This window comes from Flavobacterium sp. 90 (genome assembly GCF_004339525.1).
GTDB lineage: Bacteria > Bacteroidota > Bacteroidia > Flavobacteriales > Flavobacteriaceae > Flavobacterium.
The window spans coordinates 5,305,388-5,420,730 of the sequence record NZ_SMGE01000001.1; the positions used below are offsets into that span (position 1 = coordinate 5,305,388).

The window sequence follows — 115,343 nt, forward strand, 5'->3', positions numbered from 1 at the left end:
TGAAGAACTAGTTGTGTTTTTAATTCGTCAAAAAAGGCTGCTTGAGAAACAGCCTTTTTTGTTTTTGTAATTATCAGCTCCACTAAGTAATCGAAAATCATTATCTAAACAAAACATTTTGAAAACACAGATAATTAAATCTAAGATAATCCTAAAGGCACCTTTAAAACTGGTATTTGAGACTTTTTTTAAGTTTGATTTTCTGCAGATTTTCAAAGGTATATGGTTTGTTCCGAATTTTGATTATTTAGTTCTCAGCGGACGAGACTGCAGGCCCGGTGACGAGCATAAAATTTACTTTGACAGTGGTGAAACGGCAATTTTAACGCTTAACACTTTTCTACCCCAATTGTCATTTTCAGCAGAAGTGGGGCATTTTAGTTTTCGCCGCTACAGCGGTCTGGACTCAATAGAATACTGTTTTTATTTCTCGGAGGATTCATCCGGGACTCTCTGTACAATAAATTGTGAGTACCATTTCAAATATAGAAAAAAGTTAGGGATACTCCTTTTTGAATTTTTTGCCAGAGAAATGATTCGTAGAAATCTTGATGAAGTCCTGACATTGGCCGGCAGGGAATTAAGTCCTGAGGGATTGAGTATTAAATTTAAAAAATGAATTTAAATGAGTAAAAGTATACATTCATTTGTCAGAGTTTCGGCTCCATGTGGGGAAGTTTTTCCTTATTTTTTTTCTCTGAATCTACTACAGGTTTTCAAAGGGTTTTGGTTTGTTCCCAATATTGAGTCGGCTTTTTTTAAAATCAAATCTGCAAAACCCGGAAGCGAGAGATTAATCTATTTTGAGGACTGCTCAACGGCAGTTTGTCAATTGTTTGATTTTACACCTCAAGTTTCTTTTTCGGTTCAAATAGATAATTTTACCTCAAGTTGTTTTATAGGGCTTGAGGCGATGCGTTGTCATTTTTCCTTTTCGGATTCAGGATCGGGGATGACTCAGGTAAACTCCCATTATCAATTTAAGATGCACTCACCATTTTGGAATTTATTATTTGAAGTTTTTTTTCGTCGGATTATGCAACAAAGACTTGATTCCGTTTTGATTCAGACTGCAAAAGAATTGAAATTTTTCATTGATTGGAAACTTACATTGGATTGACTCTGAATATATCCAATAATTGGAAATATATTAAGCACTGGTAACGTTAATAATAATTTTTTGTCCCACTAATCTTTAGTGTGACAATTACAGATTTAAACAGCTTTTGTCTGGCTATTAATCAAAATTCCGGAAAACCGGATATGTGGCGTTTTCAAAACGAACAATGGCGAATAGGGAAAACATCTTTTGAAGCTCCTTTAACCTATGAGGCTAATTTACCTGTAGCTCATGTCCAGAATATTAAAACACCGCTTTTGTTATGGAGTGGCAAACAAGACCAACATTGATCCACATCAGAGTATCGAATTCTATTTGGCACTTCGTTGATTGGGTAAAAAAAGATAACACTATTTTACCCCAATGAAGGGTATGTTCTGACTAATGCGACAAACCAAAAAGACCTTACGATTCGTATACAGGATTTGGATATTTCCTGAAAAATGAGCCGCCGACGCAGTGGATTAAAGAAGGATTGAAGTAATTATCGGATATTATTAAAAAGGAAGCCTAGCAGGACAATTTTCGAACCATTTTCTAAATGATTTGAAGAAATTGAATGTCTCGTTTTAATTGATTTTTCTCTAATCTCCCTGTAATTAACTTGATTTTTCTTTTATCCATTTAGTAACTTCATCTAAAACAAATGGTGAAAAGGTTTGCTCGATTTGCCCATATTCAATTGGCAAACCAGTATTACATTCTTGAAATAAATGATTGAGATTTGGAAACATAATTATTGTTGCTTTGTTCCCTCTTTTATTTAGTGCATTTTGAATCGCATTCAAATTCTCTTTTGGAGCAACTTGCAAATCCTTAGCACCATTTACAGCAAGAACATTACAATCTACCTTTTCTAAAACAAGTGAAGGATCAAATTTTAAAAAATATCTCATCCACTTACTTGTCAATTGATTAACCTGCTGAGATATAAAATCTTCATTATCCATTTTTTTAGATGTATCACTATCAGTCATTTTATTCAAATTAACTTTTAACAGCTTCTCGATATCCATCTTTAAAGTTTGATCATCTTTCGTATTCAAAACTAGTTTAAATAATTCTGAATTAATTTTTTTTGTTTTTTCAATTTCCTCTTTAGAAATTCCACTCGCACTTGAAATTAATTCCTGTTGTTGTAAAAGTACTTTATCACCAGACATCCCAGTACTTGCAAGTAAAACAATAAAATTTATGTCTTTTGTTTTGGAAGCAACTATTGAAGCCACAATTCCACCTTCGCTGTGACCAATCAGCCCCATTTTTTTTATGTCAATCTCTTTTCTGGTTTTTAAATAAATAATAGCATTTTCAACATCTTCAGCAAAATCGGCAGTTGTTGAAGGTCTAAAATCTCCTTCGGACTGACCAACACCACGTTCATCATATCTTAATACTGCAATTCCATTTCTTGTGAGATAATCTGCTATAACTAAAAATGGCTTATGCCCCATTAATTCTTCATCTCTATTTTGTGGACCACTTCCGGTTATTAATACTACTACGGGAAATTTACCGTCTTTTGCCGGTAAAGACAAGGTTCCTTTTAAAGAATTTTCAGAGTTATTTTTAAAACTAACTTCTTCAGTATAATACGGATAAGGTTTTTGAGGTTCCTGGGGTCTATTGAGTTTTTCTTTTTCAATTTTTCCTTTAGACAGATTCATAGAAAAGATTTGCCCGTTCTGTTTGAATGTTCCTATAATAGCATCATCTTTCAGTGTTCCTGTATATTCAATTTGAGCGTTAGGAATGGCTAATTTTAAAACCGAATTCTCCAAATTAGTATTGGTCACAGGGATATCTTTTACTCCTTGATCAGGACTATCCATGGTAGTAATAAAACCTTTTTCAGTTTTGGTTATATTAAAAACTAACCTTAATTGAGCCTCTTTCAGTATTCCGGTCCATTGCCCGGTAATATCCTGAGCACTACTAAAATTTATTGCAAAGAAAAATAATACTAATAAACTAATTTTTTTCATAAAATTATTTGTGTTTTTATTATAAATATTGTGAATTACTACAGTTACCAGAAGACTTGTTTAGGAGTTACTGTATTGTAAATTTCATATGTAAAAATTCTTTCTTGATATCCCTCCGATAGGTTTTTTAATAAAAGAACACTATTAGCAGGAACATTTTGAAAATTTATAAAGGAGTCCTTTGCTTTTTTAGCGCCTAAACTTTTCCAGCCAAAATCGAAATAGAAAAGTTCATAGGTGTTATTTTTTTCAATAAAGTTATAAGTATTTCTGGCAACTATTTTTATAGCTTTTATTTTCTTTATTTTACTTTGGCTACGATCAATTCCTATCCAATTTTCTTTGGATGAAGAAAAGTAATATGTTCTGCTATCATTATCGAAGAGATTACTAATATTTTTAAATTTTGGGTCAAACTGATAATACTTTGATTCATTAAGCTGATCCTTCTCATTGTCAAAAATAAACTGCAATTCGGCTAAATTTACCTGACCGGATTCATTGGGTAAATACCTGTAATAATTGAAATCGTATTGAGAATTTAATTTGACTTTATTATCGTTTTGAGGATAATCTTTAAAAGTAAAAATGTCTTTTTTATCTTTAAAATTTTTAAAATTTGATCCTTGAATTTTAGCACCGGCAACTTCCTTGTAAAAGTTTCCTTCTTCAAAACTTATAGGGAATTTTCTAAAAAGCCTTATAGTTTGTACAAAACTTTTTGAGGGAAACATATAACTTATTTCTCTTGTCCAGTTATGTATCTTAAATGGATTCTCAACTGGAATAATTTCAGCACCCTTATAATAACCAATGAACAAGATAGAATCATCAAAATAAGATATATCATTAAAAAATATTTTTTTGTGATGAATTTCAGCTTTTTGTAAACAAACAAATTCTTTACTCATACCAAATGTAAATAGATACAGGTCTTTAGAAACAGTGGTGTTTAGCTCCAATTTAAGATTACCAATCTTCCTTTCTTGATACTGTTTAGTCACGTCAATAACATTAGGGTTCTCCAATGGACTTTTATCAGAACCACGTAAATTGTTCGTATACACATGTCTAAAATACTTAACCCCTCTAAACAAACATGGTTCCCATTTCTCTCCAGCATTAAAAGAAAAGTTTTTCTTTTGAATTAATGTTACCCAATAGTGTGATCCTCCAAAATTACCAAACTGAGGAATAAAATCTAATGCAACTGGTAATCCAATACTTCTTGCCAGGGCTGTATACAATAAGTATCTTGGCATACACAATCCTATGGGGTTCTTATCTAAACTTATAAGATTAGGACAAGGTAATTCAAGTTTGCTGTAAAATTTAAATTGCTTAATCAAACTATCGTTTAAGATTCTACAGACTACTTCAGGATCCTCAATTTTATTTTTCAAAAGATACTTAACTAAACTTTTATTTTTATGAAAAAAAAACGCTCGCCAATTTGAAAAAGGTTCACCCAAAATCCTATGAGGAAGGATGTACTGGCAAAAATCATTAAAAGGAACTTTCTTTGCCCAGGGAAATTTATAAGCTTCAAATGCCAAATCGACATTTTCAATTAAATCTTTTGCCTTAATCAAATCTGAATCTGAAATTTCGGTAGTATTAAATACAGGAGGATACTGATATTTTTTACGAAAATCAAATGTATCTGACATACTTGAGATATACATTTTTTTATAAATCGAAACAATTTCATTATCAGCAATTTTAGTTAATCCTTTTTTGTTGTCCAGATTTGCAATCAAAAAGTGCATTGCTTTTCGTTTTAACGAATCTTTTGGATCCGAATAATGATTTAAAGCAGCTTTTAGCTCAGGATATTGATCAACTCTTTCTAATAATGTTTTGTTCTTTTCTAATTCATTCTTCAAATTAATTGTTACCGAGTTATGTTTCTTACAGCTAATAAGTAATGATACAGTGATGTATAAAAACAAATAAATAATATTTTTTTTCCCCTTAGACATAACTTTAATTATTTTTATTTAAATATGTTTTTAACTCTTCTTTCATCAGTATCACATCTGCATTAATTATTTTAGGTTTAATTTTTAAAATTTCTTTAGTTAAAGAATCTGCTTTACTTTTATTTCCCGAAGAATAGTAAAGTTTTGCAAGAGCGTATTTTGGATATATTTTGGAAGGTGAAATATTTATTAAATAATCCAAATCCTTTATGGCTTTTTTATATTCTTTTCTTTCGAAATGAATTCTATAGAGATAATGGTATAAAGCGGGGGAATTCAGCCATTTATTACTGTTTTCGGCTACAAATGCAGCTCGCTTGTAATCGTTTTTTTCAATTAAAAAGTCACAATATTTATAAATATACCTGTCCGAGTATTGCAATTCTGAAAATGCACTGCTTAAATTAAGAGCATAATTTGGTTTCTTATCATTTTGAATACTCCAATTGATTGCTATATAACCAGCCCGGTTATAGATAAATAATCCTGCTAAAATAACAGTGGAAAAAGAGATGAATTTAATCGGTAATTTATTTTTAAAATTCAAATTAAAAACGAATTCAGTCCTTATTTGCTTTGATAGTAATGCAAGCCCAACAAAAAAGAAACATCCAATGGGGAAATATCGCAATACAGACCACCCTAAAAATAGCGGTATAAAAGACCAAAATACCCCATTAAAAAATGGTTTTGTCAAGCTATTCTTGTCTTTAAAATAAAATAAACATATCATTAAAGCCAATAGAAAAGCTATGCCAAGTAAACCCATTTCTACACCAAGTTGAAAAAACTCATTAAAAGCAGATTCTGAATAATCTGCTAAAAAAGACTCTTTGGTCCGATCTGATAATTCTAAAAAATACAAGGATTGATATTTGTTATATTCAAATGCAAATCTTCCAAATCCAACCCCGAAAAATAAGTTTTCAGGAATAATAGCCAAACATTTTTTCCATATAAATATCCTGCCCAATGAAGAATCTGATTTTACAAACGTAATCAGGTAAACAAGTAATCCAATAAAAAAAGCTGAGATACCAAATTTTACTTTATTAGTAATTTTAATTTTTGTTAAAGCAACAATTACAGTTAGCGATAAAATTACAGATATCAATGCGGCTCTAGATTTTAAATTATAAATTAAAAACATAATTAAAATCAGAGGTATCAATATTTTTACACATATAATTCTAAAAGTATATTTTTTTAAAGGCTGAATTATATAGGGTGTCAAAATGGAAATACTGATGGCAGTAAAAGCAGGATGTCCGTAACTTCCTCCAATTGTATAATTAGAGTTTAAGTTGGGGATCATGTTATTGCTTTGTAAAAAACAATATATCGATTCAATAAAAAGAATTGATACTGCCGTAAACTGCAAATAAGAAAAAATCTCAGAGTAAGATATTTTTGATTGTCTAACGATAAAATAGACACAAAAAACAGCAGAAAACTCAAAGAAAGCTTCACTAAAGATATCGGTATTTGAAAAGAGGTTATTTACAAATATATACCCATAAAACAGCAATACAACCAAATCAAGTAAATGAAGTTTAACAGATTGTAATCTTGTTGTAATGACATAAGTATAAAGTTCTACTAAAAAAAGTACTATTACAAAACAGATACTAAAAAAGCTGGCATTAAGAAAATTAGGGATAAAATAAGAAATATTGATATGCATCAAAATAAAGCACAATAACAGCAATGGATAATTATATTCTTGCAATTTGTTGGTAAGAAGTGATGCCATAATCTATTTATAGCCATAAAAATGGCTATAATTGAATTTTAAATATTAATGTATTTGCGCTTACTATTTATGGGCAATTAATTAAAGTCTTAATAGAAAAAAAACAGGAATAAGTATTAGTATTAAAAATACAATAAACCAAATCACAGATTTGGAATTTGCAAAATTTATTGTAAAACCCAATTTTTCATTTCTTTTTGGAGGAAATAACCGTTTATCTTCTTTGTTGTAATAAAAAACACCCCATTTCCAATATTTAGGATCAGAACTCCAATTGTCGTTTTGTTTATTAGTTTCCATAATTATATTTTTAAGTGAAAATTATTGTTTTTTTCGGTATTTTACCACAATGTCAGGATTTATTGCTAAGAGACTATCTATAAAATCCTTCTTCTGTTTTGGAGAAACTAAAATTCTGCCGCTTTTACCGTGCAAAATTTCTAATCTGTCAATTGATGCGGCAGGAGAGCTTACTAAACTGCGGGTCTCTGAAATTTGTGTAATCGTTTTAATGTCAATATTATTATTAACAAGAAATCCAAAACGTATATTTAAGTTTTCTTTGGCAACAGTGTATATTGTATTGTAAAATAAATAAAAAATAAATATAACAGGCAGCGAAAGAAGGCTGGCTGTAATCCCATCTTTGCGGCTAAAACAATAATAGATTGGCCAAGCAGATGAAATTACAAATAAGAGGATTATTCCAAAATCAATTTTTGATTTATATGTTTTCATTTTTTTTTAATTTATATAGTCAATTAAAACGTTTTATCTTTTATTGCGAAAGGCAAAGTATTATGAATTAATACTATTTCTTGTTTAGCCTCTATTCTTAATTTACTTTTTGAAGTAGGGAAGACATTATTTTTGTAATGATATAATGCCGCACTTATACAACCCTCATTTTGGTCAAAATCATTGGCAACATCATCTTCTTTATAATAATTAGGTATAAAACCATTTTTTTCTAATGATTCGTCTTTTGCATTGTATGTTTTAAAAGAAACCGGTGCTAAAATATAATTATGAAAAGGTACAGTATACATCCCCACTAGTTTTCCTTGTGTTTCCTCACCAATCAAAATGGTATTTGTATAAGGCTTTATGGCATTGATCAGCATTTCGCTCGAAGAGGCCGTATTGTGGCTCACTATAAAATAAATTGTTTTTAAATCCAATCTTTGGTCTGATGCTGAAAAAAAAGTAGTGGAATCGAACATAGCATAATCAGTATTGTGTTTAGTTGTATACATTGTTTTCCCTACAGCCCCGGAAGGGATTAGCATATTGGCGAGATTTTCCATTACGCTGGTGAGACCACCTCCATTGTATCTCAAATCAATAATCAAGACTTCAACAGCATTCGCTTTAAAATCATCAAAAATTACAGGTAATTTGTTGTTCAACGAATTTATAAATGTGCTTATATTTAAATAACCTACTTTTTTATTATTTACGTCAAAATAATTATTTGCCATAACCGGCTCTAATACATAGGGTTCTTTTGAAATTATTAAGGTTTTATTAACTTGTGTTTCCTTGTCAAAATATACTATTGATAATTTAGTGTTAGTGTTAAACTCTTTGGATATCAAATCAATATTGGCTATTGTTGCCTTGATATCATTGATACTCAAAACCTGTAATCCTCTATATAATCCATTTTTATGTGCAAAAGAATTCTGTTGCACGGCAGAAATTCTTAAATCCTGGGAATCTTTAAATCTGAAACTGCATCCAAAATCATTTGAGCTTCCCTGTAATAAATTATTCCAGGTTTCTTTTTCGATTGCAAAACTCCAATTATCTATTGGAAGTCCCTGATCATTTTTAGGACTATATTTTCTGAACTCGATCAACAATTCAAGAGGTGTTTTGAAATGTGATGGATTAAAGTCTTTATTATCCTTGATTCCGGTATTCCATAAATACATTTCTTTGGAAATAATAAAACTACTATCTAAAAGCACAGTATGAGAATCTGCTGCGCTCTGAAAATTATCATCTTTGCTGCAGGAACAAAATAGTGATCCTAATATAAACAGCATTAAAAAATGTTTTGTCATAATTAATTTATTACATTTTACAATGCGCTATTTTTTTTAAAAATATATTGAGGAAGAGACAAAAAACCTTTAAAATCTATCGATTTGTCCAATGGCAGTAAATAAATAATCAAACCACCAACCATAGCTAAATAAAATGAACCTAAGCCATGAATAATCCATATCATAAAATGGAAGACCAAACCAAAATAGAAAAGAATTCTTTTATGTTTCTGCGAACAAAAAATAGCAGAAAATAAAAGGACTTCTAACAGCAGCACTCCCCATGTGATGAGAATATAACAAATTTTATAATTGATTAATGGGTTTAGTATAGTATGAAGGAAATCATTTGCACCAAATGGATGGTTGTTGTACCAATAATAAAAAGCAGAGCCATCTTTCCATTCTGCAACTTTAAATTTTTCTACAAACGAAAAAAAGTACAGTATACACATTTGCAGCTGAATGATAACCAAACAGGAATAACTGAATTCCGTAAAAAAATCAGGACGTTTATATTGGAAATAATCGTTGCTGAACCAGTGATTGATCCGTTTGTCAAATAATGTTACCGGTACTAACAAAATTAAAATAATTTGCGAAATTTGGTCACCACCTTCGATTAAAATTGAAAATGTACAAAAACTGAATACTAACCATGCATGCAATATGCCCGAAATTTGTGGTAAGTAACCAGAAATAACCCATAAAAGAATTATAATGCTGATAACTTGGGAATAAATAAGGCCATTTTCTCCAAAAATGTAAAAAAAATTAGGCAGCATTCCAAATGGCTTTGTCTGAAAAGCCTCTTTTTCGAAATATAGACTAAAGTTAGTTAACGAAAATGTGGCTAAATTACCAACTGCAATAATGGTTCTTGCCAAACCATAGGTATTAGTAAAGATATTTTTCATGAAATTTTAAAGCAGTTTTATCTATTTTTTTCAAAATATTTTTTAGGGTTATAGGATGCGGATGGTGAATATTCAAATTTTATTTTCGCTACTAAATAAGGTTTATATTGCTCTTGATTTTTATTAATCCATGAGAAGGGGACAATTTTATACTGAAATATAACATATTCTTTGTCAAGTGAATAAAATTTGGGGATAAACGGAATTTTTACAACAGTGGAAATACCGGGATAGGTTTTACCAACGAATCCAAGTTTGTTCACATAAGCTTTTTTAGGTATGTATTGTTCTAATTTACCCAATTCATAACCTATATATCTTGCTTCTCTTGATAATCCAAATAAATTTTGCGAAGAAAAATTGTTTATGGTTACTAATTTCATGTTTTTTTTCTCCATTTGATAAACATCAATGGTTACTTCTTTCGGATCTTTTGTAAAAAATCCCCATCCCTGGGGGAACAAATAGGAAAAAGCTTTTTTTGTATTATGACTTAAAATAGGATAACTTGGATTGTTAGAAAATAATATAAAAAAAACAAGCACAGCCCAAAAAGAAGTAATTATGGTTTTATTCATAATAAATTTAATAATTGAATTGCTAACTAAATCTTAAGTCTGTATAAGATTTAGTTAGCAATTTATAGTTACAATTCGTCTTTAATTCGATGAAGATCCTAATTTCAATGCTAATTCTTCAATCAAAACATTACCAATTGTACTTTCATTTGTACCACCTCCCCAAAATTCTACTTTAGCATAAACTACCGCACCTGCTACTACGTAATAAGCTGCTACTACGGTGTTCACTGCGCCGGCAACTAAATAAACAACACAAACAACCGCTCCGATTGAACAGGCAACTTTATAGTCGTCGTCATCTACATTTATATCATATTTATCTTTAATCAGTGATTTATATTTTGCTATTCCTTCAGGGGTGCTTATGTCAATATCTTGAAATTCTTTGGTAGAAAAATCTGCTTTTTTTGATTCCAATTTGTCTGTCAATTTAAAATATCCTGAATATTTAGAATTGTACCCTCCTGCTTTGATCATTTTGGTAGCATTTGCCATGGCTAGTTGAATGGCATAATAATTTTTGGACTCCATTTGTTTTTTAAACTGACTAAAAAAAGCAGGATCTAAAGCGTTTATAGATTTAATAATTTCTTTAGAAAAATCAAGTTGAAAATCTTTTAGATTTTTGTTTGTAGCGGTTAGATTTTCAGATTTTTCATGTTCTGCTTTAAGTGCCTCTATCTGATTGGGAAGTTCTCCCTGGGAAAAGAAAATTCCTTTAAAAATTTCTTCACCGGAATAATTTAAATGAGTTTGCTCTTGGTCAGTTTCGCTGTTTTGGCAGCCATAGCTAATAAAAAAAAATAATAAGGGTACTATCATAGAAACCTTTATAATTTTTCTGTACTTGTAAATAAAATTTTTCATTTTTGGTAGTTTTAAAATTAGATTTTTAATTGGTCATTAAATTCTCGTTAATAAAAAAATCGAAATTAAAATAAATTTCCTACATTGATCATTCATGTTTTAAATAAAATTTAGTATTATTGTAAATAATACACTTATTATATGACTACAATTGGTACGCGAATCAGAAAAATTCGAGAAAGTAAAAATATTTCACAAGAAAGTATGGCAATGGAGTTAATACTTACACAAAGCACTTATGGTCGTTTAGAAAAAAATGACAGCAGATTGACTGTACCTAAGCTAATAAAAATTTCTCAGGTACTAGAAGTAAGTATTCCTTATCTGTTTGGTGAAGAATTATCAAATAATAGCGAGAGGGTAAATGTACAAGAAAATGATTTTTCTTCTCAAGTTAACAGAGAATATATTAACACTTTGAAAGAAGAAATCGCTTTTTTAAGGAAATTAATTGAGTTACAGAATAAATGATATTTTGCAAATTACGGTGATATTAACCTTTTCCAATTTAAAATGTTTTCCACCTAATATAAGACAAATAATCTGATGTCAGGGTTTATTTAATTCCGTATAAATACGTGTTGTTTGTATTATGGAATTTATTATTTTATTATGTTTTCAGAAATAAAACAATGGTTTTTAATATAGGCTGCATTAAATTAGAAGCAATGGTTTTGGTAACAGATCCCAGAAAATTAAAACATGTATAAAATTCAAATGAATTTATACCTACTGAGGACTTAAATTTAGCGTTGGATTGAGATATTCTCCACATAAAATCTGAAGAGCATTTTTTTGAACTGTTATATTACCTTGGGCTAGAGGAGCCAATAATCCGGCTGTTTTTTTCTGAGCTTTCGTCTGGTCTAATGCTAGTGAACTTATAGATATCGAGTTGTACTGCAGTTTCATCATAAACAAAGTTTTGTCACTGAATTCAAACGTACCTGCTCCTTTTCGTGAGATTTCACGAAAAGGAGCAGGTACACCGATTAGAGCGCCCCGCAATTGCCGACCAAAGGAAGCCAATTGCGGGGCGGCGGGCATCAGCCCGCCTTTATAGGTTCTGACCTGAAAGTGGCAAGGTTCAAAAAGAACCCTCTTTGCTGTGTCATTCCTTCCCGAAAGAGTTTCCACAGCAGGGAAGCTCCCATAGAGGCGAGTGTGCTATTTATAAATAAATCTTGTTTTTCCAGAGCCTCGGCAAGGGAACAGCTCGGCTCGTTATTCTCGTTCTGTCCTTGCAACAGTTCTTGAAATTCCTCAGTTATCATCGGAAGATCTGAAACTGTATTATACAATTTGGAAGCGGGCTGTTTGATGTTACCTATGGTGGCAAGCAGAGCCTGTCCTGTATTTTGGCTGTTGCCAATGTCAAGCCAATAAAGGGGTTTACTGCGCTGATAACCATCAGTATTTTTAAAACCCTCAAGGATTTGTGCGATTTCAAAACGTGCCGATATGGTATCCACACAGCTGATGTAAATATTTGCCCTGCCATTATTTGGAAAGGTTTTAAGATTAGAGGTATTGAACTGCTCGGAAACTGCTTTCCAAGAAGTCCCAAAAAAGCGGTTGGTTCGGTTTATAAGCGCCACGGATTTATAAAGCCCCAATTCAGTATCTGCAAAGAGTTGTCTTCCCTGATTGGCAGGGGTTATACTATCATCGTCATAAAGACAGACCTGCAAACCAGTATGACCAAGTGCTATAAGGCTGTGGTTCATTCGGGCAAGTTCGGTCAGCATTCTGCTTCCCGTACCACCTGCGCCAATCAGGTTTACTGTTATGGGATTGGTCGGGTTTATCAGGTAATTATCTGTAAAGTGCATTGATTTGAGCGTGTTCATGATAAGAGTTTTTTGATGGTTAAACCATTTCTTAAAAGGGATTTTACAGGGAACTGTTTTTTACTGTTTATAAGTTTCTGCCACAGGGCAATAAGATTTCCCTTTACAGGACTTTTTTGCCCAATGAGGTGGCTGAAATAACTATTAAAGAAATACTTCTGCCAAATCCCTATAAAATACTGTAAATGAGCATCAGGTTCAATATTTATTTTTACTGTTCCCATGCAGACTTTTCCATCATTATAAAGATTGAAAAATGGGGCATGGCAAAGGAGAGTTTCTTCGGAGATATCCTTATCGGAATCCATTTTCATTGCATAAACCCAAAGGGCAGTTTTGGAGGCTTTCCAAAGCAGGGGCGGAATGGATGCCCTGCCGTTTGAAATACCCAATTGTTCGACAAAGAACAACTCAACCCTTTGGGCGGGAGTGTGCCAAATGGCAAAACCATTACTGCTTGAGTTTACATAAATTACATTTTTGGGAAGCAGACCTCGGGACTTTAAAAAATTACGTTTTGATTTCTGGGTTGTATCAAGGGCTTTGGAAAGGGCGGTGCTTTCCCTAAGGGACAACGGATGGGCATTTATGGCAGAGCCATTTTTGTCCATGTCGTAGCTTTCCACGTAGACGTTTTTATCGGTGTTTTCCTGATAGATTACAAAGGCTTTAACAGGATGGTATAATTTTCCAAAATTTTGGGTTATGTCTTTCATGGGATTTGGTTTAAAAGAGTACATAGGTCATTTATAAGCGGGAAAATTTTGTATTCAAAATCAAGTCCTTCTCGGTATTGATTATTTTCATTATCATAGACCTGAAAAAGGAAAGGCTGTTCCATTTCGGAGCATTCATTAAACTCATCATTTACAGCCCTTTCAATGTTGTCGTAAAGTATCCCTTCATTGTTTGCTATAAAGGAGATATACTGCTGTGCGGTTATGATGCCGTTATCCTCATCGAAATTTTCATTTGAGGTGTTTCTAAAAATGCTCTCATTTGGATACTGCTCAAAAATCGCAAATGCTTTTTTTGTGATTTTCAGACATTCCTGTCCGAAATCATCACTTAAAGTAAAGCTTTCGATTTTGTCCTTAAAGTGATTTAAATGATAGGGATTATATATTTTCTTAAACATTATATCTCCATAGTGCGAGGCTTTGTTTAATTCCTGTTGCATGGCTACGAGTTCATCTTTTTCATCGCCTTCCCACTCATCGAAAAACCAATCTTCAATACATTCATAATGATACCCCAATGCTGAATACTCCTCCCTGTAATAGGGAATGCCTGCTATGTGGTACAGGTAGGTAAAAACTGATAATAGTAATTCAGCACTTTTCTTCTGTCTTTTGTCCTGCAAGAGCCTGTACAAGGGTAAAACAGGGATATAATACAGGGTATTTCCTGTGTTGTATATAGTTTTTCCTGCGAGTTTAATTCCTGTATTATCATCCTGCACAATGGAGAGTTCAATGTCCTGCCCTGATTTACAGAGTTCTTTCTCAGCGAAATGATGCGCCAAAAGGATATTATAGGGGTAGGGCTTGTTTACTGCTTCGTAACTATTAAGAATGTGCAGTTCTGTTAAGACAGCAAAGGATTCGAAAAAAACTTTTTCTGTAGTTTTCTTATCAGGGAAATCTGTACCACCCTCAAAGAGGGGCAGGAACTTTTGTCTTAGAAAACCATTGGCAGAAGTTCCAAGGGAACCGACTTTGTTTTGTTTGTCTGCACTTCCTGCGCATCGGGTAACCTGTCCATTTCTTTTACGAATTTTCCTAACTGCTGATATAATTTCCATTGTCTTTTGTTTTTGGGCAGAATGATACTACCTGCTGTTACATTATTTGTTTTCATGGCTTTATCCTTTAGTTCCGATCTGCAGAACAAATTTATATTGCAGGGCATCATCTGCAATTACAGGACCTTCAATGGTAGCTGTAGTGAGGATTGGATAGGTTTGGGCATAAAAATTCAGTACCGCTTCGGGGCTGAATGTTTCTGAGGGGTCGGCAAGCTGTATGTCCTGCTGTTTGTCTTTAAAAGAGAAAACTCTTTTGAGCTGAGTTGTGATTAACATGATTCTTCTTTTTTAGGTTCATTGAAAAGGTCAGGGGCGAATTGCGCAGAGAGTTCCATCCTGCGGTCTTTAATTAGCTGTGCATATTCGGGGTAGATTTCCACCTGAGGCACTTTCATCCACGCCTCACGGTGTTTTCCTTCGGCTTCAAGTTCATCCACTTTTTTCATGGCATCCTGATAGTTTTTCTGCTTGTCGGAGATTTGTTTCTCTGCCTTGTCAGCGGTTTGTTTGTGCATCTGTGATGAAGCTTTTGCGACTTCTTTTTGTTTTAGAAACTGCTCCATATTGGTAAAAAGCTCTGCGGTTTCTTTTACGGGCTGTTCAATAGCCTTAAAAAAACCTAAATCGAGTTCCTCTGTGCTTCCCCGAAGCAGAATAGGAGGGACTTTTCTGCGGGCATCGTCCCCGATACGACTGTTGTGGAAGAGTACCGATACAATTAATGTATCGGCATTCTCCTTTGCTATGCTTATTGTCCAATCCCCTGCAACGGCAAGGGCTTCGATGGATTTAAAAAAATTGGTTTCCATAGTCTTAAATTTAGTTTATTGTATTTTCAAATCAATTATCAAACACACTACTGTAGATGTTATAACAGTATTCTTCAAAGCAGAGCCAGCACATGAAAGTATAATGTGGGCTGTCATAGCGGTTTGTAACAGGAGTTCCAAAGGAATCTTCCAACTCCTTTCTAATGTTTTCTAAATCGTCAAGATGTTTGATATAAAAAGCTTTACAGTCAGAATGGTAGATAAATTCTCCTATCATCCCGCTTACACAGCCTCCTTGTTGTAAATCCTCCAAAAAGGATTTTAACTGCTGTTTCTTTTTACCGTTATAGCTTTCTATATGGCTTATAATTATTTCGTTAAATGCTTGGCTTACCTCGTACTCACGATATATTGATTTTTCTAAGGCTTTCATACTGCTGATTTTTTGGCGTTTATATTTACAGATTGGTCTAGAGTATTAAAATGGCAGGTCATCGGGGTCTTGCGATGTATTTTGCTGTGCTTTGGGTGAGGCTGTATTTTGGGCAGTTTCTGCTTTTTTGGCAAAGACCAAAATTTTAAGATTGTTGATGTGAAAGGTCAGACTGCCCAAAGCCCTGCCATCAGAGGATGTGTAAACACTCAGCCCGATTCGTCCGAATAGCTGAACAAGCGCCCCTTTTTTTAACCACTCGGCTGTTTTTGCACTCATCCAATAGGAGCAGTCGATATAGGTTACAATCTCTTTATACTCACTACTGCCTTTTGGTTTGTAGCTGTCATTGATGGCAATAGAGAAATTAACGACTTGTTTGTCGTTTGATACTTTGTGCACTGTGGCATCTTTTGTAATACGTCCTGTGATTTCCATGATTTCAAAATTTTAATGATGAATATTTTTTAAAATTTCTTTTCCCATGCTCCGCATAATTGTTTTCAAAAGAAAAAACGGAAAAAAAGAAAGCAAGAATTCAGTGACCGGCTTGAGGATGTGGAGTGCTATAAGTCCCGAAGGGTGGGCAGGCGAAGCGGACCATTATGCGCACGGGCATACGGCGGGCACTATCTTGGCTGTCTTTTTATGCCGTTTCGATTGAAAATCGCTATCACTTTTAGTTCAGTTTCTTGTTTTTAAATATTTAACATAACTGTGTAAACAAAATTGTTTATTTTTGCAATATGAAAATGAAACTAGATCTAATAAAGGGAATCCATCCGGGCTTTGTACTGGAGCGTGAATTGGAAAAACGTCATTTGGCCAAGGGGCAGTTTGCCATTTCATTGGGAGAGTTTCCACAGACACTGACGGCTATAACCAAAGGCAAGCGCAGGATGAATACCTCTTTGGCGATGAAGATCGAGAAGACACTTGAGCTAGAGGAAGGTTATTTTATGATCCTGCAAGTTTATTATGATATTGAGCAGGAAAAGAAGAAAGAAGACCAGCAAAAAAACAAAAACAATCTAAGGCCTGACTTTACAAAGCTTAGAAAAATTCTCTTTTGGGATACGGACATTGATAAGATAGACTGGCAAAAACAAAAAATAGCTGTTATCAAAAGGATTTTTGAACGAGGCAATGAAGAGGAAAAAAAAGAGATTGAGCAATTTTATGGTTCAGATACCGTTAATGCCATTTTAAATAAATAAAGTTATGCCCTTATATTTCAATACTGTTACCCCGCTTTTGAAAACCATACTGGAAGATCTCATGCAGGCCGAAGAATTCAAAGTTTTTCGTCTGGTAGGAGGCACTGCGCTCAGTCTATATTACGGGCACCGAATGTCTGTGGATATTGACCTGTTCAGTGATGTGGATTACGGAAGCCTTGATTTTAAGGCAATGGATGATTATCTGAGAAAAAACTACTTTTATGTGGACAGTCTGGATATAGCGCCGATAGGGATGGGCAAATCGTATTACGTGGGCAGAAGTGCTGATGAGAGCGTGAAGCTTGACCTTTATTACACAGACCCTTTTATGGACGATGTGCAGTTGTTCAATGGAATCAGACTGGCGAGCAGGGCGGAAATTACAGCAATGAAACTCGATGTGGTGCAACGAGGCGGAAGAAAAAAAGACTTTTGGGACATCGACCAGCTAAGACAGGATTTTACGATCAAAGAAATGTTTGAACTCCACGAGAAAAGGTATCCCTATACCCACGACAGGAAGCTGTTAAAAAAGCAGTTTACGGATTTCAGCATTGCCGACGATGATTTTGAACCGCTGTGCCTCAGGGGAAGACACTGGGAGCTTATCAAGCTTGATATGATTGACTTTATTGAGACATTGGAGAGTTAGTCAATTAGTCCGATAAATTCCATTTTGATTTATCTTTTTCTCCTTGATAAATCTGTGGCGTAAATTCCTGCAGATGTATGGGTGTTACCGTGCGATTATATAGATATTCCTGAATTTGTGACCTTCTCTCTTCTGTAGGATAAAGAAAATAGTTCATGAACATTACTCTAAGTTCCATATTAGGATAGTCAATACTAGGATCATGAAGAATTTGATTTCCGCCTAAAAACCAGCTATCAGGAAGTCTATTTCCAAACATTTGAAATTGCAATCCGGGCAGTAATAACTGAAGGTCATTGGAAATGTCTGCAAAATTATTTTTTTGTTTTAATCCTTTTTTCAGCAAGTCTATTGCTAAAGAGTCAGCATCAAGTTCGATCTTTTTTAAAGTGGTAATAAATTCAGGTTGTGTTTTTTCAATCATATTGTTGTGGGGTACCGTAATCAACTTTTCATCAAAAGCCCCTTCTTTGCCTAAGATAAAATGACCAATTTCGTGTAGAATAATGAGCTCGACAACTGGTAATAAAGATTTTTCTCCTGATAAAGCATTCTTTGCTGCGAAATTTCTAATGGCCGATATGTTTAGCAGGATCAATTGATTCTTAATATCAGAAAAACCTTCCGAGTAATTGTTCTCTCTGGTTGATGAATATGGGATTACAAGAATTTCATTAGGTTCTTCAGCATTATAGTCCTCAGCCAGTTTTAATTTTTTATTAAATGTTTTAGAATCTAATAAATTTAGTTTTTCCAATATAATTCTCAGGTCCTGATTTATAGATTTGTCAATGTCTAATCCATTTTGAGCCAAAAATTGCTTTTCAATATCAAAACTATCGACTTCTTTCTGCTTCTTACATGAAACAAAAATAAAACCAGTAAAAATCAAACCAATAAGAATATTAATCGGCGCATATTTTTTGATCGTACTCATTTGTAACTTTATTTCGTTCTTCATCAGACTTTGCTGAATCATATTTCCTATAGAAATCATTAAGATCTTGTGTTGCAGCAATTACTGATTTACCTGCATTATTTTTTTTATCATTGTAGTGTGTGCTGACATAATTTGTCAAGGTTGATAAGAAAGTTAATATCGCAATTGTTATTGCAAATTTATTATAAGCACTTAAAACTGGTACTGCTTCATTTTTTTTTGAAGCCTGAATAGAAGAAACAAGAGTTGAGGATGCGGTAAGAAGGGTCACAGCGAAGTTTAACCAAAAATAGATCTGCTGATTTTTATCCTCTTCAATTTTATGATCTTTTATACAAGTGAGTAATTTTTTTTTGACCAGATCGTAATTACTATTGCTAACAGATGTGTCGAAACCTTTACCGCTAATTTCAAAATCATATCTTGAAATTGATGATGATATCACTAAATTATAAATGCTGCTTAGAAGCAGTACTAATGATAATGCTGCAAATAGATAAAATATTTTTCTCATGTCAAATGATGTATTAATTAAGGGGTATCAATATGCTACTTTTTTTATTAAGGCGCTGTAAATAAGGTTTTCAGTAATTCTACTGCTACACGTGTATCAATGGATACTCCAAAAAACGCCCCTACATTCCATTCTTTTTTAATATTCAGTGTTGACTCGGTAAATACATCCTCTCCGAAGTCGAAATTACTATGACCTGGAATTACATTACGTCTTCCAAAGTGTGCACCTAATATGACAGCTCCGCCACGGGCAAAATCAAAAGAAAAGCCACCGAGGAAGTTTTCGTCTGCATCTTTTCCAAACTGTGTTCCTACAACTACGCCAAATCGGCTAGGATCAAATATTTGTCCATGAGGAGGATAAAGAAATGATCTTCCTTGCGGATAAAATACAGCCATAACAGTAATAAGACCTCTGACACTGGGGTCATCAGCAATAAGAGTATTCTGAGTTGCATTTAAGGGAACTTGTTCAATGTTCTGCGGATTTCTAAGAGTGGTTGCAATCAGTCCTGTAGTTATGCTTACATGATATAATTTAGGGACAGTGACATCTGCCTTGACAATTTCCGTTAATTGGCTAGTATTGGCAATTGGTGCACGCTTGATACTAAAGTTGAATTTTTCGGTAAAGGGACCGATCCTGGCAAAATCAATTACCGTTATTTTCACAGGTCCCGCTGACTGGGCTGAGGCGTTTTTATCTATATTAAATGTAGGATTGTAATTTCCGGTGTAATCAAAAAAATATAAATTTTCTTTTGCCAGACAATCGGAGGTAATCAAATGCACTTGATATGTATATTTCTCAGTAGCAGTAGTAGGAGGTGCGTATCCGTAGTATTTGCCAAAATGATCAACAAAAATATGCACTGTATTATTTTTATCAATATACAGATTATTCTTATCTTTAAGTACTATCTCCACATCATCTTTATACCTTTTAAGTATTCTATTATCAAATTCAATCTGAGCATCCTGTTGAAAGCTGGCCTGTTCGCATTGGGAACGAGAACCTGTTTCATTATTTCCAACTTTAACATCAAAGGAATAAACAGTCTTATCATTCTTTTTAAGTTCAATTTTTGAACTGGCTGTAAATCCCCGAATTACAGCGCCAAAATTAACTTTGTATGTTTTCTTTTGAGTATCGTAGTCCTTGCTAAGTACCCGAACTTTATCCTTTTCAACTAAACCCGCATAAAACTTAAAAGGATCCATTTCAGTTTCTACATTTACACCTGTAATTTCTATAATTAAATCTTTTCCAGGTGTTCCTTTATAATCATTTTGGTCTGCAGGATCTCCCTGCTTCTCAGTAACTGCAGTGTTTATGTCACTAAAAGCAATTTTCCGGTTTTGTGCTTTGATGGCAATTGCCATAAAAAGCAGTATACTTAATAATGAGTTGGCTGTTTTCATAGATTTTGATTAAGTAAATTTATAATTGGTTAGGTTTTCAATTGTATAAGCCGCAATGATATAGGTAAAGTTGTTATCCGATGCCACTACATAGCCGATATAATTTCCGCTTAAATCGCATACTGCGGCACCGCTATCACCGTCGCTGGCACAGCGGTCTATCTGAATAAGGTTAATAAGGTGATGATTTTTTTTTCCTTCATAGTCAATATACTGATCAAAAGCAATATTTCTTAAAAAACCTTCACGAACAGTTTTGGAACCATTCCCGCGAAAACGTAAGATTATTTTGTTTTCCTGCTCCCTGGTCAGTGTACGATAGTAAATTGGCCCGGGAATGTCACTATAATTGGGTACTATATCGATTTGCGGTTTCATTATTGCCACATCGAGAGACTCTGTTAAAAAGCCCTCAATGATAGTACCAACTGGTGTAATTGGAGAGCCATTAAGGTCTGAAAAGCAAGGTGATATCAGAGTTGGATCATTAGGATTTTCAACAGATAATTTACCTGCGGCTAATTCTTTGTTACAATAAACGTGATAACAGCTCATGTAAAATAATTCGCTGCCTTTTCTGATCGGAATACCAAGAGTTCCATACATCAAATCATCTTTACGGCTCACACCAGAGGCAATATTAGTAAATTGAGCTTTAGCAATGCCGGCCTGTTGAACATCTGTGGGAATCCGAAACCCTTTGTATTGTATATATAAAGGAAATGGCTTCACATCCCCTTCTTTTTTAGCTACTTGGATAATAATAGCAACTGCTTTTAAGTTTTTACCCTTTATATTTTTTCTACCTGCTGCTATACCGGTTATCTCAGGATACTCAAGCTTAAGATTTTGTGATGATGAACGAATGTAATCCTGAGCAAGCTTAAACTGCAATGACATATCAAGCATATCAAAATATACTATTTTTTTTCTGGCTGGTTTATTGAAAAAAAATGTAATATAATAGCCTAAAATAATTCCAAGGATCAATATGGATATGACTTCGATATAGGTACTCAAAAGAGACCTACTTCCATAACTAAGAGCCACATCAATAAGATTTAAAATAATTAAAGTGATTAAAAAAATAATTAAAAGCCTATTTTGTGGTTGAGTATTTTTTGACATCACCATTATAAATTTTTTAAAGTGATTGGGTATACTTGGCTTAAGGCTTATAAAATTAAAATTATAACTAAGTTTTTTTAAGGTGTTGAATTTTAATATAATGAGTGCTAATTGTATGAAATCTTATTTTATCATAATAAATAAGAAATTTGCAAAAAAAAATCTTAAATTTAATTATTAAATGTACCTATTTCAAATTTTACAGCAATACGTATTTTTACCTGTTTTTTCAGAATAATTATTGTCAAGTTTAATGGATGTTGAATAGATGAGATTTGTTTTTTTTATTTCTTTAGTATTAAAAAAGAAAGTGAAGGATCAGTTAATAGACGTTCCATTTCAGAATGGACGATATCCTGAATATCCTGTTTAATCTGAAGGTAATTTCGTTGAATCATGGCATTATCCAGTTTACGTACAACAGGTATATCCTTATAATTTTCTTCCTCTTTTTTGATGGTATCATGATCGTTTATAATTTCTGAGTGAAATGTTTTGAGTTCAATTTTGCAGTCCGGATTGTCTGCTACCATACCCACAAATTCTCCGGAGCTCAAAGCCGAAATTTTTGAAGGCGGTATGGCAGATTCCAATTGTTTGGAACGGCTGATGGAAGTATCTCCGCTATTGATTGATATACTTTCACGGTCCTGCATTATTTTCCCAAAACGCTCGGATAATTGTTTAGAAGTATCTCCTGTAACCTGGCCACTAATGATATTTCCCGTTATGTTCATGATGACATCAGCCTGTTCACGTCCATAGTCTTTTCTGAGCTGGCTGAAGTCCTGTATACCCAGACAGGTTGCCACTTTATTGCTTCTTGCGGTGGCTATAAGACTGTCCATATTGTTGAGATAAATGGTAGGAAATTCATCAAAAATTAAACTGGATTTCATCTTCCCTTTTTTATTGACAAGTTTCACCAGCCTGTTGACATAAAGGGATAAAACGGCGCCGTAAATCTGGATTTTCTGAGGGTTGTTGCCCATACATACAATCTTGGGTTCATTTGGATTATTGATATCTAAAGTAAAGTCATTTCCGGATAATACATAATAGAGAGAAGGGGATGAGAGCCTTGCCATTGCAATTTTAGCAGTTGCAATTTGTCCCTCCAATTGATCCATAGCATCGTTTAGGTAAGCATTTATAAAAGGGTTTATCAGTACCTCAATTTCCTTTTCTGTCCTGAGCAGCGTAAACAGAAGGTCATACTCAAGTTGCATGAGTTCAATCACATGCGGCAGGGTGCAGAATTCTCCGTCTTTATAGCGTCTGAGATACCAGATTACAGCAGATAAAAAGTTAATGGGGGATTCTACAAAAAAGTCTCCCTGTCGTTTGATCCACTCTCTGTTGAGCCCCATTAAAATGGTACGGGCAGACTCGGAGGCATCTGTTATATCTTCCATGCTCTGGGGGTCAAGCGGATTACACCTGTGCATAATATTATCAAAATTTATAAAGTAACATTTTGGGGTTATTTTATAGACATGTTTATAGTTTTCAAAAGTATTATACACAATTTTAGAGAGATCATCATATTTAAAATCGTAAACAAACATGCTGAATCCCTTTTGAATATGCTGGGTAATTACATGACGTATTACAAAGTATGATTTTCCGGAACCAGGCGTACCTAAAACCATAAGCGCACGAAAAGGATTAATGATATTAATCCAGCTATTTCGGATTTTATCCTTCAGATAATACCGAGCCGGAAGATTAATGGAATATTCATTTTCCAGGAGTCTTTCTTCCTGAGGAAAGGTTTCATTTTCCTTATTAAAAATATCTTTGGAGCTGAGCCTGTTTTTTATAATGCGGGAAAGCAGAGTTCCTCCCGAGAGTATCAAAAGATAACCGGTTGATGTTATAAAAATATATACTATGGCTGCGGAAGTTCTTTCAGCGGAAAGATGCAGAGAAAGATAACTTATAAAGTACAGCAGAATTCCTGTGAGTATATAGACAAATGCATTTTTATAGTTCAGTTTTTCATCTTTTCTGCCTTTGGCACCCAGCAAGGAAATGATTAGAAATCCCAGGGCAAAGAATTTGCATTTATGAAAATTACCAAATAGTCCGGTATTATAAATATTGCCTAAAATAGTATCACTAAATTTACTTACCAGCTGCCAGTCTTTAAAAGCAATATAACATTCATAGTAAAAATGAATACTCAATAGTATGATACTAATGAGTCTGGTCATATCTAAAATTTTTCTCAAAGCCTGATCATTTTCTCCTGTCTGCATCCCCATGGCTGTATGTTTTATTGATTGTCAGATTGTCCTTTTCTCTTTCTTTTTTTTCTTCTGCCTTTTAATTGATTCGGCACATAATTTCCAACATATTCATATTGGAGTATGGAATCGATGAGTTCTTTCAATTCACTGTCAGATGATAAAATTTTGTCCTGATCCTGTAAAGTATCACAGGATGTGTTTTGAATAACTTCAGCTTTATTTTTGAATTTACCAACTTTTTGAAAAGCTGTTAAATCTTTATCAATGGATGTGTTCTCACAGCGGTACTGAATAGCTTTTGCAGCATACGACTTCCCTAAAACACTTCCGTTGCATACACATTTTGTTGTGTGATCTATGTATGTGATTCCAAATAAAAATCCCTGATCATTTCTTCTGCCGGCAATAGCAATACCTTTTTTCTGGAGTGTTGTTTCTAACTGCTCAAAAGTGGTTTTCCTGCTGTTTAAAAAGGCAAGATCAATTTCATTTTTAATCCTTTTCAGATCCGAAAGACGTGCTGTTTTATTTGAAGTAAATTTTTTCTCCAGATACTCAAGTGTCGGTTTAGTGTAAAGACTGCTGGCTTTAATTGGAACCCCGACAGCTTTCTTTTCATTGTCAATTATTCTGTACACAAGTCCTCTATATAGAAACATTTTGGAATCCTCTCTACCACGCTCAGCCGATACGTTATATAAATTCAATACTGCATTTAGCTCTCCAATGGTGGTGAATTTATAATGAGGAACAACAGCATTTAAAATGCCTGAAATGGCTTTTTTAGTTTCGGATCTGCCGTATTGGACTTTCTGGATATTAATTGCTTTCAGATCTGTCTGCTGTTTTTTATTTCGAGTGGATGCCTGTACGAGATTGAACTGCTTTTCAATTTCTTTTCGGGCTGTTTCAGATTGATTTTTCCCAATATTCTGCATGTCAATTCTCTTTCCATTGGACTGCACTTTTATTGATACAATGTGAATGTGAGGATGTCCTGCATCATGATGCTGATAGACAAGATAGGGCTGTAGACCAAAGCCAATTTTAGCCATATAAATAGAAGCAATTTCTATTAGTTTTTCTTTTGATAAACCGGTTTCTGAAGGATCAAAATTCAGTGAGATATGTACGCTGTTTCGAGTTACATTTTCATTTAATTCCAATTGTTTTAAAAGCAGTTTTAATTTGAAATCAAGGCTCATTTGATCCACATCCATGGGATAATTTCCCTCACCGATACACTGCGCAGCACCAATGGAAACTTTGTTTTCATTGTAATGAAAAATACTCCGAAGGGAATGCCCTGTATTTATGATTGCAACCATTTCTGGGATAGATTTTTAATGTGTTTTTTTATCTGTTCGATGGTATTAAAAAGCACTTTTTTCTCCAGTTCATAAGTCATTATCCAGTGTTTAAATTCTAGAATTTGATTTAACGTATGCAGCTTTTTAACGGTCTGGTTAAAGTTGTTTCCAATAGCATTTAACTCTGCTCTGAGCTGTATCAATTCACTGAGTAAGTCATCCAGAGATTCATTTCTGTATTTCATCACAACGGGTTTCTGCAGCAGATTTTTTCTTGCAAAATCACTTAGTTTTGGGCAGGTCGATCTGCTGAAACGTTTCTGTAGTGTTTCAAATTCATCTGGTTTGAGCCTGAGATGAAGCCACTTTGTTCTGTTTTTGTTTTGCTCTTTCATCATCTGTTATTTACATTTTTACGAACTATTTTTCTTAAAGTTTCACCGCCAACGAGTTCCGAGTAAAAGGGCGGCAAGATATCGGTTGTGATACAACCGGACATCTTGCAGATTGCAGGAACGTGGCAATCTTTGAACTTCTATATAAGAAATCATACTCTTTTTACATCCTTAAGTCATTTATCTCATAAGATTATCAGGGACAAGCACTAAGAATTACCGCTTGTTCTAAAGCCAAGCCAAAGTTAAATTGAGTACTAAATTAGAAAAGTGATAAGTGCTGAGCAATCCCCTCTATATTTTGAATGGGGTAAATTGGACTGAAGGTTTTATTTTTACATGGAAATATTATTAATTAAAACACGTGAATTATGATTACAAAAAATGAAGTTTCCAAGGTGTATGATACTGTTTTGAGTATCCCTGGAATGAGTGAACTGGTGAAGATTGATTTGAAAATTTCACGAAAAAATGTATTGCTGTTAAGTCATATTATTTCAAGTGGAGCAGTACATGAAAAGGATCAATCGAGTCTTCTGGCAAGTGTAGGAGAGGAGGAATTTTTGGAGATGAAAAACATCTCTGAAGAATGTCTGCAGAAAGCAGGACTCGTAGAACTCAATCAAAAACTGATTAGTCTTAACGAAGCCTGTAAGTCTTAAATAAAAAAAGAAAACACAAGAAGGTGCTTTATGAATACAATGTATTTATAAAGCACTTTTCATTTGTAAAAAGACATTTGTAAAAATGGCTTGTTTCTGACAAATTTTGGCTTGTTTTTGATATTAGTTTAAAAAGAGAAGGTAATTACATTTGACCTGAGTAATGCTACTAAAAGATTCTTAACCTTTAAAACTTAGATGATGAATTTGAAAAATAACATCAAGAGAAACATTATTGAAGTAGTTTGTCTTCTGTATGTATTATTATTTGTTTATGCTTCGGTCAGTAAATTATTGGATTTTGAGAATTTTCAAGTACAATTAGGACAATCTCCTTTACTTAGTGCTTTTGCTTCTTGGATGTCATGGCTGGTTCCAATAATTGAACTGGTAATATCAATTGTATTAATGATACCAAAATATAGGATTATTGGTCTTTTTGCTTCTTTGAACTTAATGATCATGTTTACTGCTTATATTTTTATTATACTCCATTACAGTTCTTTTGTTCCTTGTTCTTGTGGGGGTATACTTGAGAAAATGAGTTGGAATGTTCATTTGGTTTTTAATGTTGTATTTGTTTTATTGGCTATCATTGCTTTAGTGCTTAATGAAAAACTTAAAGTTACAAGTAATATTAGTTTACATCTATTAAAAAGTATTGCTGCTTCTATAATTTTTAGTACAGGTTTGATCGTTGTTTTGTTTTATTGTTCTGAGGAGATTATGCATTATAAGAATCCTTTTGTCAGACGCTATATTAGACAATCAGCAGAATTTGTGCAATCAAAAGATTTAAAATTTAATTCCTATTATTTTTCAGGATATAATAATGGCGAAGTTTTCTTGGGAAATTATACAACACCATTAAAAGTTCTTAGAATCGATTCTACTTTTAAAATTTTAAAAACTTCTAAAATTGATTATAAAAACCAGAATATCCCATTTCGTTTGGTTAAAGTTTTAGCTAGAGGGGAGTACTTTTATTTAATGGATGGTACTGTACCGTGCATTTATTTTGGTCATATATCCGATTGGAAAATAATGGGTAGTTTTAATGAAATTCCAAATTTTACGGCACTAGAGCCTATGGATAGTTCTACGTTTGTTTTTCGAAATAATACAGGGATGAATTCAGCAAATATTCTGGGTATTTATTCAGCAGGTACAGCTACAAAAATTCAATATCAGCCAAAACTTTTACAAAAGCAGATTGATGGAATTTTTGATACTGATGGCATGCTATTATTTAATGAAGGATTAAGGAAAATTGTATTTGTTTATTACTACCGAAATGAGTTTGTTATTGCTGATGAAAATGGAAAATTAATAAGAAGAGGACATACTATTGATACAATTTCTAAGGCAAAAATTAAGGTGGCTTATCTAAAAGGTGGTGTGCAGAGAAAAATGGCAGCTCCTCCGCTTACTGTTAATGCAGTGAGCGCTACCCACAATAATCTTCTGTTTATAGAGTCCAGGATTCAGGGAATGTATGAAAATGATCCTCTATGGAAACATGCAGCTATAATTGATGTTTACGACCTGAAAAAGAGAAGTTACGTTTTGAGTTTTCCAGTTTTTGGAACGGAGGAGTACAAGCTAAAATCACTACTTATTACTGATACCCATTTATATGGCATTATAGATACAAAACTTGTAGTGTATAGATTTAAAGGCATTTTAAAACAAGAGATAAAAAAGTAAATTATTATCATTTTAATAAATAAAAATATACTGGCCGGTATCAGGAAGAAAGATCGAAAACCTGTATAAAAAAGTAGATCAATTAATTTTAATACTTATAATCATGAAAACGAAATTTTTTAAAACCACAATGCCATTTGCTTTTGTAGCAATAATGGGAATTTCAGGAGCTTTTTTGACCACTTCTATGCAAAGTGCACCTAAGGCAGCTATACCAAAATTAGGATACATTAATGGGCAGACACCATGTAGTGTTCCAGTACAGTGTAATACCAATCCTGGTCCGGCTTGTCAGGCTAATGGTCAGCAGGCTTTTGGTAAGGATAATAATTGTACAGAAATTTTATCCCGTCAGCTTTAAATTACAGCTAAAAAGGATATAAAGAGGCAATGCAGTTCTTTTAGAACTGCATTGTTTTTTTGTGGTTTCAATACTATTTAATGTTATGTGTAATCCATGGAGCAGGAGTATTATTTTTAAGATAATAGTCGAACCATTCTACTATTTTGATGTTAAGGTCTTTTTGATTTTTTGGATTCATCAAAATATGTTTTTCTTTAGGATAAAGAAGCATTACACTTTCTTTTTTAAATCTTCTTAATGCCATATAAAGTTCTACGGTCTGGTGCCAATTAACATGCCAGTCTTCTTTTCCTGACCATAGAAGTAATGGTGTTTGAATATTGGAAGCATTTCTAATAGGAGAATTGTTATCATAAAGATTAGGATCTTCAAATAACGTTTTTCCCATTCTCCATTGTTCATTTTGGAATCGGAAAAAATTGGATGCTCCAGAGTTCCAGTTAACATCTAAATAAAAGCTGTCGAGATCGGTTATAGAAGCTCCTGAAATTGCGGCAGAGAAAAGATTAGTCTGGGTAATAATAAAATTGACCTCGTACCCTCCAAAAGAATGGGCCATGAGTCCAATTTTTTTTGGATCAACCAAATTTCGCTTAATAATTTCATTAGTAGCAGATACGGTACAGTCAACAGCATTTTTCCCCACTACACCTTGTTCATGCTCAATGTCGGGGCATAATACAAAGTAGCCTTTTGTGATTAAAACAGTTGGATTGAAACCGTCTGAGGCATATAGGTTTGGATTGATAAACAAATGGACATCCTGAGATTGTCTTTCGTAAATATGAACAATCATTGGGTATTTTTCTTGCGGGTTATGATTGGCAGGATAATATAAAATGCCTTTTAATTTTTTCCCTTCAGAATTAGTGTACCAAATTAGTTCAGATTTTCCCCATAGGTATTTTAAAAACTGGGGATTACTTTGGAAAAAGGATCTTGATGACAAATTATTTTTCTTAAACATTAGACGAGGCGGAAGATCAAATCGCTGTTCTTGATAAATATAAGCATCTAAATTTTCAGTAGAGTGCATCTTATCTAAATGACCGTCTGTATAAACAATCTTTTTTTCACCTAATTGAGTTGTCCATTTATAGTAGCCAGTCTTGCCATCATTTCCTTGAGCCCGCAGAATCAATTTTTTATTAAGATCAATAGTTTTACTTTTAAATCCACTAAAATTAAGTTGAAACATATCCAGATTGGAGAGTGTGTTGATTCGAAATTGAATTTGTTTTTCTCTTCCATGGGTAATTCTTTTGAAAGATGCCCCATCAGGTTTTATGGACCAAAGATCATACTGATCATAAAGAATAATCTCTTGATCCTTGCTGTTCCAAGCTACAGGACCATATGCTGAGTCTGCGCCCAAAATATTTACTTTGCCATAGAAGGGGATGTTAATTTCTTTAGTAATATTCACATGTTTTTTAAGTACAATATTGTAAATCCACCAATTATTATCCCTGTAATAAGAAATATATTTTCCAGATGGGGAAGGTAATAAATCAAGGTAAAAGGCACTTTGTTTTTCAAGCAATAGTTCTATGTGACCTGTACTTAAATCCATAATATAAAAATCTCTGGGGCCTTCTTCTTCAAATTGCGGTTCATAAGCTTTTGGGTTTGATAAAATGGCATACTGCTGATCACCAGTGAGTAATACTTTGGGTAATTCCACAGAGGAAATTGGTATTATATTACCCGATAGAGGATGCCAAACAGCTAAGAAAGATTCTTTTGTAAATCGCCCCAATTTTTGTTCCATCGGATAAATCCATTTATCACGAGTACTTAAAATTTCTACAGTATCATTGATTTTATTTTGACTTAATGTTTCTTCGATACACAGAGGGAAAAATAAACTTTGCAAATCTGATGATATGGTAAGTTGATAGAGCATTTGCTGATCTAATATATAGCCAGAGGGAAAATTCTTCTGCGTTTTAGAATTGAGTTCAAGTAAAATTTTATTTTTCAACTCGTAGAAATAAAGTCTTGAATCATCGGATACAGAATTTTGGAACAAAGAACCAAAGAAAGCTACAGCTTTCCCTTTTTCATGCCATGTAAAAGCTTTAAAGTTGTGGGAACTTTTTTCAATTATCCACTTTATTACTTTATTATTTTCTAAACCAAGCAGGCCAATGGAGTGTTTTTGATCTTCTATCTTAGAAATGAGGATTTCCTTTTGAGTGGGACTCATGCTAAAAGCAGCAACATCATTAAATGTTTGAATAGCATTATTTTTCAAACTGACAATTTTTAAGATATGCTCTTGGGAGAGTAATATAATTTGATCAGTAGAATCGGAGAATGCATATTGGATAATTTCAGTATATAAGTCTTGTTTTTTGGTGGCTAGATTCAGAATATGTAAATCGTTTTGAGTTTGGCAGATAAAATTATTATTTCCGGCAAATGTGGGGCTTTTGCCTGCCGGGAAATAATAGCTCTTTTGAGTTGTGGTGCTGCTGACGAATAAGGTGTCGATATCATTTTCATAATTCATGTTATAACATGCCCATTGTCCATTGGCTGATGTCTTTTCCAGAAGTAATTCACCAAAAAGATGATAATCAGATTGCGTTAATTGTTTTTTTTGCACCACCTGTCCCCATAAGGGACAGGCTACTAATGGCAAAATAAAAAATAAAAATAAAACTAGTTTCAGATCTGCAAGCAGTATCCAACCTATTCTAGCAAGGTTCAAGAAAGTATTTTGCGGTTTCATAATTTTAATAACCGCTGTTTTGCGGTCGTAGATTAGGATTTACACTTAATTCGTTTTCAGGTAAGGGAAATAATACATCTGTGGTATTCCAACCTGATTTAGAAGCAGATAAAACAGCATCAATTTTTCCTGATCGTTTTAAATCAAAGAATCGGTGTCCATATTCGGTAAAGAGTTCCCATCTTCTTTCCTCGAGTATGGCAGTCAAGATCTCTTCTTTTGTGAGAGCGGTAGTATTAGCAAGCCCAGCCCGGTTTCTTATTTTGTTTAGGTCTTCTTTCGCTCCTATAAAATCTCCCTGATAAATGCGGGCTTCAGCCCTGATGAGATATTGTTCAGCTAAACGAAATACTATGGAGTATTCCATGGACACTGCTGTATAGTCAAATTCCTTGTATTTATAGGGATGGCACCAAGTTGTAACGCCATCTGTAACTGAAGCTGTCCATTTGTCTTTTCTAAGGTCATCAGTGGTGAAAGATTTCATGAAGTTATCTGTCAGGGCTACAAGCGGCGGCGGTCCTGCAAAAAAGATAAACGAACCAGCTTCATCAGTGTTTTTTCCGGCTACAGAAGGCTGTAACTGCCAGATAGTTTCCTTAGAATCTTTTAAAAAGACCAAAGCAGGGTCGTTTTCCAAAGTATAGAAATTAGTGGCGTTTAGTACTGCTGAAGCAGCATTAGATGCCTCAGGATAAGAATTCATATAAAGATATACCCTTGAGAGCAATGCTTGAGCAGTAAACTTATTAGGACGAATCCTTTGAGGGTTTGTATAATTCTGATCCAAAAGGACAGCAGCCTCTTTTAAATCTGTTGTAATGAATTGGTAAATTTTTTCTTTTTCAATTTTCTTAACTGAATTATTGATTTTATAATCTGTTGTGGTTATATATGGAATTTCTCCATAGAGATTAGTTAGGTAAAAATGGACTAAAGCCCGTATGAAAAGGCTCTCCCCTTTTAGGTTCTGTTTTTCTTTATCATTTAGTTTGGTACTGTTGACACTTCCTTCAATAATTGCATTTGCAGCATAAATTTGATTATAACTGATATTCCAATAGTCTGTAATGGTTGTATTGGAAGCGAGAAGTGTATTGGTATAGAACAGCAAAGCCGGATCACCGGGACTTGAATAACAGGTTAGTTCATCGGCGTAATTTCCCAGCTGATTGGAAAGACCTGAAGGAGTCCCTGTCAAGAGTCCCTGATCTCTTAATTTTGAATAGATATCGGTAAGTGCAGCACTGGCTGTGGAATAGTTATCAAAAACGGATGCATTGGTCAATTGAGACTTAGGAAGGTCTACTTCTACAAAAGAATCACAGGAACTAGTGAGTAGGACTACTGCTATCACTTTAAAAAGATGAGAGCATCGAGAGAAAATTGGTTTTATAAGTATTGTTTTCATGATGTAGAATTAAAAAGTGAGTTGTATTCCAGCGGTAATGATCTTCAAAGGAGGCAGATATCCGGCATTTATGAATTCAGGATCTCCATCTTGGTATTTGGTGAAGGTGAGCAGGTTTTGACCCTGTAAAAGCAACTGACATTTGGTGGTTTTTAAATTCAGGGGAAGATCATAAGACAGAGCTATGTTTTTAAGCCTTATAAACGAAGCATCAGTTATAGACCCTGTACTTTGACTAAACAAGTAATCGGCAGTAAGAGCGGCACCATTGTAGCCCGTAGTATAGATTTGCCCCAGTGCATTATCACCCGGCTGTGTCCAGCTGCCAACTAATCTGGCAGGCTGATTTGCCATTTGACCGGCAAAGTCAGTATAATAAGTTCTGTTTTTTTGTTTTACAAACTGAAAAAGAAAATCTAATTTCCATCCCTTATAAGACAGTTGATTTTGAAGACCTCCAAAATATTGTGGATTCAGATCCATTATGGTTTGTTTATCCTCAGGAAATGAAATTGTTCCATCTTTATTTTTATCTGAAAAAAGATATATTCCAGTCTGCGGATCAATTCCCGTGTATTGATAGCCAAGTTCAATATTTAATGGTTCTCCAATACGATATTTTTGGTTATAAGAAGAAGCTTCAAGTCCCGGAAAACTCAGCAGCTTGTTTTTGGATAGAGTAAGATTCAGACTTGTTGTCCAATTAAATTTTAGAGTGTTGAAATTAATAGTGCGAAGAGTAAACTCCCAGCCCGTATTTTGAACTGTTGCATTTAGGTTAGCTTGTAGCGATTGAAAGCCTGTCGTACCTGCTAAGGGCACGCCTACAAGTTGATTAGATGAACGATTTTGATACCAGGCAGCAGTTAAGAATAGTTTATCCTTCAGGAATCCTATTTCCAGAGCTGCTTCGAGTTTTTTGTTAACCTCCCACCCAAAATCCGGGTTGTAGAGTCTTGAGGGCTGAAGTCCTACATTTGAATCGTATTGAAGTCCTGATGAGGTATAAGTGTTCAAAAATTGGTAATCTCCAATTTGATCATTTCCCGTTGTTCCATAACTCACACGTACTTTTCCAAAACTAAGCAGAGCGTTTTCTTTGATGAAATTTTCTTTTGAAAATATCCAAGCTGCACCAACTGCGCCATAATTAGCAAACTGATTTCCGGGACCAAATCGGCTTGATCCATCACGTCTTCCTGTTAAGTTTAATATGTAACGATCCTGCCAATTGTAATTTATCCTTCCAAAGAATGCCTGATATTTGTATTGGGTGTTATCACTGTAAAGAACTCTTGTTACAGCTGCTGAGGCGAGATTATAAATCAGATTATTTGAGGTGAAACCGGTACCAAATTGATATAGACGGTCAGTGGTCTGGTTTTGGAATGTCCCTCCGGCAAGCATTCCAATTTTACCTATGGATAATTCTTTCTCCCAATTGATTTGAGGTTCTATTATCCAAGACTGACGATCAGTATTATTAAAATAAACACTGGAATAAGCACTTGTAAGGTTATAGGCAGGATTATAGGTCGTTGAAGGAGATGTGCGTGTTTCTTTATGTCTTAAATCAGTGAAGCCAAAATTGCCTTTTAAAATCAAATTTGGAATGATCTCATAAGACAGCACAGCGTTGGAGACAAGATCATTGCTTTTTGATCCGGAATGTGCATAAAGAAGACGCAGCGGATTTTGCCATGTATTGTTTTCCCAATTGAGTTCTCCTTTTTCATTATAGACAGCGGGAGCATTAGGGGCAAGGTATCTGGAACTTGCCGTCAGATCAAAAGCGGGCTGATCATTATCCTGAATAGTATAGCCTGAAGAGAAAGTGAATTTAAATTTATTATCCTGTGAACGATGATTCAAATTGAACTGCAGGCCTCCTTTCTTGTATATAAAATCTCCAGGAAATACAGTTGATTCTGTATGATATGAACTGCTAAGCATAAACTGGGTTGTATCTGATCCTCCAGAGAGAACTGCTTGTATATTATTAATTTGAGCTGTTCCGCCAAGAAATTCATCCTGCCAGTCTGTATATCGGTTTTGATCCCAAGTTCCATTAATGTCATAGGCATAAGATGGGTATAAGCTTAGTCCATCATTTTTAAAAGCCTGACGGCGCATAGCAAGATATTCTTGGGTATTCATTAGTTTCATCAGCCTAGTAACAGTCCCAACACCTGTAGTACTTTTTACGGTTAAAGCTGTCTTTCCACCTTTCCCTTTTTTGGTGGTTATGAGTACTACACCGTTAGCACCTCTGGATCCATAAATAGCTGTTGCATCAGCATCTTTTAAGATTTCAATGCTTTCTACAGTATCAGGATTAATACTGTTCAGAGGACTGGTCACAGTAGGAAATGTTGTTGAAGTTTGATTGTATCCTATCGGATCTGAAGCATAAGGGACACCATCAATTATGTATAATGGAGCATTTGCGTCAGAGCGAAGACTGTTCTGCCCTCTAATTTTAATATCAAATCCTCCACCGGGGACTCCTGAATTCTGAATAATACTGACGCCGGCCATACGTCCCTGCATGGCGGCTAATACATTGGTTACAGGCTGAGTCTCTATATCCTTGGAAGTAATTCTGGCAATACTTCCCGTACGTTCACTTTCTTTGACGGAATAATATCCTGCATTTACCCGAACTTCCTGAAGTGTGGTAGTGTCAAATTCAAGAGATATATCAACTTTTGTACGTCCTTTTATAGGGACAAGTGCTGTTTTAAATCCGATAAAGGAAACTACTAAAGTATCATAAGGAGATGCAGAGAGGCTGTATTGACCATTATAGTCAGAAATTACAGTTGAATTTATTCTGCTTTTAATACTAATGGTAACACCAGGCAAAGGACTGCTGCCATCAGTAACAGTACCCTGAATTTGATGTTGTTGGAAAATAAGGGAGTCATTCGGAAGATAATATTTGGAATGAGCAGATGAAAAAGACAATAATATACCAGTAAAAAACAGGCAATAAAGAGCTTTCCCTCCTTTGTAGAATGAAAAAATATTCATAATATTGGATTGGTTAGTTTAACGATAGTTTGATTAACTATGGTCCTCTGCACTAGTTTGGTCGCTGCAGCAGAGGGCCATTTTTTATGCATTAAGTAAACGGCTTAATAATCATAAGAAGAGTTTTTTTACTACACAGGCAGAAACGGATTAAAGGTTTGATTGTTTGAAATACGAAACTTAAAAAAAGAAGCGGCACAGCTAAGAATGGTAAGAGAGTTTTTTAGTGTAAAAAAGGCATGGAACTCAGCTTACTGCACTAAGAGGTACTGGTATACCGTTGCAACAATAAGTGAGCCCACGCCTATATAAGACGTGAGCATCTTACTTATCATCTCGTTGCAAAAATTACCAGTTTTCTAGTGCGAGATTCTAAGCGAATACTTCAAATGTTTTAAGTGAAGAATCGCAATAATACTATTCAAAATTTGAATTTAAACAAATATACAAATTTTATTTAACACATACCTATAGGTATGTGTTAAATGTTTGATTAATCCTTTTCTTACGATATTAATTTAATAAAAATGATTATAGAAATTATAATATCGGAATTAGATTTTCATTTAATTGAGCGGGTTAGAGAATTACGCATAAAATCTAATTTATCACAAGTAGCATTAGCTCATAAAGTTGGAGTATCTGAAGGATATTTTGGAAAAGTAGAGAATTTAAAACAACCTGGGAAATACAACATTAGAATGTTATCTAGAATTGCAATTGCGTTAGAGTTAGATTCATATGTAGACCTATTTCCTCAGAAAATTTTTTCAAATGATTTAGTAAAGATAAAAATTGAGTTACTGACAAAAAAAGAAATTTATGATAATGGGAGTAAATCCGGTGAGATACAAAAAAGACTAAAAGTATTATCTACAACACCCTTATCAGAAAAAGAAGTATTGAAGTTTGATAAAAGAAGTTAAAAAAAAAGTAAAATGACATTTAACTTATAATGTAGCTTTCAAAAGAAAACTTTACAATAAATTTTCTTTTCTAAACATTATAAAAATAACTAAATAAATTGACTTTAACCACTAATGAACCGAAATTCCCATTCCTTGAAGGGCCTAGAAGTTATCAAATTGAAGCTTATGAAAATTGGTTAAAAAATGATTACAAGGGGGTTTTTGCAATGGCTACAGGTACAGGTAAAACTATAACTTCATTAAATTGTTTATTAAATCTTTATAAAGTTGATAAATCATATCAAGCAATTATTTTAGTTCCATCTCTAGCATTACTTAATCAATGGCAAAAGGAAGTTGAATCTTTTAATTTTAGAGAGGTTTTACAAGTAGGAGGTGGTAATGAATGGGAAAGAGATTTAGCAAGTTATGTAAGTAGTTTTAGCTGGGGAAATAAAAGAGATTTAATTATAATATGTACTTATGGAAGTTTTGTAACCAATAAGTTTCAGAAGTATTTCAAAAAGATTGGTAAGGATTTTCTTCTAATTGCAGATGAAGCTCATAATATTGCGGCAAATAATATTAGAAAAAAATTATGTGATATTAAATGTGAGAAAAAAATTGGATTATCAGCTACTCCAAAAAGAATATATGATATTGAAGGAACAGAAGCTTTAAATGACTTTTTTTTAGATGTCCCCCCTTATACGTTTTCATTTGATATAGAAAAAGCATTGAAAGAAGGGTATTTAACGGAATATAAATACTTTCCTGTTTTAGTAGAACTTAATCCTGATGAAATGGATGAATATGTTGAAATTTCAATAAAGTTATTAAGGTTCTTTGACTTTGAAAAAGGAGAATTTAAAAAAGATCCAATGGTCGAAATTTTATTGCTTAAAAGAAAAAATGTAATTCATAAAGCATCTAATAAAATTGCGTGTTTTAAAAAAATTTTGCTACAACTTAATAAAATTGATAAACTTAAATATGCATTTGCTTATGTACCTGAAGGATATTCAAGTCAGTATGATTTTACAGATCAAAGGTTAATTGATTTATTTATAAAAGCTGGTGCTGATACAATCCCTTCACTTAAAATGAATTCATATACTTCTGAAGATGATAAATTAGATCAAATACTAAGAGGTTTTTCTGAAGGAAAAATTGATGTTCTTTTTGCAATGAAAATGTTAGATGAAGGGGTTGATATTCCTAGAGCAGAAATAGGTATATTTTGTTCGAGCACTGGAAACCCAAGACAGTTTATCCAAAGGCGCGGTAGACTACTTAGAAAGCACAAAGACAAACCATTTGCTACAATTTACGATATGGTAGTTGTACCAAATATATCAAAAAGCACATCAGATTTTTTTAATATGGAGAAAAAAATGGTAAAAAATGAAATACAAAGAGTGGCACATTTTGCTAGTCTTTCAATGAACTTTTATGATTCAAAAAGAAACTTACAAGAAGTATTGACAAAATACGAGTTAAGTCTTGACCAAATAATAAGCGAATTATGAGCAAAAGAGATGAAATTTTGAAAGAAATATTATCAGATCCTGAGTTGATGGAAAAATATAACATTAATAAAACGGAGCTCGATAATCTACAACCCTTTCGACCGGAGGGAAAAAAAATAGTAGATATTTTGGCTACTATAATTAATGAAAATGATAATGATAGGACTGGTAGGCAAATATATATGACAATAAAAAACATCCATAAAATATAGATTATGGCATCAATAATTAACAGCATTGCTTTTAAAAACTTTTTTAATTACTATGGAGATTTTGAAGAAAATTACTATGAATTAAAAAATGGGGTAAATATCATAGTAGCAGATAATGGTGCAGGAAAATCAAAATTTTTTAATGCGTTCTTATGGCTGTTTGATGATGTGGTTTTAGATTCTGATGACAAGCGTCGTAAGAGTATTAAAGACATGTACGTGAAAATTATATCAGACAAAGCAAAAATTGAAACTGCAGTAAGACAAAAGATAGATTGTGCGATTCAAATTGAATATACATTTGGAGACAGAGTTAAGTATCAAATTATTAAATCATTTACATTAACTAAACTCAATGATAATATTTCTGATCCTCAAAGTTGGCAATTAGTAATAAATGATACTGAAGTAAACAAAACAGAATTGATCTTGACAAAATTCAAGCCTGTTTATGAGGAAGACGAGAAAAGGAAAATTATAGATCGTTTAATTATGCCAGCTTTTAGAAAATATTCTTTTTTTCAAGGTGAAGAGGTTGATGATATAATTGATTTCAGTGAAAAAGCAAGTATTGAGGATGCTGTTCAAAATTTAACTGACATAAGTAAATATAAAAAATTACTTGAATTGACAATTGAATTTAAATCAAAAGCGGAAAAAGATTTAAAGAGTCAAAACAATGTGAATGATGAACAATCTAGAAGATTTCAAGCCGCCATTGATGAAAAAGAAAAGATTCAATTACAATTAGATTTTGAGAATCAAAAATTGTTAGAATGGGAAACTAGTTATTCAGATGCTGAAAAAGAAAAAAATTATCTGGATAAGCACCATGCTAATGCAGAACGAAGAAAAGAGTTAGATGATAAAATTCGGCCTTTAAACAAAAAGTTGAGAGATAAAGTTGATGAATTTGAAGAGTTTCTTGATAGAATTAACAATCGTTTTTTTGATGGTAGCTTTTCATGGATTGCAATGGGTTTTGAAGAAGAAATTACAAAATTTAGAAGATTAAACGATGCTTTTATAAATGAGCATTTTGAAAAAAAATCACTACAAAACATAGAAGAGAATCCTAATAATTATTTTCATTTTTTACCAGTAAATTCTCCTGATGCGGTTTCAATTCAAAATATGATTGAAAATGAGTATTGTTACGTCTGTGACCGTCCAGTTAAAAAAGGAAAACCAGAGTATGATTATTTAGTAAAATTATTAAACAGACCAGGTGATACAAATAAAGAAAAACCATTTGTAGTAAATAATCTAAAAGACTTTTTTGGTAATCTTCAAATTAATGGGCAACCATTTTACAGTAGAATTAATGGAGTTCGAAAAAGTGTGAAAGCTACTCAGGAAAAAGAAGAAGAACTAAAAAAGCAAATTCAGAGAATTAAAGAACAATTAAAGTCATTGACAGACCAGAGAAAGGATATCTTAATTGGAGGCATTGATTCAGATGGCAATAAGCTTGATATTTTGTCAAGTTATCAAGGCTCAATAAGAAGAATGGAAAATGCAAGATCCAAAATTGATGATGTAATTAAACCAAAAATTGCCAAATTAAAAAATGAAATTGGTAATATTGAAATTGAAATTCAGAGTTTGAATAACCTTAAAGACATTCCACAAGGATTCAAAGATAATTATTCAATAGCAATTGATCTGGCAAATGCTACATATAATGCAAAAGAGAGAGTATATGATAATATGGTTAAACTTTTAGAAAAGCACTCAAATGATCATTTTCAAAATTTGATTAAAAATAACGACTTAGCAGGAGGTATTCTGAAATTTGAAAAAACACCATCAGGTTCAATCAATTTTAATTATCTAGATAGTAAAAATAATACAGTTTATGGAAGTTCTGAAGGATTTCAAAGAATGAAAAAATTCTCTGTTGTAATGGCAATCATATCTGCAAATAATACTGAATATAATTACCCTTTACTTGCCGATGCGCCTATTTCAGCTTTTGGCGAGGGTTTTACAGAAGGTTTTTTTGAAGCAACTGGAAAAGTATTTCCACAAAGTATAGTTCTAATAAAAGAAATATATAAGGCTAATGATGATATGAAGATCAATGATTTAGGAAAAAGATTGCTAAAAGATGAAAGTGTAACAACCATGTATGTGAATCACGTGCCTGTTGGTGCAGAGCAACTAGACCTTTTCACAACTAAAACAAGATTAAAATAATGAATTCAGAAACTTTCAAAAGTCAAATTTTAATTAAAAGACCAAGATACGCTAACAGTAGAATCCCTATCATCCAAGCTTTTGCGAATAAAGGTCAGTCTAAGTCTGATTATAGCCAATTTGGTCCAATATATGAATTATATATATATGCATTCATTTTAGGGCTAAAGCGAAATTTAAAATTGCCGTTACCTAATAGAAACTTAACTACGGAATTTATTGAAGTAGGAAAGTGGAAAAGGGACTCAACTCTTGTTGATTTCTTGTTAATGATAATATTTTCGCATTGCGAAGAAATCGGCTTTACTTGGAATGAGTTGGAAGATATGGAAGAAACACAACTCAATGTTGTCATAAATGATATTATAACATTTATTGAAAGCTATGCAAATGGCGGCTTGGAATATCTTCAAAAAGAATACGAACAAAATAATCTGCTGAATAGCCCATATATGTTTGTTGACCTGCTTGCCGAAAGTTGTGGAAAAATGTTAGAACACGAAATTTCTACAACATTAGAAGTTGAGGAAGTAGATGAAGATTTAGTTAGATCTACTGTCAAATTAATAGAACAGGGGGAAACTTCAAACACAGAATTCAAATCAACGCTGAGAGTAAATTTACATACAAATCAACCAGATGATAAAATGGAGTTATCTTGTATTAAAACTTTAGCGGGCTTTATGAATACAAAAAGTGGAACATTATTAATTGGAGTTTCAGATACAAAAGAAATGCTTGGATTAGATACAGATTTTAAATCATTTGGGAATAAACACGATTTATTAGACGAGTTTCAAAAACACTTAGATAACCTAATTGAAAAATATATGGGTAATTCCGCATTTGCTGCATTAACATTATATTTTCCAGAAATAGAAGGACAAATGATTTGCAGATTAGATGTAGATTTTAGAAAAAATGGGCCAATATTCGTTAAAAATAAGGGAGCAGAAGAATTCTATATAAGACGTTCTGCATCAACAAAAGCATTAAATCCAAGTGAGATGATGGCTTACATAGAAAATCATTGGGATTAATGATATTTTATAATCTTAAAATATTTAATTTTTTTGAAAGTTGTTTATTTATTGAATTATCTGTATATCAATAGTTAAAGATAGATTCATAAAAATGAAATCAAATATGACAATAAAAGAATCAATATTAAAGAGTTTAGAAGATATTAACAGTCTTGCAAATGCTTCAGAAATTTATAATCACATTGTAAATAAAGGTTATTATGAATTTGGGGCAAAAAAACCAGTTGCAATTGTCTCGGGGATGTTAGGGGAATTTATAAAAAATGGTGATTCAAGAATCAAAAGAAATAAAATTTCGGGTGAGACATACAAGTATTATCTAACAAAAATAGAGAAAACGGTTTTGCTAGACCAACTTGGGGCTGAAGTAGATCTACATAAAATAAGGCCTAAAAAAAATGAGTACCAAGAAAGAGATTTACACAGATTATTGAGTAGTTTTTTAAAAAATACAGATACCTATTCAAAGACAATTTTTCATGAACAATCATTAAACTCTAAAGATAATCATCAAAAATGGATACATCCTGATGTTGTTGCAATTCAGTTTTTGAATCTTCAGTCAAAAATCAATCAAACTTTTTTAAAGGCAATAAATAAATTAGACATTTTTAAAATCTCTTCTTTTGAAATTAAACGAGAAATTAATTCAGATTATGAATTAAAGAAAACATTTTTTCAAGCAGTTTCAAATTCAAGTTGGGCTAACTATGGATATCTTGTAGCTTTTGAAATTAGTGATAGTTTAAACGAAGAAATGGAAAGATTAAATCAATCATTCGGGATAGGGATTATTGAATTAAAAGCGAATCCTTATGAAAGTAAAATATTATTTCCTGCTAAATATAAAGATTTAGATTTCAAAACGATAGACAAATTATGTAAAATCAATAAAGATTTTGAAAAATTTATAGAACAAATTGAAAAACTTATGACGGCTAGTGATAAATATTATAAATCGACAGAAAAGGAACTTGAAGAATTCTGTGATGGCTATTTTTTAAATGACACCGAAATCGAAGATTATTGTAGGCAAAAATTCATACCAAATAACTAAGTTTTCTATTACTGTTATATGTTTTTGCAGAAAATGTGTATCCAGGAGTTTGTATCATAAGTAGTACGTTTTCCTTTCAATTCAATTTTAAGGATTTTGAAACCAATCTTTTTTAAGATGTTTTCTATTTCTTCAAGTTGATAATACACATAGTACTTATCTACACCGCCATATCTAATATCTGTAAATAACTCAGAACCGTTGCCTTGTTTTAAGGAAATATAAAGAATTCCATCTTTTATTAATATTTCTTTTAATTTTTGCAAAACTGGAGTGATTTTATTTTTAGGAATGTGTAGTAAGCTTGCTGAGGCCCATATCCCATCAAAACTAGCTTTCTGAAAATCTAAAGTTAAAATATCCATGATTTTAAAATTACTTTTAACCGATGCCTTTTTAGCTAATTCAATCATCTCAGAAGACAAGTCAATTCCTGTAACGCTAAAGTCATTATTTGAAAAAAAAAGGGCATGATGACCGGGACCACAACCTAAATCTAAAATTTCTCCTCCTTTATTAACTTTAAGAATAAATTCGTTTATTTCAGGTAATAATTCAAAACTTGATACAACTTTTTGATATTCAGAAGCTGTTTTGTTATAGCTCTTAATAGTTGTTTCTTTTAAATTATGCATTTTATTTATTTAATTTAAGAATTTCTAAATCGTATGAATTAATTTTCCTCTCTAATTCATTAATTTTTTCATTAACTCTAACATTTACTTCGTTTGGAAAAACGAAGCCTTCAAATTTATTTATTTGACCTGATAAATCTTCGTTGAAAGCCATTCTAATTGTTATTAGATGTGATATTAATAAACTTAGTAAAGTCATATCTCTTTCATATGTAATATGTGCGTATTCTGTCCTAGGAGTATAATTCTGAACAAATTCTATATCATCGCCAATTAGATAGCTTTTTTCATGTATTAAGTTTTCAATTTTTGTTCCTACTTTTATAATAGTTTTGATCAGAGACTTATCATTTTTATTTAACACCACCTGTACATTATTTGATCCATATATTTGATTTTTATCAAGAAGATATGTCAAAGTTCTAAAGTTCTGTGGTTTATCTTTAACGAAAATTTTGAACAATGTCTTGCTGTGTTCCAAATGATGTCTTAAAGGAATATAAAATTGATTTAATTTGTTTTCAATAACTTGTCTTTTCTCTATAATTGCTATTCTTTGAAGGTTTTTTTTATTGTCCTTGCCAGTTAACCAATTTTGATGGATTGAAATTATAGCAACTATAAAAGTGCCAATAAATGCGATCAATGCCGCATTTACTTCAGCACTAAGAGAAAGAGAAAGTAAAATACAATTCATATAAGTTAGCATTATTTTTTTAATTAGACAAATGAGAAGGTATAATATATTCCTCAAATTCATCGATAAGTAATTTACCATAGATTAGTCTTGAAAAAGCTTCAGCTTCGTATAATGCACCGTTAATACCTAAATGTGGCTTAGGCTCGGCTGGTAATCCAACATAGTTCATGATTTTATCACCGCCTAAACTTGAAAGCTCATTTTTAGTTGTTGGTTTTATCCCTTTTTTTAAATAATCGCAATAAATTAATGTATGTAGGTCAATTTTTCTCCAACCAAATATCCAATTAAGATTGTATCTTTTCAAACTTTCATTTAAGAATAAAATATCAAAATCTACATTCTGACCAGCTAATGTTTTGTCTTCAATAGGTTTTATCCATTTAATAAAATTTAAAAGTAAATCTTTCAATTCCTGCTTATTTATATCATGCATTTCAAAATCATTATATCCATTTATATTAAGAGCATTTTGATCAACTTTAGCACCTTCAAATATCCTGCATTTTCCATAAAATCGATAAGATGGATTTTTAAAGTCTACTGCTCCAATTTCTAATATAGAATGGTTGAAAGGATCTAAACCTGTTGTTTCAATATCAATAACAATCATAGTTGGTTTGTGCTAATCGTTGGAATTATGAAAAATTAGACAATATCTTCTTCAAAACTAAGGCAATAGTCAACTAGAGTTTTTGAATTATAAGTGCTAAAAAAATCTGTAGATATAATATAATTCATAATTCTTTTTCTTTCAAAGAGTAACCGATTATCAATTTCATCATTTTTGAAGAAGACATTTTTACTAAAACTTACCAAATTATAAGGAATGAATATTGTGTGGACGGGATTTAATCTGTGAAACTTAAAATAATTATTATATCTGCTGGTTTCTCCTAGTTTTTTATACCATTCTTTCCCACAAGCACATTGCGCCAACACAGATAGTACATTAGGGACATTATCATTGAAAGGAATCCATCCTACTAAATCTAATCCTTTTTCCTGTGTTCCTTTTGCAGATATTTCATCAAATGCATCGTTATCAATAGTAACTTTCATATCATTTGCCAAAGCTTTGATTTTCTCAACAGCGGTACCGCGATAAGAGGTATTCTTTCCAAAAGACTTTACTATAGCATGTTTTGGCAGAAAGTTAATTAAGACTTCTTTACATAGATTTTCAAACTCCGTAGTTAAATCAGACTGTAATTCAGAAAAAATATTTAATGAAGATGCAGTTAACAAATACAAATATATTTTGTTTCTATCGGAAATTACATCATTATTTTTTAATTTAATTTTATTGACTCCTTCAATTTCAAAGGGGTAATCATCTCCAAATAGTTGAGATCTTTCTAATATAAGCCGATATACATCATCAATAAAACTTTCATCTTCATCATTTGCTTCTGATTGATCAGCGTCTGATAATTTTTGTTTAATAATACCTTCATCTTTTAATCTATCCAATATATCTGTACTTGAAATATAATTCTGATTAGAAATTAAACTTACTAATTCAACGTAATCTGCATAAAGATAAGTAAGATTTCTTGTAGGAGGTGTTCCTAATTCCAAAGTGAATTTGGCAAAGAAACTGGTGATTTTAGTATCAAATGTCATCTTCGTCTTCCTCTTTTTCTTGTAATGAACGATTGATTTTTACTGCTAAAGACCTGATCTCTTTAAGTTGCTCTGAAACAATGGCATGTCGTACGTTTACTTTTACAACTAACCTGTCAGAATTTTGCAATTGACTTAAGGCAGAGTTTAAATAATTATAAAATTGAGAATCTGCTTCATCAGTTAGGTCTATAGCTAAATCTAAAGAGTAACCTTTTTCTATGAATGCAGCTCTAGCTTCATTGTGACTAAGGACTTTATTTAATGCATTTAAATGGAAACTATCACCTATTAATCTTGTTCTTCCTTCAGAGTTTTTTTCAAAAAGCCATCTTGTCCAGTTTTCTAGATGTTCATCGTTTATAGTTATTTCATCTATATCATCAATATTTTTAACATCTAAGCCTAGATAATTAGCTATATGGGGTTTGTTTAAGCTATCCGCAATATAATTGAAATAAAACGTTGTGTCATCAAGCCCTGGTATTCTGTAAAAAGCATCATCTTCTATTTTGTAAAAGATTTGATATCCAATAAGTATTCTTTTTACATAATCTTTTCTACTTCCTATGCTTTTTGCTAATTCTCTTGAAGCAGCATTTAGATCTAGACTGCTGTATTGATCTTTCCATAAACCGAATAAATATCTTGCTTTTTCTAATAATTTCCACTCTTTAATCCCAGTAATATGTCTATATCCTAGATAATTGTGGATGTTTTCTTCTGCATCAAAAATGAGACAAGGAATTTCTTTAGGGAAGTATTGAGCTTCTGTTGTAGCTTGTTGAATTTTGCTTTTTTGAACAGAAACTAAATCTGGATAATTCAATAATTTAACAGCTGAAAGACGTCTGTTTCCTTCTATTACTCTATATATGCCTTCTTTTTCTTGAATTACAAGAAGTTGTTCACCAGGAAAAAAATCATTTTTACCTATCGCTAACATTAATTCAATTAATGAAGCATCTAAAAGCATGTATTCTAGAATGTCTTTTTCTTTAGCTCCCTGAAGAGATTTTGGTAAGCGAGGATTTTGATCATCTAGAAATAATTTATCTAATGGAATAATCTCAAACTTTGGATTATTATGACTCATAGTTATTCTTTTGAGAGTAAATATAATTTGAATTTAAAGAAAATGAATGTTTTTTGAAATTTTTTCTGTCAAAAAATCGAAACCATCAATATTGGAACGATTATTAACTTCATCATTTAAAAGTTGCAATCCGTTATCTACATGCATTTTTATATATCGCCCAATATCTTTATCTGTTTTATATAAGCCATAATGCACGCAAAGTAGACCAAGATAAATATCATAATAATCCCCAAAAAGAACTGATTTAGAATATTCTTTCCCTCCAGCATCTTTGATGTCGTTTAAATTTAATTTTTTATCTTGAGACAAAGAATAAGTATAGGCAATTCTTGCAATTACATTTTCAGTTCCTAAACCTAGCTTACGAGTTAACAAGGCTACCACTTCTTTATTTTCTTTACTGGTTTTAATTTGCGTAAACATCTTGCTCTTGTTTTAAGTGTGTAAATAATTGGTCAACAGCATATGGCTTAAAGCTAGAACCATTGTTATGATTTTCGATAACAAAAACCTTATTCACGTTTGGTTTTAAATAATCATATTCCAATTCTGATAATTCTTTTTCTAATAATGGAAATAGTACTACTTGCTCTGAAATAGCCGGATAAAATTCTTTGATAATATTTTTAGAATGATATTTATCAAACTTCTGTAATGGACTATCAATAAATACTGGGAATTTGATTCCGGATTCATCCACCAAGGCTTTTAATAAAGCTGTAGCGTATAGTTGTTGTTCTCCTTTAGATAAAGAGTCTTTATCTATTATTTCATTGTTTTTGTCCAACAAATCAATATCCATAACATCATCAACTACATTTACCCGAACATTGTAAATAAAGTCATTTTTGTGCATAATTTTTTTAAGACCAAGCATAATAGATTTTTGCAATGAATACTTTTTGTCTTCTTTAATTTTCTGAATAATTGTATTAATTTTTGCAAGTAGTTTTTCTGTTACTTCAAATTTCTTTTGATCTGTTTCAATTAATTTAAAATTCTTTTCGTACTCTGATAATACTTTTCTTGTTGAAGTTAATCTAGTATTTAAACTGTCATATTCTTCAATCAATTTTCCTTTATTAAGAGTTAAAACATTGATCTTATCTTCTGATTCTTTTTTTTCTTCACGTAATTTTTTCGCTAGAGGATTGTCTTTTCGAGCTTCTGCCTGTTTAATTTGTTGATAAATTCTAGAAAGGTAAATTCTATTATTTTTCTCTTCCTGTACAACAGAACTAAATTGGCTTGAAAAAGCGCCTTTGATATTATTTAAAACGGCCTCAAAATTTCTAAATTGTTCCGTTGTATAATCTAATAGTATTTTACCTGTACTAGATTGTTTTATTATTTTTTTCTCTGAAATAGTCTGTTTAAGTGCTTCTTCAACTTTAGATTTAGCTTTACTATCCAAATTTAAAGCTTCTAATTTTTTTAATAAAACAGTTGAAAATGAATTTAATTCTTCAACTAAAGCTACTTTGTCTAGTGAATTATTGTTGGCATTTTGTTCAAAATCTAATTGCTCTTTAAGCTGTACTAATTTCTTACCTGCTATTACTAACGGAGCAATATCCATTAGTTTTTTCAGTTTGTTTTTAATCTCGATTGATTCTTGTTTTAAAATATCTCTTTCAGACTTCATTTTTTGAAGTTCTTCCAGGGTAATACCATTTCCTTCACGAATTAACTTTTCTTGTATATTATCGCTGTTTAATCTGTGATTTGCAATTTCACGGTCAATATTATTTCTCTTTTCTTGATTGAAATCAATTAATTCAGTTAGTTCAGCTTCTGTATCAGTCAGTTCAAATAGTTTAGTTTGTTCTACTTGTGACGCACCATTTCTGCGAAGTTTGGTTAGTAAAGTTTCCAGATTCTTCTTTAGATCTTCATATTTTTTAATTCCTAAAACTTCGGAATATGCTTTACTTAAATTCTTTAATTCGGCTTTTGATTTTGCTTCTGCTAATGATACTATTTTCTCAGCGTCAAAAAAGAAGAATTTAGCAATTTCGCGAGGTAATATAAAATCATTTATAAAGACTTCAAAACCAACCTCTTTTGTTAATTCATTCTCTAGGCCGTCAATCTTAATACTTAAATCTTCAATATCAGTTTTTAAATTATATGATCTTTTTATTACAACTGATTTACAAGGGATAGAAGGAATTAAAATGTCTTTCAATTCTATCTCAACAGAAAATACGGGATTAATTTTTCCGCTATTCTCATAATCTGTTTTAACTTCTCTATTTAAAAGTGATTTGATAAACTTTTCATAACCACCTGCATTTTTGATATCTTTCTTATATTTATCTTCAACCTCGCTCATCATTTTTCCGTAAAAAACCCAAATAAGAGAGGTCAAAAAAGTGGTCTTACCAAAGCCATTCTTACCAGCAATGATACTAATGTTTTTAGAAGCGTTTGGAGCAAAAAGTATTTCATTTTCTCCTTTATAAATTCTGAAGTTCTGGAATTTTATTTTATTTATTTTCATAGTCCATTCTCATTTACAAAACTTTCAATCCTTTTTTCAACATCATTGTGAAGACCATACTTACTAATCATTAATGTTTTGGTTTCTTGCAAGGCAATTAAGTTATCAATTAGATGATAATATCCAGGCTCTTCTTCGCATACTTCACGCAAGATTCTACGTTCAGTGTCATCAAGAGATTTAATATTGTTTGTGCTTATTTCTTTATTGTAAATTTCTTTATATAAATCACCGACGGTATGATCAAAATATCCATCTCTATTCCAAGTTACTTGTATTGCAATAAGCTCTTGGTTATTAATTAATGTTACATGTGGTCTCTCTACTTGAATTTCCTTTTGAACTAATAATAAGTCTTTTAAAATTCGGTATCTATATTCCCAAGTATATGTGCCATTATTTGTTCCATCTTCTCGAACAGCAGTTTGATTATTTCTTCTTACATCCATTCTGTTTTCAGAAATGTTTCTACCTTCGACTAATCTATTTCTAAAAGCGAGTAAAGGCTCCATCCAGTTTTGACCATTATCAACCAACGCAGTCATAGATTTGTCATTTTTAACAACTGTACATGTCCAGCATCCAAATCTGCTTTGACCGCATGAGCTGTGCTCTTTATTTACTACTACCGTTGGACATTCGTAATCATCAGCGCTAGCATCAGCATATATTTTAAATAAGATTGAATTATCAAATCCCCAAGGTGAAGGGACGGCATTAATTATATACCATACTTCTTCGAGCATTAAATCTCTGATAGGTGGGTAGACGTATGTGTTAGCAGTACTGTTATGCTTTGATAATCTATTACCTGTAACTTCATGTTTTTTCATTGAGCGCTCTCGGGCAGCACTTTCTTCATAGCGAGTCCCAAGTAAAACTATTGCTTCTCCTTTTTCATCTATTTGTTCCAAAAGAAAACTTGATGTAGGTCTTATTTTAAGTTTATCTGTGCACCATCTGAAGGCATTATTGGGAACAGGATATCCTTTGCCTATGACATTTATCCAGAAAGTTTCTTCTAATTTTGGTACTGTTTTCTTTACAAATATTGGTAAGTTTTGATTTCTAGCTTCTTCGCTGATTTTTGACAGAACATCATCAACATAATTAGAGATGATTGGATTTTCCACCATTGTATCGTTGCAAACAACATAAACTGGTCTTTTTAATTGAAATGGAAAAGGAAGATTTTCCCGGATTCTAAGTAAGGCAATCCAAACAAGCGTAAGTAAAACTGTTGAATCTTTTCCTCCACTAAAACCAATAATCCAAGGCCTATCTGATTGATCTGCATATGCATACTGATCAATTATTTCATCTATTACAGCCTCAATTCTTTTACTTTTTATAGGAGTCATCTTTATATTTTAGTTGTCTTTTAAAATTAAAAAATTTTAAAGTATGATTGTGTGCAAATTTAGGCTTAATATAAACAATTTTACCCTATTGCTTTGTTTTTATTTACATTCAAAAACCATTGTAATTTCTCACTTTTATTAACTTTCTAAATTTCTGAATGTTAAAAACTTATTGGTGTAAAATAGAAAAGAGTTGCTTTGAGTTGTCTTTCAAAATAGGTATCGTGTGAATTAGTGTTTTAGAAACTTATCTGTAAAACGGTTAAAAAACGGAAAAAACTTTTATTTAATCTATGTTAAATATTATAGTCTAAAAAAACTTATAATCACATCCACTATAATAGATATTTACAAATTGTCCATTCTCGATTATTTAACTTTAATTAATTTCAATAATTTTATTTAAGTTATCAATATTAGCATCTTTTTTGTTTTAATGAAACTAAAAACGGGTATTTATACTTGACTCAATTTTTTATTAAAGTTTTAATTTGCCTTTTAAAATCTACAATTATTACAAACCGTAAAATAGAATAAAATCTATTGTTTATGTTTGATTTTTAAATAATATAAAGCCATTTATGGCATTTATAAATAAATTAAAAAAATGAAGAATTTATTCGTGCATGTAGATGCTAAAGAAAAATTAAACGAAGACTTTTTACTTTTAGATGAGTTTAAAGGACTAAATCCTGCAAAGAAATTAATAGAGGAAATTGCAGCAGAATTTGAAGATAAAGATGGGAATTTTATTCAACAATTTCAAACGTCAGGTTTTGATGCTAGAATGTGGGAATTATTTTTATTTAAGTTTTTTAAAACTAATGATTTTAAAATATTAAATGATGTAGACCGTCCTGATTTTCATTTAGTAAAGGATGGGTTTGAATTTTTTGTTGAAGCAAGTATTTCAAATGAAAAAAAAGATGATGTTTACACTAAAGAATTTATAGAAGAGGCTTTGGATAAAAATGATATTCAAATTCAAAATGAATTGATAGACTATTATGTTATCAGAATGGGGAGCGTCCTTTTTTCAAAATTAAATAAAAAGTATTGGGAGCTACAATGGGTTAAGGGAAAATCTTTAGTTTTTGCGATTAGTCCATTCCACAACTATCTTGCTAAATTTCTGCCTCACTCAAAAATCATAGAATATTTATATGGGTTTAAGCATAATACTGAAATTACAGAAAAAGGGTTGGAGTTAAAAAATGTAGAAGCTGTAGAAGAACATAAACACGGTGTTAAAGAAATTCCATCCAACTTCTTTTCTCAAGAAAATGTTGAAAATATTAGTGCTGTCATTTTTACAAATAATAGCGATTTACACAAATTCAATAGAATTGGTCAGGAATTAGAATTATCTACGGAAAAAATTATAATGGTACGTTCAGGATTAGCATATAATCCAGATCCAAATTCAACTCATACAGAGTTTACGCATAATATTATTCCTGGGAAAGTTCAAGAAGATTGGAATGAAAGTGTAACAATGTTTCATAATCCAAATGCTATTAATCCGATCGATCCTAATATATTTCCTAACATTCATCATGTTTGGTTAAATTCAGAAGGCAAATTAGATGGGATTACACCTAATTTTTTTGTTTATAATTCAATTACAGGTACTATGCTAATGGAATAAAAAAGGTATGTAACCATTGACAATTTAGAAACTTACTGTTTTTATAGTATTTCATTAGGTTTAAAATAGTAGTCAAAATAATTTGCAGTCTGTTAGGTTAGTATCAGTGCATTAGGAATATAAAAGTATCAATAACTATATTAAAATAATGACAAAAACTATTTTAGCCGTTTGGCAATCAGAAGACAAGGGAAAATCAGAAACGTTGAGAGAATTTGCGACTTTATTATTAGCAACTTATCCTACGCATAGAATCATATTTCCAATTACAGGGATTATTCCCTCTGCAGGTGATTTTAGATTAGTAGTAGAAATAAATGGGCAAATTATAGCGGTTGAAACGCAGGGTGACCCAAAAACAGATTTAGAAAAAAGACTATTTGATTTAGCAGATAATTTCAATTGTGAATTGATACTTTGTGCTACAAGAACAAGAGGGGAAACGGTTTGGGCAGTAAATGAAGTAGTTAATAGAAGGGGATTTGAGCCTATTTGGACTTCAACGTATGAAATCAGAAATAATTCTAACTATACATTGGTAAACAGACTAAAAGCAAGTCATATTTTAGATTTGTTACAAACACTTAATATTATATAATAAATGTGTTAATACGTTTACCATTTCATTTGCAAATTCAGTAGATTTAAAGAGTATAAATCGTATGAAGTTGTTATTAAAATTGGAAAAATATCTTCTTTTAAAAGTTAATAAGATTGGATATAGAGTAGACAAAAAAAATAGAAAAAAGATAATCTTTTAATAAATAAAAAATGGCAGGAGAAAAGTTTGATTTAACAAACGACAGTAACATTTTAGGAATAAACTCTCCAAAAGCATCTGTTGGAGGTCCGTACAAAGTTGTGTATAAGAACATCGATGAAAGATGGGTAATTGTGGCTATGAACTGGAATAAGGAACCTTGCCTAGGAATAAGGTGGTTTTGGGGAGGAGGCGGAAATCCATTTTCGAGTGCCAACCCAATCTGGCTTGTTATACCGAACTCACTTTCTAATTCTATCTTAAATGGGTTACCTTTAGACTTTAAATTTTATTCCAAGATAGTAGATTTCTTAGCGGGGAAAATTTCAGGAAACAAAATATAAAAACGGTTAATAGAATACATTTCAGTCTACGAGGTTTTTAGTAGAAACATCTTTTTAATTACCATTTTCACTTAGTCACACATACTAGTTTCAAAATTTTATAGATTACTGAAACTTAAGCGATAATTTTAAATATAACCACGAATAATTAATGACACCGTCTGAAAAATATGTAGCTGAATTATGTGAACAATCTTTTTTACCTTTCTGGAGTTTTCCTAATCCAATTGGAAAAAAAGGCAAGGAACTTTGTGATGTACTAGTTGTTTGTGGAAATATCATAATTATAATTTCTGTTAAGGATATTAGGGTTTCTGAAAATAACAATGAACTAGTTCAATATGATAGATGGGTAAAAAAAGCCATACATGATTCTATTGACCAAATTCATGGAGCAGAGAGATATCTTAGTACAGTAGACGAAGTATTACTCAAAAATAAAAAAACAAATGTAAAACTACCGGATAAAAAAAATAGAATCATACATAGAATTGCCATTGCTTTTGGAAGTCCAGCAACCTTTCCTTTGCCAACCGGTGAATTTGATAAAGGCTATGTTCATGTATTTGATGAGATATCAACTTCAACGATCCTAACTGAATTAGATGCAATTGTAGATTTTACCAATTACTTGACTGCAAAGAGAGAATTTGTTGGCAATAAAACCATATTAATACCCAATGAGATTGATTTTTTAGCATATTATATTCAGACGGGCTTAGAGGATGATATTACTTCGAATGCGGTAATTTATGGAGAAAATCTTTGGAATGACTACATTAATAGTAATGAATATTCTAAGTGGCAGGATGATGTTAGAGGAAGCTATATCTGGGATAATATGATACATCATATTCACAGCTATCATATTACAGATTCTACCTCTAACGAAAAGAGAGAGGAAATAGAAGAAGCTATTAGGACAATTAATTTAGAACCACGAATAAACAGAATTGAACTTGGGTTTATTTTAAATAATGCGATAAAAAGAAAGGTAAAAGCTCGAATTCTCAAACCTATTAATGATGCAGAGCATGCTTATGTATTTATGCCATTAACGGATAAAAATTGGAAAGAAAAGCAAGGAGAATTAGAATTAAGATGTACTGTTGCCAGATATGAAAACCCAACAGCAAAGAAAATTATTGGAATCTCTATTGGGAGCAATTCTGACGGCGATAGCTGTTTTGATATTTGTTCTCTCTATATCCCTGAGATCGATGAAGATTTTATACGGGAAGTAATGGAAATAAAAAAGAACTAGGTTATTTTACTAATACAATTGTATCCCATAGTAAAGATTTTCGTAAATAATACATTACGTCTTCTTATTTTTTATTTACCTCATCTGCTTTCTTTATTTCTTTAATAAAATAAGCGGTACTTATGCCGGTCCTAGCATAGAAAGCGTTCGCAAAGCGCTGTGTGGTGCTAAAACCTATTTCCTCTGCAAGGGCCTTATTGGTATAATTGCGAAACATTTTGTCTTGTTTCATAAGGTTAATAATGTAATCTATTTTTAGATCATTTACATAATCGGTAAATTTTTTTCCACGGAAATGATATACTATTTTATATAAATAATTAATATTGGTATTAAAGGAAACCGCAAGTTTTGCCAGAGTTACATTTTTTTCCAAAAACTTTTTCTCCTTTTCAAATTTCTCCAGTTTTAAAAGAAGCGACGAGATAGTATCCTGGCTGATGTCTTCGATGCTGTTAGTGGGAGTTTTGTTATCTACTACTTTCGTTTCTTCATTTTTTTTCATTAACTCCATAAAGTTTTGTCTGTATTTAATCTTATTTCTTCTATAACAGTATACAATGAATGATAAAGCAATTAATAATCCGGCAACAATAGAAGCAAAAATTAAGTCATTATATTTCCTTAATTCAAGTGAATATTGAACATTTTTCATTTCCTTCAATATTTTCTGACTGTCATAATCATTGTAGATTCTACCGGTTAAATATTGATATCGATTATCAAGAATGCTATCTGCTGTAAGCATTCTTTTTATATAATAAAGCTGTTTGTTAAGGTCTTTTTTTGATTTGTAGTAATCAATTAATAACTGATAATTTTCGATTAGATCAGGACGAATGTATTTTTTGTCAACAAAAATTTTGTCGACTTTCTTAAAATAGGGTAATGCCATTTCAAACTTATCAAGCTTCCAGTAACTTTTACCTATATAAAAATATCCTACAGATTCATTGGCAAAATCCTTTGCCTCCCTAAGAGCGCTTATAACAGACTTAATTTTCTCAATTGAAGTTTGATAGTTGCCCTTGAAATATTGATTAATACCTTCCAAGTGAGTAAAATAAATGTCCATTTCATTATTGGACAACCTTTTTCCTTCTGCGAGCCCTTTTTTGTTCATTTCTGTACACAATCCATAATTTCCAATTCTATTATAACAAAGTCCAAGTGAATGGATTGAGTTTAAATATGGTCTTGGATTATTATCCTTGAAATAGCCCATACATTCTTTAAACAAGGAAATAGCCTCATTATAGAAGCCTAAATAGTATTTAATATGAGCAATATTATATTTCACTTTATGAACTAAATATTCATTGCGGGTTTGTGAAATGAATTTATTTGCAATTAAGTAATTGTCCAGAGCAGATTTATGTTGTTTCATGCCATAGTAAGCAATCCCTTTGGTTAAATAGGCAGAACCGATTAAAGCATTATCACCCGTTTGTTTCGCTGTATAAATCATACTATCTGCGTAGACCAGCTTTAAATTGTCTTTGGAGTAATGAAGATAGTTTTTATATCCGTTTATAATCTCTTCAGTATTCTCTTCGGATTTAGCTTTATAAAGAAAAGATTTTAAGTATAGAGACTGGATTTTGGAATTGTTTTGTGAATCCTCGATACGTTCAAAAAGATAGTCATAATCTTTATTTTGTATTGTATCAGGAATTGCAACTGCTGTTTTCTGGCTATAAAGATTGTATGCAAGAAAAAGATAAATTAGTAAAGAAAGTCTTTTGGTCATAATAGTAGATTATAGGTTAGGGGATACCATCTGCTTTCTTATATACTTTTACAATAAAAGACCGATATCAAAAAAAGAATCTCAAATTTAATATAAACAATTGAAAATGAGTGATTTTTGAGTGTAAAATCATGTGTGGATTTTACTAAAATCCACACATTTATTTTCTAAAACTCACAAGTGATGTGTTGTGTATAAAAAATCATGCTCCTAGATTTGCTTTGAATTCAAAAGCAAAAAATTTGGCATCGTGCTAAATAAAAGTTCTGCTGACCCGGGTGAAAAGGACTGAGAATTAATTCTCATTCACATTCAAACAATCTTAATCATGAAAAAATTATCATTATGCAGCGTTTTCTTTTGTGTGTTAGTTTCATGTTCAACGGAATCAGAAATTGAGTTATCTGATAATTCAGCTAAGATTACCAGTACATCGAAAAAATCATCAATTTTATCAGGCAATCAATTAAACCCATTTGATGCAGAAGGAAAAAAATATGATGAAGCCCTTCTTACTTATTTACAAAATAATGAAGATCCAAATACAATCGAAGAGTTGGCAATTCAAATTCAATTTATTTCTGAAGAATATGCAACTTCAAATAATAACTTGAACATCACCCCTGAGGAGGTTTCTTTAATTATGAATGATCCAACAAATAAATTATTGGAAATAATGGAAAATTCCTCTTTAAGTACACAAGCGAAGGCAGAAGTTGTAGTTTTTTTTGAAAATTTAATAGATCTTCAAGAAGAAGAATATGAGCAAATTTATAATTATATCATTTCTTATGAAACGCAGGTTCTAGCAAATACCGAGTTGAGTAGCCAAGAAAAAGAAAATATTCTGATTATTTCATCAATTTCAACCTACGCACTAGAAAGAGAATCAAAACGCAAAGATAAAGACTGGGAAACATCAGTTGGCAATAGAGTACCACGACCGTTTTTCAATTACAATCAAACACCTCTTATTTCTCTCATTGCATTACTCAATGCAATTATTTAGCACAGTCTTTTGTGATGAAATAAAGACCCATTTTTTGAAGTAAGACAGATTGTATTTATATGAGTCTTTGTTTCATCATAAAATCATCTAATTATGATGAATTTTTCACCAGTATTATAACTGCAATCCCAGAAAATACAGGCTCATTTATAATATTTTTTCTTTTCATTTAGATGGCTGTTATACTATGTTTTAAGAGTAAGATATCAGCATCATTTCCACTATTTATCAGATATTTTTTTGAACTATTCGAAACATGATCAAAGATTTAATAAATATTGAACTAAAAGACTTGCCTGTAGAAGGTTTGGATATTCACATCATTAAAAAATATGTGATTAAAACAAGTGCTGATGAATCCTTCGTTGTCAGTAATTTTTCAATCCTGCTTATAAAATCAGGCAAGTTTAAAATTCAGCTTAAAGAAATTGCACAGGAGTTAACGGCAAGAGATTTAATGATAATTCCTAAAAACTCTTATTGTACAATATTGGAAGTTCATGATAAAATGCAATTGTTTTTAATTTCATTCACATCCGATTTTGTTTTTAAAAACTCTTTAAAGAAAGAATTAGTGGAATCTTTTTATTTTTTGATTGCAAAATCTTCAATGAAAATTCAACTAGAAGAAAAGGATTTTTTAGTGTTGACCCTCATTTACAAACTTATTTATTTAGTCATCAAAGATGTAGAAAAAAATGTTTTTGATCAGGATTTGCAACGTATCAGTTTTAATTTATTTCTATATGAACTTAAACAGATATATATAAGATACAACACTAATCTAATACTGAATCTAACTAGAAAAGAAAGCCTTACAATTGAATTTCTCACCATTGTTACAATTCATTGTATTAAACACCACAGCGTGAAGTTTTATGCGGGATCTTTATTTGTTACTTCTGGATATTTAAGCAAGATAGTGAAACAAACAACAGGAAAAACCGTGAAAAGGATAATTGCAGATGCTATCATTATTGAAGCCAAGAATCTTCTTGAAGATTTGCATTTGACAATTACTATGATTGCTGAAGAATTGGAATTTAGTGATGCGTATACCTTTAGTAAATTTTTCAAAAAACATACTTCCTTTTCGCCATCTGAATATCGTTCGAATACTATCGTGAGGTTCAAGAGCCATTAGTTTTCGTTACACTAAATGTAAATTAAAACAACAGTATGATGATTAGTATATATCCCTTAGAATGGTTAGACTCTCTAATATTGTTTACTTTTAATCCAAAGAAGACTAATGTCAAAATGCTGTCAAAGAATGACTTATATCTAATATCTGAAAATGTTTTAAAAGAATCGCAGAAGGTTCAAATTCAACTTAAAAAAGAGGTTTTTTCTTTGCATAAGAAGAGGCAGATTCGTCTTTTAGTGCGCAAATATCATTCAACATTAATATTCCTACTAGACAATATAATAGAAAATCAACAACATGAGATGCTAAAATCCAGTGCAGTTTTAAAGATTGTGGATTTAATAATAAGCAGTTTAGACGAACTTCTTTCATTTGTTGAAAATCGATATTCAAATTACTTAAGTCTTGATGAAAGAGTCCCTGTAACTTACTTGATAGTTTCCAGAAAAGAACTGTTTTTAAAATTAGAGAGGCTCAAAAAAAGAAAAATAGGGGACAGTTCAAATCATCAAGTGATGGAAATTATAATTGATGTTTTTTCCAAAACAATCCAATCCAACACGGGACATAAAATTACTTATAGACAGATTTTTTATCAAAAAGAGCTTTTGAAAAGCTTAGAAATATTTGTAGAGACAAGTGGAAGTCCAAATTTTTATTCTGGTTTGCATGAAGTATTAATAGGACAAAATTTTAACTGTCTTAAATACATAAATCATTTGATTGATCAAATTTCCATTGAACTTAATTCTCAGGATGATTTGAAAGATAAGATGAATAAGCTTCTCTTTTATTATAAGGAGTTTAGTCAGTTGTTATCGAATGAGAAGGTAACGTTTGATCCGAGTCAGCAAAATATAAAATATGTATTGGAGAATTGGTTTAAACATGAGATTGCTTACTTAGAAAGAAAAATAGAGTTGTCTTTAGAATGTGAGGGGACAATCAGTGGTTTCCAAATGAATAAAGAGAACAAGATTGAATGTATTTTATCAACAGATCAAATGGCACTTATATTAAGGGCAGGAGATGAGTCTAGAATTTTGAAGGCAAAATCGATGAGCCATGTTTTTAAAACAATTGTTCCCCATCTTTCGACTTCACAAAAAAAAGATTTGTCATATAACGCTATGCGCAGCAAATCGTATGTGGCAGAAGAAAGGGATAAAGAAATTGCGATTAAAACATTGGAACGTATTATAAAACATATAAAAGAGTATTAATAACTAAATGTAAGAACATGAAAAAAGCAGTTAAAATTTTATTGGCATTAACCTTTATTTTGACAGGATGTAATAGTAAGGGCTTAGATAACAAGACAGCGGAAGATCTTATAATCCAAAAATATAAGTATCCTAAAATTGTGTATTATGATGTTTTCTGTGGCGATCCGGTACACGCGCGAAGAGCAATTGACGAAGGACTGGAAGAAAAAGGACTAGTGACTGTGGATCGAACGCAAAAGTTCAAGGACATTGGTAACCCTCTGATTCATTTTACTGATTCAGCTAAGCCTTATCTATTGGAAACTCCAGAGGAAGACAAAAAATACAATATTCAAAGGGTAAAAATCGCAGACGAGAGATTTGGCGAAATTACCAGGATTCTATCCAATACTTCAAATAAAGAGATAACCATAGTAGAGTATACCATAGTACGCGATAAAAATGACTTTGGACCATTGTGGAAAAATCTAGATAATAAAAGTAAACGAAAAGAATACTTTTATTTTACGGATGAAGGCTGGCAGATTATTGACAAGTCAGATGTAGAGCTTATGAATTTAAAAATATATTAAAATCTAGTTGCCTTATTGATTAAACTTAAAATCTCATTTATTTACAATATAATTAGCCTCTTTTTAGAGGCTTTTTTATTGATTTTACTGAAGAAATTAAGGGTACAACAGGGGTACAACAAAAGTTGTACTTGTAGAAAGTTTATTCTATTTGTTCCTTTGGTCTGTAGAATAAATCATATCAAAATTGATAAAGATTTATACATAGGAATGAAAAGGATGTTGAATGATTAAATGAAAAGGCTATGTTTACGAATATCTCATGGAGCAATTATATAATTGCCGTTAGTGTACTGTTATTGATCTGGTATCTGTTTGTTGGACTTAAATTTTATTTTTTTGAATTCAAACGGGTTATTTCTGGAGAACAAAAAATTAAATTTCCACACTTTAGAAATAAAAAGGGAAAGCAATTTATTTCCAATTCCTCAGGAGAAAACAATTTAAATGGAGTAATATCTTCATCCTATTCAGAATCATTCGACACTCTGGACGATACGAAGGAATTGTCGGACAGGCTTATAAAAGCTATTACTGAAAGTATCGAGCGAAATTTATCTAAAGAAGAGTTCGAAAATTATCTTAGATTATTGCTTTCCGAATATCCATTTGTAAAAATTTCAGCTTTACGGGAAAGTATAAATAAACTTATTGTTTCGGAATCCGAAAAATACCCAAACTTTCTTTTGACCTATCCGCAAACAGATTGTTTGTGGGATGATGCTATTTAAACATAAAGATATAGTGGAGGAATAATCCCTGTTCTCTCTGGTGCGGTATGGCTTAATGTGACAAGGAAATAGAGCTGCGGCAGCGGTATTCCTCCGCTTATTATTAAAAATAATCGAAACTTTAAATGATGTGTGATGAGAAAATGTAAAGAGGATCTAAAGTATTTTTCGAAAGAAAAAATAATATCAATTATAGCAGTAATGTTATTGCTATTTATGCACTTCAAAGGGTATGCCCAGGATGGTGTTGCCGGAATAAACGAAGCCAATCAAAAAGTGAGGAGTTACTTCGATGCAGGTACAGAACTTATGTACGCTGTTGGCGCTTTGCTCGGACTTATAGGAGCAGTTAAGGTTTACCAGAAATGGAATGCCGGTGATCCTGATACTGGAAAAGTCGCTGCTGCCTGGTTTGGGAGCTGTGTATTCTTAGTTGTGGTGGCTACTGTTATCAAATCTTTCTTTGGTGTTTAATACGACAAACCTTTGAGATGAGCAACAGTGTATATCAAATTAACAAAGGAATTAATCAATCCATAGAATTTAAGGGTTTGAAGGCTCAGTATATCTGGTATTTGGGAGGCGGTGTTGTCGGGCTTATGATTCTCTTTGCAATCCTATTTTTTATTGGAATTCCTTCTTTAATCTGTGTTGCATTTATCGGTGTCGCAGGAACCGTAATGGTTGTCAAAATTTACAAAATGAGCCGTCAGTATGGAGAGTATGGTATGATGAAAGCCATAGCCAAAAAGCAGATTCCAAAGAACGTAAAAGTTTACAGTAGAAGAATTTTTACTAAGTGATGGTTACTTACAGGACGTTAACGGTAAAATTAAGTAGTGATGGAGAAAGTGATAGATAATGTTTTGCCAATTATGGACGTTCAGCATGACTGTATCTTGTCCAAACAGGGAGATGTAACAGTAGTTTTTAAAGCAGAACTTCCGGAGATTTTTACTTTATCGGATCAGGAATATGAGGCATTCCACCAGAGTTGGATAAAAGCGATTAAAATACTTCCTAAGTTTTGTGTATTCCATAAACAGGACTGGTTTTTGGAGAGCCAGTATAAAGCGAATTTTACAAGCGATGATAGCAGTTTTCTAACTAGAAGCAGTGAGCGATTTTTTAATGAAAGACCATTTTTAGATCATTCCTGTTATATCATGATTACTAAAAAACCTGCAGGAAGAAAAAACTCGAGTTCTTTGTTTTCAAATTTGATTAGGAGTTCAATAGCTCCTGAAGAAACAGTAAAAACTCAGTTGCTGCAGGATTTCATTGACAGTACAGGCCAGTTTAAGAGAATTATGGAAGACAGCGGTTTTGTAAAACTTACCCGCTTACCAAACGATAAGCTTAAAAGCCAAAGTAGAAGTATTGGACTTGTGGAGAAATATTGTTTTTTATCTGAAAATGAAAATTCATTTGTCTACAAGGATATTAAATTCAGTGAAGGACTGGAGGTAGGAGACAAGCACTGCCAATTGTTTACTTTGGGGGATGCGGCTGATCTTCCTGCCCTTTGCGGGTCAAGGATAAACTACGATAGATATTCCACCGATAAAACAAAATTCAGTGTAGGATTTGCTTCGACGCTAGGACAATTATTATCCTGCAATCATATATATAACCAGTATATCTTTATTGAAGACGCGCAGAAGATTATTCAGAAACTGGAAAGTAAAAGACTGCGCTTACAATCATTATCTGCTTACAGTAGGGAGAATCTAATAGCCAGAGATGCTACAAACGATTTTTTAAATGAGGCCATTTCTCAGCAGAGACTTCCGGTTAAAGCGCATTTTAATGTATTGGCTTGGACTTCAGACCTTGAGGAATTAAAGGATATCAAGAACAAAGTTTCATCGGCGTTGGCTCAGATGGATACTGCTGCTAAGCAGGAAACTGTTGGAGCACCTCAAATATATTGGGCAGGGATGCCGGGGAATGCAGCAGATTTTCCAATGAATGACACTTTTGATACGTTCACAGAACAGGCAGTATGTTTTTTAAATATGGAAACAGGTTACAGATCCTCACTAAGCCCCATGGGAATTAGACTAGGGGATAGGCTGACAGGAAAACCTGTTCATGTAGATATCAGCGATGAGCCTGTGAAGATGGGAATTTGTACCAATCGTAATAAATTCATACTGGGACCATCTGGAAGCGGAAAGTCCTTTTTTACTAATCATATGGTAAGAAGCTATTATGAGCAAGGGACACATATTGTACTTGTAGATGTGGGGCACAGTTATAAAGGGCTATGTGATATGGTTGGAGGATACTATTTTACCTATGATGAAAAGAATCCCATCAGGTTTAATCCTTTTTACATCAGTGAAGGTGACAGTCTGGATACTGAGAAAAAAGAAAGTATTAAAACATTGCTTTTAGCACTTTGGAAAAAAGACGATGAAACTTTTAATAGAAGCGAATATGTGGCGCTTTCAAATTCATTGCAGTTATACTACGAGAAACTCGAAATAAATAAAGATATTTTTCCTTGTTTCAATACATTTTACGAATTTTTAAAGGATGACTTTGTTCCCATATTGGAAAGTGATAAGGTCAAGGATAAAGATTTTGATGTTAATAATTTTCTCTATGTACTTCGACCATATTATAAGAATGGAGAGTTTGATTACCTGCTGAATGCTACGGAAAATCTGGAACTTTTAAAAGAACGTTTTATTGTTTTTGAACTAGATAACATCAAGGATCACCCAATACTTTTCCCTGTTGTGACGATCATCATCATGGAAGTTTTTATCAGCAAAATGAGAAAGCTTAAAGGTATCCGCAAAATGATATTAATAGAAGAGGCCTGGAAAGCTATAGCCAGAGAAGGAATGGCCGAATATATCAAGTATTTGTTCAAGACCGTGAGGAAGTTCTTTGGAGAGGCAATTGTGGTAACCCAGGAAGTTGAAGATATTATCTCGTCACCAGTTGTAAAACAAGCTATAATCAATAACAGCGACTGTAAGATCCTGCTTGATCAAAGCAAATATCAAAATAAATTTAATCAGATTCAGGAACTGCTGGGACTTACAGAAAAGGAAAAAGCTTTGGTACTATCGGTAAATAAGTCGAATGATCCAGATAAAAAGTATAAGGAAGTATTTATATCATTAGGAGGGATGCTATCCAAAGTGTATCGAACGGAAGTTTCGCTTGAGGAGTATCTGGCATATACTACAGAAGAAAGTGAGAAAGTAAAAGTGAACACATACGCCAAAAAGTATGACGGTGATATAAAGAAAGGTATTGCTGCTCTGGCATTTGATATTAGAAATGGAACTTAAATGAAAAGGAAAAATGAAAACGAAAATGAAATTACTGACCTGTGTGATTTGCTTTTTACTCGTAAGCACACCTGTCAAACCAGCTGAAGCTACTACTGTTGCTATTCCAATATTAGAAATTGTAAAAGCGGTTACCAAAAAAGTAATTAAAGCTATTGATCTTGGAATTCAAAGACTCCAGAATAAAACAATCTGGCTTCAAAATGCGCAAAAACAGGTTGAAAATGTGTTGTCAAAATTAAAGCTTGATGAGATTTCAGATTGGACAAAAAAACAGCGAGATCTCTATAAAGGTTATTACGATGAACTACAGAAAGTGAAATCCATTATAAGCTATTATCAGCGAATAAAAGAGATTACCAATAAGCAGAAAAAATTGATAGAGGAGTACGAAAGAGCTTGGAATTTGTTTAAGCAGGACAGCCATTTTAATGATGCTGAACTGGAATACATGGAAAAAGTTTACACTGGAATTTTGGAGGAGAGTATGAAAAACATTGATCAGATTTTCTCCATCCTTGAATCTTTTACAACCCAGATGAGCGATTTGAAAAGGCTTGAAATCATAAACAATGCTGCTGACCAGATAGATGACAATTACGATGATCTGACGCTTTTTAACCAGCAGAATATTCTTCTGAGCCTGCAGAGAGCCAAAACGGCAAACGATGTAAACAAAGTCAAACAATTTTACGGAATTCCGTAAACAATATAAAAAAAATGAAAAAGATACTGTTAGTACTCTGTATTATAGGAGTGTGTTCCCAGGAACTGCAAGCTCAAGCCAAGCAGAGAAAGATGCTGCTATTGCAGATAGCTGCACTGCAGACTTATATTGGCTATGCTAAAAAGGGATATACTGTTGTGAAAAATGGACTGAATTTTATTAGCGATGTAAAGAAGGGTGAGGTCAATCTTCATGGTAATTATTTTACTTCTCTGAAGAAAGTGAATCCAAAAGTGAAAAATTATGTCAAAGTCGCCGAGATTATTTCCCTGCAGATTAAAATTATAAAAATTCATAAAAAAGCCTTTGAACTTCTGGGACATAATGATTTGTTTCATGGGGATGAACTCGATTATATAGAAAGAACTTTTGAAAAGCTGATTGATAATTGCAATGAAACGTTGGATCAGCTCTTAGTTATTACAACTGATATCAAACTTGAAATGACAGATGATCAGAGAATAGAACGCATTGATGCCTTGCATAAAACGATGACAGACGATTATTGTTTCTGTGAAAATTTTAGCCGAGAAATAAAAGTGTTGTCATTGTCAAAAGCTAAAGAGAAAAATGATGTTAAACAGAGTCAGGTTTTACTTGGCTTATAAAGTAATTAGCCATGAAAAAGTTCGCATTAATTTTTGTATTGACTCTATTTTTATGTACCTCTTTTAAAACACAGGCACAGTCTCAGGAAATTCAGCAGCTCATTTTAAATATCGAAAAACTTTCTCAGTTTAAGAAGATTTTGAGTGATATGAAAAAAGGCTATGAAATTTTAAACGGTGGTTATAAAACGGTTAAAGATTTGTCCCAGGGGAATTTTTCTCTTCATAAAACTTTTCTTGATGCGCTGATGGAGGTTAGTCCGGTGGTTAAGAATTACAAAAGAGTCGGAGATATTGTAAACTACCAGCTGCTACTTATAAAGGAAAGTAAAAAGGCTGTTAACCGTTTTAATAAAAGCGGAAGTTTTACAGCTCAGGAAATTAACTATTTTGAAAAAATATATTCCAATCTGTCAAAACAGAGCCTCAGAAATCTTGATGAGCTCACGACAATAGTTACAGCTGACAAACTAAGAATGTCAGACGATGAAAGATTGGAGGCTATTGATAAAATATACCTCGACATGCAGGAGAAAGTACTATTTCTAAAAGCTTTCAATTCTTCTTCGAACGTCTTGGCACTGCAGCGTACTAAGGAAAAAAATGATGCAATTATAGTGCGTGATAACTACGATCTAAAAAACTAATTCTTGTCCATATGAAAAATGTAAATAAGATGGCTGCTTTTGCAGCTGTGGCAATACTTATGCCTTTTTCAATTCAGGCTCAGGGTATTGGAGGTGAGATAGGAAGCCTTCATGGCGTGTTGGAAAAACTTTATGATGAGATGATGCCTTTGTGCAGTAATCTAATAGGTGTCGGGCAAGGCATAGCCGGATTTGCAACGATTTGGTATATAGCCTCAAGGGTCTGGCGCCATATTGCTAATGCGGAACCGATTGATTTCTATCCGCTTTTCAGACCCTTTGTGATTGGATTCTGTATCATGATTTTTCCATCAGTGCTTTATTTGATCAATGGAGTTATGAAACCAACAGTTACAGCTACAGGTGCTATGGTGGAGGGATCCAACAAAGCAATAGAGGTACTTCTAAAAGAGAAAGAAAAAGCAGTGAAAGAAAGCGATCCATGGAAAATGTATGTTGGTGTTTTGGGAACGGGTGACCGCGATAGATGGTACAAATATACGCACAGTGATTCGAACCCCGCAGATGAAGGTATGTTGGAAGGAATCGGCAATGATGTAAAGTTTGCAATGGAAAAGGCTTCGTATAGTTTTAGAAATTCTGTCAAGGAATGGGTGAGTGAAGTTCTGAGAATTCTTTTCGAGGCCTCTTCATTGTGTATTGATACGCTACGGACTTTCCAACTGGTAGTGCTGTCTATTTTAGGTCCGCTCGTTTTTGGAATTGCAGTATTTGACGGATTCCAGCATACGCTGACCGTGTGGTTGGCAAGATATATCAATATCTATTTATGGCTTCCGGTTGCCAATATTTTTGGAAGTATTATTGGTAAAATTCAAGAACAGATGCTCAAATTGGATATATCTCAAATCAATACATCGGGAGACACTTTTTTCAGCAGGACTGATATGGGCTACCTCATTTTTATGATCATAGGTATTGTCGGATATTTTACCGTACCCTCTGTAGCGAATTACATTGTACATGCTGGTGGTGGAGGAGCCCTTGGACAGAAAGTGACTAGTATTTTTGGAAATACTACTTCTTCATTAATTACAAGAACATCGAGTGGAGTGGGAATGGTGATGGATTCTATGGGAAATGCTTCAGGGAAAATGTCACAAAGTATGTCCTCTTCTTCTGCATCATCACCCTATTTCGAAGAGAAGGGGAACTATATGAGCGACAAACTCAAGGGGAATTCTAAATAATTTAAATCACAAGTGATCATGTTTTCCAAAATGAAAAATATAGACACAGCGTTTCGCTATGTTAGGAGATTTACTATGCTTGTAATTGTCGGCTGTATTATTATCTGCTGTTACACACTTTACAAAAGCTTTACGGCAGTTACTCTGATGCAGGACAGGGTTTACATTTTAGTAAATGGTAAAGCCTTAGAAGCCTATTCCTCAGATAGAAAAGATAATGTACCTGTTGAAGCAAAGGATCATGTGAAAACATTTCACCAATTTTTTTTCACCCTTGACCCTGATGATAAAGTTATTAAGACCAATGTGACCAAGGCGCTTTATCTGGCGGATGATACGGCGAAAAGAGTGTATGATGATCTAAAAGAGAATGGCTATTACTCAGGTATTATCTCTGGGAATATCAGTCAGACCATTTCAATTGACAGTATCAATATTGATACTAATATATATCCCTATCATTTTAAATGCTATGCGAAGCAAAATATCATAAGAACCACCAGTATTTTAAATCGAAACCTAATTACTGAAGGTTTTCTGAGAAATGTATCAAGAAGTGATAATAACCCACATGGGTTTTTAATAGAACGGTGGAATACTATTGAAAATAAGGATTTGGGAGTTGAAAACAGGAAATGATGAAGCTATTTAAAAAAAATAAAGAGATTCGAATAAATCCGAAGTATTATCTGTTGATACAGGATAAGTGGGTAAAAAAAATGAACACTTTAACTTCAGATTTGTCAAAGCAAAGTCTTCTCATTTATCTGATACTATTTGTAATTATAACCGGAAGTATCAGCATTTATAACATATACAGAGGTCTTTATTGTAAAGACTATAAGCAGACAGATATTGGAATTAGAATTAATTCAGAACATTTAATTGTAGCAAAACCTTCACTAAACATAACAGTGTTACCAAAAATAGAATTTGAAAACATTTCCAACTTTAGTTTGTTTATAGACAGTCTTAAACACACGAAGGAAGGAAAGAAAATCTATGACAGCATCACGAATTGCAGGCCGGGTCTTTTGGATAGTATAGTATTTATTAAAAATTATTATAAAACGAATTTTAAAAAATAAACACATGGAAAAGAAAAAAATGACAATCAAAGAACTTAAGCAGCGTAGAATGCTACTGGTTCTTCCAATCTTAACGCTCCCATTTATAACAATATTGTTTTGGACATTGGGAGGAGGTAAAGACACTACGAATGTTAATATTAAAGAGGATAAAAGAGGTTTTAATATCGTTCTTCCTGATCCTAAATTTAAGGAAGATTCGACGCTGGATAAAATGAGCTATTATGATCAGGCAGCAATTGATTCTCTAAAACTGCAGGAGCAAATCAAAAAAGATCCAAATTACTCAATTACTGGATTTTCTCATGATTCTCTTTTGGTTTCAAACGAATTAGAAATAGATCCTGTAATGCTTAAAAAAGGAAAAACGGCTTTAAATACAAGTTCTTTTAGAGGAGAGACTGAACAGAAAATGTATCAAAAATTAGAAGCGCTTCAAAAGGCAATTGCTGAGCCCCCAAAATCTATAGACCCCGACCAAGACATGAGAGAATTTGAATATAAAAATTCTAGAGGTACTGCATCGGAAGAGATGAAAAATTTAGAGCAGATGATGTCTGCTATGAATGCACCTTCAGAGCCGGATCCCGAACTCAAACAGCTGGGAGGAATGCTGGAGAATATTCTGGACATTCAACATCCTGAGCGTGTACAGGAAAGATTAAGACAAACCTCAAAAAGTCAAAAGGGAAAAGTATTTGCTGTCAATAAAAAGGTGGAGGACAAGCATATTAGCTCACTGCAGGGGACAGGTATAAATCAGCCAGGGACAGCAATAGCTAATTCTTTTTATTCTTTAGATGAAACCGCTGTAAATGATGAGATTCAAAATGCATTGGAAGCAGTGGTTCATGAAACGCAGTCTATTATAAATGGCTCCATAGTAAAACTCAGATTAACGAGTGATGTTTTTATTAATGGGATTATGATTCCGAGAAACAGTTTTGTTTTTGGAATTGCCTCTTTAAAAGGAGAGCGACTGGAAGTTAAGATCAGCACTATAAAATTTAAGAATTCGATTTTTCCTGTTGAACTTTCTGTTTACGATATGGATGGCATAGATGGCATTTATATTCCGGGAGCTATAAACAGAGATGTTGCAAAAGCTTCAGCAGATCGTTCCATGCAGAGCATTGGTATTGAAGGCCTAAATGATTCATGGGGAGCACAGGCGGCAACAATGGGTGTTGAAGCTGCTAAAACCCTTTTAAGTAAAAAGGTAAAATTAATTAAGGTGGTTATAAAAGCAGGTTATCAGGTGCTGCTCTATGATGAGAAAGAAAAAAATGCCAAATAACAAACAATTAAATATTCGAAAGATGAAAAATATTAAATCATGGTTTACCATTGGAATTTTGATCATTAGTATTGCAGGTTCTGCTCAGGAGAACCAAATTATTAAAGATAATAATGTACAGTTAAGTTACTCTAAAACTACAAGCATTCTATTTCCTTATGCTGTCAAAAGTGTAGATCGCGGAAGTCAAGATGTTTTGGTTCAAAAAGCAAAGGGTGTAGAAAATATTTTGCTATTAAAGGCGGGCAGACAAAACTTTGCGCAGACTAACCTGACAGTTATTACTGCCGATGGAAAGTTGTACGGCTTCGTTTTGAATTTTGATGAGCAGTGTCCCACTTTGAATTTAACGGCAGAACTCAGTCCCAATTCTGATAAAGATGTGCTTTTTTCTTCGGAGAATGAGAACCTGAAAGAAGTGCAACAGTATTCCCAATTGGCCTTGTCAAAGAAGAAAAAGGTGTCTGGACTCGTTACAAGCAAATTTTCTATACAGCTCAGGTTAAACGGGATATTCATACATCAGGACGTGATATATTTCAGGGTACTGCTGGGCAATAATTCCCGAATTAATTATGATATAGACCAGCTTCGTTTTTTCATTAGGGATCAAAAGAAATCCAAACGTACAGCTTCTCAGGAACTGGAAATACTGCCGATTTATGCAACTTCTAATATTTCTAAAATTTCGGATCATTCGCAGTTAACTCTTGTTTTTGCAATACCGAAATTCACTATTCCAGAAAAGAAACTTTTTACACTGCAGTTAATCGAGAAAAACGGTGGAAGACATGTTGAATTAAATGTAAAAAACAGTGATCTGATTAATTTGGAAATACTGTCAAACTTATAATCTAATACTAATTTAAAATTAAAGATCATGAACGAGAAAAATGTAGAATACTTGAAAGATCAGTTAAAATATACTGGATTTGGCGATGCAATGGAAAATGCACTAGTAGAGAATATCCAAAAAGGAAGCCCTGAATTTAAATTGGACCATGAAACCAAATATGGAACTGATACTGTTTTAACTTCATTAAATTTCAAGAAGTCAGAGCAAAGTGATATGTACTTTTTTAATTCCTATGATATGGATATACAAAAGGAAGGAAAGCCAGTTGAATTTTCGCAGACATTTTATATTAATAGGGATAATAATATAACAGCGAAGGAAGCTTATAACTTAATGGAGGGGAGAGCAGTTAATAAGGACCTTAAAAATAAAGAAGGAGAAGTATACAACGCTTGGGTCAAAATAAATTTTACAGAATCGGACGATAAAGGAAATTTCAAACTCAATCATTACCATCAAAACTATGGATATAATCTAGAGGTAAGCCTAGCCAAACATCCCATTAAAGAACTGCAAAATACTGAATACAAAGAGAACTTACTGGCTTCTCTCAAAAAGGGTAATGTACAGTCGGTTACTTTCGTTGTTAACGGAGCTGAAAAAAAGCAATTTGTAGAAGCTAATCCTCATTTTAAAACTATCAATGTTTATGATGTAAACATGCAGAGAATTAACACCCGCGAGAGTAACAATGAGAAACAAAGCCAGTCTGAAGGTAAATCTTCTCAGAAAGATGTGAAGCAGAAGCAGGATAATGATAGCGAGCCTTCTCAAACTGAGGATAAGACTAAAACAAAAAAAAAGAAACAATCTAATCCTTTATAATCAGATTAAAAATATTTAAATTTTGAACCATGAGTGATCAACTTCCTGTTAACAGAGTAGAGATAGATTTGGCTCATTGGCAATCTAAAGAAGCACGTTTAAGTAAATTATTTTCTGCAAGTCTTTCAATAAAAAACACGTTACTGAAAGAGAAATTAAATAATTACAATAAAATATTAATCAAGTATAAAGGGACGAAGAGTACGGATGAGCTTTTTACATTGCGAATATTAGAGAATGAACGAAAAAGGATAGCGAAAGAACTTTACCCTAATTTATTAAATCAGCTTATCCGTACTTTCTTTAATTCACTAGTGGTTGAACCTCTTAAAACGAAGAACTATCTTAAAGACGAACAAAAGAATAATGAGGCTTTATATGACCAATTACGAAAAAATGGTTTTCCAGATCTCTACAATAAAGTTGAAATTCTGATAAGGCAAGGGCATATGCAATTTGCATTACCTGTTTCTCAATATATTAATGAAAAGGAAAGAATTGATTATGATCTGAATTTTTCAAAGAATGAAGATGGATATTATCAATTTGAAGGATACAAAGCAACTTTAGAAAATGAGTTGAAACCTAATGAAAATAGGAAGCATTATTTTAAAAATGACGAACTAAATAGTTTCAATGTAGAGCAGTCTTATAATTTATTATCAGGAAGAGCAATTCAAAAAGAAAATATTTGGGTACAGTTTGATTTAAATGATAAAGATTCAAATGATTGTTACAGATTAAAAGAATTCCATTCAGCATATGGTTATAGCATCGAAAAGGAAATCAAAAAACTTCCGTTAAAAGAGCTGCGTAATAGAACAGAAACAGTTAAATTAATGGATGCTTTAAAACAAGGTTCTCGTCAGTGTGTAACTTTTCTTAAAAATAGAACTGAAAATAAATTTTATATTGATGCAAATCCTCAATTTAAGTCAATAAACATCTATGATGAGAATTTTAAAAAGTTGACTTTAAACAGCGCACTAGGAGTTAAAACACTAAAAGTAGTTAATCAGCAGTTAAAAAATGATGGTCAAATAAAGAACAAAATTACTAGTCAGCGAAACATGCGTTTAAGTCAGTAAATATAGAATGTAATGGAAAATCTAAAACCCTTATCAGATTTCTTTTTAGCCATTGAGAATGATTTTCGAATTAGTACAACGCATATTGCTATGTACATGGCATTATTGCATTACCGAGCAGATAAGGGTTTTATTAATCCCATACAGGTATTTAGACGTGACCTCACCCCAATCGCCAAAATTTCTTCACTTTATACCTATCATAAGTGCATTCAGGAATTAAGCGATTACGGTTATATTAAATACGAACCTTCATTTAAAAAAACTCAAGGGAGCAAGGTTTATTTTGTAGATTAAAATCTAAGTCAAGTAACATTTTAATATTTTGAATTATGAGACATTTTACATTTGATCAATTACCGGAAGCAGTATCTCAATTATATGAAAAACTGGATAACATTGAAAAATTTCTGGAGCACTTGTCTAATGAATCTATTCATAAAGAGGAGCTTATGACTATTTCAGCCGCTTCTAAAATGCTAAATCTTTCCGTTTCTACAATTTACAGTAAGGTCTGTCGTAGAGAAATACCAGTTAACAAACAGGGTAAACAATTATACTTTTATAAATCGGAACTCCAGGAATGGATAAAATCAGGTAGGGTAAAGACAAGTCTTGAAATTGCAAAAGAAGTAAAATTCAATCCTCATTCAAGATTAAGTCCCTAGCTTCTTTACTTGTTCGATTGTTAATAATTTATACCTCCAGCGTTATCTTTTTGTAAAATCAAAATCATTTAATTTCTATATTTGATAACTAATACTACAGGTTTTAATTTAAAAATATTTACTATGGATAAAGCTATAAAACTAAAGGTTCGTAAGGAATTAGATGCTAAACAACAGCTGAATATCATTAAATTAAAAGGCAGTCTGATTTCTAAGGGCTACACTGAAATTATACATATCCTGGATCAGGATGAAGAATTTCATATTAATTCTTTTGAAACTCCATCAGAAACCAATAATGAAGTACAGGAATATATTAGAGCCTTTATTGACAAAGAAAATCTAGCCGATACGATTACACTTTTCAGATAAAAAGAGCGTTTTAAATTAAAATTCTTAATAGAGACTTATTCTATCAGAAGCTTCTCTTTTTCTTTCATCAACTATTTTGGTATAAATCTGAGTGGTATGTACATTTTTATGACCAAGCATTTTAGACAGAGTATAGATATCTGTACCGGAATATAATTGCAGAGTGGCATAAGTATGTCTAAAGCAATGAAAGGTAATGTGTTTTGAAATTCCGGCTTCTTTAATCCAGTTAGGAATGGTACGGTCAAAGTCCCACTTTTTTAAATCTTTAAATACTAATTGAGCTCCTTTATGAGGTTCCCCAAGAAGCTCATATGCTTGTTTAGTTATCGGAAGTGTTTCTTGCCCATTGGTCTTTTTTTGCTCAAATCGGATATAAAAGCCGTCTTCTTCAATAAATTGTATTTCGGACCATTGCAGTTTAGATATGTCTGAGTATCTGAGTCCTGTTAGTATTGAAAACAGACTTACTGTTTTTACAGTTGGATTTTCGCAGTCAGTATTAAAAAGTTTTCTGGCTTCTTCAATAGTCAGAAAGTTTTTTTGTGATTCTTTTTCAGGAATACCAGGGATAGCAGCATTAATATCAGATCTTAATTTCCCTTCTTGATATGCTTTTTTTAAGGTTGCTTTGACTTTATTGAAATAACTTAGTGCCGAATTATTAGATAATTTTTTCCCATGATTTCTTTTACTTTGTGTTTTAAGCAGGTACGATCTATATTCTTCTATGAGTTGTATTGTAATTTTAGAAAATGTAATATCATTGTTATTTAAGAAATCTGAAAAATATCCAATTGAGATGATCCAAATCTGATAATTTCCACCTTCTCTTTTCTCTGCTTCATTTTTAAAATAGTCAAGAAAAGATTCTGCAGCTATCTCCTGAAGCAACAGCTGTTCTTTTTCAAACTCACTATAAATATTATCTTTATTTAGCTCAGTCTGCCTTCTGATTTTTATAAGTTCAGCAATTCGTAGTGATTCCTCATTTGACATTTTTTCAACTACACTTTTTGGCTTATCATACAAGTAAAGTTTTAAAAATTCGCGTCTAGTAAACTGATTAGTCTGAGCATGTTTAATAGGAGGATAGAAATCCAGATATAGGCACTGTCTGCCTTTTGAGACAGCCTTTTTTCTAAGTGTTATATTAATTTTTGGCGCCATAATAGTTACTTTTTAAATATTGTTTCAATATCTGCTTTGGTAACATAAGTAAATTTACCCTTGGTAAATTTGTGAATATTATTTCGCTTGATGATATTATAAAGTGCTCCGCTTGAAATATTAAATTTCTGCTGAATCTCTGTTATGGTATAACAGTCTGATATTTCAGCATTCTTTTTCTTTTCTTTAGGACGCATCACAATTTCATAATTAGGTTCAATGATCTGAAATAAGGCATCCAATTCAGATCTCTTAATTACTGTCATTCGTTGAGAAAAATTATAAGCAATAATTTTGTTCTCGTTAATTAAGCGGTAAATAGTCTTTGGTGCAAAACCAAGTAGTAAAGCCACCTCTTTTACAGTTAAAAATTCTTTGTCTTTAAGTTCAAGAATAGGTTTGCTTTTTATAGTTGTCGTTTCAAGATTACTACTGGCTATTTTCTGTTGCCTGGTTCTTCTTTTGTACGCTTTACTGCTGCATGTTAAAGAGCAAAATTTTGTCTTTGTTGTTTTTGCTGTAAATTCATTTTCGCAAAATTGGCAGATTCTGGTAACTTGTATATTTGAGCTCATCTATTTTATAATTTGCCCCAATATTTTCTCAATAAGAGTACTTAAGTATCTTTAAGCAAACTTAAGGGACATAATTTGTCCAAATTTCAAATTGATTGTAACGAATTGATTTTGAGGTACAATTGAGGTACAAAAATATGCAAAAAATAGTATTTCTTCCAAATAGAAAACGACATAAAAAAATGCTATAATGTTTATTTATAGCATTTTAACGTTTTGTTTAGTAGTGTGTTTTGTGTTGTTTTACTGCCTTATTTTCCGATACAGAAATTAGCAAAAATATTCCCCAATAATTCGTCATTAGAAACCTGACCAGTAATAAGGCCAAATTGATATAAAGCTTCACGAATATCAAGAGCAATTAAATCGCTTGAAAGATTTGTTTCCAAACCGTATTTTACCTTTTGTATTTCGTCTAATGCTTTAAGTAAAGAATCATAATGTCTTGTATTTGTTACGATAGTTTCGTTGTTACGAAGAGCGCCGGTATTTACAAAAGAAAGTAATTCATTCTTTAAATCATCAACACCAATTTTCTCTTTAGCAGAAATTAATAAAAGTTTTGCGTTTAAGTTTTCAAGCTTAGAAGTGATGTTTAAAACTTCATCAGCAGACAAAATATCTTTTTTATTGACTACAATTACCAAAGGTTTTAATGGATATTTATTTTTGATTTGTTCAATTTCAGAAACAAACTCAGAACTTGAAATCTGAAATTTTAAACCATCAAACAAATAAATAACAACCTGTGCCTGATCTATTTTTTCGAAAGTTTTTTTGATTCCGATGCTCTCTACAACGTCTTTAGTTTCACGAATTCCAGCCGTATCAATAAATCTAAAACCAATTCCGCCAATCACTAATTCATCTTCAATAGTATCACGAGTTGTTCCGGCAATGTCAGATACAATGGCGCGTTCTTCGTTTAATAAAGCATTCAATAAAGTCGATTTTCCAACATTTGGTTCCCCAACAATCGCAACTGGAATTCCGTTTTTAATCACATTTCCAACTGCAAACGAATCAATTAAACGCTTTAGAACGAATTCAATTCTGTTCAATAATTCATGAAATTGAGTTCTGTCGGCAAATTCTACATCTTCTTCTGCAAAATCTAATTCCAATTCGATTAACGAAGCAAAATTCAAAAGTTCTTCACGCAGTTTTGCGATTTCGTTACTAAAACCACCACGCATTTGCTGCATCGCAATTTGGTGTGAAGCTTCATTATCTGACGAAATCAAATCTGCAACAGCTTCTGCTTGTGATAAATCCAACTTCCCGTTAAGGAAAGCTCTAAGCGTAAATTCACCCGCATCAGCCATTCTACAGCCTTTTCTCAATAATAACTGAATAATTTGCTGCTGAATATAAGTTGAACCGTGACAAGATATTTCGATGGTATTTTCGCCAGTATAAGAATTAGGTCCTTTAAAAACAGAAACCAAAACTTCATCAAGAGTTTTTGAATCATCGACAATATGACCCAAATGCAAAGTATGTGTTTTTTGCTGCGTTAAGTCTTTGTTCTTTATAGATTTAAAAACCGAATTTCCGATGGTAATAGCGTCAGAACCCGAAATACGAATGATAGCAATAGCTCCAGCTCCGGATGGAGTAGCCAATGCAACTATAGAATCTTGATTTATCATGCTGCAAAGGTATAAAAAAGCGATAAAGATAGCAACCAGGAACTGATGCTGAAAATGAGTTTTTTAAACCAAATAAAACGCATTTTTAACAGAATATTAAATGTTAAAATACTGATAATTATCAGGTTGTTTTGTTTTTAGAATGATTAAATTTGAGAAACAAACCACTTAATCTCAGTCAAAATGAAAAAGATATTATTTCCAACAGATTTTTCCGAAGCAGCCACAAATGCTTTTGTTCATGCTTTAGAATTTGCCAAAATTGTTAATGCAGAACTTATTTTGTTGCATACTTTTGAGATTCCGGTTTATGATAGCCAGTTTTTTCCTGAAAATTATGCCTCGATTTATAGTTCTATAGAATTAGCAAAATTTGAAATGTTTAAGGATGAAATTCCTAAACTTAGAGCTATCGCCACAGAACGAAAATTGGACGACATCGTAATAAAACATCGTTTAATGGATGGTGATTTAATCTATAATTTAAAGAATGCTGTCGAAGAAGATAAAATCGATTTTGTAATAATGGGAACTTCCGGAGTTACGGATTGGACAAAATTCTTTCTGGGATCAAATACAAGCTCTGTAATTTCAGAAGTAAAAGTTCCGGTTCTATGTATTCCTGCTGATGCTAAATTCAAGAAAATTAAAACAATTGCCTTCACAACGCGCTATCGTGAAAAAGATAAAACAGAGTTGAGAAAAGTTCTTGAAATTGCAAATAAAACAAAAGCAAAAGTAAAAAGTTTATACGTTAGAACTTCTAATTCAGATGTTTCAGATGCAACAATTAAAGAATGGGAAAAAGAATTTGCAAATGATAATGTCGAATTTCTAGTTTTACCAAGTGACGAAGTAAAAGAGACAATTCTTGATTTCATACTCTACAAAGATGTTGATGTTTTGACGACAATAACTCACAAAAGATCTTTCTTCGAAAGTATATTTGAATCTAGTTTTTCTAAGAAAATTACAAAAGAAGTTTCTATTCCGGTTTTGGTAATGCATGAAACCTAAAATCTAATACCTATTGATGGTGTTTTGTAAGCGTAAAACCTATATTTGTATTTCATTAAAATATAAAAATGGAAGCATACAATAATAAAGTTGAACACTATACTACACTTTTTCATAAAATCAACAAAAGATACAATAGCATAAGTATTCTGCGTCTTTTAACCGTTTTTCTTTGTTTGTTTATGTTGTTTTATTACATAAAAACCAATGAAATTCTTTACGTAGTTCTTGCTTTTCTATCTTTTGTTGGTTTTATTTTTTTAATGAGAGTTCATTCAAAATTATCTTTCCAGAAAGAACTTACTTCTGCAATTTTAAAAATCAATAAAAATGAGATTACGTATTTAAAAAGAGAGAAAATCCCTTTTGAAAACGGAATTGAATTCAATGATTTTCATCATCCTTATGCTTACGATTTAGATATTTTTGGAGATCATTCTTTATTTCAGAATATAAACAGAACAGCAACTTTTATCGGAAAAAAAACATTAGCAAATCAATTATTGAAGTTGTTACCTAATGAAACAATTCTTGAAAATCAGGAAGCAATTAACGAGTTAAAATCTAAAATTGACTGGCGTCAGGATTTCCTGGCTTTGGCGACTGTCAGTAATGACAGTAAAAACTCATATGATTCTTTAATTCATTGGAATTCATTTAAAAATAATTATTTACCTAAAGTATTAGTAGCACTTTCAATTATTCTCCCAACATTGTTTTTTGGGTTTTTAGTAGCTTATTATATAACTTCAAAAATGATTTTGTTATCCTATGTGACTTATATTTTTATAGCCAACATGATCGTATTAGGACAATCCTTTAAGAGAATACAATCGGAAATTGCAAAGGCTGATAATATTGATAAAATCATTAAACAATATAGTTTATTGGTTAAGAAAATTGAAAATGAAACTTTTCAATCCAAGAAATTAATCGATTTACAACAGCAACTTATTTTTAAAAAGGATACGGCAAGTAAACATTTAAATGATCTTTCGGAGTTATTTTCAAGAATGGACACGATTAATAATTTTGTAACTGCAATTGTATTCAATGGTACATTTTTATTTAATCTTCACGTTTTAAAAGCATTATTAAAATGGAAAGAAAACTATTCGACAGAACTTGAAAAATGGATTGAAATTATTGGAGAATTTGAAGCTTTAAATAGTTATGCAAACCTGGCGTATAATAATCAGGATTTTGTTTTCCCGGAAATCAATTCAGAATGTAAAATTGGATTTTCAGATTTAAGTCATCCGTTGTTAAATCCGGCGACTAGAGTAGGGAATGATACTCATTTTTATCCGGAATCGTTTATGATTCTTACAGGTTCTAATATGTCGGGTAAAAGTACTTTTTTAAGAAGTTTAGGAATCAATATGGTTTTAGGTGGAGTAGGTTCAGTTGTTTGTGCTTCAAAAGCTAACATTCATCCACTTCCAGTTTTAGTTTCAATGCGTTTATCGGACTCCTTAGCAGATAGCGAATCATATTTCTTTGCCGAAATTAAGCGCTTAAAGCAAATTATGGACGCCTTAGAAGATCAACCTGCGTTCGTTTTATTAGACGAAATTTTAAGAGGAACAAACTCTGACGACAAAAGAAATGGAACAATTGAAGTTGTGAAAAAGATCATTGCAAAAAAAGCCATCGGAGCAATCGCAACGCACGATATAGAAGTGTGTTTGACAACAAATGAATATCCGAATATCTTAACGAATCAATGCTTTGAAGTCGAAATTAAAAACAACGAACTTCATTTTGATTATAAACTTCGCAGCGGAATCTGCCAGAATAAAAGCGCAACGTTCTTAATGCAAAAAATGGGAGTGATTTAAAAAGAGGAAAGATGTTAGAAGCAAGATTTTAGAGTATAGAATAAAGAGTATAGATGCAAGATATTTTACTTTGTGGTTACGTTGTGCTCTTCGATTTCGCTCAGAGTGACAAGGAGTGTGTGTCATGCTGAGCGAAGTCGAAGCAGTTAAATTGAATCTAATTAATTTCAATCTTAAAGCTGTCAGGAGGATAAAAATCTATACTCTTTATTCTATACTCTAAAATCTTGCTTCTAGCTTCTTTCTTCTAACATCTTTCTTCTAAAAATCACTTCAATCCCTCCTTAATAGTCTGTACAAAAGCTTCAACTGGTTGCGCTCCTGAAACTGCATACTTTCGATCAAAAACAAAAAACGGAACACCTTGCACTCCAATTTCATTTGCTTCATGAATATCAGTATGAACATCACTTAAATATAGATTCTCATTCTCTACAACTTCTTGCACTTCTTTCGAATCTAAACCTGCCTGAACTCCAAGTTGTATTAAAGTTTGATTGTCATTTAGATCTTTTCCTTCCGTAAAATAAGCTTTAAAGAAAATTTCTTCCATTTCGTCGCCTAATTTTTTGGCTTTAGCCAAATGTATAATGCGATGTGCTGTCAAAGAATTCGAGATAATCGCTTTGTCAAAATGATAATCCAAACCAACGCTTTTTGCGCGTTCTACGACACCTTTGTGCATTTCTATTGATTGTTCAACAGAAATGCCTTTTCGCTCAGCTAGAAACGTATAAACGTCTTTTCCTGATTGCGGCGTAATAGTTGGATCAAGTTGAAAGCTTTTCCACTCAATTTCAAATTCTCCATTTGGAAACTCCGCTAAGGCTGTTTCCAGTTGTCTTTTTCCGATGTAACAAAACGGACACATGATGTCCGACCAAATTTCTATTTTCATATTACAAAGTTAAAGAAAATTTGTTTCAGGTTTCGAGTTTGCCTCTGTTGTGTTTTTTTACCGCAAAGCTCGCTAAGGTTTTTCGCAAAGTTCGCAAAGCTTTGCGAACTTTGCGTTTATAAACATAATCTGAATACAAAAAAACTTTGCGCCTTTGCGGTAAAATCAGCACAATCCATAATCGCATTTCAACCTGGAACTTGAAACTTGAAACAAACAAAAATCACCTAAAAATAAAAAACCGCAACTCTTTATAGGAATTGCGGTTTCTAGGTATAAAAAATGGTTGGTTAATAGCGATATTTTTTTTACAATGATATGTCTTTAATTTGAAATTAAAAAAAATCCCTGTAACAAAAAGATGTTTTGATGTTAACTATTTAACATTACAGGCATTACCAACATTGTAACAGTTTCTCCTTCTTCTAAACCATCAACTGGCGTAAGAATCCCGGCCCTGTTAGGTAATGACATTTCTAACATAATCATATCAGATTGTAAGTTAGTCAACATCTCCGTTAAAAAACGAGAGTTGAAACCAATTTGAAGATCATCTCCTTGATAATCACAAGTCAATCTTTCTTCGGCTTTGTTTGAATAGTCAATATCTTCGGCAGAAACATTTAATTCAGCTCCGGCGATTTTTAGACGAATTTGGTGTGTGGTTTTGTTTGAGAAAATTGCCACACGACGAACAGAACTTAAAAATAAAGAACGGTCAATCATTAATTTGTTTGGATTTTCTTTTGGAATTACCGCTTCATAATTAGGGTATTTTCCATCAATTAAACGACACATTAAGATATAATTGTCAAATGAGAAAGTCGCATTTGAATCGTTGTATTCAATTTTTACTTCAGCATCAGAAGATCCAAGAATACTTTTTAAGATATTCAAAGGTTTCTTTGGCATAATAAAATCAGCAACCTGAGACGCTTTTACATCTGTACGCGCATATTTTACTAATTTATGAGCATCTGTTGCCACAAAAGTTAAACCTTCTGGTGAGAACTGAAAGAAAACTCCAGACATTACCGGACGTAAATCGTCGTTTCCGGCAGCAAAAATAGTTTTGCTTACAGCAGTTGCTAAAACATCTGCAGGAACAAGTGTAACAGAAGGATCTTCAAGACTTACTGCTTTAGGAAATTCTTCTCCTGCAGCATATGCTAATGCATATTTTCCTGAGTTTGAACTAATCTCGACTGTATTGTTTTCTTCAACTGTAAAAGTTAAAGGTTGTTCTGGAAACGTTTTTAAAATTTCAAGCAAAAGTTTAGCTGGAACAGCAACACTTCCTTTACTTGTAGAATCGATTGATAATGTAGCCGACATTGTAGTTTCAAGATCCGATGCCGAAACTGTCAACTCACTATTGTCTAGTTCAAATAAAAAGTTATCTAAAATAGGCAACGTATTGTTACTGTTGATTACACTACCTAAAACTTGTAATTGTTTTAATAAGTACGAACTCGATACTATAAATTTCATCTCTTTTGTTTTATTTTTTTGCACTTTTCCTTAGTATTTCTTCAACTAAGATAGGTTTTACAAATATATCGTAAACAATCTTAGTTTCGCAATTTTTTTATTAACATCTATTTGCTGTATTTTCTTTTTCGCAAGTAAGTAAATACGATTCCAAAAACTAATAAAATTAGAATTGGAAGTCCGATAGTTATGAATTGTGTTACCGTATAATTCTCGTAAACCTTCTCTTTGTCTAATAATGGTAAGCTGACATCTTTACTTCTAATGTTAATAAGTCCTGTGTCATCCAACAAATAATTAATACAATTCATCATAAAATCTTTGTTGTCGTATAGGTTTCCAGTACGTTGATCGTAACCCAATTCAACCGGCATCATGTTTTTGTCTAATTGATTTTTTGCAAGATCTCCATCAGCAATTACAATCATTTTGTTTGGTTTTCCTTTTGTTAAAAATGAATTTTCTTTGAAAGGTAAAACGCGATTCTCAAAAGCCGAATTGAAAGAACCTTCTAATAAAACAGAAAGCGGAATATTTCCTTTGTTTATATAATCCTGTGGAGAACTTTTTTCTGTTACAATATTTAAATTGATTTCTGTAGGAGTTCCAATTACTTTCGAATATTGAGACGATTGTAATAAGACAGTTTTTTTGATTCCGTTTTTTAAAGTATCGATTGGACTTGCGAAATCAAATTTAATCTGACCTAGATTTTTTACTATTGGATTATTGCTTACAGGAACTACAACAGGAGAATATTTCCAAACAAATTCCTGATATTGTGTAGCGCTTCCTTGTTCGCCAGTAGCTAATTTTATTGGACTTCCTTGTTCGTCTTTTACCAAATCAGGATTAATTCTGAATCCGTATTTAAAGAACATATCATTTAGATTCAAATCTCTGGGATATGCTAAAGTTGCTCCCGATTGATTGTACAAACTATCCATGTCTGCAGCAACCTGATCGATTAACCACAACGTTTTTCCGCCATTCATGATAAACTGATCCAAAACCTGTTTTTCTTCGTCAGAAAAAGTTTCTGTTGGTTTTGAGATAATTGCAAGATCGTATTTCTTTAAAGCATCTAAAGTTCCGTTTGGATCTTTGGCAACAGAATCTAACGTAAAAGGTCCAATGTAGTAGCTTTCGCGAATTTGCTGTAACATTTTGGCAATGTGAATTTCGTTCAATTCTCCATTTCCTTTTATGATTGCAACTTTCTTTTGTCTGTCTTTTGATATTTTATTAATAGCATCGGCAATTGAATATTCTAAATGCTGAATCGATCCAATTACTTTTTGCGTTGTCGAAGCGCCCATTATGTTTTTCAACAAAGGAATATTGACTTCTTTATTGTTATAAACCGCAATTGCCCAAGGAAAAACCATTGCCTGAGATTGTTTTCCTTTATCGTCGACAGTGATGTTTATTGGCGTAAGTCCTTTTTGATACAAAGATTTTACAACATCCATGCTTTCGTCTTTGTTTTCCATTGGATTTACAAATTCGAAAACTATATTACTGTTATAAGCCTGAAATTCTTCTAGTAATTGTCTGGTTTCTTGTTGTAAACGCTTAAAATCCGCAGGTAAATCGCCTTGCATGTAAATCTTAATTGACAACGGATTTTTAACCTGTTTTACAATCTGTAAAGAGGTTTCAGATAAAGTATATCGTTTGTCTTTTGTTAAATCAAATCGGTGGAAAAATAAACTTCCTAATACATTTAAAACAATTAAAACAAAAACTGTAATACCTAATGTTTTGATATTTTGTTGAGTAGACGCTTTCATTAGGCTTTAAAAGATTTTAATTGATAAACAGTAAAAGACAGAAATAATACAGTAATGCTCAAAAAATAGATAACATCACGAGTATCAATTACGCCTCGACTCATACTTTTAAAGTGATCCTGCATACCAAAAGCCGAAACAATTGTAGAAGATCCCGGAATTAATGAAGCTAAACCTTCAAATCCAAAATAAAAGAAAAAGCATATGAAAACAGCAATTATAAAAGCTACAATTTGATTTTCTGATAACGTAGAAGTGAAAATTCCAATCGCAGAATAAGCAGCAATCAAAAACAATAATCCAAAATAAGAACCAATCGTGCTTCCCATATCGATATTTCCTTCAGGCGAACCTAAATCAGAAATTACTTTTACATATATAAAGGTTGGAATAATTGCCAAAACAATCAATAGGAGTGAACCTAAAAACTTTCCGTTTACGATTTCCCAATTTGATAATGGTTTTGTTAAAAGCAATTCCAGTGTTCCTTGTTTTTTTTCGTCAGAGAAACTTCTCATTGTAACCGCCGGAATCAGGAAAATCAAAATCCATGGCGCTAATGTAAAAAACGGAGTCAAATCAGCAAAACCGGTATTTAATATATTGTAATCTCCTTCGAACACCCATAAAAATAGTCCGTTGCTAATTAAGAAAATAGCAATGACCAAATAGCCAATAGGAGAACCAAAAAAGGATTTTATTTCTCGTAAAATGATTGATTTCATTTAATTGTTGTTTAATCGTTTATTTGTTTAAATCGTTGATTTGTTTCAGATTTTTCTTGTTTCAAGTTTCAGGTTTGGAAAAAGTGATGAACTAAATTAATTCTCGTTTCTCTTGCTCTGACTTTAGTTCTTCAAAATGCGAAATATATGATTTTCTATTTTTTTTATACATTTCGGAAAAATCCATTCCTCTATAATATTCAATCAATTCTGCAAGTTCATTATCTGTCAAATTATTTATTGCTTTGAATTTGAGTGAATCATTAAAAGGTTCTTCATATTTTTCATTTAATATTTCTGTTGCTTTTTCTTTCGCCGGAATATTGTCTAACTCTGTTATTTTGAATTTATTCTTTTGCAATTCTTTTTCGCCAATTATACTCAGATATTCTTCAATAATACTAGCATCAATTTCAATTGCACCTTTTCCAGACTTATGCCTGTCATTCCCATTTTTTTTAACTCCGGAAATCCAATAATTAATTCCGGTTTCAAGGTCAAAATAGTTACTTGAAATTCCTTTTCCTTTTTTGTAAATGTTTCCATTGAAGTAAATTGTTTGCTTCGTTTTGGAGAAAAAACACTTTCCAATCCATGCTTTTCCATCGTGATTTGTTTCAGTTTTATTTTCAACATATACAATTTCAGATTTCATCTTATTTTTGCTTGAGTGATTGTTTGTTTCAGGTTTCAGCTTAGCGAACTTTAAACTTTACCAAGCTTTCTAAATATATCTTTTGCGTTCTTTGCGGTTAATTCATTTTTATTTAAAATGCGTTGAATTATTTTCCGTGTGTGATTTTAATAACCTGCGAATTTCTAGCATCAATAATTATTAGAAATGTTCCTCCCGAATAATCTGCGGGTAAAGTTCCAGAAATAACCCAGTAATTTTCTAATAAGTAGGTTTCATACGGTTTTTGTTTTTCTATATTTTCTTTTCCGTAGATGTCAATTAGAATTGGTTCTGCGACTTTAATTGCTGTAACACTATCTTTAATTATTAGCTCTTTATAATCAATAACATTATGTTGTGATTTTTTAGATAAAGCAATTTTTAGTTCTTCTTTTGCGTTTTCTTTCCCTAAAACTAAACGTTTGTTTTGTGCACAACTCCCAAGTGTAACTAGTAAAAGAGATAAGAAAAAGTATTTCATAGTTAATATATTATTTTATTTCAAGTCCAGCTTAGCGAACTTTGCATTTTATCAAACCTTAATCAATACAAACTTTGCGAACTTTGCGGTTAATTCGTTCCAATTTTCAAATCCAGCATATAACTTGAAACATGAAACATTTTATACCAAAGAAACCAACTTATCTACGCTCCAAGCTTCTGGTTTAGCATTAAACAATTGCTTTGTAAAACTCCAAACAGTATTAAAAAGTTCCGATTGTCTGTAATTTTCTAAATCTTCTTCGGTTTCCCAATAGCTATAAGTAAAAAATATGCATTTATCGTTTTTGTCCTGATACAATTCTAAAAAACGGTTTCCATCTGCTTTTCGTATTTTGTCTTTTACGGATTCAAAATTCTCAAGAAAGTCAGGAATTTTTTCTTCGTGAAAGCTCATTTTGACTATTCGAACAAACATATTTTAATTTTAGATTTTAGATTGCTGATTTTAGATTTTTTGTTGAAGTCTAAAATTATTTCAGGTGCGCAAAAATACCAAAATTGATTGTTCTTTTTATTAAAATTTAAAATATTATAAAAGCTATTTTTTTCGGATTATTAAGTTCAGCCATAGCCCGTGGTTTCAACCATGGGAGCGCAATGAATGCTTAAAGAATTTAATAATACGTTTCCCAAGGTTGAAACCTCGGGCTATGCTTAAAATGTAGCGAATAATTCCCTTCAGACAAACATAAAAAGTAAAGGAAAAATCAGTGTAAATCTGTCAAATCAGTTTAATCAGCGAGCTATTTTTGCGTTATCAAAGAATCTATCCCGAGACTTCGGGACTAAAATCTTAAATAAATTTAATCGTAATAACATCTCGATAATTCAATCCTAAAAGACTATTTGCCGAACCAACTTTTGAAGGATTACTTCTAAAAATGGCAATTTCGAGAAAACCGGCTTCATTAAAAATGGCTAGTTTTTCTCCTTCATACGTTTTTATCGGATATTTATCTGATGTTGCAATAGCAGAATAATTAGGCAAAATAGTTTTGATACTTTTTGGCTTCATAACGATTTCGTACGGACGTCCTTTTGCGATTTCGATAAATTGCTTTTTCGAAATATTTGTTACGACGTTCCCAAAATGATCGATATAAATCACGTATCCTTTTATCGAAGTTCCGTCATTTGAAATTACAGGTTGTAGTTCTGTAATTTGTTTAATTTCCGAGATTTCTTTTCCGATAACATTCAGTAATCCGCCTTTAGAAATATGGGAAGCTACTTTTATAAAAATATCCAAATCACTGAATTCACTCGGAAAACGGTCGTGTATATTAATAGAAACAATTTTTTGCGGAACAATTTTCTGCGTAAGCATACTTAGAATCCCATTATCGGCACAAATAAAGAAATGATCGTTCCATTCCATTGCAATGTGCTGATTCTCTTTATTGCGTTCAATATCGACTCCAATTAAGTGTACAGTTCCTTTTGGAAAACTAAGATAAGATGCGCCAACAACGTAACTTGCTTCGGCTGTGTTGAATGGATCTATGTCATGCGAAATATCCACAATTGTAACCTCTGGATACTCTGATAATATTTTACCCTTTAGCGAACCAACAAAGTGGTCTTTTAAGCCGTAATCGGTAGTAAGGGTAATTATTGACATAATTTTGTTTATAACTATTGGTAGTATTTAAATCTAATTTTCATTAAATTTGAGAAATGCAAAGCTAATAATAGTAATTGCAAAATGAAAGAAAGAAAATACAAATTGTATTTAAAGTCTCTCCCGATAGCTATCGGGATCAGTCTCAGTCGTAGTGACTAAAAACTGGCACAAAAACTGCAAGTATTAAAAAGACCCGACAACCACTAAATTATAAAAACTGATTTATTTTTAATTTAAAACTATCTCATTTGAACGAAAGAATTATCGAGCTCATAGACATCGCTCCAAAAGACTTTTGGGGCGCTCAAGACACTCATCTTGAAATAATTAAAAAGTATTACCCAAAGCTTAAAATAGTAGCGAGAGGTACCACTTTGAAAGCATTTGGCGAAAAAGAAGTTCTAGATGAATTCGAAAAAAGATTTCAGAGGCTTATGCTTCATTTTACCCGATACAACAACATTGATGATAATGTAATTGAACGTGTAATAATGAGTGATGGTCAGGATGAAAGAAAATCATATGATCATGACAAAATATTAGTTCATGGTGTTGGCGGTAAAATAATTAAGGCTATGACGCCTAACCAACAATTATTGGTAGATACCATCAAGAAAAATGATATGGTATTTGCAGTTGGTCCTGCAGGAACCGGAAAAACGTATACGGGTGTTGCAATGGCGGTTAAGGCACTTAAAGACAAGGAAGTAAAAAGGATAATACTAACGCGACCAGCGGTAGAAGCAGGAGAAAATCTTGGTTTTTTACCCGGCGATATGAAAGAAAAACTAGATCCTTATATGCAACCGCTTTATGATGCTTTGCGCGACATGCTGCCTAACGAAAAACTCGAAGATTACATTTTGAAAGGAATTATACAAATTGCGCCACTTGCATTTATGCGTGGACGTACGCTTGATAACGCCTTTGTAATTCTCGATGAAGCACAGAATACGACACACTCGCAAATGAAAATGTTTTTGACCCGTATGGGTAAAAATGCCAAATTCATGATTACGGGTGATCCTGGACAGGTCGATTTACCACGCAGAACTATTTCTGGTCTTAAAGAAGCTATTTTAGTTTTGAAAGATGTTGACGGAATCGGAATTATTTATCTTGATGATAAAGATATCGTTCGTCACAGATTAGTCAAAAAGGTAATTGACGCTTATAAACAAATAGAAAATCACGATTAATTTTATAAAGTGTCAAATGTAAATCGTGTAATGTGTTTTGACATTTATTAATATTCGTTTTATACATATCTTTGATTAGAAATGTGTAAAACGAATATTTTTTTGTTCTAAATTTTCAAAGTAATGAAACAACTGGATGATTTCTATTTAAAGCAAGAAGAACCTATAAAAGGGATATTTCTTGCATTGAAAGAAATTATTCTGAAACAAGACACAGACATTACAAATGTTTTAAAATACGGAATGCCATTTTTTTGTTATAAAGGGAAAATGTTCTGCTATTTGTGGACTCATAAAAAACACAAACAACCTTATATTGGAATTGTTGAAGGAAAACATTTCGACGAGTCTTTTTTACTTCAGGAAAATCGGTCGAGAATGAAAATTATGCTTTTTAATACAAATGAAGATTTGCCTTTGGAACAAATTGAAGTTATTATACAAAAAGCAATAAAATTATATAAATCAGGAATTATACAAGTTTAAAATAGGTATAAAACAATATTTAACTAAATAGTTAAATAAATAATAAACTTGGCGTGTTTTGGGCTTTTCTGACCTGCAATCTTTGTTCTTGTGGGCGTAAAGGCGTAAATTTGCCAATCATAAATACTTGATTTTTAATATGACTTCTAAACTTAAAAATATAAAAGTTGTTGTAACGGACTTAGACGGAACTTTACTCAACCCACAGCATAAAATATCAGATTATACTAAATCTATTTTTCAGGAATTACACAATCAAAATTATCTCATAGTTGTTGCCACAGGACGTCATCATCTTGATGCAATGGCAATTATTGAAAAACTTGAAATTCCGGTTTTTTTAGTGAGTTCAAACGGAGCAAGGATTCATTCGCCTGAAAAGAAAGAGCTTTTTGCATTTAACTTAGAAAGTGATGTTGTAAAAGCAGCTTTGAATGTTGAAATTGATCCTGAAATTACAGTAGTTTTATTCAAAGAAAATGTTTGGCAAACCAATAGAATAAGCGAAAGATTAAATGCTTTTCAAGAAGAACTGAGATATGTTCCCGAATTGGTTGACTATAAAACTCTAGAAGATTTTAGCGCTATCAAAATTTTCTTTTCTCATGATAATCACGAAAAGTTGGTTGTTTTAAAAGATGCTATTATGGCAAATTCTTCTCAGGATTTACATCACGCTTTTAGTTTACCAACGTGTTTGGAGTTTATGGATAAGTCTGTAGATAAAGCAGTTGCAATTCAGAAAGTTCTGGAACAAGAAGGATTTTCATTAGAAGAAGCGATCTCGTTTGGAGACGGTTTCAACGATGTTCAAATGCTGTCTTCAACAGGAAAAGGATTAATTATGGGAAATGCTCCGGCTTTGCTAAAAGAGACTTTGCCAAATCTGGAAGTAATTAAAACAAATGCCGAAGATGGCGTAGCAAGATATATAGCTTCAAAAATTTTAGATAAAGAGTTTGCAATAGGTTAATATTGAATGTTTTATCTTTAGTTTTATGGTTAATTGCAAATAAAATCTTATTTTTATAAGAGCTAATTCGTTAAGAATTAGCTCTTTTTTTTTAACCTTAATCTATTTAGCAATGAAAGAATTTCTACGTCAAGTTGAACGAAACTGTATTTCGGGAGCATTAGTTTTATTACCACTTCTTGTTTTTTTTGTATTGTTAGAAAAAGTCTGGAAATTTTTCCAGAATTACGGTGAAAAATTTGCACATTTTCTGCGTCTGGATCTTATATTAGGTAAATATGCAACAGACATTGCGGGTGGCGTTATTTTAATACTTTTAGTTTATTTTAGTGGTTATTTAATGCGTTTGTCATTATTAAGAAGATTCACAAAATGGGTCGATGATAAGTTGATGATATTTTTGCCGGGTTACGAGAAAAATAAAAAAGAAGCTGAAGCGAAACTTAATAAAAGAAAAGGAAAACCAAGCACGGATTTGCCTATTTTATTGAAAAATGGAGAATTTTGGCAACCCGCACATTTAATTGAAGAAGACGAAAAAGGAAACGCAGTTGTTTTTCTTCCCAATGCGCCAGCTAAAGATCAAGGACAAATTTTAATTGTGAAAAAAAGCGATTTTAAGAAACTCTCAGAAACTACACTTGGAAATCTTGACAATTCAATAAAATCTTTTGGAAAAGGAATTTTAAGCTTTAAATAATTCTTTGATTTTTTCTAAATATAAAGTTCAAAAGAATGTTTGAATAGGTAAAAACACTTTTTTTAATAGTTTTCAAAGTGTATTTTTGTTTTCTTAAAAGAAAAAAACCATGACAAAAAACATTTTTATTCTTGCCTTTTTGATCTTTTCAATATCGGGTAAAAGCCAAGTTTTGAAACTTGAAGAAATAATGAAAGGCGAATCTTTTATTGGAAATCAACCGACAAACGGGCGCTGGTCTTTAGATGGGAAAAAAGTGTATTTTGAATGGAATCCGAATAATGAATTAGGCGAAAGCACTTATTCCTGGCAAAAAGGAGCTGCAAAACCTGTTTTGGCAGAACCAAAAGAAGCCGCTTTTTCTAAACTTGATTTTAAAAGCAAACCAAATTCGGATATTGTTTATTATGTTGATAATGGTGGCTTATATTCCTATACAATTAGCACAAAAACAATCAAGAAAATCATTCAGCAAAGTAGCGAAATTTCAAATTTGGAATTAGGCGCAACAGCAGGAATTGTTTTTTTCGAACAAAATGGTAATATCTTTAAGTACAATGCCAAAGAAGGAACAGTTTTGCAAATTACAAACCTTACTAAAGGAGTAAAAAATGAGAAATCTACAGATAAAGATTCTTTTTTAGTGACTCAGCAAAAAGAACTGTTTCAGTTTATTAGAGATAAAGAGGCAAAAAAACAATGGAATCTTGCTAAAAGCAAAGCGGTTAAATCTGATTTTGCAAAAGAATATTTCTATGGAAAAGATAATATTTATAATCTAAAGGCAAATCCAAATGGAAATTTTGCCACATTTAGTTTAGTCGAAGAAGCAGATATCAAACAAGAAAAAATGGAAGTTTTTATAACAGATGATGGTTATAATCAAACGCCGGATACTAAAGAGAAAGTTTCTACAGCAAATTTGGTAAAAACGAAATTCGGAATTTATTCTGTAGCAAAAGATACTGTTTATTATGTGAATTTTTCGGCTTTAAGCCATATTCAGGATACTCCAAAGTATTATGAATCTTATGATAATTTAAAAACTAAAACCAAAGAAGATAAACTAATTACAACTCTTGCTCCGGTTTATAACGAAAACGGAACGCTGGCAATTGTAGATATTAGAAGTCAGGACAATAAAGACAGATGGTTGGTGAGTTTAAATCTTGAAAACGGAACTTTTAAAGAAATTGAACATCAACATGATGAAGCCTGGATTGGCGGTCCCGGCATTCCATCGTATTCTTTTGAATCCGGGATTCTTGGTTTCTTGGCAGATAATGAAACGATTTATTTCCAATCTGAGGCTACAGGATATTCACACTTATATACTTATAATATAAAGTCAAGCAAAAAAACGCAATTGACGACAGGAAATTGGGAAGTTCGTGATGTAGTATTATCTAAAGATAAAAAGACATTTTATTTAACTACGAATACTACAAATCCGGGAAATAGAAATTTTTATAAATTACCAGCTATTGGCGGAGTTTTAGAACCAATTTTGACTAAAGACGGGGCGCATGAAGTAGTGGTTTCACCAGATGAAAAATCACTTTTAGTACGTTATTCGTATAAAAATATTCCATGGGATTTTTATATTGCAGAGAATAAAAAGAATGCAACATTACTACAAATCTCGTCTTCGATTTCTGAAAGTTTCAAACAATACAAATGGAGAGAACCGGAAGTAATTACATTTAAAGCACAAGACGGAACTCCAGTAAATGCTAGATTATATTTGCCAAAAACAGAAAATGCGAATAAAGCTGCTATTATTTTTGTTCACGGTGCAGGTTATTTACAAAATGCACATAATTATTGGAGCTATTATTACAGAGAATATATGTTTCATAATTTGTTGACTGATTTAGGTTATACAGTTTTGGATATTGATTATAGAGGAAGTGACGGTTACGGACGTGATTTTAGAACTGGAATCTACCGTTTTATGGGAGGAAAAGATTTATCTGATCAACTTGATGGAAAAAAATATCTTGTAGAAAAATACGGAATAGACGCTAACAGAGTTGGTATTTATGGCGGATCTTATGGAGGATTCATTACTTTGATGGGAATGTTAACCACGCCTGGCGAATTTAAATCCGGAGCTGCATTGCGTTCTGTTACGGATTGGGCACATTACAATCACGGATATACAGGAAATATTTTGAATTTCCCTGAAACAGATCCCGAAGCTTACAAGAAAAGTTCACCGATTTATTTTGCAGATAATTTAAAAGGAAATCTGGTTATGTTACACGGAATGGTTGATGATAATGTGGAATATAAAGATGTGGTTCGTTTATCACAACGTTTTATAGAGTTGCAAAAGAAGAATTGGACTCTCGCTACTTTTCCGGTAGAATCACACACATTTAAAGAAACATACTCGTGGATTGATGAATACAGCAGAATTCTGAATTTATTTAATTCAACGCTTCTTGAGAAATAGGTGTTCAGTCTCAGTCTCAGTTTTCAGTTTTGCAGTTGTCGAAAAAAGCTTTGGCAAAGTTAGCGCAAATTGGGACTGCGACTGAAAACTGATAACCGCGACTAAAAACTGAATACTTTCTTGCTTGCTCTTTTAATTAGTTTTAAATTTGCAATCATAAAAAAACAACACAACTAAGGATAATGAGCAATACAATTACAACAACAAATTTTAATTTCCCAAATCAAAAATCAGTTTACCGCGGAAAAGTTAGAGAAGTTTACAATATTAATGATGAACTTTTGGTAATGGTTGCAACGGATAGACTTTCGGCTTTTGATGTGGTTTTGCCAAAGGGAATTCCGTACAAAGGACAAATTTTGAATCAGATTGCAACAAAATTCATGGAGTTAACTCAGGATATTGTTCCAAATTGGTTAATTGCAACACCAGATCCAAACGTAGCAGTTGGGCATTTATGCGATCCTTTTAAAGTAGAAATGGTTATTCGTGGTTATGTTTCAGGTCATGCTGCGCGCGAATATGCTGCCGGAAAAAGACTGATTTGTGGTGTTACAATGGCAGAAGGTTTAAAGGAAAACGATAAATTTCCTGAACCAATTATTACTCCAACTACAAAAGCAGATAACGGTTCTCATGATGAAGATATTTCTCGTGAAGATATTTTATCTAAAGGAATTGTTTCTGAAGAAGATTATTTAGTTTTAGAAAAATATACACGTGCTTTATTTCAAAGAGGAACTGAAATCGCTGCAAGTCGCGGTTTGATTTTGGTAGATACAAAATATGAATTTGGAAAAACTAAAGATGGAGTTATTGTTTTAATTGACGAAATTCATACACCGGATTCTTCTCGTTATTTTTATGCTGACGGTTATCAGGAAAGACAAGAAAAAGGGGAGGAGCAAAAGCAACTTTCAAAAGAATTTGTACGTCGTTGGTTAATTGAAAATGGTTTTCAAGGACAAGACGGACAACAAATTCCGGATATGACAGATGCTTATATTGAATCAGTTTCTGAAAGATATATCGAATTATATGAAAATATTCTTGGAGAGAAATTCGTAAAAGCTGATATCGCTAATATCGATCAGCGTATTGAGAAAAACGTAGTAGAATATCTTGCTTCTAAATAGTAATTTTTGGGTTTAAAGGAATCATTTAAACCATGAATATTCTAAAAAATAAAAATGCCTTGTCTTTATATCTATAATGACAAGGCATTTTCTTTTTGTGCAAATTGATACTATTAAATTTTATAAGGATTCTTATACTTTGTTTGAAAATGATTAAAGAATGTTAACGTTTAAAAAAAAGTCTAAAATAAAGACTTTTGCAGAAATAAAAAGAAGTGCAATCCAGGTTTTAACTGAGTTGCACTTTTTTATTTGTTTTTTTTTCATTTAAGTGCAACGTTTTGGGTCGTTTATACGTCTATTATAGTAAGTAGTAGAGAATTCTAAAAAATAGTATATACATTAATTTAATTTTTACACAAATCATCAATCATTTAATCATCAATCATCATGAAAAAATCAATCATTATTTTGGGTATAGCTCTGGCTATATCAACAAATGTATCAGAAGCTTCTAATTTGAAGTTATCTGCAAAAAATCAAATTAATTCTTTTGCTTATGTAGCATCACCATTGCATTACGCAGTATGTGACGGAGATATTGAAAGCGTTAAAAAATGTATTAAATACGGAGCCGATGTAAATAAGCTGTCCAGAGACATGTCGCCTTTAATGCTGGCAGCACGTTTTAATAAATTTGAGATCATTAAAATTCTGCTTGCAAGCGGAGCTAATCCTGCCAAAGAGAATGAAAAAGGTTTTATAGCATTAAATTACGCAGAGTACTCAAAAGCAAATGAATCTATTGCTATTTTGAAAAATCTAAAATAAAGTATAACAAAAAAGCATCATTAGAATTAATGATGCTTTTTTGCTTAATTAGATGTATTGATTAATTACTTCTCCATTTTTTCTTTTAAATTTTCAAGACCTTTATCCAGATCTTTTCCAATCATCTTGTCCATATTCATCAATGGCATCATTACATTCATCGGATAAGGAAAAACGCCGTTGATTCCCCATTTAACTTTGGTTTGATTTGCGGCAACTGCATCTGTAGACATAAAACCTACCGCAGTATCATTCATTGGTTCTTTGAAGCGTAAAGCAAAGTCTATACGTTTTCCTTCAGTAATTTTTGTGATTTCCTGTTCGCCAACACCAACTTCTTTTACTTTACTTTCCCAAGAAGATATAGAACCGACAGTTCCATCTGTTCCTGAGTAAGTTACTTTCATTTTTGGATCAATATTGGCCCAAACGCTAAACTGATTTTGGTTTTTTAAATATTTCACATATTTAAAAACACTATCGGCAGGTTTGTCGATTACAATCTCTCTTTGTATCGCATAATCTTTTGGCATAAAATAAGCCGCAATTAAAACGATCAATACAATTAAAATCAACACTACCAAAATTCTTTTAATAATTATCATTTTCTCTAGTTTAAAGGTTAAAAATTAGGTTCTGTTCTGGTTAAACATTCTTTTTTGCTTTCATTTTAGAGTAAAGTTAAAAAACTAAAGTCTTGAATTTGTTGAGTTTAAATTTTTTTGATGAATTTTTTTATATTTTTTTCGATTTTACTGTAACATTTCGATAGTTGTGGCGTCTATTAGTAAAGCAAGTTGAAATTTTGGAAACGTTAAGTTTTAAAATGTAACCCATTTATTAACTGAATGTTAAGAATTAGTTAAAACACGGTACCTTGCAATACATAATACATAAAATAGAGTACATTTACATAGAAATTAAAAATCATCATTATCAATCAATTAATAATCAATCAACATGAAAAAATCAGTAATTATTTTAGGAGTAGCTTTAATAGCATTTGCAAATGTTTCAATGGCTTCAAATCACACAACACCATCTGTAAAAAACGGAGTTGAATTTAGAACTTATTATGTATCTCCATTAAACGTTGCGGTTAGCAAAGGAGATCTTGAAATCGTGAAAAAATTTATCGAATATGGTGCTGATGTAAATCAGTTCTCAGATGATATGTCTCCATTAATGGTGGCTGCACGATACAATAAAGTAGAAATTTTAAAAGTACTAATAGCAAGTGGCGCTCGTACAAGCGACAAAAACGAGAAAGGATATACTGCATTAAAATATGCACAATTATCTAATGCAACAGATGCAATTGCATTTTTAAAAGATTTAAAATAAAAAATAAACGTTTTTGGACTAAAAGTTTAAAAGAGTTTTGAGTTAGTAATTGAAACGACCTTCCTTGAGCAGAAGGTCGTTTTTATTTTATATAAGTTGGTGGAAACTATTTTTAACACATAGAGATATAGCTTTTGAAAACTAAAAAAGTAAGCGTTTCACTTTTTTAAAATTCACATAGCACACTATGTGTTAGAAACTGGTTTCTTTTGATCCCCTTTTATTGCATGAAGAAAAACTATGTTTCTATGTGTTAAATGTTTTTTTGAGTCTAAAATAAAGCAACGAGGTAATTATACTGAATCAATACAAAAACCTGTGGATTAATAAAAATTAAGGATGAATTTAACCGCAAAGCACGCAAAGATTTTTTGCCTGGGATTACGCATATTAAACGCAAAAGTTCGCAAAGCTTTATCAATATAGCTTTGCGAACTTTACGTTTTTATAAAACCTTGTAAATAAAAAATCTTTGCGTGCTTTGCGGTAAAATACGCAAGGCAAGATTAACGGTAAAGCTTTGCCAACTTTGTATTTTTATAAAATCCGATATGTATAAAAAAACTTTGCTTCCGATAGCTATTGGGATTGTGGTTAAAACAAGTAGTCAATACAAAATATTTTAAATTTCTCCACACGTTTTAGTGTTGATCCATTATACTTAACACTTAATGGATAAATTTAGATATAAATAATCAACTGTGAAAAAGCTTAAAAATTGCTTTTCTGAATTTGTTTATCCTGAATTTTAGAGAATAAAATAAGCCCAACAATTGCTCCAATCGTAGCAAACAACATATCAGATTGTGTATCCCAAACATATCCCTGAGTTCCTAAAAATGCATCACCGCCTTCGCCAGTTGCGAGCGAAACAAACCATTCTATAAATTCGTACGCAGCACTAATAGCCAAACAAATAGAAACTATAATAAAGTTGAAGAAACTTTTATTATTAATTACTTCTTTGCGAATAAAAAGTTCTCTGACAATCATAGCAGGAACTAATCCTTGTGCAAAATGCCCCACTTTATCATAATTGTTTCTGCTTTGATGAAAAATCTCCTTTATATAATCAAAAAAAGGAACTTCGGCATACGTATAATGTCCACCGATGAAGAGAATAATACAATGTATTAATATCAAAGTGTACGTAAAATTTGTAAAGCGGAATTTCTTGAAGGTAAAAGCCAAAATTAAGAAACCAATAATTGCAGGAATAATTTCGAGAAAACAAGTAAATCCTTCTTTCGGATTTATAACAGAAGCTACTAAAGAAATTGTAAAAATGGCGAGTAGAGAATAGATGTATTTCATAAATCAGATTTTACTTATAGCATGCAAGATATCAAACTTAGAAGTAATGAAATCAAAAAAGCACCATTAAAATAATGATGCTTTCTCTTTTAACCGAATCAAATTAATTTTAACCAATTAATACTCTTCAATATTTTACTCAATTTTGATATGTTTTTTACGATTGAATACCCAAAACAGAATTGGGAATACTAATAGCGTCAGAATCGTTGCTGTAACTAAACCACCTATAATAACAATTGCTAATGGTTTTTGTGATTCAGAACCGATTCCTGTAGAGATCGCCGCCGGCATTAAACCTATAGAAGCCATCAATGCAGTCATTACTACAGCTCTTGTTCTTGCTTTTACACCCATAAAAATGGATTCTTCGAGTGTGAATTTTGCTTTGAGATTATGATGGAATTCAGATATTAGAATAACTCCGTTTTGAATACAAATTCCAAGTAAGGCGATAAATCCAACACCTGCCGAGATTCCAAAATTCATTCCTGTAATATGCAAAGCGATGATTCCTCCAATTACAGCAAAAGGAACATTGGCAAGAACTAACAGAGAATCTTTAATATTTCCGAATAAAATAAACAACAGAACAAATATCCCGATTAAACTTATCGGAACCACTTGCGCTAAACGAGCACTGGCACGAACCTGATTTTCAAATTCTCCTGTCCAACCAGTTGTGTAACCTGTAGGCATTTTTAATTCCGATACTTTTTTCTGAGCTTCGGCAATAGTACTTCCTAAATCTCGATCACGAACAGAGAATTTTACACCAATAAAACGTTTTGTATTATCTCTGTAAATAAAAGCAGGACCAGTAACAGTTTTAATATCACAAATTTCTTTAAGCGGAATTTTAACACCACTTATTGTCGGAACTTTTAATTCGGCGAGATCGAATTCGTCTTTACGGTATTCTTTTAAGAAACGAACTCGCACATCAAATTTTTTCTCATCTTCATATTTCTGAGTGGCTGTTTTTCCTCCAAAAGCCAATTCCAGAACTGCTTGAGCATCACTTAAAGTAACTCCGTAAGCAGCCATTTTTTCTCTGTCCAAAACCACACTGATTTCTGGCTGACCAACATTTCTAAGAATTCCGGCATCTTTTATTCCAGGAATATCTTTGATTTTTGCCAAAACTTCATTCGATAATTCATCTAGTTTATCAAGATCATCTCCATATATTTTTACTGCATTCGAAGCTTTAAAACCAGCCACAGATTCAGCAACGTTATCAATAACCGGTTGCGAATAATTATAAGTAATTCCCTGATGAACTTTAAGTTTTTGATCCATTTCATTGATCAATTCGTCCATATTAATTTTTCGTTTCCATTCTGATTTAGGTTTTAAATCTACCTGAAGCTGAATAAAACCAAAACCATTTGGATCTGTTCCGTCATTACTTCTTCCGGTTTGAGATAAAACATTTTTTACTTCGGGAAAACTTTCAAGATCTTTCCTAATCATTGACGCGGTTTGTACACTTTCAGGTAATGAAGTGCTCATTGGTAATTCGGCAGTTACCCATAATGCACCTTCATTTAATTGTGGTAAAAACTCAGTTCCCAGAAAAGTTGCCGAGAAGAAAACCACTGCCAGTAAAGATACAGAAGCAATAAGTGTTTTTACTTTATGTTTAAAAGTCCACGCAAAACCTTTACCAACTATTCTGTCCCAAAAATTAACAAAAGGATTATTTTTCTCTTTTACATTTTTATTTAGAAGAATATGTGACAGAACTGGAACTAATGTTAAAGTAAAAAGTAAAGCTCCCATTAAGGCAAAACCTAAAGTGTAGGCAAGAGGCGAGAACATTTTTCCTTCTACTTTCTGGAAGGAGAATATTGGTAATAACGCCGTAATAATTATAAGTTTAGAAAAGAAGATGGCTTTACCCATTTCAGTTCCGGTTTTCTTAATCAGACTACCTTTTGCGATTTTATTATATTTTGCCATTCCAAGCTGATGCGCTCGATGATCGAGTACAACAAACAAACCTTCAACCATTACGACGGCTCCATCAATGATAATCCCAAAATCGACAGCACCTAAACTGAGCAGATTTGCGCTCATTCCCATCATTTTCAAACATAAAAATGCAAATAATAACGATAACGGAATAACGATAGAAACGGTGAATGTTGTTCTCCAATCGGCCATGAAAAGGAATACGACACAAGTAACCAGAATAATTCCTTCGAATAAATTATGCATTACCGTTTCGGTCGTGAAATTCATTAGATTATCACGATCGTAGAAAGTTTCAATTTTTATGTCTTTTGGAAGTACGTTTTCATTTAAATCCTTTATTTTATCTTTAATTAAAGCAAGTGTTTCCTGAGCATTTTCGCCTTTTCGCATTACAACGATTCCTTCGACAGCATCATCATTTTTGCCTATTCCGGTTTGACCAACTCTTGGCATTGAACTTTCATAAACTGAAGCAACATTTTTTACCAGAATTGGATTTCCGTGTGCATCATCAACAATTATATTTTCGATATCCGGAATTGATTTCAAAAGTCCGACACCACGAACCACGAATGCTTGTCCATTTTTTTCGATTACATCTCCACCAACATTTAAGTTTCCGGCATTTACCGCATTGTAAACTTGTAACGGCGTAATATTATATTTAGCCAGTTTTATAGGATCAACACCAACTTCATAAGTTTTAACCTGACCTCCAAAAACATTCAAATCGGCAACACCGGGAACTGAACGCAATTGTTTGTCGATAATCCAGTTTTGATACGTTAATAACTCTCGACTGTCTCTGCTATCACTTTTTACAATATATCTAAAGATTTCTCCCGTTGGTCCATAAGGCGGCTGAACATCCGGTTCAACATCATCCGGAAGGGAAACGTTTTTTAATAAATTATTTACCTGCTGACGCGCAAAAGTATCATCGACACCATCATCAAAAATAATCTTGATTACAGATAAACCAAACATAGTTATACTACGAACACTGGTCTTTTTTTGTACCGAATTCATTGAGATTTCAATAGGTGAGGTAACAAAACGCTCGACTTCTTCAGCACTTTTACCATTCCATTGCGTAATGATGATGATTTGTGTGTTGGTTACATCCGGAAAAGCGTCAATAGGCATGTTTTTGAAAGAAATAAATCCGGCAACAGCCAATATTCCCACCCAAAAAAATGTAAATGCTTTGTTCTTAAGTGAAAAAGCAATAATATTTCGTATGAATTTGTTCATTTTAAAAAGTATTTTTAATGATGAATTTTTATTTTTTTAATTATGATAGTGGTATTCTTATTATAAATATTCTGATTGCAATTCAAGATCAGAATTCAGTATGAAAACGTATTGCAAAAAAACTAACAGGACCTCTGTCTTTATTATAAGCAGGATTCATGGCAAATTGATAATCGGGCGAAAGCCAAATATGTGTGTTAGGAACTAAAAAAGAATAATATACTTCGGCGATTTGTTCGATTCCATAATTCAAAGTTCCGTCACCAATCATAAAACCATTTCCTCCAAGTTTTTGATATTCTTCATGCGGATTCGATAATCCATTTGCGACAATTGCAATACCTCCAAAATCGTCCGGACGGTTCCACATTTTACCTTTTAAACTAATCCCTAATTGCGCAGATCGGTCAATTTCGGTAAAAGCCCAGGTTTCATTTTTACCATCATTATAACTAATTCTTGAAAAAAGCCCCCAATTGTCACCATGTGTGTAATCCATATTCAAGCCAACCCCATATTTAGTACGTCCGTTTTGTCTTGTACTTTTTATGTCCGGAATTGTTGTGAAATTTGAATTTGCTTCATCATAATTTCCCATTTCGGCTACATTTCTAAATCCTAATAATTTAATATTACCGGAATCATTATTTTTGAAAACTATTTTCTTTTCAATTTCTACGTTTATAGCATTCGAATCTTTAAAACTAAACTCGACATTTGGACCATTAGCATAAGTTGGTAACGCACTTAATGAAGCTCTTATTTGCCACGTATCAAATTGATAATTAGCATATAATCCATCTGTATATCCTCGAGTATTTGCTGCATAATCCCAAGCTCCGTAAGTCATTAAAGACCAGTTTAGAAATTGCGTCCTGGGATCATGTGAGTATTCACTACTATCGAAATAATCAGATAATCCAAATTTTCCGAAAACCAATTGTAACGATTTATTATGACCAAGCTTGAATTTTTGCTCCAAAAGCATTCTTGCAACATAAACTACAGGTTTAGTATCTCCAATTCTAAAAGTTTCTCCGTTAGGAAAACCTCCTAAACCTCTGGCTTGCGACAAACCTTCGCCACCTGACATTTCGGGATTAAAAGTTGCAGTTGCACCTTTCCAAAGCGGAACATCAAGATATAAAGTAGAAGTTAATGATAAAGCACTTTCTTCTTTGGGATTCATACTATTAGTTCCGGAATAATTGGCGCTAAAACCCGGATGATATTGATAAATAGAAGTCATTTGAAATTTCAGACTATATTTTCGTATCGAATCTGTTTCTTGTGAAAATGATAACGTTGAGAAAAATAACGTTGCAAAACTCAATATGCTTACAGACTTTTCCATCTTGCTAGTCGTTTAAAGCGCGATAAATAAACAGTTGATTATTTGTAATTACTTTTTCATTCTCCTTTAAACCATTCGAAATATAGGTTGTATCTCCAACAACTCTGTAAACATCTACTTGTCTGGTTTCTATGTTATGGCGATCTTTAAAAACCATTACGAAATTTTTGCTTTTATCAAAAACAATAGCTTTACTTGGAATCGCAATCATCGATTTATCTTCATTAAATGATAATTTGATGCTTGCATTCATATCAGGTTTCAGCATATAACCAGGGTTTTGCAATTTAATTCGTGCTTGCATTGCTTTAGTTTCCGGATCAATTACGTTGAAGATTTTATCAACTTTTCCTTTAAAAACTTTATCAGGATAACTTAAAGTAGTTACATCAGCATCAATTCCCAGTTTCACTTTGTTGATGTCCATTTCGTTAATATTTGCCATTGCCCAAACTTCACTAATTTCGGCAATATCAAAAATGTTTTCAGAACGATCGCTTCGCAAAAGCATATCCTGATTGATACTTTTTTGAATGATAAAACCACTTATTGGCGCTGTAACTTCGTAGATAGAACCCGCTTTAATGTTGTAAATCTTATAAGTTTCCTGAATTTTATTCAATTGCGATTGCGCTTTATTTACTTCTGATTTTGCCTGAAGAACATCACTTTCAGAATTTAATTTTCCGTCAAATAATTCCTGAGCAACTTTCAAACTGTTTTTGGCAACCAATAAATCACTTTTGGCATCAATAGCTTGTTTTTCAAAATCAGCAATATCAGTACTTCTAATTGTCGCAAGAACTTGCCCTTTATTGACATAATCTCCAAGTTCTACATTTACCTTTATAACGCTTCCTCCAACAAGTGGATAAACGTCAATGGCTTTATTATTATCGGCAGTAATTTTTCCATAAAAACTCAACTGGTTTTTTACAGGCTGATTTTGAGCTTCTGCCATTGTTGTCGTTTTTAGCATTGCATCGCTTAAAGCAAAAGAGGCATTTGTATCTGGATTTTCAACTTCTTTTTTGCAGCTTGCAATTGACAGACTTACGATTGCAATTGCTATGATTAGTTTATGTTTCATCTTTATTTGGTTTTAAAATAAGTCTTTGTTGATTGTACTGTTTAATTCTTCGCCTGAAAGCACTACTTTTTTCTTTAATTCATTTACCTGAATTGAAGCTTGATTGTAGCTTTCCATAAAATCGGTAAACTCTAGCAAACTAACATTTCGTTTCTGAAAATTATTTAGCATTCCATTATAAACCGCTTCAAAATCAGAATTAACAGTTGGCTTTATAACGGCGTAGTTTTTTCGGGATTCATCCCATTTATTCCATGCCGAAGTAATTTCAGTTTGCAATTGCAGGTCAAAATTTTGTTTGTCAATTTTAGATTGTTCCAGAATTGTTTGAGCATATTTAATGTTTCCTTTGTTTTTATTCCAAAGCGGCAACGGAATTGCAAGTGTCAAATTTGCTTCTTTATTAAAAGCACCGCTGCGTTGATCGTAGTTTGCTCCAACAGTAATATCCGGTATCGAAAGTGATTTTTGCCATTTTACATTTAATGTATTAGCATCAATTTCTTTTTGTTTAGCCAAATAATCCGGACGATTAGCGATAGCATCACTTTCAAAAGACTTTAAATCAAAAGCGATAGTTTTTAAATATTTATTAAATTCACCATCAGAAACAATTGGAACTACAGTTTCGGTTTCATTTAATAGTAGTTTTAAATTTGCTTGTTCTTCAATATTATCATTGACAACTTCCATGCGTTCGTTTTTAAAATTTAGATACAAAGACTGTAAACGAACCAAATCTTTTAGCGCAATATTTCCTTTTTGAACCTGAACAGAGTAGGAGTTGATCAAATCCTCGATGTGAGCAATCTGTTTATCTGTCGTTTCAAGATTTTTTGCATTGTAATACACAGTGTAAAAACTTTTACGAAGTTGCAATTTTAAAGTCCTCAGTAAATCATTAAACTGCAATTCAGCCAATTGTTCATTGGTTTGAGCCAATTTAACTTCGTTGCGTTTTTTTCCGCCTAAGTAGATTAACTGCTCAATTGCAAATGCTTTTTGACCGTCTTTTCCGATATCAAAAAATTGATCTCTTTCAGGATTGTAGGCATTTAATTCTGCACTGATTGTGGGGTTGTCCCAAATACGGGCTTGAATGGTTAGTGCTTTTGATGCATCAATGTTATACTGTGACGCTAACAAAAAAAGATTCTTTTTAAGAAACTGGCTCTCACAATCCTGAAGTGTGACTGTTTTTTGAGCTGTAATCGCTTGATTGAATAATACAAGCAATAGTAATGCACATAGTTTTCTCATTGTATCAAATTTATTTTATACAAATATTCTATCAGCAGACTTTAAGATGCCTTAAATTCTACCTTAAAAATACCTTAAAATAAATTAAAAATGAAAAAATAATTGAAATAAATTCGTGTTAATATCTGTAGCCGTGTAAGTTATAGTGGCGTTGTGAAGATTTAGAATTCGCTGAACAATACGCAATCCTAAACCAAAACCAGTAGTTCCCTTTGAGTTCTCGCCACGCATAAAGGGCTGAAAGAGATTTTGCTGTTCCGTTTCGCTTAAAGTTTTACCAGTATTTAAAACCGAAATAACCAGATTGTCATCTTCAGTACTTATTTTGACCTTTGCTTGTTTATTATCAGAGTAAACACAAGCATTTTTTAAGACATTGCTTAAGGCAATTTCTAATAGATTTTTGTTTCCTTTGATTTCTAAAGCCGTATCTAAATTGTCATTTTCTTCTATTTCGAAAAGAATAACAAAATCAGGAAAGCTTTTATTTAACTTTTCAATTGCCGAAAACAGAATCTCATCAATACGATGAACTTCGTTATTATTGAAATTCTTAGCATCAATTTTAGATAAAACCAATAAAGAATTAATTAGCTCCGTTAATTGATTTACATCAGATAAAATCGTTTTTAGAAACGATTTACTTTCTGGTGGAGTTTTATCGTTAGCAACTATATTTTCAATTTGAGAAGTAATTCGGGATAAAGGAGTTCGGAGTTCATGTGAAGCGTGCGCAGTAAACTCTTTCTGTTTTTGATAAGAAACCTCAATCCGGTCCATCATAAAGTTAAACTCATTTGCAATCAAATCAATTTCGTTCTTATTGCTTTTAGCAGCAATACGAGTATCGAGGTTGTTCTCGTTTATGTTTTTGATTTTCTGATGAAAAGAACTCAACGGATTCATCGCTTTTTTGACCGTAAAAGACGTTAAAACCCAACAAATACAAGTAAAGAAAATATAAGAAATTACAAGAGTATATCTTAAGAATAGAAGTTTTCTTTGTCCATAATCGTCTTTTGCAGATATTAAAGCATAAAAATCTCGGTCTTTAGTATCATAAAAAACGCCATAAACTTCATAATTACCTTGTTGTTTAAAGAAAGTTTTATGCTTTTTCAGGTATTTTAAATCGTCAATCGACCAATTGATTCTGGCGTCATCAATACTACTATATATAAGTTTGTAGTGAGAATCGAATACCAATGTTTTCTCATCGTACAATTTATTGATAGAATTTTGATCGATCATTTTCAAAAGCTGATCGTCAACTTCTTTTACATTCACTAAAAGTTTAATGTTCGAAAGCGCTTTTATTTCCAGGCGATCGCGAAATTCTTCCTTTCTAAAATTAGAATATAAAACAAATATCAAAGTAGAAGCCAACCCAAAAAGGATTGTAAACAATAAACTGACTAATAATGATATTCGGTTTTTTAAAGTCATTCCTGATCGCTTAAATAATATCCATATCCAATTTTGGTTCTGATAAGTTTTGTTTCGTGGTCTTTGTCTATTTTTTTTCTTAGAAAATTAATATAAACTTCAATCGTATTCTGATTCGTTTCGATGTGATAATCCCAAAGTTTCTCAGCAATAAACTGTTTAGACAATACTTTTCCTTTGGCATGAGCCAGAATCAAAATCAATTTAAATTCTTTTGGAGTAAGTTTTATTTCTTCGCCTGAGCGAAAAACTTTCATATCATCTTCTAAAATTTCTAAATCCTGAATCAATATTTTCTTTTCGCTTTGCTGCGGAATATCTTTTCTTCGCAATAAAGAAGAAACTCGTGCGTATAATTCTTCAAAATGAAAAGGTTTCACTAAATAATCGTCTGCGCCATTATCAAAAGAAGAAAGTTTATCTTCGATTTCGCTAAAAGCTGTCAGCATAAGTATTGGAGTTTTTTTATCGATTTCTCGGATTCCTTTGCAGACTTCGATGCCATTAATTCCGGGAACATTGATATCCAGAATAATCAAATCATATTCATAAGGAAAATACTTTTTCAGTAATAAAGAACCGTCATAATAAGGAAAACACTCGAATTCTTTTGAAGTAAAGAATGCTGAGATTTCTTTGGATAAAGTAAAATCGTCTTCGAGTAATAGTAGCTTCATATTTTATAGAAATCAATTCGGTTATTTTTACAACAACCGAATTGATGTTTTAAATCATGTTTTTATTTAAAATAAGAGAAAGTTTCATTGTTTTCGATCTTCAAAATTGACTCATAAATCAATTGAATCACGTTTTCAACATCTTCTCTGTGAACCATTTCTACAGTTGTATGCATATAACGCAAAGGTAAAGAAATCAATGCCGAAGCCACGCCGCCATTACTGTAAGCAAAAGCATCAGTATCAGTTCCTGTAGCTCGCGAAGTTGCATGACGCTGAAACGGAATCTTGTTTTCTACCGCTGTATCAACAATTAAATCACGAAGTTTGTTTTGAACCGCCGGAGCGTAAGCAATAACAGGACCACGACCCATTTTAAGATCACCCTCAACTTTTTTATCAATCATTGGAGTAGTAGTATCGTGGCAAACATCAGTTACAATGGCAACATTTGGTTTAATAGTCTGAGCAATCATTTCAGCCCCACGTAAACCAATTTCCTCCTGAACAGAATTTACAATATACAATCCAAAAGGTAATTCTTTTTTATTCTCTTTTAATAAACGAGCCACTTCGGCAATCATAAAACCGCCCATTCTGTTGTCAATGGCGCGACAAACAAATTTATTTTCGTTCAAAATCATAAATTCATCAGGATATGTAATCACACAACCAACATGAACGCCCATTGCTTCAACTTGTTCCTTGGTTTCACAACCCAAATCGATAAAAATGTTGCTGATTTTTGGAGATTCTTCCTTGTCACGTAAACGAGTATGAATTGCAGGCCAACCAAAAACTCCTTTTACAATACCTTTTTTAGTGTGAATATTGACTCTTTTAGATGGCGCAATCTGATGATCAGAACCACCATTTCGTATTACATACAACAAACCATCATCAGTAATATAGTTGACATACCAGGAAATTTCATCGGCGTGACCTTCAATTACAACCTTAAAAGGCGCATCAGGATTAATAACACCAACAGCCGTTCCGTAAGTATCAGTGATAAAAGTATCAACATAAGGTTTCAAATAATTCATCCAAAGTTTCTGGCCTTCACTTTCATAACCGGTAGGTGAGGCGTTATTTAGGTAGCTTTCCAGGAAAGCAATAGAGGTATCTTTTAAGATAGATTCAGTGCTCATAAAAATATTTTTTTGCTAATTTATAAATTTGGTATTAGAGTTGTATATAAATATATAATTTTACATTTAAATTATGACTCGATGAGATTTACCTACATTATTTTATTCTTTACATTGATTTCGTATACAAGTCAAGCTCAGGTTACTCCAAAACCAAATCAGGAAATGGGCTATAGCTTAACCGAAAATGATTCTATCTTAAATGATACAATCCAATTGCCTGAAATTATTATTTCTAAAGAAAAGCTGGATCCCGAAGCGCAAAAGCAGTTTTTAATACTTCAAAACCGCGTTTTTAAAGTGTATCCTTATGCTAAACTTGCCGCTGATAGATTGACAGCATTAAATCAGGGAATGGAACGATTGAAAACCAATCGCGAAAAAAAGAAGTATTTCAAAATAGTTGAAGATTATCTTAATAATGAATTTGAAGACAGATTAAAGAAATTGTCACGCAGACAAGGTCAAATACTTGTAAAATTAATCAATCGACAAACCGGAATCACAACATACGAATTGATCCGAACCTTAAAAAGCGGATTCAAAGCCTTTGTGTCTAATACAACAGCCAATTTATTCGACATAAGTTTAAAGAAAGAATACAAACCGTTTGAAGTAAACGAAGACTATTTAATAGAAACCATTCTTCAGCGCGCATTCGAATCCGGTAGATTAGCGAATCAAAAACCGGCAACTCCTATAGATTATAATGATCTAATGAATACTTGGGAAGAAAAAGCTAAGACACAATCTAAAAAATAATTACTTCCTTTATATATAAGGAACAATCTCGATCCACAACCCGACAGGTTTTCAAAACCTGTCGGGTTTATTTTTGTACATATATATAAGAGTAGTTTTTGTCGACCTGAGCGGAGCCGAAGCTTTTGCAATAAGTATAAGGAGCTATTTCCCGCTATCCGCTACAATCTTTTGTGCCGAACCCCGGCACAAAAGGATTTCCGCTACTATCGGGGCTAGGGCAGTAGTTTTCAAAAGAACACTGGGCATAAAAACAAACAATCATCTTTAAAGAGGACTTTGCGTCTCTGTGACTTTGCGAGAAACAACAACCAGCGTAAAAATAAGTAGCGGCTTTGAGGTAAAACTCTATAAAACGAATTAAAAGCACTTTTTGCTATCGTTATAAAGTTATCAAAGAAGCGGGTAAAAATCTGCGAAGCCACTAAAAATACTGTTGTCGCTACTTATTGCATTATGACAATTACAATGCGAATAAGAAAAATCTTAAAATTCATAAAAAAGTAAAAACTCTAAACTTGCTGTTATCAGAATGTTAAGAAAAAGTTTTGAAAAAGAATAAAAATAGTTTTAAAAAAGGCTTGTAAATGTAAATAAACTGCCTACTTTTGCACCCGCAACAGCGATATACGCTCTTAGAAATACTGACAAGCAAACGAATTAAAACAGAAAATTTATTTTCAAAAAAAGATTCTAAAAAGCTTGTGAGATTCGAAAAGGGATATTACATTTGCACCCCGCAAAACAGGGAAAGTTCATTGAAAGATTGGTAAATAAGAAGTGAAAAAGGAATGAAAATTTTCTTTAAAAAAACTTCAAAAAACATTTGCCAGTTAGAAATAAGTTTTCTACTTTTGCACCCGCTTTGAGAGACAAGCGAAACAAAAAAGAAACACGTTCGTAGACATATTGAATTGACAGCCGTTTTAACAGAGATGTTAAAACAAAAGAATAAGAGTAATAGAATTGAGAGATTCGAAAAGAACCGATAGAGAAAACATCGCAATATAATATTAAAATATACGATGAAGAGTTTGATCCTGGCTCAGGATGAACGCTAGCGGCAGGCTTAACACATGCAAGTCGAGGGGTATAGTTCTTCGGAGCTAGAGACCGGCGCACGGGTGCGTAACGCGTATGCAATCTACCTTTTACAGAGGGATAGCCCAGAGAAATTTGGATTAATACCTCATAGTATAGCTGAATCGCATGATTCTACTATTAAAGTCACAACGGTAAAAGATGAGCATGCGTCCCATTAGCTAGTTGGTAAGGTAACGGCTTACCAAGGCTACGATGGGTAGGGGTCCTGAGAGGGAGATCCCCCACACTGGTACTGAGACACGGACCAGACTCCTACGGGAGGCAGCAGTGAGGAATATTGGACAATGGGCGCAAGCCTGATCCAGCCATGCCGCGTGCAGGATGACGGTCCTATGGATTGTAAACTGCTTTTATACGAGAAGAAACACTCCAACGTGTTGGAGCTTGACGGTATCGTAAGAATAAGGATCGGCTAACTCCGTGCCAGCAGCCGCGGTAATACGGAGGATCCAAGCGTTATCCGGAATCATTGGGTTTAAAGGGTCCGTAGGCGGTTTAATAAGTCAGTGGTGAAAGCCCATCGCTCAACGGTGGAACGGCCATTGATACTGTTAAACTTGAATTATTAGGAAGTAACTAGAATATGTAGTGTAGCGGTGAAATGCTTAGAGATTACATGGAATACCAATTGCGAAGGCAGGTTACTACTAATGGATTGACGCTGATGGACGAAAGCGTGGGTAGCGAACAGGATTAGATACCCTGGTAGTCCACGCCGTAAACGATGGATACTAGCTGTTGGAAGCAATTTCAGTGGCTAAGCGAAAGTGATAAGTATCCCACCTGGGGAGTACGTTCGCAAGAATGAAACTCAAAGGAATTGACGGGGGCCCGCACAAGCGGTGGAGCATGTGGTTTAATTCGATGATACGCGAGGAACCTTACCAAGGCTTAAATGTAGTTTGACCGATTTGGAAACAGATTTTTCGCAAGACAAATTACAAGGTGCTGCATGGTTGTCGTCAGCTCGTGCCGTGAGGTGTCAGGTTAAGTCCTATAACGAGCGCAACCCCTGTTGTTAGTTGCCAGCGAGTCATGTCGGGAACTCTAACAAGACTGCCAGTGCAAACTGTGAGGAAGGTGGGGATGACGTCAAATCATCACGGCCCTTACGCCTTGGGCTACACACGTGCTACAATGGCCGGTACAGAGAGCAGCCACTGGGCGACCAGGAGCGAATCTATAAAACCGGTCACAGTTCGGATCGGAGTCTGCAACTCGACTCCGTGAAGCTGGAATCGCTAGTAATCGGATATCAGCCATGATCCGGTGAATACGTTCCCGGGCCTTGTACACACCGCCCGTCAAGCCATGGAAGCTGGGGGTGCCTGAAGTCGGTGACCGCAAGGAGCTGCCTAGGGTAAAACTGGTAACTAGGGCTAAGTCGTAACAAGGTAGCCGTACCGGAAGGTGCGGCTGGAACACCTCCTTTCTAGAGCCTCAAATGTTAGTTGACTTGTCAACACGTTGAGGAAAAAAGATGTCTATTTATAGGTTTTGAATATTAAGATTCAATTACTCTTGCTGTTAATTTAAAAAAATAATGAAAAACTTAAGAAAAACAGAGTCTCGTAGCTCAGCTGGTTAGAGTACTACACTGATAATGTAGGGGTCGGCAGTTCGAGTCTGCCCGGGACTACTATTTAACTTAAGAAAGGAAATTCTGGAAGTTGGAATTCACCAAAAGAAATTAGAGAAGAATTAGAAATCTAAAATCTGAATTCTACAATCTAAGATTTAAGAAATGGGGGATTAGCTCAGCTGGCTAGAGCGCCTGCCTTGCACGCAGGAGGTCAACGGTTCGACTCCGTTATTCTCCACAAATTTAGTCGAAAGACTAAAGTCTGAAAGTCAAAAGTATGACTTTATGACCTTAGACTTTACAACTTTCGACATAAATAAAGTTCATTGACATATTGAGATAAGAAAATAATAAAAAGTAGAAAGCGTTTTTTACAATTTATTGTAGAAAACAAAAAAAAACGGTCTTGTTTTAAGTAACAAGATTGGTACAATAAGCAAAATAAGGGCGTATGGGGGATGCCTAGGCTCTCAGAGGCGATGAAAGGCGTGATAAGCTGCGAAAAGCTACGGGGACGGGCACACACCGATTGATCCGTAGATACCTGAATGGGGCAACCCACTATGTTGAAGACATAGTACACCGATAGGTGGGCAAACCCGCTGAACTGAAACATCTAAGTAGGCGGAGGAGAAGAAAACAAAAGTGATTCCGTAAGTAGTGGCGAGCGAACGCGGATTAGCCCAAACCAATGATGTTACGGCATTGTTGGGGTTGTAGGACCACGACATTTTATGTACAAGGAACCGGAAGTTACTGGAAAGTGACGCCATAGAGGGTGATAGCCCCGTATGGGTAACAAGTATAATAGATAGTGGTATCCTGAGTAGGGCGGGGCACGTGAAACCCTGTCTGAATTTGGCGGGACCATCCGCTAAGGCTAAATACTCCTGAGAGACCGATAGTGAACCAGTACCGTGAGGGAAAGGTGAAAAGAACCGTGAATAACGGAGTGAAATAGATCCTGAAACCATACGCTTACAAGCGGTCGGAGCCCTTTCGTGGGGTGACGGCGTGCCTTTTGCATAATGAGCCTACGAGTTAACGTTGCTGGCAAGGTTAAGTGGTTAAGCCACGGATCCGTAGCGAAAGCGAGTCTGAATAGGGCGCTTTAGTCAGTAGTGTTAGACGCGAAACCGTGTGATCTACCCATGGGCAGGATGAAGCTGTGGTAACACACAGTGGAGGTCCGAACCGGTTGACGTTGAAAAGTCTTCGGATGACCTGTGGGTAGGGGTGAAAGGCCAATCAAACTCGGAAATAGCTCGTACTCCCCGAAATGCATTTAGGTGCAGCGTTATGTTTAAAGTTATATAGAGGTAGAGCTACTGATTGGATGCGGGGGCTTCACCGCCTACCAATTCCTGACAAACTCCGAATGCTATATAATGTTTCATAACAGTGAGGGCTTGGGTGCTAAGGTCCAAGTCCGAGAGGGAAAGAACCCAGACCATCAGCTAAGGTCCCCAAATATACGCTAAGTTGAAAGAACGAGGTTTGTCTGCCCAGACAGCTAGGATGTTGGCTTGGAAGCAGCCATTCATTTAAAGAGTGCGTAACAGCTCACTAGTCGAGCGGACGAGCATGGATAATAATCGGGCATAAGCGTATTACCGAAGCTATGGATTTACAAGCAATTGTAAGTGGTAGGGGAGCATTCTAACAGGGTTGAAGGTGTATCGTAAGGTATGCTGGACTGGTTAGAAAAGAAAATGTAGGCATAAGTAACGATAATGCGGGCGAGAAACCCGCACACCGAAAAACTAAGGTTTCCACAGCTATGCTAATCAGCTGTGGGTTAGTCTGGTCCTAAGGCGAACCCGAAAGGGACAGTCGATGGCTAACGGGTTAATATTCCCGTACTACTAATTACTGTGATGGGGTGACGGAGTGATGAAAGCGCCGCGAACTGACGGAATAGTTCGTTGAAGTACCTACCTATAAGATCTGCAGGCAAATCCACAGATCTTGGGGAAATACGATAGTACTCGGAGTCTTCGGACAAAGAGATAGTGCGCCTAAGGGCTTCCAAGAAAAACCTCTAAACTTCAGGTAATTAGTACCAGTACCGTAAACCGACACAGGTAGTTGAGGAGAGAATCCTAAGGTGCTCGAGAGATTCATGGCTAAGGAATTAGGCAAAATAGACCTGTAACTTCGGGAGAAAGGTCGCCAGCGCAAGCTGGCCGCAGTGAAGAGGTCCAGGCGACTGTTTATCAAAAACACAGGGCTCTGCAAAATCGTAAGATGAAGTATAGGGCCTGACACCTGCCCGGTGCTGGAAGGTTAAGAGGAGATGTTATCTTCGGAGAAGCATTGAATTGAAGCCCCAGTAAACGGCGGCCGTAACTATAACGGTCCTAAGGTAGCGAAATTCCTTGTCGGGTAAGTTCCGACCTGCACGAATGGTGTAACGATCTGGACACTGTCTCAGCCATGAGCTCGGTGAAATTGTAGTAACGGTGAAGATGCCGTTTACCCGCAGTGGGACGAAAAGACCCTGTGCACCTTTACTATAGCTTAGTATTGACCTTGGATAAATGATGTGTAGGATAGGTTGGAGACTGTGAAGTGGCGTCGCCAGGCGTTGTGGAGTCATTGTTGAAATACAACCCTTTGTTTATCTGAGGCCTAACCCCATATTGTGGGGGACATTGCTTGGTGGGTAGTTTGACTGGGGTGGTCGCCTCCAAAAGAGTAACGGAGGCTTCTAAAGGTTCCCTCAGTACGCTTGGTAACCGTGCGTAGAGTGCAATGGCATAAGGGAGCTTGACTGAGAGACATACAGGTCGATCAGGTACGAAAGTAGAGCATAGTGATCCGGTGGTTCCGCATGGAAGGGCCATCGCTCAAAGGATAAAAGGTACGCCGGGGATAACAGGCTGATCTCCCCCAAGAGCTCATATCGACGGGGGGGTTTGGCACCTCGATGTCGGCTCGTCACATCCTGGGGCTGGAGAAGGTCCCAAGGGTTGGGCTGTTCGCCCATTAAAGTGGCACGCGAGCTGGGTTCAGAACGTCGTGAGACAGTTCGGTCTCTATCTACTGTGGGCGTTAGAAATTTGAGTGGATCTGATTCTAGTACGAGAGGACCGAATTGGACAAACCTCTAGTGTATCTGTTGTCCCGCCAGGGGCACCGCAGAGTAGCTACGTTTGGAAGGGATAAGCGCTGAAAGCATATAAGCGCGAAACCCACCACAAGATGAGATTTCTTTTAAGGATCGTGGAAGATGACCACGTTGATAGGCTATAGATGTAAAGGCAGTAATGTCATAGTCGAGTAGTACTAATAATCCGTAAGCTTATGTACACCTTTTCCCGCACCGCAAGGTGCGGGGAGAAACTTTCTAAAAATAGTAAATAAAAGTACTTTTCTTTATCTCAGTATGTTAAAATATTTGCTCGACGCAAGAGCAGTTGATGGTTAATAGATGATAGTTGTTGGAGA

Annotated in this window: 106 protein-coding genes, 2 tRNA genes and 2 rRNA genes; 54 read left to right on the top strand and 56 right to left on the bottom strand. The window is 33.0% G+C overall.

From position 1 onward, the window contains the following. Positions 1-118: 118 nt before the first annotated feature. The 3 genes from C8C83_RS21345 to C8C83_RS21355 all read left to right on the top strand — a co-directional run bounded on the left by C8C83_RS21345 (position 119) and on the right by C8C83_RS21355 (position 1,410). Positions 119-619 (top strand): hypothetical protein, encoded by a 501-nt coding sequence (locus C8C83_RS21345; RefSeq protein WP_121330582.1) that lies wholly within the window; start codon positions 119-121, stop codon positions 617-619. A 6-nt stretch (positions 620-625) separates the two neighbouring features. Beyond that, complete coding sequence (locus C8C83_RS21350) at positions 626-1,120, top strand: hypothetical protein (protein WP_132011895.1); 495 nt, start codon at positions 626-628, stop codon at positions 1,118-1,120. Positions 1,121-1,200: 80 nt separating this feature from the next. Further along, positions 1,201-1,410 (top strand): hypothetical protein, encoded by a 210-nt coding sequence (locus tag C8C83_RS21355; protein ID WP_121330584.1) that lies wholly within the window; start codon positions 1,201-1,203, stop codon positions 1,408-1,410. Positions 1,411-1,719: 309 nt separating this feature from the next. On the opposite strand, the gene C8C83_RS21360 is transcribed toward C8C83_RS21355, so the two are convergent. From C8C83_RS21360 to C8C83_RS21400, 9 genes are all read right to left on the bottom strand, one after another. Next, positions 1,720-3,105: an alpha/beta fold hydrolase gene (locus C8C83_RS21360; RefSeq protein ID WP_121330585.1), complete on the bottom strand. Its 1,386-nt coding sequence runs from the start codon at positions 3,103-3,105 to the stop codon at positions 1,720-1,722. A gap of 44 nt (positions 3,106-3,149) precedes the next feature. Beyond that, entirely contained in the window at positions 3,150-4,874 is a 1,725-nt protein-coding gene (locus tag C8C83_RS21365) for a hypothetical protein (protein WP_132011896.1), read from the bottom strand. Positions 4,875-5,091: 217 nt separating this feature from the next. Then, a complete protein-coding gene (locus C8C83_RS21370) occupies positions 5,092-6,840 on the bottom strand; it encodes an O-antigen ligase family protein (RefSeq protein ID WP_121330588.1) in 1,749 nt (582 codons plus the stop codon). Between the two features lie 81 nt (positions 6,841-6,921). Then, a complete protein-coding gene (locus C8C83_RS21375) occupies positions 6,922-7,140 on the bottom strand; it encodes a DUF5808 domain-containing protein (protein ID WP_121330589.1) in 219 nt (72 codons plus the stop codon). Between the two features lie 21 nt (positions 7,141-7,161). Beyond that, on the bottom strand, positions 7,162-7,578 hold the full coding sequence (locus C8C83_RS21380) for a PH domain-containing protein (RefSeq protein WP_121330590.1): 417 nt from the start codon (positions 7,576-7,578) through the stop codon (positions 7,162-7,164). Positions 7,579-7,601: 23 nt separating this feature from the next. After that, positions 7,602-8,909, bottom strand: a complete 1,308-nt coding sequence (locus C8C83_RS21385) for a S41 family peptidase (RefSeq protein WP_121330591.1) — start codon at positions 8,907-8,909, stop codon at positions 7,602-7,604. A 17-nt stretch (positions 8,910-8,926) separates the two neighbouring features. After that, on the bottom strand, positions 8,927-9,808 hold the full coding sequence (locus tag C8C83_RS21390) for a hypothetical protein (RefSeq protein ID WP_121330592.1): 882 nt from the start codon (positions 9,806-9,808) through the stop codon (positions 8,927-8,929). 17 nt (positions 9,809-9,825) lie between these two features. Then, positions 9,826-10,386, bottom strand: a complete 561-nt coding sequence (locus tag C8C83_RS21395) for an SdpA family antimicrobial peptide system protein (protein WP_121330593.1) — start codon at positions 10,384-10,386, stop codon at positions 9,826-9,828. 81 nt (positions 10,387-10,467) lie between these two features. Next, the gene (locus tag C8C83_RS21400; RefSeq protein WP_121330594.1) at positions 10,468-11,256 is read right to left on the bottom strand and encodes a hypothetical protein; all 789 of its coding nucleotides are present in this window, start codon (positions 11,254-11,256) and stop codon (positions 10,468-10,470) included. A gap of 141 nt (positions 11,257-11,397) precedes the next feature. Between C8C83_RS21400 and C8C83_RS21405 the strand changes: the two genes are divergently transcribed. Next, a complete protein-coding gene (locus C8C83_RS21405) occupies positions 11,398-11,727 on the top strand; it encodes a helix-turn-helix transcriptional regulator (RefSeq protein WP_121330595.1) in 330 nt (109 codons plus the stop codon). 258 nt (positions 11,728-11,985) lie between these two features. Here C8C83_RS21405 and C8C83_RS21410 read toward each other — a convergent pair whose 3' ends face one another. The 8 genes from C8C83_RS21410 to C8C83_RS21445 all read right to left on the bottom strand — a co-directional run bounded on the left by C8C83_RS21410 (position 11,986) and on the right by C8C83_RS21445 (position 16,554). After that, entirely contained in the window at positions 11,986-12,171 is a 186-nt protein-coding gene (locus tag C8C83_RS21410; protein WP_132011897.1) for a hypothetical protein, read from the bottom strand. A 131-nt stretch (positions 12,172-12,302) separates the two neighbouring features. Beyond that, positions 12,303-13,106: a PRTRC system ThiF family protein gene (locus C8C83_RS21415; protein ID WP_121330597.1), complete on the bottom strand. Its 804-nt coding sequence runs from the start codon at positions 13,104-13,106 to the stop codon at positions 12,303-12,305. Beyond that, positions 13,103-13,822 carry a PRTRC system protein B gene (locus tag C8C83_RS21420; protein ID WP_121331407.1) on the bottom strand — a complete coding sequence of 240 codons (720 nt, stop codon included), beginning with the start codon at positions 13,820-13,822 and terminating at the stop codon, positions 13,103-13,105. Before C8C83_RS21420 ends, C8C83_RS21415 begins: the two co-directional genes overlap by 4 nt. Then, a complete protein-coding gene (locus tag C8C83_RS21425; protein ID WP_121330598.1) occupies positions 13,819-14,910 on the bottom strand; it encodes a hypothetical protein in 1,092 nt (363 codons plus the stop codon). The genes C8C83_RS21420 and C8C83_RS21425 overlap by 4 nt, the downstream gene beginning before the upstream one ends. Before the next feature lie 60 nt (positions 14,911-14,970). Next, complete coding sequence (locus C8C83_RS21430; protein WP_121330599.1) at positions 14,971-15,189, bottom strand: PRTRC system protein C; 219 nt, start codon at positions 15,187-15,189, stop codon at positions 14,971-14,973. Further along, positions 15,183-15,722, bottom strand: coding sequence for a prtrc system protein e (locus C8C83_RS21435; protein ID WP_121330600.1), 540 nt, complete (start codon positions 15,720-15,722; stop codon positions 15,183-15,185). The genes C8C83_RS21430 and C8C83_RS21435 overlap by 7 nt, the downstream gene beginning before the upstream one ends. Positions 15,723-15,753: 31 nt before the next feature. Beyond that, positions 15,754-16,116: a hypothetical protein gene (locus tag C8C83_RS21440; protein WP_121330601.1), complete on the bottom strand. Its 363-nt coding sequence runs from the start codon at positions 16,114-16,116 to the stop codon at positions 15,754-15,756. A 45-nt stretch (positions 16,117-16,161) separates the two neighbouring features. Continuing rightward, positions 16,162-16,554: a single-stranded DNA-binding protein gene (locus C8C83_RS21445; protein ID WP_121330602.1), complete on the bottom strand. Its 393-nt coding sequence runs from the start codon at positions 16,552-16,554 to the stop codon at positions 16,162-16,164. A 314-nt stretch (positions 16,555-16,868) separates the two neighbouring features. Here C8C83_RS21445 and C8C83_RS21450 point away from each other — a divergent pair, with 314 nt between their 5' ends. Beyond that, entirely contained in the window at positions 16,869-17,333 is a 465-nt protein-coding gene (locus tag C8C83_RS21450) for a plasmid maintenance system antidote protein (RefSeq protein ID WP_233566176.1), read from the top strand. 4 nt (positions 17,334-17,337) lie between these two features. Beyond that, on the top strand, positions 17,338-17,988 hold the full coding sequence (locus tag C8C83_RS21455; RefSeq protein ID WP_121330605.1) for a nucleotidyl transferase AbiEii/AbiGii toxin family protein: 651 nt from the start codon (positions 17,338-17,340) through the stop codon (positions 17,986-17,988). 4 nt (positions 17,989-17,992) lie between these two features. Here C8C83_RS21455 and C8C83_RS21460 read toward each other — a convergent pair whose 3' ends face one another. From C8C83_RS21460 to C8C83_RS21490, 7 genes are all read right to left on the bottom strand, one after another. Then, positions 17,993-18,925, bottom strand: a complete 933-nt coding sequence (locus tag C8C83_RS21460; protein WP_121330606.1) for a hypothetical protein — start codon at positions 18,923-18,925, stop codon at positions 17,993-17,995. Next, entirely contained in the window at positions 18,894-19,442 is a 549-nt protein-coding gene (locus C8C83_RS21465) for a hypothetical protein (protein WP_121330607.1), read from the bottom strand. Before C8C83_RS21465 ends, C8C83_RS21460 begins: the two co-directional genes overlap by 32 nt. Positions 19,443-19,489: 47 nt before the next feature. Beyond that, positions 19,490-20,866 (bottom strand): hypothetical protein, encoded by a 1,377-nt coding sequence (locus C8C83_RS21470; RefSeq protein WP_121330608.1) that lies wholly within the window; start codon positions 20,864-20,866, stop codon positions 19,490-19,492. A 9-nt stretch (positions 20,867-20,875) separates the two neighbouring features. Beyond that, positions 20,876-21,994, bottom strand: coding sequence for a hypothetical protein (locus C8C83_RS21475; RefSeq protein WP_132011898.1), 1,119 nt, complete (start codon positions 21,992-21,994; stop codon positions 20,876-20,878). A 284-nt stretch (positions 21,995-22,278) separates the two neighbouring features. Then, positions 22,279-24,255, bottom strand: a complete 1,977-nt coding sequence (gene mobC, locus C8C83_RS21480; RefSeq protein WP_121331408.1) for a conjugal transfer protein MobC — start codon at positions 24,253-24,255, stop codon at positions 22,279-22,281. A gap of 17 nt (positions 24,256-24,272) precedes the next feature. Then, positions 24,273-25,574, bottom strand: a complete 1,302-nt coding sequence (locus tag C8C83_RS21485; RefSeq protein ID WP_121330610.1) for a relaxase/mobilization nuclease domain-containing protein — start codon at positions 25,572-25,574, stop codon at positions 24,273-24,275. Beyond that, complete coding sequence (locus C8C83_RS21490; protein ID WP_347812786.1) at positions 25,559-25,954, bottom strand: plasmid mobilization relaxosome protein MobC; 396 nt, start codon at positions 25,952-25,954, stop codon at positions 25,559-25,561. The genes C8C83_RS21485 and C8C83_RS21490 overlap by 16 nt, the downstream gene beginning before the upstream one ends. A 368-nt stretch (positions 25,955-26,322) precedes the next feature. On the opposite strand from C8C83_RS21490, the gene C8C83_RS21495 reads away from it, so the two are divergent. The 3 genes from C8C83_RS21495 to C8C83_RS21505 all read left to right on the top strand — a co-directional run bounded on the left by C8C83_RS21495 (position 26,323) and on the right by C8C83_RS21505 (position 28,681). After that, positions 26,323-26,613 (top strand): hypothetical protein, encoded by a 291-nt coding sequence (locus tag C8C83_RS21495; protein WP_121330611.1) that lies wholly within the window; start codon positions 26,323-26,325, stop codon positions 26,611-26,613. Positions 26,614-26,814: 201 nt separating this feature from the next. Beyond that, positions 26,815-28,320, top strand: a complete 1,506-nt coding sequence (locus tag C8C83_RS21500) for a MauE/DoxX family redox-associated membrane protein (protein ID WP_121331412.1) — start codon at positions 26,815-26,817, stop codon at positions 28,318-28,320. A gap of 103 nt (positions 28,321-28,423) precedes the next feature. Beyond that, positions 28,424-28,681 (top strand): DUF6520 family protein, encoded by a 258-nt coding sequence (locus tag C8C83_RS21505; RefSeq protein ID WP_121330612.1) that lies wholly within the window; start codon positions 28,424-28,426, stop codon positions 28,679-28,681. Between the two features lie 73 nt (positions 28,682-28,754). Here the strand turns inward: C8C83_RS21505 and C8C83_RS21510 are convergent, their stop codons facing one another. From C8C83_RS21510 to C8C83_RS21520, 3 genes are read right to left on the bottom strand one after another with little or no spacing between them, the layout of a single operon-like run. Next, the gene (locus tag C8C83_RS21510; RefSeq protein WP_121330613.1) at positions 28,755-31,421 is read right to left on the bottom strand and encodes a prolyl oligopeptidase family serine peptidase; all 2,667 of its coding nucleotides are present in this window, start codon (positions 31,419-31,421) and stop codon (positions 28,755-28,757) included. Between the two features lie 4 nt (positions 31,422-31,425). Further along, the gene (locus C8C83_RS21515) at positions 31,426-32,832 is read right to left on the bottom strand and encodes a RagB/SusD family nutrient uptake outer membrane protein (RefSeq protein WP_121330614.1); all 1,407 of its coding nucleotides are present in this window, start codon (positions 32,830-32,832) and stop codon (positions 31,426-31,428) included. Positions 32,833-32,841: 9 nt separating this feature from the next. After that, positions 32,842-35,865, bottom strand: a complete 3,024-nt coding sequence (locus tag C8C83_RS21520; RefSeq protein WP_121330615.1) for a SusC/RagA family TonB-linked outer membrane protein — start codon at positions 35,863-35,865, stop codon at positions 32,842-32,844. Positions 35,866-36,392: 527 nt separating this feature from the next. On the opposite strand from C8C83_RS21520, the gene C8C83_RS21525 reads away from it, so the two are divergent. From C8C83_RS21525 to C8C83_RS21550, 6 genes are all read left to right on the top strand, one after another. Beyond that, on the top strand, positions 36,393-36,791 hold the full coding sequence (locus C8C83_RS21525; RefSeq protein ID WP_121330616.1) for a helix-turn-helix transcriptional regulator: 399 nt from the start codon (positions 36,393-36,395) through the stop codon (positions 36,789-36,791). A 98-nt stretch (positions 36,792-36,889) separates the two neighbouring features. Then, positions 36,890-38,302 (top strand): DEAD/DEAH box helicase, encoded by a 1,413-nt coding sequence (locus C8C83_RS21530; RefSeq protein WP_121330617.1) that lies wholly within the window; start codon positions 36,890-36,892, stop codon positions 38,300-38,302. Further along, a complete protein-coding gene (locus tag C8C83_RS21535; RefSeq protein WP_121330618.1) occupies positions 38,299-38,514 on the top strand; it encodes a hypothetical protein in 216 nt (71 codons plus the stop codon). Before C8C83_RS21530 ends, C8C83_RS21535 begins: the two co-directional genes overlap by 4 nt. Positions 38,515-38,517: 3 nt before the next feature. Then, positions 38,518-40,713: a hypothetical protein gene (locus C8C83_RS21540; RefSeq protein WP_121330619.1), complete on the top strand. Its 2,196-nt coding sequence runs from the start codon at positions 38,518-38,520 to the stop codon at positions 40,711-40,713. After that, a complete protein-coding gene (locus C8C83_RS21545; RefSeq protein WP_121330620.1) occupies positions 40,713-41,753 on the top strand; it encodes an RNA-binding domain-containing protein in 1,041 nt (346 codons plus the stop codon). Before C8C83_RS21540 ends, C8C83_RS21545 begins: the two co-directional genes overlap by 1 nt. Before the next feature lie 106 nt (positions 41,754-41,859). Beyond that, the gene (locus tag C8C83_RS21550) at positions 41,860-42,813 is read left to right on the top strand and encodes a hypothetical protein (protein ID WP_132011899.1); all 954 of its coding nucleotides are present in this window, start codon (positions 41,860-41,862) and stop codon (positions 42,811-42,813) included. Positions 42,814-42,827: 14 nt separating this feature from the next. On the opposite strand, the gene C8C83_RS21555 is transcribed toward C8C83_RS21550, so the two are convergent. From C8C83_RS21555 to dndC, 8 genes are read right to left on the bottom strand one after another with little or no spacing between them, the layout of a single operon-like run. After that, on the bottom strand, positions 42,828-43,448 hold the full coding sequence (locus tag C8C83_RS21555; RefSeq protein ID WP_132011900.1) for a class I SAM-dependent methyltransferase: 621 nt from the start codon (positions 43,446-43,448) through the stop codon (positions 42,828-42,830). Between the two features lies 1 nt (position 43,449). After that, the gene (locus tag C8C83_RS21560; RefSeq protein WP_132011901.1) at positions 43,450-44,145 is read right to left on the bottom strand and encodes a hypothetical protein; all 696 of its coding nucleotides are present in this window, start codon (positions 44,143-44,145) and stop codon (positions 43,450-43,452) included. Positions 44,146-44,164: 19 nt separating this feature from the next. Continuing rightward, positions 44,165-44,761 (bottom strand): 3'-5' exonuclease, encoded by a 597-nt coding sequence (locus C8C83_RS21565; RefSeq protein ID WP_121330624.1) that lies wholly within the window; start codon positions 44,759-44,761, stop codon positions 44,165-44,167. A 35-nt stretch (positions 44,762-44,796) separates the two neighbouring features. Continuing rightward, a complete protein-coding gene (locus C8C83_RS21570) occupies positions 44,797-45,774 on the bottom strand; it encodes a hypothetical protein (RefSeq protein ID WP_132011902.1) in 978 nt (325 codons plus the stop codon). Then, positions 45,764-46,870: a hypothetical protein gene (locus C8C83_RS21575; RefSeq protein ID WP_121330627.1), complete on the bottom strand. Its 1,107-nt coding sequence runs from the start codon at positions 46,868-46,870 to the stop codon at positions 45,764-45,766. Before C8C83_RS21575 ends, C8C83_RS21570 begins: the two co-directional genes overlap by 11 nt. 33 nt (positions 46,871-46,903) lie before the next feature. Continuing rightward, positions 46,904-47,296 carry a DndE family protein gene (locus C8C83_RS21580; protein ID WP_121330628.1) on the bottom strand — a complete coding sequence of 131 codons (393 nt, stop codon included), beginning with the start codon at positions 47,294-47,296 and terminating at the stop codon, positions 46,904-46,906. After that, the gene (gene dndD, locus C8C83_RS21585) at positions 47,280-49,376 is read right to left on the bottom strand and encodes a DNA sulfur modification protein DndD (protein ID WP_132011903.1); all 2,097 of its coding nucleotides are present in this window, start codon (positions 49,374-49,376) and stop codon (positions 47,280-47,282) included. Before dndD ends, C8C83_RS21580 begins: the two co-directional genes overlap by 17 nt. After that, on the bottom strand, positions 49,373-50,737 hold the full coding sequence (gene dndC / locus C8C83_RS21590) for a DNA phosphorothioation system sulfurtransferase DndC (RefSeq protein ID WP_199735319.1): 1,365 nt from the start codon (positions 50,735-50,737) through the stop codon (positions 49,373-49,375). Before dndC ends, dndD begins: the two co-directional genes overlap by 4 nt. Positions 50,738-51,344: 607 nt before the next feature. Between dndC and C8C83_RS21595 the strand changes: the two genes are divergently transcribed. From C8C83_RS21595 to C8C83_RS27430, 4 genes are all read left to right on the top strand, one after another. Then, complete coding sequence (locus C8C83_RS21595; RefSeq protein ID WP_121330633.1) at positions 51,345-52,385, top strand: hypothetical protein; 1,041 nt, start codon at positions 51,345-51,347, stop codon at positions 52,383-52,385. A 148-nt stretch (positions 52,386-52,533) separates the two neighbouring features. Next, positions 52,534-52,983, top strand: coding sequence for a hypothetical protein (locus C8C83_RS21600; protein WP_121330634.1), 450 nt, complete (start codon positions 52,534-52,536; stop codon positions 52,981-52,983). A 173-nt stretch (positions 52,984-53,156) separates the two neighbouring features. After that, the gene (locus C8C83_RS21605) at positions 53,157-53,489 is read left to right on the top strand and encodes a hypothetical protein (RefSeq protein WP_121330635.1); all 333 of its coding nucleotides are present in this window, start codon (positions 53,157-53,159) and stop codon (positions 53,487-53,489) included. 151 nt (positions 53,490-53,640) lie between these two features. After that, on the top strand, positions 53,641-54,753 hold the full coding sequence (locus C8C83_RS27430) for a hypothetical protein (RefSeq protein WP_233566180.1): 1,113 nt from the start codon (positions 53,641-53,643) through the stop codon (positions 54,751-54,753). A gap of 64 nt (positions 54,754-54,817) precedes the next feature. Here the strand turns inward: C8C83_RS27430 and C8C83_RS21620 are convergent, their stop codons facing one another. Continuing rightward, positions 54,818-56,503 carry an AraC family transcriptional regulator gene (locus C8C83_RS21620; RefSeq protein ID WP_121330636.1) on the bottom strand — a complete coding sequence of 562 codons (1,686 nt, stop codon included), beginning with the start codon at positions 56,501-56,503 and terminating at the stop codon, positions 54,818-54,820. Between the two features lie 328 nt (positions 56,504-56,831). Here C8C83_RS21620 and C8C83_RS21625 point away from each other — a divergent pair, with 328 nt between their 5' ends. The 20 genes from C8C83_RS21625 to C8C83_RS21720 all read left to right on the top strand — a co-directional run bounded on the left by C8C83_RS21625 (position 56,832) and on the right by C8C83_RS21720 (position 73,886). Next, positions 56,832-57,512 carry a hypothetical protein gene (locus C8C83_RS21625; RefSeq protein ID WP_121330637.1) on the top strand — a complete coding sequence of 227 codons (681 nt, stop codon included), beginning with the start codon at positions 56,832-56,834 and terminating at the stop codon, positions 57,510-57,512. A gap of 256 nt (positions 57,513-57,768) precedes the next feature. Continuing rightward, on the top strand, positions 57,769-58,656 hold the full coding sequence (locus C8C83_RS21630; RefSeq protein ID WP_121330638.1) for an AraC family transcriptional regulator: 888 nt from the start codon (positions 57,769-57,771) through the stop codon (positions 58,654-58,656). Between the two features lie 35 nt (positions 58,657-58,691). Then, positions 58,692-59,882 carry a hypothetical protein gene (locus C8C83_RS21635; protein WP_121330639.1) on the top strand — a complete coding sequence of 397 codons (1,191 nt, stop codon included), beginning with the start codon at positions 58,692-58,694 and terminating at the stop codon, positions 59,880-59,882. 17 nt (positions 59,883-59,899) lie between these two features. Next, a complete protein-coding gene (locus C8C83_RS21640) occupies positions 59,900-60,457 on the top strand; it encodes a hypothetical protein (RefSeq protein WP_121330640.1) in 558 nt (185 codons plus the stop codon). Positions 60,458-60,702: 245 nt separating this feature from the next. Further along, positions 60,703-61,188: a hypothetical protein gene (locus C8C83_RS21645; RefSeq protein ID WP_121330641.1), complete on the top strand. Its 486-nt coding sequence runs from the start codon at positions 60,703-60,705 to the stop codon at positions 61,186-61,188. A 135-nt stretch (positions 61,189-61,323) separates the two neighbouring features. Further along, on the top strand, positions 61,324-61,662 hold the full coding sequence (locus C8C83_RS21650) for a DUF4134 domain-containing protein (RefSeq protein ID WP_121330642.1): 339 nt from the start codon (positions 61,324-61,326) through the stop codon (positions 61,660-61,662). 17 nt (positions 61,663-61,679) lie between these two features. Further along, positions 61,680-61,991: a DUF4133 domain-containing protein gene (locus C8C83_RS21655; protein WP_121330643.1), complete on the top strand. Its 312-nt coding sequence runs from the start codon at positions 61,680-61,682 to the stop codon at positions 61,989-61,991. Between the two features lie 39 nt (positions 61,992-62,030). Next, positions 62,031-64,499 (top strand): TraG family conjugative transposon ATPase, encoded by a 2,469-nt coding sequence (locus C8C83_RS21660; RefSeq protein ID WP_121330644.1) that lies wholly within the window; start codon positions 62,031-62,033, stop codon positions 64,497-64,499. A gap of 13 nt (positions 64,500-64,512) precedes the next feature. Further along, positions 64,513-65,205, top strand: a complete 693-nt coding sequence (locus tag C8C83_RS21665) for a conjugal transfer protein TraI (RefSeq protein ID WP_121330645.1) — start codon at positions 64,513-64,515, stop codon at positions 65,203-65,205. Positions 65,206-65,219: 14 nt separating this feature from the next. Next, entirely contained in the window at positions 65,220-65,834 is a 615-nt protein-coding gene (locus C8C83_RS21670; RefSeq protein ID WP_121330646.1) for a hypothetical protein, read from the top strand. Between the two features lie 11 nt (positions 65,835-65,845). After that, positions 65,846-66,481: a TerB family tellurite resistance protein gene (locus C8C83_RS21675; protein WP_121330647.1), complete on the top strand. Its 636-nt coding sequence runs from the start codon at positions 65,846-65,848 to the stop codon at positions 66,479-66,481. 11 nt (positions 66,482-66,492) lie between these two features. Continuing rightward, entirely contained in the window at positions 66,493-67,692 is a 1,200-nt protein-coding gene (traJ, locus tag C8C83_RS21680; protein ID WP_121330648.1) for a conjugative transposon protein TraJ, read from the top strand. Between the two features lie 30 nt (positions 67,693-67,722). Then, complete coding sequence (gene traK / locus C8C83_RS21685; RefSeq protein WP_233566181.1) at positions 67,723-68,331, top strand: conjugative transposon protein TraK; 609 nt, start codon at positions 67,723-67,725, stop codon at positions 68,329-68,331. Between the two features lie 453 nt (positions 68,332-68,784). Continuing rightward, entirely contained in the window at positions 68,785-70,077 is a 1,293-nt protein-coding gene (gene traM / locus C8C83_RS21690; protein WP_132011904.1) for a conjugative transposon protein TraM, read from the top strand. A 22-nt stretch (positions 70,078-70,099) separates the two neighbouring features. Next, complete coding sequence (gene traN, locus C8C83_RS21695) at positions 70,100-70,930, top strand: conjugative transposon protein TraN (RefSeq protein ID WP_121331416.1); 831 nt, start codon at positions 70,100-70,102, stop codon at positions 70,928-70,930. Positions 70,931-70,957: 27 nt separating this feature from the next. After that, positions 70,958-71,758 (top strand): hypothetical protein, encoded by an 801-nt coding sequence (locus C8C83_RS21700; protein WP_121330651.1) that lies wholly within the window; start codon positions 70,958-70,960, stop codon positions 71,756-71,758. 29 nt (positions 71,759-71,787) lie between these two features. Beyond that, the gene (locus C8C83_RS21705; RefSeq protein ID WP_121330652.1) at positions 71,788-72,846 is read left to right on the top strand and encodes a hypothetical protein; all 1,059 of its coding nucleotides are present in this window, start codon (positions 71,788-71,790) and stop codon (positions 72,844-72,846) included. Between the two features lie 12 nt (positions 72,847-72,858). After that, positions 72,859-73,143: a hypothetical protein gene (locus C8C83_RS21710; protein WP_121330653.1), complete on the top strand. Its 285-nt coding sequence runs from the start codon at positions 72,859-72,861 to the stop codon at positions 73,141-73,143. Between the two features lie 35 nt (positions 73,144-73,178). Further along, positions 73,179-73,514 (top strand): helix-turn-helix domain-containing protein, encoded by a 336-nt coding sequence (locus C8C83_RS21715; RefSeq protein ID WP_121330654.1) that lies wholly within the window; start codon positions 73,179-73,181, stop codon positions 73,512-73,514. Positions 73,515-73,637: 123 nt separating this feature from the next. Beyond that, positions 73,638-73,886, top strand: coding sequence for a hypothetical protein (locus C8C83_RS21720; protein ID WP_121331417.1), 249 nt, complete (start codon positions 73,638-73,640; stop codon positions 73,884-73,886). A gap of 24 nt (positions 73,887-73,910) precedes the next feature. On the opposite strand, the gene C8C83_RS21725 is transcribed toward C8C83_RS21720, so the two are convergent. The 3 genes from C8C83_RS21725 to mnmE all read right to left on the bottom strand — a co-directional run bounded on the left by C8C83_RS21725 (position 73,911) and on the right by mnmE (position 77,283). Next, positions 73,911-75,056, bottom strand: coding sequence for a site-specific integrase (locus C8C83_RS21725; RefSeq protein WP_121330655.1), 1,146 nt, complete (start codon positions 75,054-75,056; stop codon positions 73,911-73,913). Between the two features lie 5 nt (positions 75,057-75,061). Then, the gene (locus C8C83_RS21730) at positions 75,062-75,631 is read right to left on the bottom strand and encodes a helix-turn-helix domain-containing protein (RefSeq protein WP_121330656.1); all 570 of its coding nucleotides are present in this window, start codon (positions 75,629-75,631) and stop codon (positions 75,062-75,064) included. 251 nt (positions 75,632-75,882) lie between these two features. Continuing rightward, entirely contained in the window at positions 75,883-77,283 is a 1,401-nt protein-coding gene (mnmE, locus tag C8C83_RS21735; RefSeq protein ID WP_132011905.1) for a tRNA uridine-5-carboxymethylaminomethyl(34) synthesis GTPase MnmE, read from the bottom strand. Between the two features lie 183 nt (positions 77,284-77,466). On the opposite strand from mnmE, the gene C8C83_RS21740 reads away from it, so the two are divergent. Together C8C83_RS21740 and C8C83_RS21745 are read left to right on the top strand one after the other, a co-directional pair. Beyond that, a complete protein-coding gene (locus C8C83_RS21740) occupies positions 77,467-78,300 on the top strand; it encodes a universal stress protein (protein ID WP_121330657.1) in 834 nt (277 codons plus the stop codon). A gap of 68 nt (positions 78,301-78,368) precedes the next feature. Continuing rightward, on the top strand, positions 78,369-80,141 hold the full coding sequence (locus C8C83_RS21745; protein ID WP_121330658.1) for a DNA mismatch repair protein: 1,773 nt from the start codon (positions 78,369-78,371) through the stop codon (positions 80,139-80,141). 268 nt (positions 80,142-80,409) lie between these two features. On the opposite strand, the gene C8C83_RS21750 is transcribed toward C8C83_RS21745, so the two are convergent. From C8C83_RS21750 to C8C83_RS21785, 8 genes are all read right to left on the bottom strand, one after another. Continuing rightward, a complete protein-coding gene (locus C8C83_RS21750; protein WP_121330659.1) occupies positions 80,410-81,039 on the bottom strand; it encodes a DsbA family oxidoreductase in 630 nt (209 codons plus the stop codon). Positions 81,040-81,411: 372 nt separating this feature from the next. Further along, positions 81,412-82,530, bottom strand: coding sequence for a DNA polymerase III subunit beta (dnaN, locus tag C8C83_RS21755; RefSeq protein WP_099712608.1), 1,119 nt, complete (start codon positions 82,528-82,530; stop codon positions 81,412-81,414). A gap of 107 nt (positions 82,531-82,637) precedes the next feature. Then, on the bottom strand, positions 82,638-84,323 hold the full coding sequence (gldG, locus tag C8C83_RS21760; RefSeq protein WP_121330660.1) for a gliding motility-associated ABC transporter substrate-binding protein GldG: 1,686 nt from the start codon (positions 84,321-84,323) through the stop codon (positions 82,638-82,640). After that, positions 84,323-85,048 (bottom strand): gliding motility-associated ABC transporter permease subunit GldF, encoded by a 726-nt coding sequence (gldF, locus tag C8C83_RS21765; RefSeq protein ID WP_121330661.1) that lies wholly within the window; start codon positions 85,046-85,048, stop codon positions 84,323-84,325. The genes gldG and gldF overlap by 1 nt, the downstream gene beginning before the upstream one ends. A 91-nt stretch (positions 85,049-85,139) precedes the next feature. Continuing rightward, the gene (locus tag C8C83_RS21770) at positions 85,140-85,703 is read right to left on the bottom strand and encodes a hypothetical protein (RefSeq protein ID WP_121330662.1); all 564 of its coding nucleotides are present in this window, start codon (positions 85,701-85,703) and stop codon (positions 85,140-85,142) included. Positions 85,704-85,830: 127 nt separating this feature from the next. Then, positions 85,831-86,205, bottom strand: coding sequence for an NTF2 fold immunity protein (locus tag C8C83_RS21775; RefSeq protein ID WP_121330663.1), 375 nt, complete (start codon positions 86,203-86,205; stop codon positions 85,831-85,833). A gap of 141 nt (positions 86,206-86,346) precedes the next feature. After that, on the bottom strand, positions 86,347-86,643 hold the full coding sequence (locus C8C83_RS21780) for an antibiotic biosynthesis monooxygenase family protein (protein WP_099707964.1): 297 nt from the start codon (positions 86,641-86,643) through the stop codon (positions 86,347-86,349). Between the two features lie 378 nt (positions 86,644-87,021). Next, positions 87,022-87,849: an SAM-dependent chlorinase/fluorinase gene (locus C8C83_RS21785; RefSeq protein WP_121330664.1), complete on the bottom strand. Its 828-nt coding sequence runs from the start codon at positions 87,847-87,849 to the stop codon at positions 87,022-87,024. Positions 87,850-88,100: 251 nt separating this feature from the next. On the opposite strand from C8C83_RS21785, the gene C8C83_RS21790 reads away from it, so the two are divergent. From C8C83_RS21790 to C8C83_RS21820, 7 genes are all read left to right on the top strand, one after another. Further along, positions 88,101-89,051 carry a PhoH family protein gene (locus tag C8C83_RS21790; RefSeq protein ID WP_056190794.1) on the top strand — a complete coding sequence of 317 codons (951 nt, stop codon included), beginning with the start codon at positions 88,101-88,103 and terminating at the stop codon, positions 89,049-89,051. Between the two features lie 123 nt (positions 89,052-89,174). Continuing rightward, the gene (locus tag C8C83_RS21795) at positions 89,175-89,537 is read left to right on the top strand and encodes a DUF1801 domain-containing protein (protein ID WP_121330665.1); all 363 of its coding nucleotides are present in this window, start codon (positions 89,175-89,177) and stop codon (positions 89,535-89,537) included. Positions 89,538-89,676: 139 nt separating this feature from the next. Further along, positions 89,677-90,510, top strand: a complete 834-nt coding sequence (locus C8C83_RS21800) for a Cof-type HAD-IIB family hydrolase (protein WP_121330666.1) — start codon at positions 89,677-89,679, stop codon at positions 90,508-90,510. Positions 90,511-90,622: 112 nt separating this feature from the next. After that, positions 90,623-91,210, top strand: a complete 588-nt coding sequence (locus C8C83_RS21805; RefSeq protein ID WP_132011906.1) for a hypothetical protein — start codon at positions 90,623-90,625, stop codon at positions 91,208-91,210. Between the two features lie 109 nt (positions 91,211-91,319). After that, positions 91,320-93,668: a prolyl oligopeptidase family serine peptidase gene (locus C8C83_RS21810; protein ID WP_121330668.1), complete on the top strand. Its 2,349-nt coding sequence runs from the start codon at positions 91,320-91,322 to the stop codon at positions 93,666-93,668. A 182-nt stretch (positions 93,669-93,850) separates the two neighbouring features. Then, a complete protein-coding gene (locus tag C8C83_RS21815; RefSeq protein ID WP_121330669.1) occupies positions 93,851-94,804 on the top strand; it encodes a phosphoribosylaminoimidazolesuccinocarboxamide synthase in 954 nt (317 codons plus the stop codon). 390 nt (positions 94,805-95,194) lie between these two features. Then, positions 95,195-95,575 (top strand): ankyrin repeat domain-containing protein, encoded by a 381-nt coding sequence (locus C8C83_RS21820; protein WP_121330670.1) that lies wholly within the window; start codon positions 95,195-95,197, stop codon positions 95,573-95,575. 65 nt (positions 95,576-95,640) lie between these two features. Here the strand turns inward: C8C83_RS21820 and C8C83_RS21825 are convergent, their stop codons facing one another. Further along, positions 95,641-96,180: an SRPBCC family protein gene (locus C8C83_RS21825; protein WP_121330671.1), complete on the bottom strand. Its 540-nt coding sequence runs from the start codon at positions 96,178-96,180 to the stop codon at positions 95,641-95,643. Positions 96,181-96,535: 355 nt separating this feature from the next. Between C8C83_RS21825 and C8C83_RS21830 the strand changes: the two genes are divergently transcribed. Next, positions 96,536-96,919, top strand: a complete 384-nt coding sequence (locus tag C8C83_RS21830) for an ankyrin repeat domain-containing protein (protein WP_121330672.1) — start codon at positions 96,536-96,538, stop codon at positions 96,917-96,919. Between the two features lie 711 nt (positions 96,920-97,630). Here the strand turns inward: C8C83_RS21830 and C8C83_RS21835 are convergent. From C8C83_RS21835 to C8C83_RS21870, 8 genes are all read right to left on the bottom strand, one after another. Beyond that, positions 97,631-98,233: a DUF2238 domain-containing protein gene (locus C8C83_RS21835; RefSeq protein ID WP_121330673.1), complete on the bottom strand. Its 603-nt coding sequence runs from the start codon at positions 98,231-98,233 to the stop codon at positions 97,631-97,633. 135 nt (positions 98,234-98,368) lie between these two features. Then, positions 98,369-101,467 (bottom strand): CusA/CzcA family heavy metal efflux RND transporter, encoded by a 3,099-nt coding sequence (locus tag C8C83_RS21840; RefSeq protein ID WP_121330674.1) that lies wholly within the window; start codon positions 101,465-101,467, stop codon positions 98,369-98,371. Between the two features lie 88 nt (positions 101,468-101,555). Continuing rightward, positions 101,556-102,821: a carbohydrate porin gene (locus C8C83_RS21845; protein WP_121330675.1), complete on the bottom strand. Its 1,266-nt coding sequence runs from the start codon at positions 102,819-102,821 to the stop codon at positions 101,556-101,558. A 4-nt stretch (positions 102,822-102,825) separates the two neighbouring features. After that, a complete protein-coding gene (locus C8C83_RS21850) occupies positions 102,826-103,911 on the bottom strand; it encodes an efflux RND transporter periplasmic adaptor subunit (protein WP_121330676.1) in 1,086 nt (361 codons plus the stop codon). A gap of 12 nt (positions 103,912-103,923) precedes the next feature. Continuing rightward, entirely contained in the window at positions 103,924-105,171 is a 1,248-nt protein-coding gene (locus C8C83_RS21855; protein WP_121330677.1) for a TolC family protein, read from the bottom strand. Between the two features lie 84 nt (positions 105,172-105,255). After that, a complete protein-coding gene (locus tag C8C83_RS21860) occupies positions 105,256-106,617 on the bottom strand; it encodes a HAMP domain-containing sensor histidine kinase (RefSeq protein WP_121330678.1) in 1,362 nt (453 codons plus the stop codon). Then, a complete protein-coding gene (locus C8C83_RS21865) occupies positions 106,614-107,294 on the bottom strand; it encodes a response regulator transcription factor (protein WP_121330679.1) in 681 nt (226 codons plus the stop codon). The genes C8C83_RS21860 and C8C83_RS21865 overlap by 4 nt, the downstream gene beginning before the upstream one ends. A gap of 62 nt (positions 107,295-107,356) precedes the next feature. Further along, on the bottom strand, positions 107,357-108,445 hold the full coding sequence (locus tag C8C83_RS21870) for a M42 family metallopeptidase (protein ID WP_121330680.1): 1,089 nt from the start codon (positions 108,443-108,445) through the stop codon (positions 107,357-107,359). A gap of 81 nt (positions 108,446-108,526) precedes the next feature. On the opposite strand from C8C83_RS21870, the gene C8C83_RS21875 reads away from it, so the two are divergent. The 5 genes from C8C83_RS21875 to C8C83_RS21895 all read left to right on the top strand — a co-directional run bounded on the left by C8C83_RS21875 (position 108,527) and on the right by C8C83_RS21895 (position 115,205). Beyond that, positions 108,527-109,207, top strand: a complete 681-nt coding sequence (locus tag C8C83_RS21875) for a DUF4294 domain-containing protein (protein WP_121330681.1) — start codon at positions 108,527-108,529, stop codon at positions 109,205-109,207. Positions 109,208-110,229: 1,022 nt separating this feature from the next. Next, positions 110,230-111,743 (top strand): 16S ribosomal RNA (locus tag C8C83_RS21880). A gap of 133 nt (positions 111,744-111,876) precedes the next feature. After that, positions 111,877-111,950: transfer RNA gene (locus tag C8C83_RS21885), tRNA-Ile, on the top strand. Positions 111,951-112,057: 107 nt separating this feature from the next. Then, positions 112,058-112,131: transfer RNA gene (locus tag C8C83_RS21890), tRNA-Ala, on the top strand. Between the two features lie 192 nt (positions 112,132-112,323). Then, positions 112,324-115,205, top strand: a 23S ribosomal RNA gene (locus tag C8C83_RS21895). Together the 16S and 23S rRNA genes with 2 tRNA genes alongside form the textbook arrangement of a ribosomal RNA operon. Positions 115,206-115,343: the final 138 nt, after the last annotated feature.

Coding starts and splice junctions, on each gene's coding strand:
- C8C83_RS21350 (WP_132011895.1), top strand. CDS start 626: ATGAGTAAAAGTATACATTCATTTGTCAGAGTTTCGGCTCCATGTGGG.
- C8C83_RS21360 (WP_121330585.1), bottom strand. CDS start 3,105: ATGAAAAAAATTAGTTTATTAGTATTATTTTTCTTTGCAATAAATTTT.
- C8C83_RS21365 (WP_132011896.1), bottom strand. CDS start 4,874: ATGCACTTTTTGATTGCAAATCTGGACAACAAAAAAGGATTAACTAAA.
- C8C83_RS21370 (WP_121330588.1), bottom strand. CDS start 6,840: ATGGCATCACTTCTTACCAACAAATTGCAAGAATATAATTATCCATTG.
- C8C83_RS21375 (WP_121330589.1), bottom strand. CDS start 7,140: ATGGAAACTAATAAACAAAACGACAATTGGAGTTCTGATCCTAAATAT.
- C8C83_RS21380 (WP_121330590.1), bottom strand. CDS start 7,578: ATGAAAACATATAAATCAAAAATTGATTTTGGAATAATCCTCTTATTT.
- C8C83_RS21385 (WP_121330591.1), bottom strand. CDS start 8,909: ATGACAAAACATTTTTTAATGCTGTTTATATTAGGATCACTATTTTGT.
- C8C83_RS21390 (WP_121330592.1), bottom strand. CDS start 9,808: ATGAAAAATATCTTTACTAATACCTATGGTTTGGCAAGAACCATTATT.
- C8C83_RS21395 (WP_121330593.1), bottom strand. CDS start 10,386: ATGAATAAAACCATAATTACTTCTTTTTGGGCTGTGCTTGTTTTTTTT.
- C8C83_RS21400 (WP_121330594.1), bottom strand. CDS start 11,256: ATGAAAAATTTTATTTACAAGTACAGAAAAATTATAAAGGTTTCTATG.
- C8C83_RS21405 (WP_121330595.1), top strand. CDS start 11,398: ATGACTACAATTGGTACGCGAATCAGAAAAATTCGAGAAAGTAAAAAT.
- C8C83_RS21410 (WP_132011897.1), bottom strand. CDS start 12,171: ATGATGAAACTGCAGTACAACTCGATATCTATAAGTTCACTAGCATTA.
- C8C83_RS21415 (WP_121330597.1), bottom strand. CDS start 13,106: ATGAACACGCTCAAATCAATGCACTTTACAGATAATTACCTGATAAAC.
- C8C83_RS21420 (WP_121331407.1), bottom strand. CDS start 13,822: ATGAAAGACATAACCCAAAATTTTGGAAAATTATACCATCCTGTTAAA.
- C8C83_RS21425 (WP_121330598.1), bottom strand. CDS start 14,910: ATGGAAATTATATCAGCAGTTAGGAAAATTCGTAAAAGAAATGGACAG.
- C8C83_RS21430 (WP_121330599.1), bottom strand. CDS start 15,189: ATGTTAATCACAACTCAGCTCAAAAGAGTTTTCTCTTTTAAAGACAAA.
- C8C83_RS21435 (WP_121330600.1), bottom strand. CDS start 15,722: ATGGAAACCAATTTTTTTAAATCCATCGAAGCCCTTGCCGTTGCAGGG.
- C8C83_RS21440 (WP_121330601.1), bottom strand. CDS start 16,116: ATGAAAGCCTTAGAAAAATCAATATATCGTGAGTACGAGGTAAGCCAA.
- C8C83_RS21445 (WP_121330602.1), bottom strand. CDS start 16,554: ATGGAAATCACAGGACGTATTACAAAAGATGCCACAGTGCACAAAGTA.
- C8C83_RS21450 (WP_233566176.1), top strand. CDS start 16,869: ATGAAACTAGATCTAATAAAGGGAATCCATCCGGGCTTTGTACTGGAG.
- C8C83_RS21455 (WP_121330605.1), top strand. CDS start 17,338: ATGCCCTTATATTTCAATACTGTTACCCCGCTTTTGAAAACCATACTG.
- C8C83_RS21460 (WP_121330606.1), bottom strand. CDS start 18,925: ATGAGTACGATCAAAAAATATGCGCCGATTAATATTCTTATTGGTTTG.
- C8C83_RS21465 (WP_121330607.1), bottom strand. CDS start 19,442: ATGAGAAAAATATTTTATCTATTTGCAGCATTATCATTAGTACTGCTT.
- C8C83_RS21470 (WP_121330608.1), bottom strand. CDS start 20,866: ATGAAAACAGCCAACTCATTATTAAGTATACTGCTTTTTATGGCAATT.
- C8C83_RS21475 (WP_132011898.1), bottom strand. CDS start 21,994: ATGTCAAAAAATACTCAACCACAAAATAGGCTTTTAATTATTTTTTTA.
- mobC (WP_121331408.1), bottom strand. CDS start 24,255: ATGCAGACAGGAGAAAATGATCAGGCTTTGAGAAAAATTTTAGATATG.
- C8C83_RS21485 (WP_121330610.1), bottom strand. CDS start 25,574: ATGGTTGCAATCATAAATACAGGGCATTCCCTTCGGAGTATTTTTCAT.
- C8C83_RS21490 (WP_347812786.1), bottom strand. CDS start 25,954: ATGATGAAAGAGCAAAACAAAAACAGAACAAAGTGGCTTCATCTCAGG.
- C8C83_RS21495 (WP_121330611.1), top strand. CDS start 26,323: ATGATTACAAAAAATGAAGTTTCCAAGGTGTATGATACTGTTTTGAGT.
- C8C83_RS21500 (WP_121331412.1), top strand. CDS start 26,815: ATGAATTTGAAAAATAACATCAAGAGAAACATTATTGAAGTAGTTTGT.
- C8C83_RS21505 (WP_121330612.1), top strand. CDS start 28,424: ATGAAAACGAAATTTTTTAAAACCACAATGCCATTTGCTTTTGTAGCA.
- C8C83_RS21510 (WP_121330613.1), bottom strand. CDS start 31,421: ATGAAACCGCAAAATACTTTCTTGAACCTTGCTAGAATAGGTTGGATA.
- C8C83_RS21515 (WP_121330614.1), bottom strand. CDS start 32,832: ATGAAAACAATACTTATAAAACCAATTTTCTCTCGATGCTCTCATCTT.
- C8C83_RS21520 (WP_121330615.1), bottom strand. CDS start 35,865: ATGAATATTTTTTCATTCTACAAAGGAGGGAAAGCTCTTTATTGCCTG.
- C8C83_RS21525 (WP_121330616.1), top strand. CDS start 36,393: ATGATTATAGAAATTATAATATCGGAATTAGATTTTCATTTAATTGAG.
- C8C83_RS21535 (WP_121330618.1), top strand. CDS start 38,299: ATGAGCAAAAGAGATGAAATTTTGAAAGAAATATTATCAGATCCTGAG.
- C8C83_RS21540 (WP_121330619.1), top strand. CDS start 38,518: ATGGCATCAATAATTAACAGCATTGCTTTTAAAAACTTTTTTAATTAC.
- C8C83_RS21545 (WP_121330620.1), top strand. CDS start 40,713: ATGAATTCAGAAACTTTCAAAAGTCAAATTTTAATTAAAAGACCAAGA.
- C8C83_RS21550 (WP_132011899.1), top strand. CDS start 41,860: ATGACAATAAAAGAATCAATATTAAAGAGTTTAGAAGATATTAACAGT.
- C8C83_RS21555 (WP_132011900.1), bottom strand. CDS start 43,448: ATGCATAATTTAAAAGAAACAACTATTAAGAGCTATAACAAAACAGCT.
- C8C83_RS21560 (WP_132011901.1), bottom strand. CDS start 44,145: ATGAATTGTATTTTACTTTCTCTTTCTCTTAGTGCTGAAGTAAATGCG.
- C8C83_RS21565 (WP_121330624.1), bottom strand. CDS start 44,761: ATGATTGTTATTGATATTGAAACAACAGGTTTAGATCCTTTCAACCAT.
- C8C83_RS21570 (WP_132011902.1), bottom strand. CDS start 45,774: ATGACATTTGATACTAAAATCACCAGTTTCTTTGCCAAATTCACTTTG.
- C8C83_RS21575 (WP_121330627.1), bottom strand. CDS start 46,870: ATGAGTCATAATAATCCAAAGTTTGAGATTATTCCATTAGATAAATTA.
- C8C83_RS21580 (WP_121330628.1), bottom strand. CDS start 47,296: ATGTTTACGCAAATTAAAACCAGTAAAGAAAATAAAGAAGTGGTAGCC.
- dndD (WP_132011903.1), bottom strand. CDS start 49,376: ATGAAAATAAATAAAATAAAATTCCAGAACTTCAGAATTTATAAAGGA.
- dndC (WP_199735319.1), bottom strand. CDS start 50,737: ATGACTCCTATAAAAAGTAAAAGAATTGAGGCTGTAATAGATGAAATA.
- C8C83_RS21595 (WP_121330633.1), top strand. CDS start 51,345: ATGAAGAATTTATTCGTGCATGTAGATGCTAAAGAAAAATTAAACGAA.
- C8C83_RS21600 (WP_121330634.1), top strand. CDS start 52,534: ATGACAAAAACTATTTTAGCCGTTTGGCAATCAGAAGACAAGGGAAAA.
- C8C83_RS21605 (WP_121330635.1), top strand. CDS start 53,157: ATGGCAGGAGAAAAGTTTGATTTAACAAACGACAGTAACATTTTAGGA.
- C8C83_RS27430 (WP_233566180.1), top strand. CDS start 53,641: ATGACACCGTCTGAAAAATATGTAGCTGAATTATGTGAACAATCTTTT.
- C8C83_RS21620 (WP_121330636.1), bottom strand. CDS start 56,503: ATGACCAAAAGACTTTCTTTACTAATTTATCTTTTTCTTGCATACAAT.
- C8C83_RS21625 (WP_121330637.1), top strand. CDS start 56,832: ATGAAAAAATTATCATTATGCAGCGTTTTCTTTTGTGTGTTAGTTTCA.
- C8C83_RS21630 (WP_121330638.1), top strand. CDS start 57,769: ATGATCAAAGATTTAATAAATATTGAACTAAAAGACTTGCCTGTAGAA.
- C8C83_RS21635 (WP_121330639.1), top strand. CDS start 58,692: ATGATGATTAGTATATATCCCTTAGAATGGTTAGACTCTCTAATATTG.
- C8C83_RS21640 (WP_121330640.1), top strand. CDS start 59,900: ATGAAAAAAGCAGTTAAAATTTTATTGGCATTAACCTTTATTTTGACA.
- C8C83_RS21645 (WP_121330641.1), top strand. CDS start 60,703: ATGTTTACGAATATCTCATGGAGCAATTATATAATTGCCGTTAGTGTA.
- C8C83_RS21650 (WP_121330642.1), top strand. CDS start 61,324: ATGAGAAAATGTAAAGAGGATCTAAAGTATTTTTCGAAAGAAAAAATA.
- C8C83_RS21655 (WP_121330643.1), top strand. CDS start 61,680: ATGAGCAACAGTGTATATCAAATTAACAAAGGAATTAATCAATCCATA.
- C8C83_RS21660 (WP_121330644.1), top strand. CDS start 62,031: ATGGAGAAAGTGATAGATAATGTTTTGCCAATTATGGACGTTCAGCAT.
- C8C83_RS21665 (WP_121330645.1), top strand. CDS start 64,513: ATGAAAACGAAAATGAAATTACTGACCTGTGTGATTTGCTTTTTACTC.
- C8C83_RS21670 (WP_121330646.1), top strand. CDS start 65,220: ATGAAAAAGATACTGTTAGTACTCTGTATTATAGGAGTGTGTTCCCAG.
- C8C83_RS21675 (WP_121330647.1), top strand. CDS start 65,846: ATGAAAAAGTTCGCATTAATTTTTGTATTGACTCTATTTTTATGTACC.
- traJ (WP_121330648.1), top strand. CDS start 66,493: ATGAAAAATGTAAATAAGATGGCTGCTTTTGCAGCTGTGGCAATACTT.
- traK (WP_233566181.1), top strand. CDS start 67,723: ATGAAAAATATAGACACAGCGTTTCGCTATGTTAGGAGATTTACTATG.
- traM (WP_132011904.1), top strand. CDS start 68,785: ATGGAAAAGAAAAAAATGACAATCAAAGAACTTAAGCAGCGTAGAATG.
- traN (WP_121331416.1), top strand. CDS start 70,100: ATGAAAAATATTAAATCATGGTTTACCATTGGAATTTTGATCATTAGT.
- C8C83_RS21700 (WP_121330651.1), top strand. CDS start 70,958: ATGAACGAGAAAAATGTAGAATACTTGAAAGATCAGTTAAAATATACT.
- C8C83_RS21705 (WP_121330652.1), top strand. CDS start 71,788: ATGAGTGATCAACTTCCTGTTAACAGAGTAGAGATAGATTTGGCTCAT.
- C8C83_RS21710 (WP_121330653.1), top strand. CDS start 72,859: ATGGAAAATCTAAAACCCTTATCAGATTTCTTTTTAGCCATTGAGAAT.
- C8C83_RS21715 (WP_121330654.1), top strand. CDS start 73,179: ATGAGACATTTTACATTTGATCAATTACCGGAAGCAGTATCTCAATTA.
- C8C83_RS21720 (WP_121331417.1), top strand. CDS start 73,638: ATGGATAAAGCTATAAAACTAAAGGTTCGTAAGGAATTAGATGCTAAA.
- C8C83_RS21725 (WP_121330655.1), bottom strand. CDS start 75,056: ATGGCGCCAAAAATTAATATAACACTTAGAAAAAAGGCTGTCTCAAAA.
- C8C83_RS21730 (WP_121330656.1), bottom strand. CDS start 75,631: ATGAGCTCAAATATACAAGTTACCAGAATCTGCCAATTTTGCGAAAAT.
- mnmE (WP_132011905.1), bottom strand. CDS start 77,283: ATGATAAATCAAGATTCTATAGTTGCATTGGCTACTCCATCCGGAGCT.
- C8C83_RS21740 (WP_121330657.1), top strand. CDS start 77,467: ATGAAAAAGATATTATTTCCAACAGATTTTTCCGAAGCAGCCACAAAT.
- C8C83_RS21745 (WP_121330658.1), top strand. CDS start 78,369: ATGGAAGCATACAATAATAAAGTTGAACACTATACTACACTTTTTCAT.
- C8C83_RS21750 (WP_121330659.1), bottom strand. CDS start 81,039: ATGAAAATAGAAATTTGGTCGGACATCATGTGTCCGTTTTGTTACATC.
- dnaN (WP_099712608.1), bottom strand. CDS start 82,530: ATGAAATTTATAGTATCGAGTTCGTACTTATTAAAACAATTACAAGTT.
- gldG (WP_121330660.1), bottom strand. CDS start 84,323: ATGAAAGCGTCTACTCAACAAAATATCAAAACATTAGGTATTACAGTT.
- gldF (WP_121330661.1), bottom strand. CDS start 85,048: ATGAAATCAATCATTTTACGAGAAATAAAATCCTTTTTTGGTTCTCCT.
- C8C83_RS21770 (WP_121330662.1), bottom strand. CDS start 85,703: ATGAAATCTGAAATTGTATATGTTGAAAATAAAACTGAAACAAATCAC.
- C8C83_RS21775 (WP_121330663.1), bottom strand. CDS start 86,205: ATGAAATACTTTTTCTTATCTCTTTTACTAGTTACACTTGGGAGTTGT.
- C8C83_RS21780 (WP_099707964.1), bottom strand. CDS start 86,643: ATGTTTGTTCGAATAGTCAAAATGAGCTTTCACGAAGAAAAAATTCCT.
- C8C83_RS21785 (WP_121330664.1), bottom strand. CDS start 87,849: ATGTCAATAATTACCCTTACTACCGATTACGGCTTAAAAGACCACTTT.
- C8C83_RS21795 (WP_121330665.1), top strand. CDS start 89,175: ATGAAACAACTGGATGATTTCTATTTAAAGCAAGAAGAACCTATAAAA.
- C8C83_RS21800 (WP_121330666.1), top strand. CDS start 89,677: ATGACTTCTAAACTTAAAAATATAAAAGTTGTTGTAACGGACTTAGAC.
- C8C83_RS21805 (WP_132011906.1), top strand. CDS start 90,623: ATGAAAGAATTTCTACGTCAAGTTGAACGAAACTGTATTTCGGGAGCA.
- C8C83_RS21810 (WP_121330668.1), top strand. CDS start 91,320: ATGACAAAAAACATTTTTATTCTTGCCTTTTTGATCTTTTCAATATCG.
- C8C83_RS21815 (WP_121330669.1), top strand. CDS start 93,851: ATGAGCAATACAATTACAACAACAAATTTTAATTTCCCAAATCAAAAA.
- C8C83_RS21820 (WP_121330670.1), top strand. CDS start 95,195: ATGAAAAAATCAATCATTATTTTGGGTATAGCTCTGGCTATATCAACA.
- C8C83_RS21825 (WP_121330671.1), bottom strand. CDS start 96,180: ATGATAATTATTAAAAGAATTTTGGTAGTGTTGATTTTAATTGTATTG.
- C8C83_RS21830 (WP_121330672.1), top strand. CDS start 96,536: ATGAAAAAATCAGTAATTATTTTAGGAGTAGCTTTAATAGCATTTGCA.
- C8C83_RS21835 (WP_121330673.1), bottom strand. CDS start 98,233: ATGAAATACATCTATTCTCTACTCGCCATTTTTACAATTTCTTTAGTA.
- C8C83_RS21840 (WP_121330674.1), bottom strand. CDS start 101,467: ATGAACAAATTCATACGAAATATTATTGCTTTTTCACTTAAGAACAAA.
- C8C83_RS21845 (WP_121330675.1), bottom strand. CDS start 102,821: ATGGAAAAGTCTGTAAGCATATTGAGTTTTGCAACGTTATTTTTCTCA.
- C8C83_RS21850 (WP_121330676.1), bottom strand. CDS start 103,911: ATGAAACATAAACTAATCATAGCAATTGCAATCGTAAGTCTGTCAATT.
- C8C83_RS21855 (WP_121330677.1), bottom strand. CDS start 105,171: ATGAGAAAACTATGTGCATTACTATTGCTTGTATTATTCAATCAAGCG.
- C8C83_RS21860 (WP_121330678.1), bottom strand. CDS start 106,617: ATGACTTTAAAAAACCGAATATCATTATTAGTCAGTTTATTGTTTACA.
- C8C83_RS21865 (WP_121330679.1), bottom strand. CDS start 107,294: ATGAAGCTACTATTACTCGAAGACGATTTTACTTTATCCAAAGAAATC.
- C8C83_RS21870 (WP_121330680.1), bottom strand. CDS start 108,445: ATGAGCACTGAATCTATCTTAAAAGATACCTCTATTGCTTTCCTGGAA.
- C8C83_RS21875 (WP_121330681.1), top strand. CDS start 108,527: ATGAGATTTACCTACATTATTTTATTCTTTACATTGATTTCGTATACA.